We start from the raw sequence: 110,607 nt of genomic DNA on the forward strand, positions 1-110,607 counted from the left end.
AAAAGCAAAAGGCAGGCAAGAAACGCATGAAGCAGGTCGGTAACGTGGAAATTCCGCAAGAAGCGTTTTTGGCTATTCTCCAAGTGGAAGACAAATAACAATGAATTTTTCCCTTATTTTGTTTTTGCTGGTGTTGTTCACCGGCTTTTTCTATGTGCTTGATGTGTTTGTGTTCAAGCCAAAACGAAAAATAGCTGCAGAGCGAGCCTTGGCTGGTGCGGGGGGCAATGCCAACCTGAACGGTGATGCTGAAAGGCGAATTCGTCAGCAGTACATGAAGCAGCCATTGTGGCTGGAATACAGCGCAAGCTTTTTTCCAGTTATTTTGTTTGTGTTTGTGTTGCGTTCGTTTGTGGTGGAGCCGTTCAAAATTCCATCGGGCTCGATGATTCCAACTTTGTTGATTGGTGATCTGATTCTGGTGAATAAATTCACATATGGAATTCGCTTGCCAATTGTGGACAAGAAAATTATTCCAATCAATGATCCTCAGCGTGGCGATGTCATGGTGTTTCGATATCCGCTAGATCCTTCCCTTGATTACATCAAGCGCGTGGTGGGCGTGGGTGGTGATGTGGTGGAATATCGAAACAAGAAGCTGTCGATCAATGGCCAGGTTCTGCCAGTGAAAGAACTGGACAAATACTACGACCCCAATAATTTTTCTTATTCACTGCAGTTTCAGGAAACCCTGGGCGGTAAAAAACACTTGGTATTGAATGATGAAGATGCGCCGCCTTACGTGATTGGTGCGCAGTCATTCAAGAATCGGGACAACTGCAAATACGATGTGACCGGCTTTCGCTGTGTAGTACCACCGGGACATTATTTCATGATGGGCGACAACCGGGATAATTCAAGCGACAGCCGTATCTGGGGCTTCGTTTCGGATGAGCAAGTGGTTGGCAAGGCATTTTTGGTGTGGATGAACTTCAATGACTTTTCCCGAATTGGCTTGTTTCATTAAAGCCAGCCTGGAGGTTTTGAGTGGATAGTTCAAAGTATTCAAGTCTTGAAGCTGCATTGGCGTACTCGTTCAAAGACCAGGCCTTGCTTCGTCTTGCCTTGACGCATCGCAGCTACAGCAGTCATCACAATGAGCGCCTTGAATTTTTGGGTGACAGCGTCCTGAACTGCGCGGCCTCCATCTTGTTGTTTGAAACACATCCAGACATGGATGAGGGCAAGATGTCGCGTGTGCGGTCGCATCTGGTTAAACAAGACTGCTTGGCCATGGTGGGTCGCAATCTGTTGCTCGATCAGTATTTGTTTCTGGGGGCGGGCGAGCTTCGCAGTGCGAAAACCATCAAGGACAGCATTGTTGCCGATGCACTTGAGGCCCTTTTTGGCGCCATTCTTCTGGATTCAGGCTTTGAGGCCGCACGCGATTGCGTGGTGCGTTTGCTCAAGCCGGTGATGCTAGAAACTCCAATCGAGTCCATGGGCAAAGACCCCAAAACCCGCCTGCAGGAACTGCTGCAGGGCAAGCGCATGAAACTGCCAATGTACCGTGTGTTGGTAGAGGGTGGAACCTCAGCCAGTCCCGAGTTCAGTGTGGAATGCGCAGTTGAAGACCTTGAAATTACCAAGGTTGGGCAAGGGCATTCTCGCCGGGTGGCTGAGCAGCACGCCGCGCAAGCGGTGCTTATCGAATTGCTTGAACGGGAGTATTCTGACCCCAATCAAGCCAGCAGGAGGCAATGACATGGCCGAATCAAAATGCGGCGTGATTGCCGTGGTAGGGCGCCCCAATGTGGGCAAGTCCACCCTCATGAATGGAATGATCGGCGAGCATTTGTCGATCACCTCCAGCAAACCGCAAACCACCCGTCACCGGGTGCTCGGTGTAATGACTGAGACCATTAAAGATGTGCCCACCCAGTTTATTTTTGTGGACACGCCTGGATTTCAAACCAAGCATTCCAACGCCTTGAACAAAACCATGAACCGAGCCGTGCTGACTGCATTGGCTGACGTGAACGTGATTTTGTGGGTGATTGAGCAGGGCAAGTTGACCCCGGCCGACATGAAGGTACTGGAGCTTTGCCCCAAGGGCGTGCCGCTTGTGGCAGTGGTGAACAAGGTCGATTTACTGGAAAAGAAAGCCGAGATGCTGCCTTTTCTTCAAAAGGTAAGTGGGCAACGTAATTTTGATGCAATTGTGCCTTTGAGTGCGCAGGCCATTAAAAATCTGGATGCGCTAAAAGAAGCAGTGTCAGCCTTGTTGCCCGAGCAACCTTTCTTTTACGACGAAGACACGCTGACCGATCGTCCGGAAAAGTTTCTTGCGGCAGAGCGTATTCGGGAGAAGCTGTTTCGTTTGGTGGGCGATGAGTTGCCGTACACCTGCACGGTGGTGATCGATAAATTCGAAATTGAGGAAGGTCGAAGGGTTATCTATGCCTCGATCCTGGTAGATCGCTCTTCCCACAAAGCCATGATTATTGGCAAAGGTGGCGAGAAACTGAAACGAATTGGTTCGGAAGCACGGCAGGATATGGAACGTTTGTTTGGTGGCAGCGTGCATCTTGAAACCTGGGTGAAAGTGCGCAGCGGTTGGGCGGACAATGCAAGCCTGCTTCAAAGTCTGGGGTATGAATAACACTCGATCTACCACTGATTTTGCCTATGTACTGCACAGTGTGCCGTACAAGGAAACCAGTTTGATTGTTGAGTTGTTTTGCAAGGAACACGGGCGTTTGCCAGTGGTGGCGAAGGGCGCCAAAAGGCCGCATTCAGGTTTGCGGGCGGTGTTGGTTAGCTTTCAGCCACTTTCAGTTCGTTTTACCGGCAAGTCAGAAGTCAAAACCCTGATGCAAGCCGAGTGGCTGGGTGGTTTGATGTCGCCAGATGGAAAAGCTTTGTTTGCTGCTTATTATCTGAATGAATTACTGATGCGCGGTTTGAGCCGCGAGGACACGCACCCAGATTTGTTCGAGTTGTATCAAAACACCTTATTGGGTTTGGCTGGTGGCGATGACATGAATGTGTGTGTTCGCCAGTTTGAGGTGGGCTTGCTTCAATCCTTGGGATACGGCCTTGATTGGCAGCAGGACAGGACTGGCGTAGCAATTGATCCTGAGCGTCACTACGTGTGGCAAGACCACGAGGGTTGGTCTCCCTCAGACGGGGGAAATGTAAACAATTCGACGAGTAGCAGCGTTGAGCAGATGGTCCAGGGATTGTGGATTGCTGAAATTCAGAATGGCATTTGGTCAAAGTCTGCTGCGAGTGCCTTAAAACCGATTACCCGCAAACTGTTGATGACGCACATCGCGCCCAACGGTTTGATGTCTAGAGTCTGGATGGAGCATTTGTTAAGAGCATGATTGAACTCGGTGTAAACATTGATCACGTGGCCACGATCCGCCAAGCCCGCAGGGGGCATGAGCCCGATCCATTGCGGGCTGCTCTGCTGGCTGAAGAATATGGCGCGGATGCCATCACCGTGCATGTTCGTGAAGACAGGCGCCACATGCAGGATGACGATGTGCGAAGAATTCGGCCTTTGATCAGTACGCGTATGAATTTTGAGTGTGCGGTGGTTGAGGAAATGATTCGCCTGGTCGAGGATGTAAAGCCTCAGGACGTGTGCTTTGTGCCTGAACGCCGGGAAGAAGTGACGACCGAGGGCGGCCTGGATGTGATTGGTGGTTTTCACCTGATCGCGCCTGCTGTGGCACGTTTGAAAGACCAAGGAATGAGAATTTCGCTGTTCATTGACCCAGACTTGGATCAAATCGAGGCAGCCTTGAAATGCGGCGCGGACGCGATTGAGTTGCACACTGGGCGATATGCCCACGCGCTGGGATCTGCGGTAGAGCTCGAGCTGTCCAGAATTCGGAAGTCGGCCAATTTTGGGGTGGCCGAGGGCCTACGAGTGAATGCAGGGCACGGCTTGAATTACGACAATGTGCAACCAGTGGCCGCGATTGAAACCATTTCAGAGTTGAACATTGGTCATAGCATTGTTGCCAATGCGGTGTTCATGGGTTGGGAAGGCGCAATCAAGAAAATGAAAGAGCTTATGATTTCAGCAAAATTGGATGCAATTCGGCCCCGATAGACGAAAATAGGTTTAATTGCCTCGATGATAGATGACATTCTTGGTTTGGGTTGTGACATTCTTGAGGTAGATCGGCTTGAGGGTTTGTTGCGCAAGGGCAGGGATGTGTTTATCAAACGCGTGCTGACTACAGCAGAGATTGATGAATACGAACGCCGATCCGACAAATCAGCCATTCGAGGAACCTTGTTTGTTGCAACACGCTATTGCGCCAAAGAAGCTTTTTCCAAGGCCATGGGCACAGGAGTGGGTGCCCATTTTTCGTTCCAGGATTTGTCAGTGTTGAATAGCGATTCCGGGGCACCCGTTTTGGTCTATTCCGAACGTCTCGAGAATTGGTTACAGTCCCGCAGGGCTCAGGCAAAAATTTCAATCAGTGATGAACAAAATTACGTGATTGCAACGGTAATTTTATATTCAAAACAATAAATTACATTAAGGAATTCATTCAATATGCTAGGTCCATTCATCATTGGTTTGACGGGTTTGACTTTGTCCAAAGAGGACATTGCACGTATTCAAAACCCGGCCGTTGGCGGACTTATTCTTTTCACGCGGAACTTTGAAAGCAAAGCGCAACTCATTGATTTGGTAGAATCTATTCGCTCAAACGGCGGTTTGAGCAAACCTGTTTTCGTGGATCACGAGGGCGGCAGAGTACAGCGTTTTCGGAACGGCTTTACTGCAATTCCGTCGATGCGCCAAATTGGACAGCGTGCCGAAACTGATTTTGATGATGCAGTGCTTTTGGCCCGTGAGGCAGGCTTTGTCATGGCCGCCGAATTGCGCGCCTGTGGCATTGATATGAGTTTTGCGCCCGTACTGGACCTGGATTGGGGCAATAGCGAAATTATCGGGGACCGCTCGTTTGGCAAAGACGCCCGAATGGTCTCCCGCCTGTCCTCGGCCTTGATGAATGGCATGGCCCTTGCAGGCATGCAAGCCTGCGGAAAACACTTTCCAGGGCATGGTTGGGTGAGCTTGGACAGCCATTTGGCTTTGCCTCACGACAATCGCTCATTGAATGAAATTTTGAAGGTGGACGCGCTGCCCTACCAATTGAATTCGACCCTGAACATGGCCAGCATCATGCCGGCTCACGTGGTGTATTCCGAGGTGGACCCTATGCCAGCGTGTTTCTCCAGCTTCTGGATTCAGGAGGTGTTGAGGGTGAAGTTCAGCTTTGATGGTGCAGTGATCAGCGATGACCTGGACATGGTGGGGGCGCATGGAGTGGGGGATATTCGTGCCCGAGCAAGCGCTGCTTTGCAGGCGGGGTGTGATGCCGTACTGGCTTGCAACAACTTCGATGACATTGACACTTTGGTTAATAAACCAGTGCCCGAAGTTCATGAAAACAGGGAAGTAAGAAGCCGTCGCCTGAGTCGTTTGCTATCCGGGCAATCGATGAATTGGGACGATCTGCGTCAGAGTTATGTGTACCAGGCTGCAATTGACAGAATAAGCAATGCCTGAATTACTGTTCGTTAAAAAAAGCCGCCAGTGTTTTGACTGGCGGCTTTTTTAATTCAGGACACTGAAAGTGTTTACTTGACCTTGGCACCTGACAACAGTTTGCCCTGGTACTCTTCCCACTTGTCGTTGATCATTTTCTGCTCAAGCTGCGGGCGAATTTCCTCAAGCTTGGGTGGGGTGGCCTGACGGGTATCGGCCAATAGAATGACGTGGTAACCAAACTGGCTCTTCACTGGGGTCTTGGTGTATTCGCCTTTCTTCAGGCCGACCATGGCTTGAGAAAACTCGGGCACAAAGCTGTTGGGGTTGGCCCAATCAAGGTCACCACCATTGGGTGCTGAACCGGGATCTTTGGACTTGGCCTTAGCGATGTCTGCGAATTTTCCGCCTTTGCCCAACTGGTCGATAATTGCTTTGGCTTCGGCTTCTTGCTCAACCAGAATGTGGCTGGCGCGGAACTCGCTGCCGCCCATCATTTTGGCAATTTCAGCATATGCGGTTTCGACTTCTTTGTCGGTCAGCTTGGTGTTCTTGTAAAAGTCTTCACGCAATGCATTGGCCAAAATGGCCTGATTCATCATTTGCACCTGATATTTCACTTCAGGGCTGCTTCCCAAGCCTTTCTTCACGGCTTCCTGCTTCATCACTTCCTGATTGATCAGTTCTTGACGAATGGTGGCGCGCATTTCCGGTGAGGCAGCCTGGCCGCGCTTTTCCTGCTCGGCCATGATGAAGTCAACCAGCGCGCTTGGAATGGACTGACCATTCACCACAGCGGCGTTTTGAGCATGCACGGGGGTGCCCAGAACCAGTACGGCGGCCAGGCAAGTTGCTTTCAGGGTGGTTTTCAACATAACAAAATAACCTTGTGTCTCAGAGAGTTAATACGGATGACTTTGGCTGCCATTCATTCATGCGTCTTCGGTGGAGTCCTCAGTGGAATCAATAGCCAAGGCGTGGATTTCTTTTTTCATCCATTCTGCCAAAGCATCATACACGAGACGATGGCGCGCTAATGTTCTCAGCCCATTGAAGCGTGCAGACTTCAGTTTGACCCGGTAATGCCGCCCGCCAGACTTGGCACCTTCATGCCCCGCATGTAGGTGAGATTCATCAATCACTTCCACTTCGGCATCGAGTGCAGTTTCAAGGCGCTGTTTGATGTCTTCACTAGTGACCATGGATTACTTGGCCTCGCTGTTTTGTTCATTGGGTTGTTTCATATGTTTCGACATGTAAAAGCCTTGCCCAAACACGAAGATCAGGGTGGCCCCCAAAGAGCCGAATAATTTGAAGTCCACCCACACCTCGGTCGAGAAGGAGTAGGCAACCGCAATGTTCAAAACGGCCATCACGACAAAAAAGCTGACCCAGGCCCACAATAAATTCACCCATGCATGGGGCGGCAGCTCAACCTGGCCTTTCATCATCAATTCAATCGGATTTCGCTTGAAGGCATATGCAATCAGGAAACCTGCTGCCATGGCCAGGTAAAGAACGGTGGGTTTCCACTTGATGAAGGTTTCATTCTGCAAAATCAATGTGGCCCCGCCAAACACGGCGATCAGGATCAGGCCGATCCACTGCATGTTCTCTACCTTTTTGCCGGTGGCTTTCTGGTAAATAATTTGCAGCACTGTGGCCAGAATGGCGACCACTGTGGCGAGCAAAATTGGCAATTGTGCTGTTTGTACTTCTGCATTGGAAATACTGCCCAGGATGGGCTCCAGCATGGCTTGAGCCAGTTCGGGGTTGCTGCCAGCCCATTTGAAGCTGACGAAAAACAGAACAATCGGTAGAAAATCGAGTAACAGTTTCATGTTGTAGTTGTAGTGTAGTTAAGCCGATGAGTCTGATGCAAAGGGTTCAAACGCCAAGCTGACCGAGTTGATGCAGTACCGCAGGCCAGTGGGTGCGGGCCCATCTTCGAACACGTGCCCCAAATGGGAATCGCATATCTTACAGGTCACCTCGGTGCGAACCATGCCGTAGCTGCGGTCTGTGTGTTCTTCAATGTTGTCAGGGTTCAACGGTGCAAAGTAGCTGGGCCACCCACAGCCAGAGTCAAATTTTGTGTCGGACGCAAACAAAGGTGTGGCACAGCAAATGCAGCGGTATATGCCGGGTTCGTGATGATCCCAGTATTGTCCGGTGAAGGCGCGCTCGGTGCCTTTTTTTCGGGTGACTTCAAAGCTCGTGGGCGTGAGCTCTTCCCGCCATTGGGCCTCTGTTTTCACTATTTTTTCTGTCATGGTCTTGGTCTCCGTAATTCATGACGAACAGCTCAGCACCAGCGATTTGGCCCAGTCGGGTGGCTGTGCCGTGTAGTCGCCTAGCAGTGACGCCGCATTGTAAGGGTCAGACAACGCCGCAAACAATCGGTTCACCTCAGCAAAATCACCCTTTTGCGCTTGCTCAATCGCGTGCTGTAGCAGGTGGTTGCGCAGCACGAACGCCGGGTTGGTCTGATCCAGATTTATTCGCCAGGCTTCCACGCTGGAAGTCGGCTGGCTTGTTGCTTTTAGCCATTCGTTCAGCCACAGCTTTGAGTTGTTCAGCTGCGCTTCATCGCCCAAAGCCAGCGGGAAAAAGGGGCTTTGCTGCCAGCTGGCGAAGTTTTCTTCCAAAGTGGCTGTTGGGTTCAGTGCAGAAATTGATCTAAAAAACCGGGTGAAATCCAGCGTGTGTTCGTGCATGAATTTCAGGGTGTTTTCAATCAGGGTGTCTACGGCATCGCCTTGCTCATGGGCCAAGCCCAATTTGCGTGCAAACAGGGTGCTGTGCTCTGCATGGAAAACATCTGCAAAGCCATCCAGCAGGTTTTGAAGCGTCTCTTTGCTGTCAGGGATCAGTGGGCTCAGGGCCTGGGCCAAGGCATACAAGTTCCAGTGGGCAATTCTGGGTTGGTTGCGGTAGCTGTATCGCCCTTGGTGATCGGAATGGTTGCAAATGTGGTCAATGTCGAAACCGTCCATGAAGCCATAGGGACCATAGTCGATGGTTAAACCCAGCAAGCTCATGTTGTCGGTGTTCATCACACCATGACAAAACCCCACTGCCTGCCACTGGGCCGCCATGCGCGCAGTGCGCGCGACGACCACGCCCAGCCACTGTAGCAAGCCAGCGTGGAAACTGGTTTCAGTGTCGCCCAGGTCAATGTCGGGGTGATGTTGTTCAATGTGCCAGCTCAACAGGTTGCGCAAGGCGTCCAGTTGATTGGTGTAGCAAAAAAATTCCACATGACCAAACCGCATGAAACTCTCGCTGACGCGGCAAACCACCGCGGCAGTTTCTGTTGTTTCACGAAACACGGGGTCAACGCTGGCAGTCAGGCTGAGCGCACGTGTGGTGGGTATGCCGAGCGCGTGCATGGCTTCAGACGCCAAATATTCACGTATAGAAGAGCGAAGCACCGCGCGGCCGTCCGCATGGCGGGAATAGGGGGTAGGGCCGGCGCCCTTGAGTTGTAGCTGGCGGTACTGTTTGCCCTTGCGAATTTCTGCAATCAGCAGGGCTCGGCCATCGCCCAGCTGGGGCACAAACTGCCCGAACTGGTGGCCGCAATATACGCTGGCTCGGCTTTGATAACCGGGAAACGGGGTGTTGCCAGAAAGAACATCAATACCCTGTGCCTTGCTCAATTCTTCAGCATTTAAACCCACCTCATTGGCCAAGGCCGTATTCAGGTGAACCAGGCTGACTTCTGTGCGAAGGGGCGTGGCGGGCACTTCGGCAAGATATGGCGCACCTAAACTTGCGTATTCTTGAACCAAAATAGAATCGTGATTATGAAACAAAGGGCGGTCCTGAAGTATAGTTTCGTTAAACAACCCCACCATTGTAGTCGGGGAAGGCCGCAGAACAAACGTAATACCTGGAGGAGAGAGCGCAAATGCAAGGTTTGATGATGAACATGCCCCTGTTGATTTCATCGGTGATGGAACACGCAGAGCGGCACCACCCGCATGTTGAAGTTGTGTCACGCCGCACGGAAGGCGATATTCATCGGACCACCTACGGCGAAGTGGCCAAACGCACCAAGAAACTGGCCAATACCCTGACCAGCCTGGGTGTTCAACAAGGTGAAAACATTGCCACGTTGGCCTGGAACGGCTATCGCCATGTGGAAATTTATTATGCGGTGTCAGGTATGGGTGCAGTGGTGCACACCTTGAATCCACGCTTGTTTCCCGAGCAACTGGTTTACATCATCAACCATGCGAAAGACACAATGGTGTTTTTCGACAGCACCTTTGCGCCATTGATCAAAGCAATTGCGCCAGCATGCCCAACCGTGAAGCGCTGGGTACAAATGTGCGATGAAGCTGCCATGCCTGCTGAGCAGGCAGTGGCGGGCTGCCTGAACTACGAAGCCTTGATCAAAGACGCTTCGGATCACTATGTGTGGCCGCAACTGGATGAAAACGCAGCTTCAGGTCTGTGCTACACATCCGGTACAACTGGCAACCCAAAGGGGGCCTTGTATTCACACAGGTCTACCGTACTTCATGCAATGGCGGCCTGCACACCCGATGCATTGGGCTTGAGCAGCCGCGACACCATTTTGCCTGTAGTGCCCATGTTCCACGTCAACGCTTGGGGTATCCCCTACATTGCCTTGATGACGGGTGCAAAAATGGTGATGCCTGGCGGGGCTTTGGATGGTGCTTCCATTTACGAACTGCTGGAAAGCGAGAAGGTGAATTTCTCGGCCGGCGTACCCACCGTGTGGTTGGGTTTGTTGAACCATGTACAGCAAAACGGGTTGAAGTTTACCTACTTTAACCGCACCGTGATTGGTGGCTCTGCCGCGCCAGCAGCGATGATTAAAACGCTGAACAGTTTGGGTGTTGAGGTTATTCATGCCTGGGGCATGACTGAACTTTCGCCCCTGGGCACCGTATGCCGCTTGAAGGCTCAGCACATGGAGTTGTCGCTGGAAGAAAAGCAAAACATCATGCAAAAGCAGGGCACCGCAATTTTCGGTGTGGACATGAAAATTGTCAGCGACGATGGTGAGGAATTGCCTTGGGATGGCGAGGCCTTTGGTGATTTGCTGGTTCGCGGGCATTGGGTAATTGACAGCTACTACGGCGGAGAAGGTGCAAAGGCATTCACAACCGACAAGGATGGCAAGAAGTGGTTTGCCACCGGTGATGTTTCGAAGATCAATCGCGAAGGTTTCATGCAGATTACGGATCGCAGCAAAGACGTGATCAAGTCAGGCGGTGAATGGATTAGCTCAATCGACCTTGAAAACGTGGCCATGGCGCACCCTGCGGTGCATGAGGCGGCCGTGATTTCTGTTTACCATCCGAAATGGGATGAACGCCCACTGCTGGTGGTAGTGCGCAAGCCAGGTGTGGAGGTTAGCAGGGAAGAACTGCTGAACTTCTATGAAGGCAAGGTAGCGAAGTACTGTTTGCCCAACGATGTGGCATTTGTAGATGAATTGCCGCACACCGCGACTGGTAAAATACAGAAATTGAAGTTGCGTGAGCAGTTCAAAGACTACAAGCTACCCAACTAAGTACCCAACTAAATTTAGAGAAGTTCAATGATCAAGCACATCGTACTCTGGCAGTTGAAAGACGAAGCCCTTGGCAACAACAAGGCCCGCAACATGGAACTGGTGAAGGAAAAGCTGATGGCTTGCGCCAACATCGTGCCCGGCATTGTGGACTTTGAAGTGGGCTTGGGTGGTACCAGCCTTGAATGCACTTATGACGTGGTGTTGTACTCGACTTTCGAGAACAAAGCCGCGCTGGATGCCTACGCGGTGCACCCCACTCACGAAGCCATCAAAAGCTTTATTGGTGAAGTGCGCACAGCTCGACAGTGCATGGATTACGAAGTCTAAAAACAGCTTCGACTAAAGCTTGGGCGACAGGGGTATTTCAAACCTTTGTCGCCCAATTTCATTTCCAGCCGGGTTGAATGTAATTTCGGTGAAGTGAACGGTGTTGCTGCGGTCTAGTAGAATTACCGCGCTTGAGCGGGTGCCGTACAAGGGCGACACAATTTTCACGGCAGACAGCATTTTCTCCCATTCATAAGGCACACCGGTGCTGGGCAACTCTGCATCTTCCGCAAGCCTCGTATTGGTGAGTAAGCCCAGCAGGGTTTGCTCAAAGGCAGCCAGTGAAGTGTGGTTTGAGCAATTCGCCTCAATTTCTTGTTGCAGTCCTGTTTTCAACAGACGTGATTTTGGCCAGGGCGCATTCAGGTAGCCATTGGACAGGCTGTGTAGGCCATTTTGCAAGGCGACTGAGTAATCGAGCCCATTGCCAAGTTTCAGGCTTTGGTTGCTGGTGCAGAGTAGGTTCAGCGATTGCAGGTTGCCATGAATCAAATTAAAACCCGCGTACTGAAGGGAGGCCTTCTCTTCGGGTGTTGCTCTGGTTTGAATTGCATCGAGTACCAACTGGCCGCGCGATGGGGCCGTGCCAGGCATGTTCAATGTGCTGTTTCTGACATTGGTCAAAAGGGCAAACTCGGCATTGCTGCCAATACCAAGCCAGGTGCCGCCGGATTGCAGGTCTTTACCAGCCCAAAGCGAGCCATAAACTGTTGACCAAACCTGTAATGGAGCGGTGGGGCGATCGTGAAATTCATCCCGGTTGGCCAGGCAAATAAAGGGATAGCCGGGGTGCGCGTTAATGGCAAGCACGGCCAGGCACATTACTGTTTCACCTCATTACCCACCTCATTATCCACCTGGGTGAACACCTCTACGTGCCGACTGGGCACGACTGGAAAGTCAGCAAAACAAACGTTGGCCAGTTGCGCCAGTGTCTCGATGAATGCAGCCTCGCAAGCGGAGTGTTCATGTGCGGGGTGAATTACTTCCATCAAGGTGAAGTAAGGTTTGTCCACTTCTTCACGTTGAAAAAGCTGGCTGTGGCCCAAGCCTTGTTGTTTCAAACGTGCGGCCATGCGTTCGGCGCACTGCAAACCCAAAGCAATGTCGGCTTTGGGTATGCGGTAGTAAATGAAAAGCTGGCGCGTCATTCAAACACGCTGCCTTTTTGATGTACATCGTAGGGAGGTGGCTGAACGTTCAACGCAATGGCGCCAGCGTCATTTTTGACAGTGAAAATAGCACCGCTTTGTTCGGCATCGTCTACTGGCAATTCAACCAGCAAATACTGCTGACCATTGAAGTTCACCGCAGTGGCTACAGCACCTGCTGGTTCGTTTTCTTTTCCGGCAAGCCAAACATCCTGCCCTGCGGTAACGGTTAAAGAGCCTGTTGCCGTGGCTTGAAACACGCGCCGCTTCACCTTGCCCAGGTAGTGGCTTCTGGCCACAATTTCCTGGCCGGGGTAACAGCCTTTGCTAAAACTGACACCACCCACCAAGTCGAAATTAATGGCCTGCGGAATGAACATTTCTACAGTGGGTTGTGACACATAAGCGATGCCAAGTTGCTGCAGGGCAAACTCGAATTGATCATCGGCGGCGCTGGATTGTTCGGTTTTTCCGTTGCCCACTACAAGCTGAAAACCAGGCGTTGAGCCGTTCAATGCGCGCAGGCTGGCGGTGGCGGTGCCCTGTTCATCCCACTGAACCCGCATGGGTGAGGTTGGCCCCGAATCAGGCACAAAAGCAAGTTGATAATCAGCCGTGCAGTCGCGCACTTTGCATTTGCTGCGCAACACAAACATGCTCAGGCGTTTAACCAAGGCTGTAACTGTTTCTTGGCGGCAAACCAAAAACACCTGCTTGCCGTGGCGCAATACGAAAAAGCTACCCAGCAAGCGGCCTTTTGCAGTACACAGGCCCGCCATGCGCAGTTGACTTTCAGCCATGCCGGCCACGTCGTTGCTGAGTTGTGATTGAAGAAAGGTCACTGCGTCGTCTCCGTCCACGCCAATGACACCCCAACGCGATAAAAACTGTGCAGACATGCTCAAATCCTTAGTAACAAACAAAACAAACAATGCCGATAAGCCATGGAAAAACTTTCCCGCTATCATGAATGGCAATCTCCACATTGTAGTGGCTTCTGGTAAGGTCTCGCCTTCCAACAACCCAAGGTGAAGCAAAGTCGTGCGCAAAGCTAAAAAAACAAAGAAAGCAATGAAAAAAACTGCGTCTGGCTGGCAATGGTTCAAACGAATTTTGATTGCCAGTGTTGTCGCACTGTCCACAATTATTGTGGCTGTTTACCTTGTTTTGAATGTGCCGATAAACCGCAGTCAGCCCCGCGTAGATGCGCATGTTAGCTCGGGACTGGGTGCACGGGCTATTGCCAATGAGTTGAATCAGCAGGGGTTGGGTGTGAGCCCAAATCTGTTTGTATTGGCAGCACGGTTAACTGGTAGCGCCGGCCAGTTGAAAGCCGGTCGATATGATCTTCCCGAGGGAATCAGTACTTTGGGTCTGGTGGATTACTTGAGCAAAGGGCAGGGGGTGTTGAGCAGTGTAGCCTTGGTGGAAGGGCAAACCGCTCGGGCTTTGTTGGCAAAATTGCGTGCACAGCCTGATTTGATCGATGATTTGCCTGGCATGGATCATCGGGCGATTGCTACAAAGTTAGGCTTGCAGGGTAACAGCCTTGAGGGCTGGATTTATCCGGATACCTACAAATATTCGCCAGGCTCGAAGTTGTCTGAGCTATTGGGCAGGGCAGTGCGCCTGCAGCAGGTAGAACTTGAGAAGGCCTGGGCGCAAAGGGATCCCCAAACACCGTTAAAAACTCCTTATGACGCCCTGAAAATGGCCTCGATTGTCGAGAAAGAAACTGGTTTGGCCAGCGATCGTGGCAAAGTGGCAAGCGTATTTGTGAATCGCTTGCGTGTGGGTATGTTGCTGCAAACCGACCCGACGGTAATCTACGGTGTGGGCGAGACTTTCGATGGCAATTTAACCCGCAAACACCTTCAAACTGATACGCCCTACAACAGTTATACCCGGGCCGGTTTGCCTCCAACACCTATTTCAAACCCTGGCAAGGCTGCTTTGTACGCAGCGGTGAATCCGGACAAAACTCCTTACTTTTATTTTGTAGCCAAGGGTGACGGGGGCAGTTATTTCAGCAAGAATCTGAATGAGCACAACAATGCTGTGCGCAAATATCAACTCGGGCGGTGACTGCCTCATGAAAAAGCAAAAACAGGGTTATCTGATCAGTTTTGAAGGCGTAGACGGTGCAGGAAAATCATCGCACATTGCGCGAGTCAAAGCGCGCCTTGAAGAATTGGGTTTTGAATGCCTGCAAACCCGTGAACCCGGGGGTACACCCGTGGGTGAAGCCATTCGGGAGTTGGTGTTACACCACGACATGGATGTGAATACTGAGTTACTGCTCATGTATGCGGCACGCAGACAACACATGGTTGAAACCATTCAGCCCGCACTGGATCGCGGCGTGTGGGTAATTACGGACCGTTTTGAGGACAGCAGCTTTGCCTATCAGGCTGGCGCAGGTGGTGCCAGCTGGGAGGACTGCCAGCAATTGAGCAAGTGGGCCTTGAAGGGATTCGAGCCCACATTGACATTTCTGTTCGATTTGCCGATTGCTATTTCGCAAAGTCGCATACAGGGCAGGGCGGGTGCTAGCGACAAATTTGAGGAAAAGCCGACAGGTTATTTTGAGGCAGTGCGCGCCGGTTTTATCAAACGCTCGCAGTTGAACCCTCGCCGCATCCGCTTGATCGACGCTCAGCCTTCTGAATCAGAAGTGGGAGAAACCGTGCTGGCTGAACTCGACAAGTTCATGCGAACACATTTGAACCTGGGTCTGGCATGACCACCGCAAGCTGGTTGTTGCGCGCCAAGACGCAGTTGGGCAATTTGATGCAAGCCACTACGGCACCAATACTGGTGCATGGCCATCAACCCAAAGGGCTTTATGAGTTGGTGGGGCAGCACCTTGCCGAATTGCTTTGCGAGACACCTGCGGGCAAAAAACCTTGCCTGCAATGTCCTGGTTGCCACATGCGTTTGGCCGGCAATCATCCTGACTTACGCTACTTGATGCCACAGGCTGTCGGGCTTGAACTCGGTTTTAATGTTGAAGTAAAAACCGGTGTCAAACCGAGTCAGGATATTCGAATCGATGACGTGCGGGATCTTCAAAACTATTTCAATACAGCGTCCAGCCGCGGAGCCTCCCGTTATGTGGTGGTTTATCCCTTTGACAACATGAATGCAAACACTGCGAATGCGCTTCTGAAAACGCTTGAGGAGCCAGCCAATGGTTTGCGGTTTGTGTTGGTGGGCAGCCGTGTCGACAAGCTGTTGCCGACCATTCGTTCACGATGTCAAGAATTGACCATGCCTATGCCGGCAATTGCCGAATGTTTGGCTTGGCTGGAGGCGCAAGGTGTACAACAGCCAGATGTGGCCTTGGGTGTTGCCATGAATGATCCTTTTGAGGCGCTCGGCCTGGCACAAACATCAGCAGACCAGCTTGATTTGCGCAAAAAGTTTCTGGAGTGGCTTGCCAATCCCGACCAGCATGCCAACCCGCCAGCAGGGCTCGAAAAAGTAGGTTTGCCGGTAGTGCTTGAACTGGCCATGCGCTTGTGTAGCGATTGTGTTGCGCAGGCCCATGGCTTGAAAGGCAATAACTTTCCCTGGCTTGCACCCAAGCTAATGTGGGTGAAATCGATTGGTGTGGAGCGCTCAGCCAGTTGTATCAAAATTTGCAGAAGGAATTTCGTCTGGCGAATCATCCTATTAACCCCCGTTTGGCGCTAGAGTATGTAGGGCAACAGTGGCAAAATTTAACGAAGTAATTCATTGAAAAATTCCCTTTCCGGACAACACACGCCATGACCAGTAACTTGATGAATAACCCACGCAGTAACAAAGAGGCCAATCGTCCGTGGATGCTCTCCTTAACCCTGGGTGACAAGAACACGGCGGCCAACCTGTATATGCCTTTTATCAAGGGCGGTGGTGTATTCGTGGAAAGTGACAAAACATACAATTTGGGCGATCCAGTGTTCGTATTGCTGACCGTGGGCGAGGAAGCGAAAAAATTTCCCATCAACGGCAAGGTAGTGTGGATTTGTGGTGCGAATGCGCGTGGAGACAAGGCACAGGGCATTGGCGTGCAGTTCCCGAAAGACGACAGTGGGGAGGGTGTGCGGGTGGCAATTGAGCAAATGATTGGTAAAATGCAAAATTCCATGAAAAAAACAGCAACCTTGTAGTGTTTACTGATTCACATTGCCATCTTGATTTCCCCGGTCTGGTCGAGCAGCTCCCAGATATTCTGAGTCGAATGCAGGCAGCGCAGGTTAACCGCGCCTTGTGCATTTCTGTTCAGCTTGAAGATTTTCCCAACGTACTGGCGCTGGCTGAAAACCACCAGCAATTGTGGGCTACTGCCGGCGTGCATCCTGATTACGAAGACATTACCGAACCCACAGTTGAAAAACTGCTTGAGCTCGCCGATCACCCCAAGGTGATTGGTATCGGCGAAACGGGTTTGGATTACTTTCGCTTGAAAGGCGACCTGCAATGGCAACGTGAACGTTTCAGGGTGCACTTGCGCGCAGCCAATGTGTGTAAAAAACCAGTGATCGTTCACACCCGCGCAGCCGGTGACGACACCTTGAAAATTCTTGCCGAAGAAAATGTGCAAGGCTGTGGTGGCATTATTCACTGCTTCACAGAGTCCCTTGATTTTGCTCGAAAGGCTCTGGATTTGGGCATGTATTTGTCATTCTCGGGCATCGTCAGTTTCAAGAACGCGGCCGACCTTCGCGAGGTGGCCAGGTTTGCGCCCATGGATCGAATTCTCATTGAAACCGATTCTCCCTATCTTGCGCCTGTTCCGCACCGTGGCAAAACCAACGAGCCTAGTTTTGTTCCGCATGTGGCCAAGGTAATTGCGCAAGAGAAGGGCGTTTCAGCAGAGGAAATTGGTGTTCAAACATCTGCCAATTTTGATCGTTTGTTTGGGTTTTCAAACGCTGGAGTGGCTGCAGTTTGAGGCGCCGTGCCTTTGTAAGCAGTGTGTTTCTATTGGCCATGCCGGGTGTGGCCATTGCAGGTGCCTTCGAAGACTTTTTCGTCGCAATCAAGTTTGATGACGAGTACCGTCTGAAATCTCTTTTGCTGAGAGGGATGGACCCTAACACTGTGAATGAGCAGGGCTTTCCCGCCATCACTTTTGGCATGATGCAAGAATCACCCAGTGCCGTGCGGGTTTTATTGTCCTCCGGCAAGCTGAACCCCAACCAAGCCGATCGGCGTGGTGAAACCCCACTGATGGTGGCTTGCACACTGAACAAGCCCGAGTGGGTTGCCGCTTTGTTGGCCAAAGGCGCCCAAGTTGGCGAAGACGGGCAATGGACAGCCTTGCACAATGCTGCAGCCTCTGGATCAAGTGAATCCATCGAACTGTTGGTGAAGTCGGGTGCGAGAATCGATGTACTGTCCCCCAACGACACCACTCCTCTGATGATGGCTGCACGCGAGGGCAGGGAAGCGGCCACGCGTATGCTTTTAAAGTTAGGCGCCAACCCGGGCTTGAAAAATCAGGCGGGATACAACGCTGCAGGGTATGCGATAAAAGCGAACCGGAAAGAATTGGCGTTTGAGATCATGAAGAAAGAAAGGGCGCTGAGAACAGCGCCCTTGAAGCCTAACAAGACGAACTAATGCATTCGCCTGATTGACGGGTGAAAGTGAACGGTTGGGTAGTGCCTAAAGGCTTGCCTCAAAATGTTTAACGAGGGTGCGCAAATCGCCCGAAGTTGAGGCCAGTTGTTTTGCTGCGCTGTCCAGGTCATTGATTGCAGCAACGTTGCTTTCGGTCAGGGCACTCATTCGCTCCATGCTGTTGGCTACCTCTAGTGAAGCCTGGGACTGTTGTTCCAGCATCGCTGAAATATCCTTCGCAGATTGCGCAACACCGCGACTGGCCACCTTGATTGCTTGCAGACTTTCGCCCGCCTCCAGAATCAGGGTGGTGCCAATATTGACTTCGTCAACTGCACGGCCCATGGTTTCAAGGCCTTTGTTGGTACCACTTTGAACTTCCTGCACCGTGGCCGAAATTTCCGTGGTGGACTGTCGTGTCATTTCCGCAAGTTTGCGTACTTCGTCGGCCACAACCGCAAAACCCCGACCTGATTCACCGGCTCTGGCTGCCTCAATGGCAGCATTCAAGGCCAGCAAGTTGGTTTTCTCGGCAATCTCTGTAATGGTTCGGGTTACGTTGCTGATTTTCACCACGGCACGGTTCAATTCTTCAATATTCTGTTTTGCATCCTGAACAACCTGCGCCACCTTCTGAGTCGCCTGGGTGGACTTGTCCATGCTTTGCGCACCCGTATCCACGACATCCATGGCGTTCTTGGCATGTGCCGAACTTTTGCCGGTTGCTTCTGAAATTTCAGAGACGGACACTGACAGTTCCTCCAGCGCCGCTGCGACGCCGTTGATGCCATCGGATTGTTGCTGTGATCGAGTCATTAAGTTGATTGCCAATTGGCTGAGGTGTTCAGCGTTGTTTTTCACTTCCGATGAGCTGGAAATAACGTCAGCAATAATGGCCCTCAAGTTGACTTGCATGCTTTTGAAAGCAGTGTGTACCTTATTGAATTCACGCGTACTGGACTCTGGAATTTCATGTTTGAAATTACCTTCTGCCAAGGCACGCATCGCCTGCAGCATCGAGTTGTTGGTGTGTTCAACACGACCTTTCAACCACATCAACCCCAGGGCCGCAGCTACAAATGACGCTGCAGCGCTTCCATAGCTGAGGGCAGGGATGTTAAACATGGAAAGCAGGGCGATGATGACCGGCAAAAAACCGACGATTGCCAAATCAACAACAAATGGGCGCCCTTTTGCAGGCTTTGTGAACGGAAAGCTGGCGCTGCCCGCATTGATTGCCTTGTACAAGGCCTCGGCTTCCGCTTTTTGCGTGTCGCTGGGCTTTGATCGTACCGACATATAACCAATTTTTTCGCCGTTTTGTGTCAGCGGTGTAACGTAAGCATCGACCCAATAGTAGCCGCCGTCCTTGCAACGGTTTTTGACCAGGCCTTTCCAGGGTTCGTCCCGGCGTGCTGTGTCCCACAAGTCTTTAAATGCGTCGCGAGGCATGTCCGGGTGGCGAACTACGTTGTGGGGCTGGCCCAGCAGTTCTTCAAGTGTAAAACCGGAAATTTCGACAAAGGCCGGATTGGCGTAGGTAATTCGACCTTTCAGATCGGTTTTGGTGACAATTGGAATTCGGGGGTCCAGCAGGCGCTCTACAGCGGTTGTAGAAGCGGCCATTCTGGCATTGCGGCCTTTGAGCTCATTTTGGGCAGTTGTAGACATGAAGGTTCCATACCATAGGGATCGATTTACCTTCACATCATACGAATATGCGGGCTTGATGAAGGCCCGCAACAGAGGCCCAAATCGGCCTCAATTTTGGGGTTTACATGTTTTGGCCAACTACAATCACTTTGGATTGAAAACCTTGAATAATGTCTTGGCCAGCGGCAACGGCTTCAATGGGCCAGTCTGGATACACGGCGCAAACCACGAAAGCAAAAAACATGAATTTGTACATAAGAACAGCCTCAGATCAAAGTGGAAGAACCTATGTACTTTTTCGGCGATTCCTGACCGGAGAGCATCGCCAGTATTGGTGGGGGTCACTCTGGGTAACCCTTTTTAATCTCTGATATAATTGGCGTATAATTTGTATTATGTTAACTACTGGACATTGGTAAATTTTCGTACAGAAGCATATCCGACTATTTGCACACAGTTGTAATGATTTTTTGCATAAATTTGTAAAGTGAAGTTGCTTTTTGCTTAATATTGTAAAGAAGCATTACTTTTGAGCAACATTCCAGACTACTCCAACCGCTAAATCTATGCAAACTTCAGAAATCAATCATGACTCTGCTTCAGGGTCTTCCTACGGCTATTTTTTGGTTGTGTGATGTTCTGTTTTGCACTTAGTTGTTCTATTTGAGCCTTAAGCTGGCCGTTTAGCCTGGTTTGTTCTTCATAACTGCTCCGGATCGCTTGAAGATCTGCTGTAGTCATTTCAAGTTTTGTTTGTGCTGCGCTTAATTCACGACCGGATACCTCAAGCTCCGATGCGATTCCACGGAGTTTGTTATCACGTTGCCTTATTTCATCCTCGCGGAGTTTTAGGGCGTTCCTTATTTCCTTAATTTCTCTGTTGGCGGCTTGTCGTTCCCTCTCAATCTCCATTAACGCCCGGTTTTCATGGTCTTTCAGTCTGGCTAAGCCTTGTTCATGCTCTTGTGACATTCTGTGGCTCTCTGCGATAAAGTCGCGTCTTGCTTTATCAAGTTGGCTTTTTAACTCTTCGCACTGGTCTGTGGCAATTTCTAGCCTGTTCGATTCAAGCGAAAGTTTTGTTTCAAGGTCACTAATTTCCTTTTGAAGCTTTGATACATGAAGATCTTTTTCAGCCAAGATTTGCTTGATTTCTCCGATTTGTAATTCTAGGGCTTGATTATTAACTTCCAGTTGCTCTATTAGTTGCGTGAAGTGTTCCATCTCCTTTTGATGGGTTTCATTTTCTTCACGAGCCTCTGCCAAACTAATTTGAGAGGCGATTCGCCAAGTCTCCTTTAGCGCTTCTGTGAACGTCGTTTTCAGCGATTCTGGCATTTCTGGAATCTCCAGTTCTATTCTGCCCTTCTCTTTTTGCTGTGCTAAAAATTCCTGTATTGCTTTACCTGGCGTTGACATGCTCCCTTTCCTAACCAACGCATAGAGTCTGGTTGGTGTCGGCATTATTCCATGTTGATAAAAAAGGATTGCACACGTTTTCTTGTAAATTTCCAGTGTGGACAAGCCTTGGTTCATCAATTCAAGGATTTGCTGACGGATTTCATCATCAGAGTTTACATCGTTCATTTGCTTGTACAGAGATTGGCTAAAGGTCGTATATTATTACATAATACGTAATTGCATTACTAATTTATTGATTATTTTTGACATTACACTTATAATGTCAATGTATTTGTTCATCCGAGGTTGTTTTGAGTTTTGAGCTCATTCCCAGTGCGTTTTCAAAGAATCCAGCATTCCAATTTAGTGCGTTTGATGGTTCTACTGGAGTAAATCGCGCCTCCGGTCCGCGTCAAATCGCGGCAAACCGGGATGTAGATGCTATTGCTGCATGGCTAATGCAATTTCAAGCCTCAAAAAGTACATTTGATAGCTACCGCAAAGAGGCCGAGCGACTACTGTTGTGGTCCGTTTTGCAGCTTTCCAAACCACTTTCCTCGCTGGTTTATGAAGATCTACAGCTCTACAGGCAGTTCTTGTTAGATCCGCAACCCGCTGACTTTTGGGTGTCTTCACCAGGACGTCGATTCGGACGCAACGATTCCCGTTGGCGTCCCTTTGCTGGGCCTTTGTCGGCAAGTAGTCAAAGGCAGACCTTGGTAATCCTTAATTCGATGTTTAGTTGGATGGTTGAGTCCGGGTATTTGGTGGGTAACCCGCTTGCTTTGGGCAAGCGCAGATCGTCGAGTTCGCCCAAAACTGTTACACGCTATCTTGATCCTATCCTATGGCTTGAGGTGAAGGCTTTTATTCTTGAATTGAGATCAACTGATCTGCTCAGGTACCATCGCTTGAGGTGGTTGTTTTCACTGTTTTACCTAGGTGGTTTGCGGATTTCAGAGGTTTCACAGGGTTGTATGGGGGACTTTTATTTCCGAAGAGCCCCAGACGGTAACGATTTGTGGTGGCTAAGGGTTGTTGGTAAGGGCAATAAAGAGAGACAAATTCCTATTTCAGGAGAGTTTCTTGATGAGTTGTTGCTGTATCGATCTTATGTTCAGGTGTCTGGTCTTCCGAGTGTAGGGGAGCAAGTTCCGCTGTTTGGTTCAGCCCGTAATTTTCGGATTAGGGTTGGTAGATCTTCCATACATGGGACTGTGACTGATTTGTTTGCAGATGTTGCGGCCAAATTGCGCATGCAAGGAGATATGCACGCTGTACGTCGTGCATCTCAGCTTGAATCGGCTTCAGCCCATTGGCTTCGCCATACCGCTGGCTCTCACATGGCAAATTCAGGCGTTGATTTGAGAGTGATTCGGGACAATCTGGGGCATGCGTCAATCAGCACAACCTCTATTTATTTGCACACCGACGATGATCAGCGTCACGCCGATACTTCAACGGCTCACCGCGTTGCTTGGTCAAATTCATGACTACGGCAACAACTCTTTGATGTCGCATCCGAGGGTGGCTGCAAGTTTGTAGGCTTTTTCAAGGGTGATACGCACCTCTCCCCTTTCAATCCTTCCCATATAGCTGCGATCAATTTCTGCTCTCAGTGCCAATTCATCTTGAGAAAGTCCCCTTAGTTTTCTGGCTGCGCGTACTTTGCTGCCGAATATTTTTGCCACGTCTTGCATAGTTGCCTCTCTAGAGGCAAGAACTATCCAAATTTGCGGCTTTAATAGCCACGGATTATAATCCGTTCTTTCTCAAAACCCCCTTTTTTCAGTTGCCAGTAGCCAGGGGGGAAATGACACCGATGGAGCATCATGACAAGAAGTCTTTCACCCGAGTTTTATTCAGTTCTGATTGAGGGGAATTTGAACAATTTCACAGTCATGGAATTGAGAGACGCGATCATTCGTGAATGTAAAGATGAAACAGATATGACCTTGCGTGACTATCACAAACGTGCGTACCGCGTGGTTCTAAGGCTTCTAACCGCAGGTTTGCTTGAAAAAAGCAAAGACATTTCTGAATTTGCTCGCTACAAGAAAACCCCTCTTTTCGTAGCCTCAGTGTTTAAGCAAAGAGTGACAGTTGATCGAGGGCCCAAACAGCCCAGGCAACCCAAGCAGCCCACGCAAGTCGAGCATGGGGCCCCCAGTTTGCCGGTCAAAGATCCCTGCATTCGAGACGAATTGGATCAATTGGTAAAAACTTATCAGGTCGATTTGCTGTCTTCGATCGGTGAATCCGAGGAGTATCTGCGCTTGCACCAAACCTATCCGCAGCTTAAAGCCAAGCTCGAGCCTCATTACCTTAAGTCCAGGGATGTCAGTTCAAAAATACTCGGAAAGATTCGCGCCATTGAAAGCGTGCTTGCTGGCATGCCGAAAGATCCCGTTTCATGAAGCTGCGTCGATGGCAATCCAACTGTCTTACGGGTGCTTTGAACTGGTTCAAAACTCAGTCACATTTCATGTGCTTGGCAACGCCTGGGTCGGGTAAAACCCGGCTATCCGCAGAACTGGCTAAAAGTCTGCTCCAAGCAAATAAAATCGATTTTGTATTGACCTTTGCACCATCAATTGAAGTTGCACAAAACACCTCAAATACTTTCACCAATGTGCTTGGACGTCGATTTGACGGGCAAATTGGTGCAATAGGCGGCGCTTACACTTACCAAAGTTTGTTATTCATTCAAGCGGATTTTTGGCAGATATTCGATTCCCATCGTGTTTTAGTGGTCTTGGATGAGGTTCATCATTGTGCTGGCAGCGATCTTTCAAACTCAAATTCCTGGGGGGAACAGGTTTTGCTGAGAATTCAAAGTAAAGCCACTTTCAGTATTGCACTTAGTGGTACGCCTTGGCGAAGTGATGACTTGCCAATCGTACTTGCCAAATACACTGATCCTGAAGGCAAGGTTCGCTGTGATTATGAGTATGGTTTGGCCGAGGCAATCAAAGATGGAGTTTGCCGCAATCCAAAGCTGGTCCTCATTGATCACGATCGTATTCTCTTGACGAATCTACGAAGCGGAATCCAGTCGTTCGAATCCTTTGCCGAGTTACTGAGCTCGAATGGCATTACATATGACCAACTCATTCAAAATCCTCAGGCTGTTCATTTCATGCTGAATCGTGGGTGTCAAAAACTTAAGGAAATTCGCCTAAAAAACCCCAATGCGGCTGGTCTTGTTGTGGCTCGATCGGTTGAGCATGCACACGTTATAGCCGCTGAGCTTTCAAATACATTCGCGCAGTCCGTGAAAGTTGTCACCTACAGAGATCACGATGCTTCGAAAACGATTGATGCATTTAGGTACTCTAATGAACAATGGATTGTTAGCGTTGGGATGATTAGCGAGGGTACTGATATTCCAAGGTTGCAAGTGTGTTGTCACCTCAGTATTGTCAAAACAGAAATGCATTTTCGACAGGTTTTGGGTCGAATATTGCGTATGACCAATGATGTCGATAAAGATGGTTGGATGTTTGTTTTTGCTGAGCCAACTCTAGTCGAATTTGCAAATGAGCTTCACCATGAAATCCCGGAGTCTCGTGTTGTTCAATTTGATGGTTCTCGCCCACGTTTAGCCGCCGAACAGAGGATTGGCAGGACTTTTGATGCTTCAAAAAAGCTCAACGACTATTCGGAAATTCGCTGCAATGATGACCTGCACCTAACGCTTCAACCAGAGATCTTCGATTCAGAAACAGTGAGGTATTACCGTACTCGGTTGGAATGGGCTGGTCAGTTTAGAGAGCAGATCATTGCAACATTCAATTCACCATTTTAGGGGTGGTCATGTTTTTTGTGCTGGTGAAATCGATACCTCTTTGTGCACCCTCGCCTTCTGTTGATGCGTCATAGAACTGACGGCATGTTATTTTTACATAAATTTTCCGTTTTGAAAGGGGTGTGGATTGGGCACTGTTACACGTATAAATGAAGGTGACTGGAGTGACGGTACCTCATTGTGGCGGTATATGGACATCTATGGATTTTTGAGTCTCCTTACCGGACAGAAGCTGAAGTTTACGAATCTTTCTGAATTTGAAGACGGTTTTGAAGGCCGCATGCCCTTTAGCAATTCAGCAACTCTGAATATTGACTTTTCCGACGACAGCAAATGTTTCTCGAGATCTGTCGACGAAGTTGTTGCCCTTACGGAAAATCTGGAAAGTATCCGCAAAAGAACATGGGTGACGAGCTGGCAGTAATCTGACGATGAGTGCTCCTTGATGTGGCGAGTTTACGGTAGCAGACAAAACGGAGTTGCTTTAAAAACTACTGCTGGTGATTTAATTGCTGCACTTGATCCGACCAATGACTACATTGTTGGTCCGGTTAAATATATCAATTACATCCTCGATAGAGTCCCCGATGAGCAAAACTTTTTCTTCACGTTTCACAAGCAGCAAGGTTACTTCGCTGAGCAGGAATTTCGCATCGCACTAACCGAATCCCATGAAAGTTTTGATGACAAACCTCAGTTCGTTCAGTTTGATTTGAACAAGGCCCTGGAAAAGATAGTGCTCTCTCCATGGGCAGAGAAGTGGCAGTTAGATGCGTTAAAAGAAGTACTGAGATCTTTCATGTTGGATCCCAACCTGATCGGATATTCATCAATATTGAGAGTTGGGAAATGATCTTTCCCTTGATTAATTCGATCTTGCTTGCGACATTATTTCAACGCGATCATATTTGGTTCCGGTTGTGGTTACCGGTTAGTGTTCTGGTGTATTACAAATTTGTAATTCAATTGAGAGGATCTGGTCATTCGCCCCTGCGTAAAGTGTGAGTCATGCCAACGCTTGATTGAAAGCAAAGGCAAAACCCAAACTGATACACTTAAGGAGAATTACCATGAAAACACGTCAATTGATCGCATCCACAGTGTTTGCCATTTCCGCAACGCTTCCAGCTTTTGCCTTGGCCAGTGGCCCTACAGATCACGGTGATGGCACTGACCACGTGGCACTGATCAGCCAAGGCAAACTGGCCACCCAAGCAACGGTGCTAAAAGAGTATCAACAAGCGGTAAAAGCAGATCAGTTCAACCCTCTGGCCGGAGATTCGACAGTGTTGGTACACGAATTCGAATCGTCGAAGTCACGGGCTGAGGTACTGAGTGAGATCAAAAGCGTTGATCTCACAGAAGGCGATGCAAGCTAATGAAGGGGTTAAGGGTTGGTGTTAATTCGCCGCCAACCCGTGCATAATTAACAAATCACTTCAGCAGTTTTTCAGCTTTCCGAAGTTTTTCTTTGGCTTCCAAATAACCTGTTTTAAATACCCAATGACGATCATTCAAACCCAGTTGACCAACATTGGTTAACTGAGGGGCGATGATCATTGTCGCCTGTAACATCTCCAGTTCTTTGATTCTAAAACTCGATATCAAAAAGGTTTGAAACATCAAATCGGTAAGCGTAGAGACCTCAGCAAGCTCGGGGGGATACACCACGTCTACGGCAAGAATTGGAAGATCACTCAAGCGTTTTGCCGGAACTATCGGCAGTGGAGAACTGGCCTGACCATCGATGTAAAGACGGCCATTAATGGAAGGTGGCGTGAAGATACCTGGAATTGTTGAAGATGCCCGCACTGCCTGGGCGACATCACCTGCATTAAAGACCACGGGACGACCTGTTTGGAGGTCTGTGGCCACTATGGCAATTGGTTTCGGGAGATCTTCAAATGTTTGAATGTCGAAATCCCTGCGCAATTGCCGTTCAAGAAACTGACCCGAAAAAACTCCAGCCTCGCCCTTTAAAACTGGCTGTCCCAGATTCGGTAACACGGGTACAAACAGATCACTGTTATTTAGTGATTCTGCACGTTGCATCATTTGATCGGCTGTATAGCCCAAGCCCCAGTACGCAGCCACGACAGCACCCGCACTGGTGCCAATCACCATTCGGGGCTCAAGCCCCAATTCCTCCAGGGCTTTAAGAACTCCGATGTGGGCAAAGCCACGAACCCCTCCACCGGAGAGAACCAAAATAAAGCCCTCCTCCATTTTCTGTGTGCGGGTAGCACGCTCGGCGCTAAACCAAGGTTCCTTCTTTACTGTAACCGTTGGTTTGTGACTTTCCGGATGAACAAAATTTCCGACTGTTTGACAGGCGCAAAGCACCATTGCGGAACCCAGCAAACTCAACATCAATCCCAATTTACCCACAATGACCGATCCATTGGGAAATCCAGGTTTACTTTGCAATGGTGCTTCTCCTGATTACTGTTTCTTCTCGATGTGGGTGATGTTCATGTTTTGATCCACAGCAAAGAGAACATTGTCGCCCTTATTCAGGCCTTCCAGTTGCGCCGCCTCTTTGGCCGAGAAAACCATAGTCATAGGTGGCATTTGAAGGTTCTTGATTTCGCCATGCTTCAAGGTGACCTTACCAGTCTTCGGATCAATTTTTTTCACCTCGCCCTGCGTCATTTCCATGGTCTCGGACTGCTTCATCTGCATACCTTCCATGGACTTTTGCTCACCGGCTTTACTTGAATGGGAACCGTGATCTCCTCCGGCAAAGACCGAAGTCGAAATTGACAGCGCAACGATTGAAGCAAGTTTGATTAAATGGGTTTTCATGATTTTTTTCCTTTCAGTTTTTGTTAAGTCGGGTGTTTTTTCAAAATTGATCTTGATAGGTTTTCACTTCCGCATAAACAGAAGCGCTCCCATCCTTCTTCAGGAGTAATACCTGATACGGCATGAATTTGTTGCCATATTCCATGCCAGGAGAGCCAACTGGCATCGCTGGAACGGACAGGCCAAGTGAATCCTCGGGTGTTTCGTTCAGAAATTCCCTTATGTACTTGGCTGGAACATGGCCTTCAAACACAAAGCCATTCGCCGATACTCCTGTGTGACAGGATTGGTAATTGTTTTCGATACCGAACTGCGCCTTAATGCTGTCTAGGTCTTCGTGATTCGAATACTTCACGGAAAACCCCGATTTTTCCAAGTGTTTAATCCATTCGCCGCAGCAACCGCAGGTCGCTGTTTTGTGTACATGAATGGGTAAAACTTGATTGGCATCAGATTCTGTTGCAGCCACTGAGACTTTCTCAACAGTTGAGAAAGTCTCAGGTTTGATGGCAGCAAAAACACCCAATGCCAAAATTGCAGTTGCAATACCAACAAAAGCAATTCGCTTCACTTTTCAGCTCCAGAGGATTTGGCTACGCGCAGTGGTCCGCGCATACCTGCATCAAAGTGGCCTGCAATCAAGCAGGCAAACTCAAACTCGCCACTTCGGTTGAAAGTCCACACCATCTCAGTGGTTTTGCCCGGAGCCACATGTGCCATATAGGGCTCTTCATGCTCCATGTTTGGAAACTTCTTCATTAAGTCTGCATGCTCCAGGTTCTTGTCTTTTGTCCCCAGAACAAACTCATGCATCAGCTTTCCTTCGTTCTTGACAATAAACTTCACTGTTTCACCTTCCTTAAACTGCAAGGAGGATGGCTCAAAGCGCATGTTGTCGGACATCACGACTTTGACCGTGCGGTCTATCTTGGTCGGAGTGCCGGCAATGCCCCAAGCGGTTTGCTCAAGAACTGGCTGTGCATTGGAATCTGCCTTTTTATGCTCTTGAGTGCCGTGCGCCAATACGGCCACGGGCAATAAAAGCCCAGCACCAAGCAGCAGCGATAGAGAATGATTTGCGAACGATTTTTTCATGGTTGACTCCTTAGTGGCCGGAATGGCCTTGAGGTTTTCTGACCTTCAACTCGATTGTTTCCTGAGGTCGATTACTGGATTTCATGGCGGGCTTTCCCGCCTTGTCGGATGTTACGGGCTTGGGCATGTCTGGGCCTTCGTATTCAAAAGCCACGGTTTTGCTAGGATGTTTGTACCAACCGGGGTCTGAATAATCCCCAGGCTTTTGGTCTTTGCGCACTTTCAACATACTGAACATGCCGCCCATTTCCACTGAGCCAAACGGGCCATCGCCTGTCATCATGGGGATGGTGTTGTCGGGAATCGGCATTGTCATCTCGGTCATGTCGGCCATACCCCGTTCACCCATCACCATGTATTCGGGAACGAGCCCTCGGGCTTTTTTCGTGATTCCCCGGTGATCCACGCCGATCATGGTGGGAAGATCGTGTCCCATGGCGTTCATTGTGTGGTGGCTTTTGTGGCAATGAAAGGCCCAATCGCCTTCCTCATTGGCCAGAAAATCAATCTGCCGCATTTGCCCAACGGCGATGTCGGTAGTCACTTCGGGCCAACGACTTCCTTTGGGTGTTGGGCCGCCGTCGGTGCCGCTCACCTCGAATTCATGGCCGTGCAGATGAATGGGGTGATTGGTCATGGTCAAGTTACCAATTCGTATCCGAACCTTGTCGTTCTTTCGAACACACAAGGGCGAAATCCCGGGAAACACGCGGCTGTTCCAGGTCCACAAATTAAAGTCGAGCATCGTCATGATCTTTGGTGTGTACGCACCAGGATCAATGTCGTAGGCATTCAGCAGAAAACAGAAATCTCGGTCCACGTTATCAATCAAGGGATGTTTGTTTTTGGGGTGAGTCACCCAAAAACCCATCATGCCCATGGCCATTTGCACCATCTCATCGGCATGCGGGTGGTACATGAAGGTACCGGGACGCTTGGCCTCGAACTCATACACAAAGGTTTTGCCGGAAGGAATGGCCGGCTGGTTCAGGCCTGCAACACCGTCCATGCCATTGGGCAGGCGCTGGCCATGCCAGTGCACGCTGGTGTGCTCGGGTAGTTTGTTCGTCACAAAAATACGCACGCGATCACCTTCCACCACTTCAATGGTGGGGCCTGGGCTTTGTCCGTTGTAGCCCCAAAGGTGAGCGACCATACCTGGTGCCATCTCACGCACCACGGGTTCCGCCACAAGGTGGAACTCCTTCACGCCATTGTTCATGCGCCAAGGCAAGGTCCAGCCATTCAGGGTAACAACCGGGTTGTAAGGCCGCCCTGTGTTTGGGGTCAAAGGGTCCATGGTGTCCGGCGAGGTTTGAATGACGGGCTCGGGCAGCGCGGCCATGGCCACTTTGCTGACACTGGCTGCCGCCACTGCGCCACCGGCCATGCCGGCAAACTTAAAAAAATCTCTTCTGGAATTCATTGCTCTTACTCCAAATCTTTTAATGACCAGCAGCGGCTTCAGCCGCTGGACTCTGGGCGCCCATGGAAAGCTTTACATTGCTTGGACTGCCCATCAATGCAGCATCCAAGGCCAGTTGAGCTCGCAGAAAGTTCGCTGATGCGTCAATGGATGACTCGATGGAACGCACCTGGTTACGACTGTCAGCAAGTAGCTCGAAAGTACCAATCAACATGCCGTTGTAACGCAGTGTGTTTTGCTCGGCCAAGGTATCAAGCATGGGAACCACCTCAGTTTGATAGTGCTTGGCAATGTCATAAGCTGTGCGGTAATTGGTGTAACTTTCCCGCAGGTTTGAATCGACATTCCTCATGACCGCCTCAAGCGTATTGGCCTTGGCCAGTAACTCCGCAGACAATGCATCTCGCCGCAAACCACCCCAATCGAACAGCGGCAATCGAATGTCCAGTTCAAATCCCTTTGGGTTGGTTTTGGAGCCAGAGTCTCTGTCGAATACAGAATCGCGGCGAATCCCAGCCTCAATGTCCACAAAGGAGCTCACGGTTTCAGCACCAGACACTTTCAGCGCCGCGTCGTAAGCTTGCTTGGCCATTTGAACATCCAGCCGCGAGGTGGCCTGTTTGGACACTTCTTCAGGCTTTTTCACAGTAGCGGGCAAGTCTGGCAAGCGATCTGGAAGTTTTAGCTCCTCAAATTGCTGTGCGTCCAGCCCAAGCACGCGAACCAGCTTTTCACGGGTAGATGTAGCCTCCTGACGTGCCATGGCCAAGCCAAGCGCAGCATCTGAATAAAACATTTGCTGACGAATACGTTGAATAATCGTAAAGTTGCCCACTTCTTCCATGCGTTTGGCCAATTCAGCACTCGCTTGTGCATTCTCGAATACTTGCTCCGCATATTGCTGTTTTTGCAAGGCGACCACTGCATCAACCCAAGCTGAGCGCGCTTGAGCCACTTGCCCAATCACATCACCAGCTAACTGCAGTTGAGCTCGCTCAATTCGAAAAGTTGCAGCCTGTTGACGCCAAGGAAGCGTGATTAAATCCAACAGGCCAAAACTGAACAATCGCCCAATTTCAAGTTCATCTCCAACGGTAATTCGTTCAAAATTGAAAATTGGATTGGGGATTCGACCCGATTGGGCGGCCAATGCAGACTCGCTGTAACCCCGAGCCAACAGCGCCTGAAATTCAGGGCTATTTACCAACATCAGCTCCACTGTGGAATTTAATCCGAGCGGGGTTTTCAACAACTCATCTGCTTGCGCGCGCAACTGATTGCGCTGCTCATCGTTCAGAGCAAGAACCACTTTCTTGTCGGTCATGGACGCAGTGGTTTCATTCAGGTTGGCCATGGACTGATCCATGTTCACTGTGGCGCAGCCGGTCAAGCCTGCAATCGCTAAAGCAATTGCTGTGTATTTCAAAGTTCTCATCGGTGCCCCCCTTGGTGAGCTTCGCCGGGGCTCATGGGCTTTTTCATTTTGCTCATGTCATGCCCCATGCCGCCGTCCTGCATGGGTTGCTGGTCTTCACCACTTTTCAGGTATGGCTCACGGGCGTAATATTGCCAGCCACCAATTTTCTCTACATTCTGATTGGCCCCCACCCAATCACGGTCGCCTTCTTTTGGCTTCCATGTTGAGTAATTCTCAAAAGCTGATTGATATTCAATCTGCAAACCTTCCGACTGGGCGTTTGCAAACCCTGTGCTTGCTGCGAGAATTGAACCCGCTAGCAACAACTGCATAGCCGTACGCATACACGTACCTCCACCAAATGAATTGAAATCAGTAAACGAAATTCAGAATTGGCTTAGGCCAGGATGGGCGGTCGGTAAGGCAGTGCCAGGTCGGCACTAGGCAGAATTGAAGAGAAAGGAACGGAGATGAGAAAGTTGGATTGAATCAAACCAACTTGAACAACTGGAAGGTCGAGCTTGGCTTTGTAAATGGCATCACAACTGCAGCAGGGCCTTTCATTGGACTCTTGATCGTCCGAACCAGCATGGTGAGCAGTTTGGTCTGACATGTGCTCGATGCAATGCTCGGACGAAAGCGATGAAGGACCCGACTCATCCAGGGTTTGTTCGAAAGAACCGGTATGACATCCAACCATGACCGCAAGCGCCGTGCCCTGAAAAATGACAGAGGCGGCGATTGCAAACATCAACAGTGATTTGATCACTTTGGTCATGATTGTGCGGTTCAGTAATTAATCAAAAGAATAACATCGCTTTCATAGATGTCAAACCTTGGCATTAGTTCGAGTTAGCCAGACGACGCTCTTCTGGGGTTTGGCTTTGTAATTCACGCAACACCTCCTGACGGGATTTTCCAGAGCGTGAGTTGCCCCAATCGCCATGTGTGGTCCCATCTCCGCTAGTTTCAGAACCGATGATGTTTGCGCTGTAACTGCGAAATCCCTTGTTGCCGTGTGACGCAGATTTCGCCGGATCTTTGAATCCCTGATGAGGTTCATAGACCGCGTCGCCTTTGCCCGGGTGGAAGGCAGCGTCTGCAAGGACCAATGAAGGTGCAGTAATGGCGAAGGTGGTAATCAGAACAGCGGCAATTTTAATATTTTTCATGATGATCTCCCGATCGGTTCAAATTGGTGAGTTGTTCTTCCAAACTCATGACCACAGTTTAGTTAGGGACAACTGTCAGCCACCTTCCCGGTACATTACAAATATGTAATCTTCACCAAATTCGGTGTGGTTATACTGGGCACCTGCATAACAACCACGAAAAGTCGATGAAACTGCTTTTGATCGAAGATGACCTGCGACTGGCCGATTACCTAAAAAAAGGTCTGACCGAAGAAGGTTTTGTGGTCGATTTGGCGCGCAACGGAATAGATGGCTTGCATTTGGCCACGCAGGGGCTATATGAAGTGATTATTCTTGATGGCATGTTGCCTGACATTGATGGTTTGGCCGTGTTAAGTGCACTGCGCCAATCAAAAAGTATTCCGGTACTGATGCTTACCGCCCGCGCCATGGTTGAGGACAGGGTAAGCGGTCTGAAGGCCGGTGCAGATGACTACCTGGTGAAACCCTTTGCGTTTGCCGAGCTGGTGGCCAGGCTTCACGCCTTGGGGCGCCGAACTTCAACAGTTGCAGCAGAAAGCCAAACAACTGTATTGACCTTGCTGGACCTGGAGTTGGATGCGGTGCGCCGCACGGCCAAACGCGGCGGCAAGGATTTGCGTCTAACGGCCAAAGAATTTTCATTGCTGTGGCTGCTGCTTCGCCGCAAAGGAGAAGTGATTAGCCGCACCGAAATTGCAGAACTGATTTGGGACATGCATTTTGACAGCGAAACAAATGTGATCGATGTGGCCATTCGCAGATTGAGGATCAAGCTGGACGACCCTTACGAAATTCCGCTGCTTCATACCATTCGGGGCATGGGGTATGTTCTCGAGATTCGGGCGCAGGGCAAGGAGTGACCGTGAAATCAATTTCCAGAGCCACCATCGGTTTGACCAGCTCCGTCAGTGTACTGGGAGTGGTGTTACTCGCTGTACTCGTGCATTGCTGCATCCACTATTGGCAGGCCAGGCAACAGGAGGAAACTGCAAGCCGTGCGCTTCATGCAGTTGAACACCTTTTACTAAAACCTACTTCCGAATATTCACCCGAAGACGTGAAACATGGCCTGGAAGAAGTGTTGGGTGGGCAAGGTCGAACCCAAGCCCGAGTTGTTGACAGCCAGGGCAATCGCATGTTCGGGCCAGAGGTGTTCTTCAACGGAGAGGGATCTATTCGGGAATTCTCTCAAGTGTTTGAAACAGAACTTCCCCAACTGCAAGCCAAACGGGTTGAACTGGCAGTAAGCACCGTAGATGACGAACGTTTTCTGAACTTCATTTCAGGAATATTTGCATCGTCCATCGTGTTGTGGATCCTGGTGTCGGTGTTGATCAGCATGCGACTGATTCGCCTGGTTTTGCGCCCCATCAATCGACTGACAGAACGCATTCACAATTTGGGGCCACGCTCGCTTGATGTTGTGCTGGACGACCAGAAGGCCCCGCTTGAATTGCGACCCTTCATCGACGGATTCAACCGCTTACTGGGACAACTGCGCGAGAACCGGGAGCAATTGAAACTGTTCAACAGCAATGTTGCACATGAATTGAATACACCACTGTCGAGCTTGACCATTAGCCATGAGCTGCTTCAACGCCGCAAACTGATCGAAGGTGAGGACCTTCAAAAAATTGTCGGTGATCACCTCGACGAACTCGACCGCATGGCACGAATTATTCGCAGCATGCTGTTTCTGGCCAATGCAAACCAGGGCAGAGAACTGCAACTTCAACCTGTGCCAAGTCTTCGTCAGTTGGTGGTATCAGTCGCAGAATACCTTGAACAGTTGGCCGAAGACAGAGATCTTCGCATCACAGTTAAAAGCGATGCCACGGTGGAAGCTGAAACCGAATTGATTAAACGAGCAGTGAGCAATTTGCTGTCCAATGCAATTCGGTATGCGCAGGCCAACACAGAAATTACCGTGCACATTACCCGAGAAGCAGAGAGGGTGTGGATCAAGGTTTCGAATGAAGGCCCGACAATTGACCCAGTCAAATTGAACCGTTTGTTCGAACCCTTTTTCCGTGCTGAAGAGGGGCGAAGTGACACTGGGAGCAATCACGGACTTGGCCTGGCCATTGTGGCTGCAATTGCGAAACTGCATGGTGGTGATGTGTTTGCAAGCAGCGAAAATCAAGTTACGGTGATTGGCTTTTCATTTCACAGCATCACGGTAGCAGGAAAGCCTAGCCCCCCATAATTGACCGTTCAGGAGCCACGCATGGATAAACCACACGTCAACTCACATTCTCATCCAGTTTCCGCTGACCCTCAGTCAACTCTTGCTGCAACTGAGACAACGATCTACACCTGCCCCATGCATCCGGAAATTCGACAGACCAATCAGGGGAGTTGCCCTGTTTGTGGAATGGCCCTGGAACCTCTGATCCCCATGGCTGAGGACGAAGATAACCCTGAGTTGAGAGATTTTCGCCGACGGTTTTGGTGGACATTGCCACTGACCATAGTGGTGACATTCATCGCAATGTTTTGGCATCGAATTGTCCCCATCGAACTTCCAGAACAAAATTTCATAGAACTCGCACTTAGTACCCCCGTGGTTTTGTGGGCAGGTTGGTCATTTTTTCAACGTGCAGTTCAGTCGGTTGTCCGTGGGAGCCCGAATATGTGGACATTGATCGGATTAGGTGTCGCTGCGGCATACGGATACAGCGTGGTAGCCACATTGGCCCCTGGTGTGTTTCCCGCTGCCTTTGCTGTACGGGGAAGAATTGGTGTTTACTATGAGGCTGCGGCAGTGATTGTTAGTTTAACCTTGCTGGGGCAGATTTTGGAGTTGAGTGCACGCTCGAAAACTTCAGCCGCCATAAAATCCTTGATGGGACTTGCCCCCAAAACTGCCCGACGCATTCTGGATGATGGTACCGAGGAGGATGTACCACTTACCCATGTGCATATTGGTGATGTTTTGCGTGTGCGACCTGGCGAGAAAGTGCCGGTCGACGGTGTGGTAAAGGATGGAGAAAGTGCCGTCGATGAGTCCATGCTGACCGGAGAGCCTGTGCCTGTGATCAAAGGGCCAGGCGACAAGTTGATTGGCGCGACATTGAATACCAGTGGAAGCCTCATCATGCAATCCGAGAAAGTTGGTGCCCAAACAATGCTGTCACAGATTGTTCAACTGGTGGCGCAAGCGCAGCGATCGCGTGCGCCGTTGCAGCGTCTTGCTGACTCAGTGGCGGGTTACTTTGTCATTGTTGTTATTGTGATAGCGACGTTGACACTTGTTGGATGGGGTGTATTTGGACCAGAGCCAAGCTGGATTTATGGCTTTGTCAATGCAGTGGCTGTGTTGATCATTGCCTGCCCGTGTGCACTGGGGTTGGCTACCCCGATGTCTATTATGGCCGCTACGGGACATGCAGCCACCCAAGGTATTTTATTTCGAGACGCAGCGGCAATCGAAGCCATGCGAACAATTGATACATTGATCGTCGACAAGACAGGCACCCTTACGGAGGGTAAGCCCGCATTCGATCGAGTCGTTGCTGCCCCCGGATTTTCTGAGGAAGAGGTACTTCGCCTTGCTGCAAGTATCGATCAAGGCAGCGAACACCCTTTGGCGCATGCCATAGTAAGTGAGGCACGAAGGCGCGGCTTAGAACTGGTAAAACCCGATGAATTCGAGTCGTCAAGCGGCATTGGCGTTCGTGGCATCGTTTCCGGAAAAAACATCGTGCTTGGAAATACCGCACTCATGGATGCAGAAAATATAGACTGGCGTTTTATGGCAGAAAGCGCTGAAAACCTGCGACGTGAGGGCGCTAGTGTGATGTTCACAGCATCAGATAAAAAATTACTGGGGTTAATTGCAGTTTCCGACCCACTGAAGGAGACAACTATGGAAGCAATATACACCTTGGGTGCTGCCGGCTTGTCCGTCGTAATGGCTACTGGCGATGGCACGACGACCGCAAAAACAGTCGCAAGCAAATTAGGTATTACCGATTTTTACGGTGAAGTTACACCACATGAAAAACAAAAACTGGTCGAAAAATTACAGGCTCAAGGCAAGGTTGTTGCCATGGCAGGAGATGGAATCAATGATGCGCCCGCGCTTGCCTTAGCCAATGTCGGTATTGCAATGGGAACGGGCACAGATGTGGCCATCAACAGTGCGCATATAACCCTGGTTAAAGGCGATCTGCGGTCAATCGCGCAAGCAAGAAGAATTTCTGAGGCTACCGTTCGCAACATGCGCCAAAACCTCGTATTTGCTTTTCTCTATAATTCGCTCGGCATTCCTGTGGCAGCAGGTTTGTTATACCCGTTTACAGGGCAGTTCCTGTCTCCCATGATTGCTGCTCTCGCAATGAGTCTGAGTTCAGTTTCAGTGATTGCCAATGCGCTTCGGCTAAGAAATACTGGCGGAAGGTAGTCAATAAAACATCCGTGAATTGATTCTGTTCACCACCGCTCAGCCGCTGAAATGGCGGCAGAGCGGTGATGGTGTTTGTTCAAAAAAACTATTTCTGAATTTTCGTGACCACGATTTTACCGTTTACTTTTTCGGCCTGAAATTTGACCTGATCACCCACCTTTACGGTAGAAAGCATTGCTGGGTCCGCAACCTTGAATACCATGGTCATCCCAGGCATTCCGAGATTATCAAGCGGCCCATGCTTCAGCGTGACCGTACCTTGAGCAGTATCAATCTTCTTGACTTCGCCATCGGTCATGACCATGTCTGCACCCTTGGTGTCATTCATGTTTTTCATTCCATCCATTCCCTGCATGCTTTGATTACCCATGCCTTTCATATCAGCCATGCCGGGGTCAGCTGCAAAGGCAGAAAAGGTCGATGCGGCGGTCAAGATCAAAGCAATTCCCAATTTATTCATTTGTTTCGCATATTTCATTGCTAAACCTCTCAGGTGGTGTATTTAGGTGTTGTTTCATTGAAACTTACAGTGCAAGTTCACGGCCCCAGAATACTGCCTGAAGCCCTTCAATTGCCTGACTTTTTCATTACATGTTTGACCGATTCACTCACCTGAATCGGTCCAGAAGTTTTGGGTTCAAAAAATCAACCGCAAACCAACCCGGTATTCTGTAATCGGAGAAAGATTCGAGCCACTTTGGGTTTCTGGATAAAGTGTTCGACTCACTTCAATGTAGGGAGCAAATTTTCGGCTGAACTCGTAGCGTGCCTGCACACCAAAATCCGCCTGATACAAGCCACTTGCCACTTCGTCACTAAGATTTGAGGCAGACCATTCGCCATTGATGAATGGCCGCAGGATAAACCGGTTTGTCATCAGAAAATCATTCTCGAAGCGGGTACGCGCAAGCACTTTACCGTCGCTTCTGACAAACATCTGCAAATCCACATCAAACGCATAGGGCGCAAGGCCTCGCAAGCCAATTACGGCATAGTCTTCACCCACAGGCTTTGAATCGTGGCGGATACCGCCCTGCAAATCCCAAAATGGTGCAATGTAGCGACTGTACAGCGCCTGGGTTTCCACTACTTCAGTTTTGCCTTGGCGTCGTTCACCATCAAAACGCCACGCGAATCGATTGTAGTCCCCACCAATCCAGCCTTCTGCACCGAGAAGTTGAATTGAACCCGGTTGATTTCTGACTTTTCCGCTATCCACTTCAATTAACGTGTAAGCGTAAATTGATTCATCTTCCATGGCCATCGCAGGCGTTGAAATTGCCCCAACAGCAATCACACCCAACACTCCCAGAGAACGAATCCACTGGAACGACCAGGTTGATTTGTATGAACGAACATTGCGGTTCATTACGCCACCTCCATCAGTTGAAACATGCCCGCGGCAGCGTGATAAAACAAATGGCAATGAAAAGCCCACACGCCCTCATCCTCGTAAGTTGCGTCTACTTCGACAGTCTGTGCGGGGGCCACAATCACCGTATGTTTTCGGGGCGCAAATTCACCATTTCCGTTAACCAGTTCCATGAATACTCCATGCAAATGCATGGGGTGTTCCATCATGGTGGTGTTTACAAACTTGATCCTGAAGCGTTCGCCCAACTTCACTTTGAATGGTGTTGAGTCCGAAAACTTTTTATCGTTAATACTCCAGAAGTAGCGGTTCATGTCCCCTGTCAGGCGAACCAATATTTCCCGCTGTGGAGGACGGGGGTCTTTGTTGGGTTCCAGCGATCGCAAATGTTGATAAGCAAGTCGACGCAGACCGTCTTTATCTGGGGCAACAACAATGCGCGTTGAGGGCACCTCCGCGACTTTGGCTGGAGCCATGTCCATTCCCGGCATCGTGTCTTGTTCTGGAACAGGGGCAGTAGGTTCAGACATGTTGTTCATGTCCATGCCCGCCATTGAGTCCATAGCGGGGCCTTCGTTGGGCGGTGGCATCGACATGCCTTTCATGCTGTCGTTGGTTTGTGTTGATGGAGGTTCAGGCATTGTGCCATCTCCCATACTGGCCATTCCGTCCATGGCCCCCATGCCCATGTCAGCCATGGTTCTAACGGGATAAGGCCCCAGAGAGGGAACTTCCGCACTCATGCCTGCCCTCGGCGCAAGCGTGCCTCGAGCGTATCCGATGCGGGCAATGGTCGGTGCGAAAATAGTGTAAGGCTTGTCCTCTTTGGGTTCGACAATCACATCATAGGTTTCACCGTTGCCAATGCGGAACTCATCCACCTGAACAGGTTGAACATTCTGACCATCGGCCTGCACGATCATCATGGGCAGCCCGGGAATCTGGAAATCATATAGGTTCATCGGTGACGCATTGATCACGCGAAGCCGCACACGCTCACCGGGTTTGAACAATGCCGTCCAGTTTTGATCTGGGCGCAAACCGCCCATGAGAAATGACCATTCCTCACCGCCATCACTGTAATCGGTGGGGTCCATTCGCATTTTCCCCCACTCCATCCGATCTGCCCAAATTGCTTTGCGTGTCGCCTCATCAGGCGCGTCTGCAAGCTGCTTCAGGAATTGGGGCGTTGTAATGCGCCGATAGTTGTAATAGCCGTCCACCTTCTTCAGATTCGCAAGCACTTGTGCAGGAGAGTCATCATTCCAGTCGGACAATACAACCACATAATCCCGGTCATACTGAAAGGGCTCGGGCTCACGGGGTTCTACAATCAGTGGCGCAAACATGCCTGCTGCTTCTTGCAGGCCTGCATGGCTGTGGTACCAGTAAGTACCGCTTTGGCGCAGTGTGTAGCGATACGTGAAGGTTTCTCCCGGAAGAATTCCAGGAAAGGTAACACCCGGCACACCATCCTCGGAATTCGGCACCAGCAGGCCATGCCAATGAATGGCTGTGGCCTCATCAAGCTTGTTGGTTACATTGACAGTAACCTCATCACCTTCCAGAAACCGTAACAAAGGCCCCGGCATGGTGCCGTTCAAGGTAATCGCACTGGTCTCGCGGCCGGTGATATTGATCTTCGTGTTTGCGATGGTCAAGTCAAACTGCTTGGCAGGGCGCCCCTTGGGAATCTCGACTGCGGTAATTGCCCCAAAAGCAGGATCCCAAGGCAGCAAGGCCGCCGCCCCCAAAGCACTGCTTTGTAGCAGGAACTTTCGCCTGAAAGCATTGAGCCGTTCATGTTGAATTGTTTTTATTTGCTTCATACCCGAAATCTCCAGTTGTCTTTTCTTTAACATGCCATGTGATTGACAAAAAGTCACTTAACTCAAGTCTCGTTAAAACCACATCCGTCCAAATACCTCATCTTTATTCACCACCAAATGCTTGAGTGCGGCCAATACATGGATGGCCACGAACACCACCAAAACCCAAGCCGTCAATTCGTGAATGTAAAAAAGTTGATCGGATAGCGCAGGGTTCTGAGCCACCAAGCGCGGGATTTCGATGCCGAAAAAAGCGGCGCCCTCCTCGCTCAATGAAGCGGCAGCAAATCCCGTGAGCGGCATTAAAATCATGGCAGCGTACAACAGACCATGCGTAAACTGCGATACAACCAATTGCCACGTTGGCTGACGCGTTGCGAATGTTGGCGGCTTGTGGGTTAAACGCCACGCAGTGCGCAAAGCAATAAGCACAAATGCAATCAACCCCAGGGATTTGTGCAAATTGAAATACCACTCACTGCCCGGCTGGCCTTCAATATCCATCATGTACCAGCCCAGTCCGACCAAAATCACAATCAGGAACGTCAATGTCCAGTGAAGAAAAACAGCAGGCTTGCTGTAACGATTCAGGGAAGATTGACTTGAATAACTCTCTGTATTTGTACCCACGCAATTTCTCCGCAAGATCGACAAGTGTATTTTTTACTTTGTATAAAGATTGTCGAAAATTGAAAACACAGGCAAGTTTTTTTGAAAGCCAAGAAAATTTCTGCATGCATTCATTTTGAGTCTCGAAGAGGTTACAGATACGCGGCACAACTTGACAGCGACTAAATTGCTGTGGTGTAGTCTGAGTATGTATCGCTCACTTATCTTCATGTTCCTCATGGTTCTGCTGCCGCTCCAGGCCTCTTGGGGTGCAGTGGCGGATTACTGCGCGCATGGTGAGCTTGTTCAACAATCATCACATTTCGGTCACCATCAAGATGAACATCATGCCCACGATAGCCAAGCTGATGCCGGTGACGATCAAGATAGCCAATATCCGCAACACCACGACCATTCGCATTCATCCAGCTTTATCGGCTTTTCGGCTGACAACGCTGATAGCGTGATCATTGATTTCAGTTCACCCCAACAGGTGCTGAGCACTTCAAAGTATTCCTTCTTCTGTCAAACCCGCCCTGAACGCCCCAAGTGGCCTGTGTCTGCCTGATTACGGCGACACGACACCTGTCTTTACACCTTATTAAACGACTGCGTTAATTCGTCTCGCCGATTCTTTCCTTTGTACACCGGAGAAATCGATGCGAAAAATATTGCTAACGCTGGCTGCGACCGCGTTGCTGCCCAGTGCCGCCATGGCTCAGGGCAACACCCCCGAATACACCAGCAATGGGCTTAATTCCCCATCCGGGCAAGCCAGCTTGCCGCGAACAACAAACCTTACTTTGAACACCGCACTTGAAAGGGCCTATGCGGCAAACCCTGAACTGGCAGCGGCCCGAAATGCGCTGCTGGCACAAGACGGCACCATACGCCAAGCTGAAACCCGCCCCAACCCCGAATTACAGGCCCTGGTTGAAGACACGCGAAGTGCAACCCGCACCAGCACCCTGCAACTGAACCAGCGCATTGAACTGGGCGGAAAGCGTTCTGCACGAATTGATGCAGCCGAGCGCGGCAAGAACCTTGCTGAAGCTGACCTTGCCATGGTGCGGGCCACCCTGCAAACCGAAGTCACCTCTGCGTTTTACGACACGCTGGTTGCACAGGAACGTGTGCGGCTTGCCCAATCTTCCATCGACCTGGCACAAAACGCCCAGCGCGCTGCACAAAAAAGGGTTGAAGCAGGCAAGGTATCGCCTGTCGAGGCCACCAAAGCGGGCATTGCATTGGCTGGCGCACGCGTGGATTATGTACGCGCTGAAAGTGCGCTGAAATCGTCTAAAAAGCGTTTGGCCACCGCCATGGGAGAATCCCAGGTCGGTTTTGAAACCGCTGAAGGCAATCTTGAAAACCTGCCCGAGCTGCCCGCCATCGAGACACTGGAAGACAGGTTGCAGCAATCGCCTGCATACCGGAAAGCCCAAATTGAAGTGGACCGCCGCAAGGCCATTAGCGAGGTTGAACGCAGCAAAGGCGTACCCGATGTGACGGTGAGCCTTGGTGGGCGAAAAAATCAGGAACTTGGCTTGAACCAGGCCATTTTTGGGGTATCTATTCCCATCCCTGTTTTTGACCGCAACCAGGGCAACCTGCTTGAATCACTGCGACGCGCTGACCAGGCCAAAGATGAACTGACGGCAACGCAATACCGCTTGTCTCGCGATTTACAAGCCGCGTACGAAAACCTGAGCGCGTCCCGAGAGGAATTCCTGGCCTTGCGTGACAGCATTTTGCCCAGTGCAGAAAGCGCCTACAACGCTGCAAGCAAGGGTTTCGAGATGGGCAAGTTCAGTTTTCTGGAAGTGCTGGACGCACAACGCACCCTGTTTGATGCCATGGCACAAAGCCAGCAATCGCTCGCTCAATCCCACCGGTATGCCGCCGAACTGCAAGGGATTCTTGGGCAAACACCAGCCAATACTCAGTAGGACCAATCAATCATGAATCGCAATTTCAGTAAAAAACAAATCATTTCCATCGCACTGCTTGTAGCAGTGGGTGCCCTGCTGCCCGCAGTTGTCTTGAACACCGGCAACTCCCAACCCAGGCAAACCGAAGACGCACAACTTGAACAAGCCAACCCCAATGAACCGGTTAAAGGCCCCAAGGGGGGTAAATATTTTGTTCAAGACGGCTATGGTGTTGAGGTAACCATATTTGAAGACGGCGTTGAGCCTGAATTCAGGATTTACACCTACAAAGACGACACTTTGCTGCCCCCCGAAGCCACCAAGGCAAGTATTGAACTTGAGCGCTTGGGTCGAAAGCCGCAAACCATCAACTTTGCACCAGCAAACAATTTTTTGCGCGGCGATGCCGTGGTGTTTGAGCCCCATTCATTCCGTATTGCCGTGAACGCTCAGCACCAAGGCAAACAATACCGCTTCACTTATGACCAGATTGAATACCGCATTGACATGAGCGAGGAGCAAATGAAACAAAGCGGCATTGAACTGGCTACGGCGGGGCCTGCCCGGGTCAAAAGCAGTATTGAATTGATCGGCGAAATCCAGTTCAACAGAGACAACACTGTGAGAGTGGTACCACGCTTGAGCGGTATTGTCGAATCTGCCCCTGTGAACGCGGGCGATCAGGTTAAAAAGGGACAGGTGCTGGCGGTAATTTCCAGCCAAACCCTGGCAGATCAGCGAACCGAGTTGCTGGCTGCACAAAAACGCTTGGCATTGGCCAACACCACATTCGAGCGAGAAAAGAAACTGTGGGAAGACAAAATTTCAGCCGAGCAAGATTATCTGCAAGCGCGCAATGTCAAACAAGAGGCTGAAATTGCGGTGCTGAACGCAAGACAAAAGCTGGCTTCTATTGATGGTGGCGCCGCCATTGGGAGCCAACTGACCCGCTATGAAATTCGATCTCCGATATCGGGCACTGTTGTGGAAAAAAACATTGCTTTGGGGCAGGCGTTGAAGGAAGACGCCAATATTTTCACGGTGGCCGATTTGTCTACCGTGTGGGCTGAAATGACGATTTACCCCAAAGACCTGAATACAGTGAAAGTGGGCCAGCAAGCCACCATAAAGGCCACGGCATTTGAATCGGAAAGCGTCGGCAAAGTGGCTTATGTGGGTTCCCTAGTGGGTGAACAAACCCGCACCGCCACTGCACGCATTGTGTTGCCAAACCCCAATTCTGTGTGGCGCCCCGGCCTGCCAGTGAAAGTTGAACTGGTGGCCGAGGAAAGTGAAGTACCTGTGGCCATTTCAACCGAAGCCCTTCAAACCATTCTGGATGGACCCGCCGTGTTTGGCCGCTATGGCCAACAGTTCGAGGCACGCCCGGTTGAACTGGGCCGCAGCGATGGCAAAACCGTTGAAGTGTTGAGCGGCCTGGACGCGGGTGAGCAATACGCCGCTACCAACAGCTTCCTAATCAAGGCGGATATCGGCAAATCAGGGGCAAGCCATGACCATTGATTCAATGTTTGCCAAAACCTGCTCAAACCTTTGCCACTGCATGCGAACAGAGGAAGTACCGAATCATGTTTGAAAAAATAATCCGTTTTGCCATCGAACAACGATGGTTTGTGATGCTTGGGACCGTGGGCCTGATTGCCCTGGGTATTTACAGTTATCAAAAATTGCCAATCGACGCTGTACCCGATATCACCAACGTTCAGGTTCAAATCAACACCTCCGCTCCTGGCTACTCGCCATTGGAGTCTGAACAGCGCATCACTTATCCCATAGAAACTGTCATGGCGGGTTTGCCTGGCTTGCAGGAAACCCGTTCCATTTCACGCTACGGCTTGTCACAGGTCACCGTGATTTTCAAGGAAGGAACCGACATTTATTTCGCGCGCCAACTGGTCAATGAACGCATTCAGCAAACCAAAGGGCAACTGCCCGCTGGAATCGACCCCGCGATGGGGCCAATTTCCACGGGTTTGGGTGAAATTTTCATGTGGACCGTGGAAACCAAAGAAGGGGCTGTGAAAAAAGACGGCACACCCTACACTCCAACGGATCTTCGGGAAATTCAGGACTGGATCATCAAACCCCAACTGCGAAATGTACCTGGTGTGACTGAAATAAACACCATCGGTGGCTACGCCAAGCAATTCCAGATTGCACCCTCGCCCGACAAACTGGTTGCCCAAGGTATTTCCCTAGACGATCTGCTGCGGGCTGTTGAACAAAATAACAGCAACGTGGGTGCTGGTTACATCGAGAAGCGTGGCGAACAATACTTGATACGGGCACCTGGTCAACTGACCGATATTGCCGACATCGAAAACGTCATTGTGTCGAATCGTTCGGGGGTACCGATTCGAATTAAAGATGTGGCGCAGGTCTATATTGGCAAAGAACTCCGAACCGGTGCCGCCACAGAGAACGGCAAAGAAGTGGTGTTGGGCACAGTGTTTATGCTGATCGGCGAAAACAGTCGCGTGGTGTCGCAAGCGGTGTCAAAAAAACTGGAAGAAGTAAACCGGAACCTGCCGGAAGGGGTAGTTGCGCAAACCGTTTACGACCGCACAGTGCTGGTGGACAAAGCCATCAACACCGTGAAAAAAAACCTGATTGAAGGCGCCATTCTGGTAATTGCAATCCTGTTTCTTTTTCTGGGCAATATTCGCGCGGCCATCATCACGGCGATGGTAATTCCACTGTCCATGCTGTTCACGTTTTTTGGCATGGTCAATAACGGGGTTAGTGCCAACTTGATGAGCCTGGGCGCACTGGATTTCGGCATCATCATTGACGGTGCCGTGGTCATTGTTGAAAACTGTGTGCGCCGCTTGGCCCATGCACAAACCAAAGCGGGGCGAACACTCACGCGCAAGGAACGCTTTCATGAAGTGTTTCTGGCCTCCAAGGAAGCGCGACGATCCCTGCTGTTCGGCCAACTCATCATCATGGTGGTTTACCTGCCCATTTTTGCGCTCACCGGTGTGGAAGGAAAAATGTTCCACCCCATGGCCTTCACCGTGGTGGCGGCACTGCTGGGTGCCATGATTCTCTCGATCACCTTCATTCCGGCAGCGGTGGCTTTATTGATCACCAACAATGTCAGCGAGAAAGAAAACCGCATCATGACGTGGGCAAAGCGTGGATACGAACCCGCACTGGTCAAGTCCATGGCCAACAAACCGGTGGTGCTTTCAATTGCCGTGGTGTTGGTGGTTTTATCGGGTTTGCTGGCAACCCGCATGGGCAGCGAATTTGTGCCCAGCTTGAATGAAGGCGACATTGCCTTGCATGCCCTGCGTATTCCGGGCACCAGCTTGAGCCAGGCCATTGGCATGCAAACTGAACTGGAAAAAACAATCAAGCAGTTTCCTGAGGTGGACCGTGTATTTGCCAAAATTGGCACGGCCGAAATTGCAACCGACCCAATGCCACCAAACGTGGCAGACAATTTCGTGATGCTGAAACCCACCTCGGAATGGCCAGACCCCAGCCGCAGCAAAACCGACCTGGTGGAAGCCATGCAAACCGCTGTCATGAAAATACCAGGCAACAACTATGAATTCACCCAGCCCATTCAAATGCGATTCAATGAATTATTGTCGGGTGTGCGAAGTGATGTGGCTGTGAAAGTATTTGGTGATGACCTGGACACACTGAATACCGTGGCCGGAGAAATTTCCGAAGTGCTGGAAAAAGTCGATGGCGCAGCAGACGTGAAAGTAGAACAAACTACGGGCCTGCCCATGCTGACCGTTCAAATTGATCGCGAAAAAACCGCACGGTTTGGTATCAACGTGACCGATGTTCAAAACACCATTGCCATGGCCGTTGGCGGGCAGGAAGCAGGCGTGCTGTTTCAGGGTGATCGAAGATTTGACATCACGGTGCGATTACCCGAGGAACTTCGAAATGACCTGCAAGCCATTGCCCGACTACCTATTCAGTTGCCCGGCAATGTTTCTGGAAGTGACATGCCGCTTTTCGTACAATTGGGCGATGTGGCCAGCTTGGACATTGCACCTGGCCCCAATCAAATTAGCCGCGAGAACGGCAAGCGCCGTGTAGTGGTGACTGCCAACGTACGTGGCCGTGATATTGGTTCATTTGTGGCTGACGCGCAAAACCAGATTCAGCAGAAGGTGAAAGTACCAGCAGGCAACTGGATCAGCTGGGGGGGTACGTTTGAACAGTTGCAATCGGCCTCCAAACGACTGCAAATCGTAGTTCCGCTGTCACTGTTTCTGGTGTTCCTGTTGTTGTTCATCATGTTCAACAACGTTCGGGATGGCTTGATTGTGTTCACGGGTGTACCGTTTGCATTGACTGGCGGTATTTTGGCCTTGTGGTTGCGCGACATCCCACTGTCAATTTCAGCAGGGGTGGGCTTCATTGCACTTTCTGGTGTGGCGGTGCTGAACGGGCTGGTGATGATTTCATTTATCCGCAGCCTGCGCGAAGAAGGCATGCCCCTGGACAGGGCCATTCATGACGGTGCTATGACTAGGCTTCGCCCGGTGCTTATGACCGCGCTGGTGGCTTCACTTGGCTTTATTCCGATGGCGATTGCCACTGGCACAGGCGCGGAGGTCCAACGACCCCTTGCCACAGTGGTGATCGGGGGAATTCTGTCATCAACCGCCCTTACCTTGCTGGTCCTTCCAATTCTTTACCGGTTGACCCACCGCAAGGAAGAGGAAATGGACATTACGGATCAACAAGCAAAACCTGCTTACACCACATAGGTTACCAACATGGGCTGGATTATTTTGAAGTACCTCACCACCGCAGGCCTGGTGGTTCTGATTTCCGAGGTGGCCAAGCGCAGCGACAAGCTGGGCGCGTTGATCGCAGCGTTGCCCATGGTCACTGTACTGACGCTGATTTGGCTTGCCATTGAAAAAGCACCACAGGAAAAAATTGCGAACCACGCCTACCTGACATTTTGGTATGTACTACCTACCCTGCCCATGTTTTTGGTCTTCCCCTGGCTGTTACCCAGAGTGGGGTTTCTGATGTCACTGGCAGGCAGCGCCTTGCTAACGCTACTTTGCTTTGCAATGACAGTGAAAATTGCTGCGGGTTTTGGTGTTCAACTTTGGTTTAAATAGGGAGTAAGTTGTATGGGTGCAGGACATTCACATGACGTGAAAGTTGAGGGATATGAAAAGCCATTGTGGATTGCTTTGATATTGACCGCCAGTTTCATGGTGGCCGAAGTTGTTGGGGGCATATTGACCAACAGCCTGGCCTTAATCTCTGATGCAGCGCACATGTTCACCGACTCGGCGGCATTGGCTATTTCCCTGCTGGCAATCCAGATTGGTAAAAAAGCGGCGGATAAAAAACGTACATTTGGCTACCATCGCTTTGAAATCCTGGCGGCGGCTTTCAATGCCGTTCTGCTTTTTGGAGTGGCCATCTATATTCTTGTTGAAGCATTCCTGCGAATTTCGAATCCACCAGATATTCAATCCAACTTGATGCTGATGATCGCTTCCCTGGGCCTGCTTGTGAATCTGATTGCCATGAAACTTCTAAGTCAGTCAAAAGATGACAGCTTGAACGTCAAAGGCGCCTACCTTGAAGTGTGGAGCGACATGCTGGGATCTGTGGGCGTGATCGTGGGCGCCTTGTTGATTCGATGGACAGGCTGGGGCTGGATTGATTCTGTGGTTGCGGTAGGCATTGGCCTATGGGTGCTGCCACGCGCCTGGGTCCTGTTGAAACAAAGCACACATATTTTGCTGGAGGGCACACCAGAGCATTTGAACATCGACGAGATCACGCAGGCACTATCAAGCCACTGGGGCGTAGACAGCATTCATGATTTGCATGTGTGGTCCATTTCCAGTGGTAAATCTAGCTTGTCAGTTCATGTTGTATGCCAGCACCGGGAGGTGGATTGGACTGATTTGCTTCAACAAATTCGCGCCATGCTGGCGGTTCGGTTCGATTTGTATCACACCACGATTCAGCTTGAGGCTACACCGTGTAGCGATGCAAGTGGAGAACACAGCTACACCGGAGAACCTGCGCGACCTTAACCCTACTAATGTTCCCCTAAGTGTTGCTGAATATTATTCATGCACCGTGACACACCGAAGGGGAAACAACATGAACAACGGCAATAAACCCGGTATCGGGAAATTTTTACTGAACAAGGTGCCTGAAGTCACCTTGTTATTTTGGCTCGTCAAGATGATGTCGACGACCGTGGGTGAAACTGCGGCAGACTTTTTAAACTTCAATTTGAGCTTTGGATTAACGGCTACCTCAGTGGTGGTGGCCGTTCTCACTGCGATTGCTTTGGGCGTGCAACTTCGGACCAAACGTTACGCCCCCTCGGTATACTGGTTAAGCATTGTGCTGATCAGCGTACTGGGCACCTTGATCACCGATCACCTAACCGACAACTTGGGTATGCCATTGATGGCTTCAACTGCCGCTTTCTCGCTGGCTCTTGCCCTCGTGTTTGCCTTGTGGCATCGCCGTGAAGGTACGCTGTCCATTCACCACATTGATACACCTGCCAGAGAATGGTTTTACTGGCTCGCGATTCTGGTTACCTTTGCTTTGGGCACGGCTTCGGGCGACTGGTTCGCAGAGGGTTTGAACTTGGGTTACGCCAATTCCACATTGGTGTTTGGTGCCTTGATTGCAATGATTGCAATTGCCCGTTTTCGATTCAAGATGAATGCGGTGTGGGCCTTCTGGCTTAGCTACATTCTTACGAGGCCATTGGGCGCATCCTTTGGCGATTGGTTATCGCAACCAGCCGACAATGGCGGGTTGGGCTTGGGCACCACACAAACAAGCCTTGTATTTTTAACCCTGATCGTGTGCAGTGTGACCTGTTTAGCGTATCAAAATAAAAAACTCATCCGTTCAAAGTAAGCTGCGTAGCCTAATTCAGAGCTAAGTTTTCCTGCGCATGATGAAGCCATTCCGGTTGGTATTCAACTGGTTCATTGTTGTCACTCTTGAAAGGAACGAGACCATGACTTCTTCATACTCAAACAGCAAACGCCCCTCACGCCTGATGTTGGCCTTGATTGCCGCAGGCATGTTGGGCGGGGCAAGTGCCAGCTACTTCAATGGCACCCCGGCAACGGCAGCTACACCCCTGCTAGATAAACAGGGACAAGCGCAAACTCAAAATACCACACTGCCCGACTTTGCCCAGATTGCACAGCGTTACGGCGACACGGTGGTGAACATTAGTGTTCGGGGAATCAAGCAAAATGTAGCGCAAGCCGGTGTATCGCCAAACGATCCCATGTTCGACTTCTTCAAGCAGTTTCCCAATCCCAACGGTCCGGATAGCGGCCCAGTACCCACCTACGGGCAAGGCTCCGGATTCATTGTGTCCCCAGATGGTCTGATCCTGACCAACGCGCATGTGGTTCGGGATGCTTCCGAAGTGGTGGTCAAGCTGAACAACCGCAAGGAGTATGAAGCCAAGTTGTTGGGCAGCGACTCAAGAACCGACATTGCGGTATTGAAAATCGACGCCAAGAACCTGCCTAGTGCCCCATTGGGCAACCCGGATGCGCTTCAGGTCGGCGAATGGGTTCTGGCCATTGGATCCCCTTTCGGCTTCGAGAACAGCGTAACAGCCGGCGTGGTCAGTGCCAAACGCCGTTCACTTCCCGAAGACAGCTTTGTACCATTCATCCAGACTGATGTAGCAGTGAATCCGGGGAACTCAGGCGGCCCGCTTTTCAATTCCAAAGGTGAAGTGGTTGGCATCAACGCGCAGATCTTCAGCCAAACCGGTGGCTACCAAGGTTTGTCTTTTGCCATACCAATCGATCTTGCCAACAAAATCAAGGCCGAGATTGTGGCCACGGGACAGGCAAGCCACGCCCGCTTGGGTGTTGCAGTTCAAGAGGTCAACCAGAGCCTTGCAGATTCTTTCAAACTGGACAAGCCCGAAGGTGCGCTGATTTCCAGCGTCGACCCAACAAGCCCGGCGGAACAAGCCGGCTTGCAGTCTGGCGACATTATTTTGCGGGCCGATGGTAAACCTATTGTGGCCTCCGGTGATTTGCCCGCCTTAATTGGTGCTGCCAAGCCCGGTCAGAAAATGACGCTTGAAATTTGGCGGCAAGGTGAAGTCCTGAAACGAACCGCTCAACTTGGTAATATCGAGAAAGATGTGGTGATAAGTGCCCAGAAAACAGATGCTGTTGGCGAAGGCCGCCTTGGCCTCGCACTGCGGCCCTTGCAGCCCGATGAACAGCAGCAGGCTCAGGTGCAAAACGGCATGCTGATTGAGCAGGTGCGCGGTGCAGCAGCCATGGCAGGCGTACAGCGGGGCGACGTGCTGATCGGGATCAACGGGGTTCGTGTAAACAACATTGAGCAGGTTCAAGACACGATGAAACAGGCCAAAAAATCAGTGGCTCTGCTGGTTCAGCGCAATGGACGAAAAATTTTCCTGCCTGTGAGGATTATTGGTTGATTAAAACAGGATCAGGACTTGGGGTGTTTGCTGAAATACACCTTCACCACAAGTCCTGTTGAAAATCTGCTTGAGTCCAGCAATTCAATTTTTCCCCCCAACCCGTCCACTAAGCCTTTCACAATCGCAAGGCCCAAGCCCGAACCGGTTTGCTCAAGACCGGATACTCGGAAGAATGGGTCGAACACCCGCTGGCGATCCGCCTGCGCAATGCCGGACCCATTGTCTTCTACGGTGAAAACCACCCAGTCCGGTTCGTGATGAATTCCCAGATCAACCATGCCGCCTGTTCTGCCATACCGAATAGCGTTGTCCACAAGGTTACGAACAATCAGCAGCACTTCCGTTTCTTCCGCATGCACAAGGGCATCTTGTGTGTCCTCGTCCATGCCCAAATCGACACCCTTGGCCTGGGCCAAAGGCATAGCGTCCTCTAGCACATGGGTGCACACTCCGAGCAAGGAAATAGGGCCACGCTCCACAACCGGGTTGCTCTGTGCCCGGGCCATGCTGAGCAACTGGCCCAACAGGCGCCTGCTTCGCTCAATGCCCTTTTGCAAACGGACGGCTCGCTCACGCGCTTCGGGATTCAAATCGCAGGCACTCAAACGCTCGGCCTGCAATGACAGCGCCGCGATGGGCGAACGCAATTCATGCGCTGCATCGGCCAGGAACCGCTGCTGGTTTTGTACTGACTGTGCAACCCGCACAAACAGCCGATTGATGGCATGAACAAAAGGCTGAATTTCCCGTGGCAAGTTTTCTTCCGGCACCGCGTGCAACTCCAGATCCCCACGAGAATCGATCTCTTGGGCCAACACACCAATTGGCAGGAATATTTTTCGCACCAGCCAGGTCACCACCAAAAGAAGAATGGGTACCAAAATCAGCAATGGCAACAGCGTGCGAATCGCGCTGTCATTTGCAATTTCATCGCGTAACTCCGTTTTCTGGAGAATGGCGATTCGCGCAGTGTCTGGCAAGGTTCTAATGAACGCGCGATATTTTTTTCCCGATTGATCAAGCGTGTGCAAACCATCCACTAAGCCAAACAAAACCGGATCTGAAAACGGATTCAGGTTGAGGATGAGCAGGTCAGAATCTGTATCACTTCCGCGGTTGCCATTCACCAGAATAATTTCATCTGCTGAGGGAACGTGATCAATCAGCGAAGCAGTCTGCCTAAGACTTTCGTCTTGCAGTTCATGGGCTTCATCAAATGCAAACAAGAATGATAACGCCCCGGTAACCACTGCCACCAGCAGAATGGCCGCCGACAGGTACACCGACAACCAGAATTGAATTGACCTGTTTAATTGCTTTTTTGAACCATCCAACCCACACCCCTCACATTCTTGATTGAATCGGCACCCAGTTTTTTGCGCAAGGCATGAATCAAAAACTCGATGGCATTGCTTTCCACTTCTTCACCCCAACCATACACGCGGTCTTCAAGATCAGCTCGGGACAGTATGGCACCCGGGCGAATCAGCAATGCGTGCAACAAGGCATATTCCCGATTACTCAGTTGCACCGGCTCGAGGTCAACCCGCCAGGCCTGTCGGGTTGAGGGATCCAGATTCAATATCCCATTGCCCAACACTGGCGCAGCGCCGCCCGACTTGCGGCGCACAACTGCACGGATTCTGGCAAACAGTTCGGCCATTTCAAAGGGCTTTAAAAGGTAATCGTCTGCGCCATGATCCAGGCCCTGAATGCGGTCAGACAACTGGTCGCGGGCAGATACAATCAGCGCAGGAATTGGATTGTTGCTGGCTCGAATGGCTTTCAGCACATCCATACCATCGCGCTGCGGCAAACCAAGATCCAACAACAACAAGTCATAGTGCTGGGTTTTCAGGGCACTGAGTGCGGTTTCACCATTCTTGACCCAATCCACGGCGTAGGAAGCATCTTTTAATGCATCCTGCACTTCTTCTCCAATCATGGGATCGTCTTCAACCAGTAGCACGCGCATTGGAGTTTTCCTTGTTCATAACAATCAACACCATGGCAGCAGCGGCAAAAAAAGCCCCTGCATAAAACGGGAACGCTGCACCCCAGCTGTCCCAAAGCCAGCCCGCCAACACACTGGCGACCAATGTAGTTAGTCCGCCGACAAGACTAAAGACTCCAAATGCCGTGCCTCTTAAACCCGCTGGTGCGGTTGCTGCAACCATGGTGGAAAGCAGCCCCTGGGTAATACCCATGTGCAGGCCCCACAACAGAATACCGGGCAACAAGGCCTGCCAGGATTCACCCAAGGCCAAAAACAAGTCAGCTACAACCAATGCTGCCAAGCCTAGAAACAGCAACCTGGTATGTGAGATTCGATCTGAAAGTTTTCCAAATGGATACGCTGACAAAGCAAAAACCAAATTCATGACAATCAACACAAGCGGAGCCCATGTCACAGACAAGCCAGCTTGTTGAACACGCAACACGAGAAATGCCTCGCTGAACCTGGCCAGCGCAAAAGCGCCGCCAATGCCGACAACCCACCAATAGTCCCGCCCCAGACTTCGAAACGTGCGCCAATTGATGGGGGCTCTCGCACCTCTTTCACTTGCTTTCTCGGGCTCTGCCACACCAAAGTACAGCAAGGCCACAGCAAGCACAGCCGGAATAACCGCCACCCAGAACACGGCCCGGAAATCATTGGCCCACAACAGCATCAACCCAACGGCCAGCAAGGGGCCAGAAAATGCGCCCACAGTATCCAGTGATTGCCTTAAGCCATATGCGGCCCCGCGTGCTTCGGGGCGGACCAAGTCAGCGACCAGTGCATCTCGAGGCGCACCGCGAATGCCTTTGCCTACCCGGTCAACAAAGCGAGCCCCAAACACCATTCCGGTGCTGCCCGCCATTGCAAAAAAAGGTTTGCTGATGGCACCAAGGCCATATCCAAATACAGCCAAAGCCTTGCGTTTCCCCAAATAATCGCTCAATGCACCTGAAAACACTTTGACCACCATGGTGGTCGATTCGGCCACACCTTCAATCACGCCGACCAACAAGGCGCTGGCCCCCATCACGGTTACCAAATAGACCGGTAACAGGCTATGAATCATTTCCGAAGAAATATCCATCAACAAGCTGACAAAACCCAATACCCAAACGCCGCGAGGAATGACTGAAGTGGTGGCCGAATTGAATTGCATAGATCACGTTTGTTTGTGTTCCGGAAGGTGCCAATATGCCATGGCTTGCAAAGCGCCGGGCATGGTTTTGTTGCCATACCCGACTATTGCACATCAATCGTCGTCATCCTCGCCATCGGCCTGATCCAGTTTCGATGACAAAACCTTGGCGCTGGCAGCATCCACTTTAACGTCGTACACCTTGTGGTCTGCGGTAACCACTTCGACATCATAAACCGGACCGCCCGAGGTCTGTTGCTCAAGCTCCACCTGAACAGCTTTACCCCCTGCATGCTGTTCCGCTGCCGCAATGGCCTGAATCAATGTAACCTTTGCTTTTGAAAACAAAGCCACTGCATCGTTCGGTGGTGGTTCCTTGCTGGCGTATGCAAGGCTTCCCCCGGCAATCGCGCTTGCGGTTACAATCAGGGCGGTAAATAATTTTCTCTGTTTCATGATTTCACTCCGTGGTTGAAAGTCAATCAAGCGGGTTTGCTTGCGACAGTTCCCACTTTGCCCATGCAAACTTAGCGCAACATTAGTTCATTCATCCAAAACATGACACCCTCGAACTTTTCACAATCCGCCCACGAGTTTTCATTAAGCAGGGTACTGATCGTTGTTGTATGGATTTGTGCCGCATGGTTCTCAGTGCTTGCGTTGCACCTTACACCGGCCGTTTTCGCGATCTTGATCACTTATGGGGCCACTACACGTTTGGCACATCGCCTGAAAGCTTGGCTGCCAGCGCTTCGTCACGTTGAGGCAATCGCTTTGTTGCTGGTTTTGTCAGCCATTGCTCTGGGTTTGGGTGCCTCACTGGAATATCTGCTGGAATCGGGTTCAGCCAACGTGGGCGTGCCTGCGGTGCTTGAACGTTTGTCTAAGGTACTTGATGAGTTGCGCCTTGCCCTGCCTGCCGCCTTGTCGGCTCATGTGCCCGCTTCAATTGACGGGGTTCGTGCCGCAGCGGCTGCCTGGCTTCAAAATCATGCGAGTCAGCTTCAAACCTGGGGAGGGCACACTCTTCGCGGTGTGGGCTATGTACTCGCAGGCACCGTGATTGGGGCCTTGTTAAGCATTCAACTGAACCGATCAACCGGTAAGGTGAGCAGCAAACACCTGCCACGCTTGCTTCGCCTGCGCTTTGACGAACTGATTGAAAGTTTCACTCACATTGTGTTTGCACAATTCAAAATATCCGCAATCAACACTTTGGCCACTGCCATTTTCCTGCTGGGTGTGCTGCCCGCTTTGGGTACACCCATCCCCTTGGCAGGTACTTTGGTCAGCATCACATTTGTGGCGGGCATGATTCCGATTGTGGGTAATCTGGTGTCAAACACAATCATTGTTGCAATCGCCTTGAGCCAATCATTGACCATGGCAATTTTGGCGTTCATATGGCTGGTGGCGATTCACAAGGTTGAGTATTTTTTGAATGCGCACATCATTGGTTCAAGTATCCGTTCCAAAGCTTGGGAACTGTTGCTGGCCATGCTAGTAATGGAAGCACTGTTCGGGTTGGCTGGCCTAGTTACTGCACCCGTGCTGTATGCACAAATCAAGCACGGTTTGTACAGCCAGGGCTGGCTGGATTAAGCCTCAATGCCAGCCCGGCACAGTTTAAGGTTAATGCGCTTTTGAGCTCGCTTTCTGCTTGAAAGCCAACAGGCACACCACAATAAAACCCAGCAACACGGCCGATGCGGTGTACCGGCTTAGCGCAAGACCACCCATGTCAACCGGCTTGTCAAGGTAATCGCCCACCACAGCGCCAAGGGGTCGGGTTAGCACGAAGGCAAGCCAGAACAGGGTTGTTCTGGAAACACTAGTGAAGAAATACGCACCGACGACAAGCAGCAAAAGTCCACTGAACACCATTGCACCCCCGGTATACCCCAGGCCGGCAGTATCGGCGGTCCAATCGCCCAGCGCTGTGCCCAGTGTTTGCGAGAACATTATGGTGATCCAGTAAAACATTTCTGCTTTTGGGGTGTTCACCGAACTAACAGACACCGTACCCATGGTTCGATACCAGGCAAACAGGGACACGATCAGTAAGGTGGACAAAATTGCGGTTCCACCCGCATAACCTACCCCCAAGGACCTGTCCGCAAAATCCGCAAGTGTGGTGCCCACCGTGGTGGTGGCAATAATGGTGGTCCAATACAGAAATGGGTGAAATCGATCCGCCTTGATTTGTGCAGCGACCGCGATGAAGAAAACTACCGCGAAAATTACTGTGCCCATCAAGTAGCCCAAATTCATGGACATCGACACAGCATCGCCCCCTGTTTCACCCAGTGTGGTGGCTGCAATCTTGATTACCCAGAACAGCAAAGTCACTTCAGGTACTTTGCTCAAAGCCGCTCTGGCGGTTTCCTTCAAGTCGTGGTTTTGCATGCCGGTGTTCTCCAATCGATTAAATGATGGTGGACTGTTCGCTTATTTCGATTCGCCTGAAATTCACAGAATTTGGAAGTTTTTACGATTCCGGTTAACATACCATCACTCATTGGGGAGTAGCCTCCTTTTCTCGAAAAGGGCTTGCATCAACATACTTGGCCCAAAAGCCATGGTGCAAGCGGTTTCCACACTTGGCAAGACCTTTGACTGCATTTCCACCGCTTCGGCCTGGGTGGAATGTGGTCATTTGGTTCTCAAGGCCGTGGAATTTTGTAATGGAAGCTTTTCTCGTGTCCACCGGTGTTGTTGCACTGGCTGAAATCGGTGACAAAACCCAATTGCTGGCCTTGCTTCTGGCTGCGCGTTTCAAAAAACCCATTCCTATCATTCTTGGCATTTTGTTGGCCACCCTGCTGAACCACGGCTTGGCTGGAGTAGTGGGAGGCTGGGTCACGGCGAATGTTGGTGCGCAAACTTTGAAATGGATTTTGGGTGCGTCGTTCCTGGCGATGGCTGTGTGGGTGTTGATTCCTGACGAGATTGACGATTCTGGTTTGTCTTTCACCCGTCGGCTTGGCGTTTTTGGCACCACATTCATTGCGTTTTTTCTGGCTGAAATGGGCGACAAAACACAGGTTGCGACTGTGGCCATGGCGGCTCACTATGCCAGTGTGTTTTGGGTAGTGGTTGGCACCACGCTGGGCATGCTGATCGCCAATGTACCGGCTGTGTTGCTTGGCGACAAGCTAACCCAAAAAATTCCAGTGCGATGGGTACACATCAGCGCCGCTATCTTGTTCGCCTTGCTGGGTGTGGCAACCCTCACAGGGCTTGGAGATCAATTTGTTTTCTGAAAACTCACGTCCCATGCACCACTGGGCAGCTTGGACGCTGCTCGGTGTGTTCATCGTTTTTTTGAACCGCTACACCGGCTGGGATCAAGCCATTTCCAATGTATTTTTTGACCCGCAGGCAGCCAGTTTTCCACTGAAGCAAAACCAGTGGCTTAGTTTGCTGTTGCACGACGGGTTGCGCTGGCTTGCCGCGGGCATCTGGCTGGTTTTTGTTTTGCTACTTTGCTTAAAGTCTGTCAGGCAGGTCTATTGGAAAGAAATTCTTTTTATCCTGTTGGTTAGCTTGCTGGCCGCGCTGGTGGTGAGTGTGCTCAAAGCCCTGTCTTCACACAGTTGTCCCTGGGATTTAAACCTGTATGGTGGAGCAGCCGATTATTTTCGGCTGTTTCAAAACACCCATGCTGTTGCAAACCCGGGGCCTGGAAAATGTTTTCCCAGCGGGCATGCATCCACCGCATTCATGTGGATTGTGTTGCTGTACAGCCCAATGCCGTGGCTAAAGCGGCATCAAACGACAGTAGCCATCGTGGTGCTGTTCATGGGCGGGCTGGCCAGCGGCGTGCAAATTGCCAAAGGAGCCCACTTTACAAGTCATGTGCTTGCCACCGCGTGGCTTTGCTGGGGGGTTAGCTTGCTCGCCGTTGACGTTCGAAATACGCTTTCAAGGCATCGGTGCGCTGCGCGCACACGCCACTTTCCACCTCGAAAGTCAACATGAGCGAACAAAACAAATCGTCGTGCGTGAAAGGATAATCTTTGACCAGCCTCAAGTCTTCCGTGCGGTAGTCAAAGTTTTTTCCGAACCACAATAGTGACGCCACATGGGTTTGTTCCTTGGGTGAAAACACATAAGGTGCACCGTGCAAATACATGCCCTTTTCACCCAAGGACTCACCGTGGTCGCTCACATACAGCATGGCGGTCTCATGGCTTGCATCAAACTTTTTCAGCAATGCAATGGTTTGCGCCAAAAAATAATCGGTGTACAAGATTGCGTTGTCATAGGCGTTGTTGATTTCCTCGTCGGTACATTTTGACAATTCATTGGTTTTGCACACCGGGGTGAACCGCTCGAATTCTGGCGGGTAGCGCTTGTAGTAGGCGGGGCCATGGTTGCCCATTTGATGCAACACAATCAACAGGTCTTTGCCGGGGTGTTTGCGTATGTGTTCCTCCAGCCCAACCAGCATACCGGTGTCCCGACATTCGGAATCGCACACCGGATTGATGGCCGGGTCGCGAAAATTCTCGTAGGGCAAACGAACAGCAACACCCTTGGAATCGGAATTGTTGTCGCGCCATAAAATTTCAACACCCTGGCGTTTCAGCACATCGAGTACATTTTCAAATTCATGCACGGTTTCGCCATCAAAGCCTTCGCGCCCAGCCAGAGAAAACATGCAGGGCACCGACACGGCGGTCGACGTGCCACATGAATTAACATTGCTCAGAGAAACCACGTCTTCTTTGCCCAGCGCTGGGTTGGTGGGCTTGGTGTAGCCATTCAGTGCAAACCGGTCAGCACGCGCCGTTTCGCCCACCACCAAAACAATCAGTTCTTTGGGGTGCTGCGGGGGTTCATCATTCAATGCAGCGTCTGGCGCAACTGCTTGCACCACCACGGGGCCAGCACTGCCTTTGATTTTGCTGCTTGCCAGGCGAATGGCCGAGTAAGTGAAGTAAGTTGGGTTGGCGTAAAAGCGCAGGCTTTTGTGTTCACGAAAAAACGAAGCGTATTGAGAAGTAAATGGTACGATCAGCAGTACCATGCCAACCAGCAAACACAAACTGAATAGTGTTTTTGCACGTAGTTCTGTTACGAAGCCTGCAGTCTTGGGCATGCGGCGCAACACATACCAGGCAGGCAGCACACCCAGGCCCAACAGGTAAAGCAGCATGGAAGTTGAGAAAAGATCTCCTGCTTCGGAAGCATTGGTTTGCAGGGTATTTTCCAGCATGGTCTGGTCAATCACCGTGCTATAGGCCGACATGAAATACGCTGCCATGCTTGAAGCGAGCAAATAAAAGGCCAACACCCATCTAGCCGCACGTCCATGGCAAAGCCAAAGCAGCATGAAAGTGGTGGCCAGGGTAAACAACAAAAGTACCGAACTGACGAACAACAAGTTACCGTCGCTAAGCGGGTAGGCCAACAGCAACTGGCTTGCAAAGCTGCCATTGGCTACCAGCATGAGAAAAACTGAAACACCGGTGATCCAGCGGTTTTGTGCATTAAGAATGTTGTGCCACATGTTTATCCAAAAAATAATCAAAAATTGGGTCAGGGATGCACTCGAGTTGATTGCGATAGTTGTTCGCGCTACGGGCTTGGTTGCAACATGATAACCGCCATGCCCGCCAAAGCCAGGCCTGCGCCAGCAATGTCCCAGCGGGTCAAACTGATGCCTTCAATCCAATAAAGCCAAAGCAGCGCTACTGTAATGTACATTCCGCCATAGGCGGCGTAGGTACGCCCCGCAGCCGAAGGGTGCAAAGTAAGCAACCAGGCAAACAAAACAAGAAACCCGATGGCCGGAAGCCATAACCACGGGGACCTGTCTTGTTTCAGCACCAGCCAGGGTAGATAACAACCTAGGATTTCAGAGAGGGCTGTAAGTGCAAACAGAGTGGTGAATTTAATTAGCTCCATGGCAGTACAGCCCTTATCGGTGACAATATTCGGATTATTTTGATTTGAATCGAACGGTTATCCGTTTCTTGTTGGAAAACTCCACCGTGGTCAAAGCAGTAAAGGCTGAGGTTTTCAGTTCAACACCCTCACCTTGAAGCATGGTTGAATTGCCAGTTAATGCAACTTCTTTCTTTTGCCCACCATTCAACAAAATCACTTTGCCAGAGGCCTCGCTGAAGTCTACGGCCTTGCCGTGATCCATGGCGTAGAGCGAAGTGCCTTCGGGCTTTACCACCAACTCAAACTCTATGTGATTGCTTTCAGATACGACACCGCCGTGCTTGGGCTCCATGCTGTGTATGTCTTTTCCTTGCGCAATTGCAGATACGGTATTTAAACCGAAACCCAATACCAATGCACACCACAGCAATTTGATTGATTTCATCTTCATCTCCATTCTGTTTAAAAAATTACAATGCTTGAGCATCGGATTGCTCCATTAACCTCTCGGCATCCTTGCGCCCAAAAACCCAAAACAATGCTGGCGTTAAAAAGGTATCCAGCAAGGTTGAACTGATCAGACCAGCAAAAATTACAACTGCAACCGGGTGCAAAATTTCGGTGCCCGGGCGCTCTGCCTCAAACAGCAATGGTGCCAAAGCAAATGCAGTGACCAGTGCCGTCATCAACACGGGACTTAACCGTTCCATGGATCCGCGCACGATCATGGACTGGGTAAAACTCTCGTGTTCGAATCGCATCAGGTTGATGTAGTGGCTCACCTTCAAAATGCCGTTGCGAACTGAAATACCCGCAAGCGTGATAAAACCAATCAATGCAGCCACTGACAAAGGCTGTCCGGATAACCACAAGCCAAGAACTGCACCTACCATGGCCAATGGAATATTGCCCATGATGATGGCCGACAAGCGCACCGACTGATAACGGCTGTAAAGCACCGCAAACATCAGCACGAGTGAAATGATTGACAGAAAACCGACTAAGCGTGTGGCTTCTTCCTGAGCCTCAAACTGGCCGCCCAGAGTAATGAAATAGCCTTCCGGTAAATTAGTATTTGCAACTGTGGTACGAATGTCTTCAACCACTTCGGAAAGCGCTCTGCCTTGGGCGTTGGCAGAAATCACGATTCTCCGTTTGCCATCATCACGACTTATCTGGTTGGGGCCATCACTGTCTTCAATGCTGGCCAACAAAGACAATGGAACTGCACCCAAGGGGGTCGGTATCAGCAAAGTCTTGAGTTGCTCCAAACTGCGGTCTTTTTCTGCCAGTTTCAAAACCAGGGCAAAACGCCGGTTGCCTTCAACCACCTGAGTGATTTTCTCGCCCTCAATCAAAGCCTGTAGAGAATGCAACACTTCCGATGAAGACACACCATACCGGGATGCGGCATCGTAGTTGATCCGCACTTTGATCTCTGGTGCGAGTACCTGCTTCTCGACTTCCAGATCAACCAGCCCATCAATTGTTGACAGCTCTGCACGCAGAGTTTCAGCGGTGCCACGCAAGGTATCCAAGTCTTCCCCGAATACCTTGATCGCGATTTGCGAACGTACACCGGAAAGCATGTGATCAATGCGATGTGAAATGGGCTGCCCTACCGCAATAGCCGCCGGCAAGTTCTGGAGTCGTTCGCGTATTTCCGCTTGTAACTCCGCCATGGGGCGAGTCATGTCACCGGCAGGAATCAACCCCAAATCCAGTTCGGACACATGCACACCTTCGGCATGTTCATCCAGCTCCGCACGACCACTTCGCCGCCCAATGTGTGTAATTTCTGGAATGTCTTTGAGCAACACTTCCGCTTGAGAGGCCAATTTCGAGGACTCTTCCAAGGTGACGCCAGGATTTAACCTCATACCGATCAGCAAGGTGCCTTCATTGAAAGGCGGAAGGAATGTTTTAGCAAAAAATGGTACTGATGCGCCTGCAACAATTACCGCAATCACACCCGCCCAAATCGCCGCTTTCGGGTTATTCAGCACTCCAGACAAGCCAACCTGATACTTGGACTTTAACCAAGCCAACACGCGAGTATCGCCATGATCAAGATCCTTGATGCCTGGCAACAGGTAATACGACAACACGGGTGTCACCGTGACAGAAACCACCAGCGATGCGAGGGTAGACACGATAAACGCAATGCCCAAGGGCACAAACAACTTGCCTTCAATGCCAGGCAAAGCGAACAAGGGGATGAACACCAACACAATAATCACCGTGGCGTACACAATACCTGTTCTTACTTCAAGCGATGCCTTGCGCACAAGGCCCACCAGGTCGAAAGCAACACCAGGGTGTTTCGCCCGTTGTTCCTTCAAACGGCGAAGAATATTTTCTACGTCTACCACGGCATCATCGACCAAACCACCAATGGCAATGGCCAACCCACCCAGCGTCATGGTGTTGATGGAAAGTCCAAAATACTCAAACACCAAGGCGGTGATGAAAATAGACACAGGGATGGCAACCAGTGCGATCACGGTCGGGCGAATCGTACCCAAGAAAAAAAACAGCACTGCAGCTACAAATATCGAAGCGCCAATCAGCTTTCCTTGCAAGGTGGAAATTGAGGCCTCAATGAAACTGGCCTGTCTGAAAGTCACACGCGGTGTTTCCATTCCTTCTGGCAAGCTGCTGCCCATGGAAACCAGGGCCTCTTCAATCCTTTTGGTTAAGGCAATGGTGTCAGCGCTTGGCTGCTTTTGTACGCCCAAAATTACAGCGGGTTTGCCTTCAAACCCGGCATCACCCCGTTTAACTGCGGCCGCAAAATCCACCTTGGCGACTTGCTTGAGCAGCACTGGCACACCGTCTTTTGAACCTACAGCCACCTTTCCAAGGTCCTCCAAAGAGGACGTTCTTCCAAGGTTTCGAATCAGGTACTCACGGCCATTAAGCGCCAAAAATCCGCCCGATGTATTGGATGCAAAACCGCTCAAGGCCTGCTGCAGGTCCTCAATGGTAATACCCAAATTAACCATCCGCTGCAAATCTGGTTGAACCTGAAACTGGCGTACTTCACCACCAATCGGGATCACCTGTGCCACGCCTTGAATCGATAACAATCGGGGGCGAAGCACCCAATCAGCATACTCGCGCACTTGCATGGGTGTGGTCTTGCTCGAATCAATCGGTATGGCGATTTGCATGATCTCGCCCATGATTGAACTGACTGGCCCCATCACCGGTGCCACGCCTGCAGGAATGGATTCCTCCAGGCTGGAAAGCCGCTCAGATACCATTTGACGTGCCCGATAAATCTCAGTATCCCAATTGAAAGTCACGTAAATGAACGAGAGTCCGGCACTGGATACCGAGCGAATGACCTCGACACCCGGAAGACCGTTCAAAGCTGTTTCCAAAGGAAACGTAATTAATTGTTCGACTTCCTCCGAAGCCATACCACCGGCTTCAGTAATCACGGTCACCGTTGGTTTGTTCAGATCGGGAAATACATCAACCGGTGTTTGGGTCAGCGTATAGGCCCCATACACGGTCAAAATAAGCGCGCCGAGAAGTACCAGCAGCCGGTTCTTCAGGCTGCTGTCTAATAACATTTGAAACATGTCGGCGCCCCCTTATCGAACCTGGTTGATCAAGGTCGAACCTTGAATCACCACGCGTTCATCACCGGTCAGACCGCTTCGTACCAAAACCTCAACGCCGTTCAACGGCTCAGTCAACACCACCTTGGGCTCGAACAGTTCCGGTTCTTTCTTGACCCATACAATGGTTTGATTGGCAGCGTTTTTAACCACCGCAGCACTGGGTATGGCAATACCGTCTATCTGATCTACTAGCTCCCCATATACTTTCAAAAGTTGCCCTGTCGGAAAGCGGATACTCTCAACATCGCGGGCTTCAAATACCAAAGACAGCGACTGATTTTTTACGCTGCTGGCTGCACCCACGTAATTTAGTTTTAAAGTTTTTTCACCTGCAGGAATCTGAGCGGAGGAAAACTGGGGAACAGCGTTGGGCTCAAACCAAGTGGCTTCAATACGAACCACTTTGGGATTCACGATTTCAAACAGCACATCGCCTTCAGAAAAAACCTTGCCAGCAATAGCTGCTGTCGAAGCAACAACACCGTTTGACAAAGAACGAAGCTCCTCGCGCGAGCCAATACCGCCAGATACCGCAGACACTTGCTCACCAAGGCTATGTACCTGCGCTTGGGTGGCTTGAATTTCTTTCTTGGGTACGGTGTCAGCCAGTAGGGTTAACCGATCCAAGCGTTGTTTGGCCAACGCCAATTCAGATTTCAATTGTGACAATTGCGCCAGTTGGGCAGACTTTTCAAGGGGGGCTTGGGGGGTCTGGATAAATCCCAAAATTTGTCCTTTCGTTACCGGCTCCCCAAGTTTCGGAACACCATTGCTGGAAGGCACAAAAAAACCTCCCAGGCTGGTTTGCACCACACCGCCCGATTGGGGATCCAGCGCCACTTGACCATTCATTTCAATTACCTTGGCCTGTGGTTTTACTTGCACAATTTGTGTTCGCAAATCCAACTGCCGTTGTGCCGGTTTTGGCAGGAACACTTCACCCGTAGCAAGTCGCTTGGGACCATCCCCAGTGCTGGCAACGGCTGCTTCGTCGCCGTGATCGTGCCCAGGGCCCGCGTACACAGAAAGCGGCGCTGACAAGCTGAATGCCAATACAGAGAGAACAAACTGTTTTTTCAACATGATTATTTCTCTCCCTTTGATTTAAGACGAAGATATCCGACCACGAACAAGGCGAGAATCAACAATCCACCAATCCCGTACAAGACTATTATCGAGAGACGTGACTGCACTTCTTCAACACTATCGAGATCGTCGTGGTGACCAACAATCAGATCCCCAGCCAAAAGATCGATATCCTCGCCTGCAGACACAGTCATGCTCACAGCCACAGTCCCTTCCTCGATTCCCTCGGGTAACTGCGCATCAAACTCGCCTTCACTGTGCAATTCAACGGGCACCTGTTGACCGTTCAGTTCCAGTTCCAACTTGGCGTTTTGCACCGGTGCATTGGTGGCTGCATGGTCGATGTAAATTTCAAGCATGCGACCTTTCAAAATGCCGACCGCCTCGAACAATTCTGATTCCATGACCACGCGAGGCGACGCTTCACCAGCAGCAACAGGTGCTTCATCACCGTGGTCGTGACCCGGACCTGCGTACGCTATCGCAGAGAAGAGAATCGAGCTGGCTAGCACTGCGGCTGACAACATATAGGTTAAAAATTTGATTTTTTGCATGACGTTGATCTCAATATTGTTCATGGTAGAAGCCCCAAGGCCTGTTTGTAGGCAGAAACTTTTGCGGCATATTCGATGGCAGATTTCCGGGCCAGCTTATCGGCCTCAAAGGCCTTCTGTTCGGCAAGAAGCAAGGTGGGCAAATCGGTTTCACCTAGATCAAATGACTTTTTGTAGAGTTCAAAGGTTTTCGCCGCCAACTTGGCCTGCTCTTGAGCAGAGGCCCTGAGTTGAGCAAACATATCCAAATTACTTTCAGCAACGCGACCAAGAACAACTATCTGTCGCTGGGTTTTTGTTAATGCGGCTTGAGCAGCAATGCTTTCACTTTCTGCCTGCAATACCCGGCTTTGATATTCCGACGAGTTGCCCAAAGGAATTCGCGTTGAAATCACCAACGACTTTTCGCTCGCCGAGGTGAATGCACCACGATCGCTGATGATGGCCAAACCCACCTCAGGATTCGCCCGCGCTTGGGTTTGCACCAAATCGCTTTGTTGTTGCTGGGCCATCACCTTAAGCTGTGCCAACTTGATAGCGGGGTGATCAAGCGGTTTCAAACCATTGGGAATGTCGGTGCTCTCGGTTTGAATCCGTGAAAGTATTGAAACAGGCAAACCGATGGTGGCTGAATAATCAGCACTGACGTCACCCAGAATGCCTTGAGCGCGAAGAAGTTCAGCACGGGATTGCTCATACAATGCGGATGCTTGATAAAAATCGGTTTGGGCCAAGTCACCGGCCTTAACCCGCTTTTCAACATCGACCATCAATTCTTTGGCTGTTTTCAGTCGCGCTTGGGCAATCTCAACATCAAGATTCGCCCCCAAGGTATTCCAAACTGTTTGCCGAACGAGGCCTGCAAGCTCCAGTTTCTTTTGTTCAAGCTGCAGCTGGACCAACTCAATTTCTGTGTCTCGCAATGATTGGGTACGCGCCCTCTCGTTCCAATTCCAGATGGGTGCGGACACACCTAGCTCGATTTCTCGCAAGCCTTGGTTGTTGTAGTTCCGGTCAGATCGATACGATCCTTCCAGAGAAAGTGGTTGGGCAGTCAAGGCGCTGGCCGCACTCCTTCTCGCTTTGAATGCTTCAATGCGCTTCAGTGCCGACTGCACTTCTGGATCGATGCTCAATGCTGATTCAAAGGCGTCTTGAACAGTTAATTCGGTTTCCACTGGCATGGATTGTTGTGCAAACGCAGGTATAGATGCGTTAAACAGCAATATGACCAAGCAAGTGGACACCACGCGATGTGGTGAATACATGGGTAATTTCTCCAAACAAAACAGATGAACTGCCCTTTTCGGTCTGCACAAGCAGGCATCAAAGGGTGGCTAATTCAGGTTTTGTTCAGACCCACTTCGGGCGTTCTATGCGGTTTGACGAGAAGGATTGAAAGCCGTTGAACTCTTCAGGTTCTTGGTCCAAGGCATTGGGAAGTGTGGCAAAAGTCAACAAACTGGGCAGTACGCTCACACTGTGGGCGTGGCAATGGTGGTGATCACCATCGCAGGTTTGGTCTTGCTGCTTGTTGTCCTGCTGTTGATACTGATGAGAGTCATGTGCAGCGTGGTGATCATGCCCATCGTGGGTATGAAGCACTGCCTCAATCGCAGATTCATGCTCTGCGCCGTGTCCGTTATAGGTTTCCACCGCTGCAAGCGCTGCTTGAAGCGGTAATACCAACATGAGAAGGACAAGGAAAAATTTTTTCATGAGCGTAAGAGTATCACACACTGGTTTGGTTCAATTCGCGCCATGCTTGCGCGATGATGGTTCTAGCCGCGGTAATACCCAGAGTAGCCATTAACACAGCAACCACCAAATCAGGCCATGCACTGCCGGTCCAGGCAACCAAGCCAGCAGCGGCGACCACAGCCACATTTCCAATCGCGTCATTGCGGCTACAAAGCCACACCGATTGCATGTTTGAGTCACCTTCACGCCATTTGTAAAGCATCAAAGCTACAGCCACATTGGCAACAAGCGCCAACACCGCTATCACTCCCATCGTCAAAGGTTCAGGAACTTGCCCAGTCCAAAGGCGATAAGCAGTGAAAGCCAAAACGCCTACCCCGAAAATTCCGAGTGTGGCACCTTTAACAAGGGCCGCCTTGGCACGAATCGAAAGTGCCATGCCCAACACAAAAAGGGAAACGGCGTAATTCGCGGCATCACCAAAAAAATCAAGCGAATCGGCCAACAGGGAGACCGAACCCGCTTTCAATCCTGAAGCCACCTCAACGATGAACATGCCCAAATTGACAATCAGAGCAACCCACAACACTTTTTTGTAGGTTGGTGAAACTGTTTGGGCAGGCTGATGGTCGTGACATGTTGAACAACCAGGCATCTTGATCTCCTCGTGAAATTGCAATATGTTCATTAAAAACCCTAAAGTAGCTTTAGAGTCAAGCTCGAGGAGGAATTGATGAAAATCGGTGAATTAAGCGAGAAGTTGGGAATAACGGTGGAGGCAATACGCTATTACGAGAAGGAAGGCCTGCTTTGTGCACCAGACCGAACCGCCTCCAACTACCGGGTTTACGGCGAGCATCATCTCGAAGATCTAGCATTTGTGGTGTTTTGTCGCGGTATCGACATTTCATTGGATGAAATACGCTCTTTACTGAAACTCAAACATTCACCCCGTGAGTCATGCGAGCCAATTAACGAGGCTATTGACGACAAATTGATTGAGATCGACAAAAGGATCAGCAGACTTCAAGCACTTCGGAGCGAATTGCAACGTTTGCGTGCCAAATGCTTGGGTCACAACACAATAGCCCAATGCGAAATCATAAAAACATCGTTAATAATTTAGTTAGGTATCGAACGTTCAATTAAAGAAGTGCAGATAAACGCACTAGTCGCTTTTTACTAGGCTCAACGCCACGTGAGAACAAAAATCGACCACTGTCTGTCTCTGCGTACAAAGCTGGAAACAAATTTAATATCAACCTTGTCTTACCATTCAAGATGGTCATTAGCATCAATCTAGCTTGCGTTGGCTGATGGCTTCGTCATTGTCACCTAATCCAGTAGGTCTATAAATTCGCGGCAAACTTTACACAAATCGACGCAGTATAGGTAACCCTTTAGGCCTGAATGATGGAATTAATCTTCACCCACCAATGCGTCAATAATGGGGCAACTGGTCGAGTCGTCTGCTGCATTGCACCGAGCCACAAGCTGCAACAATGTATCTTGCATTTTAGTCAGGTCGCGGATTCTCTCGCTAACAGATTTCAGCTTGCTTTCGGCCAGATCTTGGGTTTCGCGGCAGGAACTAGCGTTGCTCAAAACCAGCAGTTCAGACACCTCTGCCAAAGTAAAACCCAATAACTGGGCGCGTTTGATAAAGCGGATCCGCTTAACGTCGCCGACACCATATTTACGAATACCGTGCAGGGGCTTGGCAGGCTGTGCCAACATGCCCACGCGTTGATAGTAGCGAACCGTTTCAACATTCACGCCTGCTGCCTGGGCCAACCCGCCAATGCTCAATATGTGTTTTTGAATCATGCCTATTGACTCCGTACTTGGGTACGGCTTTTACAATACCATTTTCACACTGCATTCAGAGTAATCAACATGAAACCACTTCAAAATACCGGCACCCTGATCGCAAGCGCACTGGCGGCATTCGGGGCTTCCATTTGTTGCCTTGGCCCGCTTTTGCTGCTGGCTGCAGGAGTGGGGGGTAGTTCGTCGCTGGGCATGGTCACCGCCCTGGAACCCTATCGACCCGTTTTTATCGCCATCACGCTCGGTTTGCTGGCGCTGGTTTATTACAAAATGTTCTGGCGCAAAACTGGTTGCGAGAGCTGCAACCGTGGCCAGAAAATGCTTTTCTGGGTCATCGCAGTGCTTTCACTGCTCTTGCTGGCCGTGCCATGGTTCATGTAAAAATAAGGGGAAAGTGCCATGACTGACGTTGTACTTGAATCGATTTTGACCTGCCCAAGCTGTGGCGTAAGCACGCCGTGTATTATGCCCACAAACGCGTGCCAGTTTTTTTTCCAGTGTGGGCACTGCAGTACGCTACTCAAGCCCAAGCCGGGCGATTGCTGTGTATTTTGCTCATATGGGTCGACGAAATGCCCGCCTATTCAGAAAGGCAATTCGTGTTACTAGACCACGAATCCTGGTGACGGGAAAAAACCGAGAATGCTCGAAATGATGTCGATAAACCTGAGCCATTTTTATTCCTTAATTTGGAATGAAGTTATCCATGTTTTTTAACACTTGTTTTTCTCCGAAAAGGCCAAGCAATTTGTTTCAAGTATGTGGTTGGCATTTTTTCACGCATGCCAACCTCCCCTTTTTTTACGCCGTTGACTGTGTGATGGAAAGTTCTGAAAAGTTGATCCCAAATCATCCAAAACTCGCCAAAGTTGACTTGAGAATCCTCGTACTCTTTCTTGTGATGCCAGCGGTGGATTTCGGCTACACCGAGAATATTTCTTAATGGGCCAACTGTGTAGTCTAAGTTTGAGTGTTGGAACGCCAAATGGACTGCAATTATCGTGTACCAACATCCAACCACCTCCGCAGGAGCTCCTAAAAAAATTGCTAAGAGTGTTCCCGGGCCAGCCAAAAGCAAAGCGCTCAGAGGGTGGCGGCGCTCACCATTAAGCCAGTACAGGCGTTCGGCGCTGTGATGCAGTGCATGGAGTTTCCACAAATAATCATTTTTGTGGCTCAACCAATGCATCAACCACAGTCCAAAATCAATGATGAGACCGGCTACGAATACCTGAGCCCATAGTGGCAAAGTGTTTGGCCAAACTTTTGAGAAAGGAACAAGTACACGAATAATCTCTGCTATTTCAACGCTTGCAAAAATAAACCCCAAGCTAAATGTTGCGTGAAGAATATCAGGAAGGGTATCTTCATGGTCTAGGTTCCAAGATGGTTCGTACGGCAAGACCCTTTCCAAGATGGCCACTGCGCTCATGCCTGCACCAGCAACCAAGATGGCATACGGCCAATGAGAAATACCTGCTTCAATTAATAAGAGCTGAGCAAAGGCGGTGATACCGAAAATAATCGGATATGAGCCCAAGCGAACTAATTCATTCATGACGGATTCCCCAAGATTTGTTGATGAACGCCAATACTCAACGAATCTGTTCCCTTTGTATTGAATGAAAGAGCTACCGATTTTTATGGCTTGTTATTGCCGTTTGGGCGCTCATGTAGGTAATTCCAAACGCATGTGCAAACGCCCGGCTCATGTGAGCCTGATCACTAAATCCTCCAGCGAGGGCTGCGTCGATTGGAGACTCTCCCGCTAGCATCGCGTTAATCGCCAAACGGAGTTTTAGCCATTTTTTGTAACTCCTAACCGGAATTCCGAGTTGTTCCACGAACCAATGTGAGAATCTGGAAGGCGACATACCCGCGATCTCTGCCAAAGAGAAGCGGTTTGTGTAATCTTCCTCATTCAAAGCAGAATTTATGCGGGAAAGTACAGAATATATTCTTGAATCCATTGTTTGACTTGGACGCAAGACAGTCAGTATCGCTTCTAGAGGGTTTTTTGCATTGACCAACGTCTTAAGGCAACTTGTGAGCTCTAAAGCCCCCCAACTGTCATTTAGACCTGAGCTTGGGTCAACCAAATGGTCGAACAATCGGGATGCTGGGTCAAAGTAAAACGAGCAAACTTTTCCGGTCACAAGGCGATGTTCGACGTTGGGTCTGAAATATGCAGCTTGAACAGATAAACAGTCTAAACCTGGTATCTCCACATAAAAAGTATCCTCTAACGCGATGGTGATTTGGGCTGCCCAGTGCCGATGCATTGTGTTGTCTCCGACATTGCCTCGGAATACACCGATGCCGTCTGCAATCAACAAGTCACCCATCCAGTTCGTTTTTTCACTCACGTGAAACTCTACCCAAAAGACAACCGGGCCGATGCGGCCCGGTCTAACTAACGCTTTACGCGCAAAGTGGGCATGCTGCCAAGGCTACCCCTACAAGACCAAACACACCAACCGCGGCTGCGAACATTTTAACTTTCATCGCAAAATCTCCTTTAACAAGACAAGGGAACACTCCCATACAGATCGTGGACCTTCCATCCACTGGAAGGTCAAGCGCTATTTTTTGGCATCGTTTCTGATGGGAATAATGTAGTCAGCAATTAGAAACTCACCTTCTGGTTCATTCGGGTTTTGTGCAAGTTCATGCGCGATTGCAGCATTATTCGCCTGAATGTCCGTCAACTTTTGTTCTAGCGCCTCGAGGTGAATCTTCACTTGTTGGACTTCAACTAATTTTAACGCGATTAATTCGTCTACTTTCGCTCTGGAGGCACAACCGCAGGCTGGTCCCTGATCGTAATAATCCAGCACTGACTGAATTTCTTTGATCGAGAAGTCAAGTTCGCGTGCCTTTTTGACAAAATCAAGTCTGGACAAGTCCTCTTGCCCGAAAACGCGGTTTTTGCCGGAGGTAAACCAAGACTCGGAAGTAGCCCTTTTCGGTGCAATCAAGCCCTGGTCCTCGTAGAATCGAATAGTTTTAGGACTCAAACCGAGTTTCTTAGCTACTTCGCTGATTTTCATATACTAGAACCTCAAGATTCGACAGTCAATCAACTAAGTGAATGATGCACTAGATGAATGTCACATTTCAATCAATTTGGATATTAAACAAACGGTATTGATTCTGAACTTTTTGAAGTGATAGCAACGCCCGACTTCTTGGTGGAAAGTGATCCGGTTTTTCTCCACATTCAATTCTATTAAGCCACACCCTAGCGTCATGAATGTAAGACTTTACAAGTTCATCGCACATAGAATCTAAGGCAAGCATCTGTTCTGAAGAAAAGTTGGGTATAGAAAATTCTTGAAATTTTACCCTGTTAAAACTAAAAAGAGTGTCAATTTTATTTTCAGAAATATTGCTTTTTACTGGAGTGAACATAGTAGATTTTATCAAATCTTCATTCATTAAATGAAAATTATTAAAATATTGAAAGCGCCTACTACGAGTGCTGGTATAAAGAGGGGGAAGCCATAACTCAGTAAGCCAATCTATCAATAGATCATGAATCAGCGCCCCACAATATAGACTCTTGCTATCAGAAGATGTCCATATTCCATCATTTTCATGTAAGTACCAGAACTTTTCATTTTTATTTATTAATTCTAATTTTAATTCATCGAAAAAACTAAGTAAAGATTGAATAAATGACGCTTCATTTTTTCGATGAAGGTAACAAAAAGATGAATAAACTACAGGAAGGGCAGAAAATTGGAAGTATGTGAATTTTTCAAAAAATGAAAAACTAGAATTTTCGGAAATTGAGAGTGAGTTTATTTTTCTGATCGCGTTGGTTTGAATCACAAATTCACGAAGAGACTCTGGGAGTGACAGTTCTTTTACTAAGATAAAATGTACACATCGCTCGGGGATAATAAAATCCATACTTTTGAATGTATGAAGATGTTTGCCTAATTTTTTATCGCAAATTTCTTTCAAAGAAAAATTCCATTTGTCTAGGTCGTTAAGGACAGTGGAGAACTGACTTGGTACATTATGCTTTTTCGTTTGTGGTGTAGGGAAATCTGGGCAAAAAATGCGAATAAAGTTTATGTGGCATTTGACACTTCTTTCTTTTAACCGAATGACTCGATGATTACAAGAGAAAATTTCAAACTTTACGTTGTGAAATAGGCATCGATCTAAGTACTTCAATGACGCATGTTCTGGCAGTTTGTAACTTTTAATGCATTCTGGACAATAACGAATAATTTTTTCTTGATGACGTGTATTCACGTAGTAGTCTTGTATTAAAGGAATTCCAAGAATATTTAAATCGCCAGAACTTTTTGTAATTAAATTATTTTGTATGTAAGCCTGGTTACTAAAGATTGAGAAAAGATACTTTAAAGAACGATGCTCAGATAAATTTAGATTAAAAATATCAATGGAAAAGTATTGATTAAAAAATTCATTGACTTGTTCAATTTTTAACTTATTGAGTAATGCAAATTTCGCTAGCAAAAAATATGTATTGTCATTAGCATCGTACAGCTCTGATCTCCAGTTGAAGAGTTGATATTTATATTGTTGTTCTTTATGAGAATTTATCTCAATCAATCTGTGGAAGTTGTCCATATCTGTGACGTAAGGTTTTGTTGAGCAAGTATATTTGAAATATATTGTGAATTCAGGTTCGACTCCAGATGATCAAATGACTTATTGCCCATATCTTTTAATATTCTCTCAATTAAATTTGCGATTTGATTCATGGGAATTTCAATCTGATCCGATTTTGGTTTAAACGATTTGAATGCTAAATTGTACTTTTCAATCAGTTCATTCCAAATTAAGAATGCCAAGCTTGTTAAACGAAAGCCATCATCAAAAGCGTCTGATAAAAAATACTTTGTATAACTTACACCGCTATTTTCTGGCCACTCGGAATCCTCATCGTATCCTTCTAGAATGTATTCCAGTTCAATTAATGATCTAATTCCGTGAAATCGAGCATGGTGCATTAGAAATCTTGTTACGATATGTGCATCACCCGTTCTTGCAAAAAAATTGGGTTGGAATGAAATTTGATGTGAGCCTACTGAAATGATACTTAACCTATACCCTTCCAGATCGAGCTCATTTTGTAAGCTCAATAGCCAATGCCATTCATTTAGTAAAACCAATTGAGCCTCATCAATCAGTATTACGATGTAGTTGTATTTGACTCTGTTGGCTAGTGTAATAAGATGTTGTTTGAATAGAAATTTTGCCTCCATTTTTGCTTTTGGTTTGATTGGATTTTTGAACTCAAATCTTGAGGCCATTAGAAGAAGATTCCAAAATTCTCTCTCGGATTTGCTATTGGTTGGATGTGACCAAATCATCAAAGGGAATTCAGTATCGAACTTTTCATTGAGTATCTTAGCCAAGAAGGATTTTATGCCTTTCGATTTTCCGAATCGAGAAGGTCCATAAATGTAGCCACCAGTCTGACGTTGCTCAATCCATCTGGTGATTGTTTCGCACATTTCATGAATAGGAGGGGTATAAATCGCATATTCTTGTGTGCAAACCGGATGATCACGTGAAATCTCAGTCATCGTCGTCTCTATTTATTTTCAGCTTTTCGTCGTGGTGGAAGTGATGCGGAATTTTGGGTATGCGCTGTAGCGTCGGAGGTGTGGGGTGCGATATTCTGCTTATTCCTGCTAGCAGTATTGTTTTTGGTTGTAGAGCGTGACTTGGCTTTATCTTCAGTGTTGTCGGTAATCCGGCTTTCCATGCTTTTATTGGTTTCATTTGAAGCCATATCAGACTGTATGGTTTCGTTGTCAGGGACCTGATGGATAGTGTCGTTGGATTGAACCAGAAAATTTCGAGCTGTTAGATAGGCTGGATGAGGAGGAAACTTACCTCCTGATGCTTCCACCTCGGCAATGTAGGATTCCACCGCATCTTGTTGATTCTGCAGAGAGAATTTGCCTTGACGAATTAATCCGCAGATTAGTCTTCGGGTCTCAAAGTTGTGAGGAACGCGATTCCATGGAGGTGATACGCGTAAATTGTCGATATGTTCACCAGTCAGTGAAGATGCCTTGATGACCCTGGAGTCTGAATCAGAATCGGCTGTGATCCAGATTTTTTTCCCAGCCAAATCTAGTCTTTGACCCAATATTGGACTGGTGTAAATACCATTCTCGAAATTGACGTATGGCCTCTTTCCGGCGTCCAGACCACCTTTAACCATGCACAGCTTTCTGTAACTGAAAAAAGTGTCAAGGTGTTGTGGATCAATCACTCTGGGCTGGAATGTCTTGCTAAGCACCAGATATTGCAGGTACTGAAGTGGTGATCGACCACTAAGTCTTGAGTGGATTCTCGCGTTGTAATTAGCAATGATGATGTCGAGGAGTTCTTCTGCATACTCGTATTGGAACTCTGAGGCTACTGCCACTCCGATGGGGTCTCTGCCCTTCGTTGCACCAGGGTAATTTCCTGTTGTGTTGGAAATTTTCTGAAATCCGAATATTCCGAGTTTGTTAAAAAAGCTTTCAATAAATGGTCGGTCGTCTTTTGTTCGTCTTATCGCGTACGAATTCTTCGGAGTAAGAAGAATCGACCCAACCGAATTTTTTAGTACTTCTGCAACTACCTTTGCTTTTTCGGCCAGTGCACCATCAATTGAGGTTTCGTCCCAGCATATGCCCACAAACTGCTTACCTAAAACACTGGGAAACCCGGCACCATCGATATAAAAGTCCTTGTCGGTGTGGTGTAGTTTTTTCTTCGCCCAGGGCGAAAGGGACTTCTTGATTACCCGAAGCACATCTTCTTTAGAAATCTCCTTTCGAAGACTCATGTGATATCCAAGCACCAATCGAGTCACCACCTCAATAATCACGATCACCCAGATTCTGTGGATCAGGACGTTCTGGTAGCCACCCTCAAGTAAAGGAATCGCAACGGTGAAGCGCCCATCAATTTTGTGGGCGTCCATTTCTACACGTTGAAACGGGCGGTGAACTGGTCGATCAACACCATCTCCCGCCTGCATTTTTCTCTGAAGTTCATTTCCACCGTGGATCAAGATCGCTTTACTTGGATTTTCTTTAAGCACCCTATCAATGTATCTAATGACGGAGTAATACCCGTTTGTTTTGGTAGAAAATGGCCACTCCCCCCTGATTTCAAGACCCTTCTCTCTAAGGCTTTGGAGAAACGAGAGCCAAATCGATCGTTTTGAGGTCGATAAAATCCCAAGTTTTTTTCGGGTATTGGGGATTTTAAGAATTTTTTTGTGTAGAGCTTCCCTGACGTCCGGATAAGTGTCTAGTAGCGTTTGAAAAGCGCCCACACCACCATGCCCCCAACGATTAATAACGATTGGTGTTCGCCTTTTAAACTGGACAATTCTGGTTTGTGGAATTAGTGCTCGCCAGCCGTAAATTTGGCCGTCTGGATGATCTCGAATACACCTTTCGGTAATTAACCGATAGATATGCGGTTCTGAGATGCCGTATTCTTCACGAATCGCAGCGACTTTGCTACCGCTCAAATAGGCTTTGATTGCTTCTTTTCTACTGAGAAATTTGGCGAGCGTAGCTGGCTCTAGGGAGGCCTCGTCAAAACCTGGCCAATTGGTGTAGTCAGCCCAGATGGTGTCACTTAAACCTTTGATATGTCGCATTGACTCCGAAGCCATAACAACCCCTTTGGCAGGACAGTGTTTATTTACTTTACACTTTTAATCTACAACTCGTCTACTTTACAAATGTACTCTCAGAAAAAGATAGCTTACTTATCATGAATATCCAAGTGATCTTTTTATTATCAATCACTTGCATCTAGTCATCTCTTTACAACTTTAATCAAACAGACGATATCCCACGCTGTCTCTTGTTTCTTATTCTGAATCCGCAAGCCCCTCTCCTCGGTATTATCTAAATAACAACCACAATCAGGGTCACCCCATGCAGTTGCGTTCCGCCATTCAAAGCAGTTTGCTCGTTCTGCTTGCTGCGTTCTCGTCCGTTTCATGGTCAGCCGACCGCTGGGTAATCCAGTTCAAGGAGAGTTCTGAGCGCGGCCAAGTTGATGTTCGTCAATTCACGGTTGAATCTCGCAAGAATGAGTTGCGCGCAACGCTTTCGGAGTTGTCGAGGATTCACAAACGGACATTTCAATTGGTTAGGCCTTTTGGTGAGCGTGGTGCCGTAGTCACCAGCCCCGATAGTACCGATGCCGAGCAAACTCGTCTTCGTTTGTTGTCCGATCCAATGGTTGAATCGGTTGAACTTGACCGTCGCATTCAGCTTCGTGCCCAGTCTCCTTTAATCGGCTTGTTGAATGCACTTGATTTGTCGCGTCGGAGTCGCTCCTGGTTCCATCAGGATGTGAATGCGCAACCTGCTTCAATCAACACTGGCGCCATGTGGGCGAATTTCCATGGTACGGCGCCCACCGTAGTGGCTGTGCTGGATACTGGTGTATTGCCCAGTCACCCAATGCTTCAAGGTCATTTGCTGTCAGGTTACGATTTTGTAGCCGATCCTTTAATAGGCGCTGATGGTCAAAGTTCGGGTGGCTCAGATCGCGATTCTGATCCTACAGACCCCGGTGATGGTGTAGGCCCTGCCGACCTCCTTGCCGACCCGGTTTGTGGCGGTCTTAGTCAGTCAAGCTGGCATGGTACCTTTGTTTCAGCTCTTCTTGCAGGGAACCCCGCGCCCAGTGAGGGGGTGTTTTCGGTTAACTGGAATGCGGTGGTGTTACCAGTGCGAGTATTGGGCAAATGTGGTGGTTTTTCGAGTGACCTTGCTGACGGTATTCGCTGGGCTGCGGGTTTGAGCGTTCCCGGTGTGCCCAATAATCCCTTCCCTGCCAAGGTAATTAATCTGAGTTTGGGGGCCGAGGGCGCCTGTGTCCCCTCTATTGAAGGCGCTGCCATTTCCGCGGCCCGCCAGGCGGGTTCTTTGGTGGTTGTTGCTGCAGGCAACGATGGGAGCACTGTCGATTCCCCGGCCAATTGCCCTGGTGCTTTTGGTGTAGCGGCCATCGATCAAGAAGGGCTGAAAGCCAATTACAGCAATTTTGGGCCGAGTATTCAGCTTTCTGCGCCGGGTGGCGATGCTGCTTTTCCAATTTGGAGTGCCAGTAATACTGGCTTTGCGGGTCCGTTGACCAATACGTACAACACGAAGATTGGTACCAGTTTTTCTTCGCCTATGGTGGCTGGCGCTGCCTCTTTGTATTGGTCATTGAATCCCTCCGCTTCGGTGGCTACTGTCGAGAATTTGTTGAAAACCACTGCCCGTCCTTTTCTGTCGCTCGGTGGCAGCCCCACTTGTACCGGGGACACTTTAGGAACCGAATGTAACTGCACACGTGCCTTGTGTGGTGCGGGTATGCTTGACGTGGCCAATTTGATTAATACGCAGGCCGCGGGTGGCCTTACCAATTTGTTCTCTAACAGTGGCAACGTTATTCCACCGGGTGAAACCCGCACGTTTTCTTCGAGCGGAACCTTGAACTCTTCAGGGCAAGAAGTGAGTTCAGTCAGTTTTGATGTAATTAATGTGTTGAAATCATCGCCGGATACGCCTAATCCCATTTTGTCGGTTAGTGGGCTGGATGTGGACGTAACTGCCCTTGCCGGTGTATCCGGGTTCGATCTGCGTGCTCAGGCAGCAAATGGCAGAACTGCCATCGCTTCGGTGATTGTGGCCAATCAAGGCGCAACATCCCCTACTTTGCTCGCCAGTCTTCTTTCCCCATTAATCAATGGTGCCTCTGCTGGTGTAGGTGTCCCCTCCTCGGCTGTTGGTGATGCGGTGGTGGATGATTCCAGCAGTGGTTCAACAGGTGGCGGTTCTGGCGGCAGCGGGGGCGGCGGTGCTTTAAATTTGCTTGGCCTGCTGGCTTGTTTGTTCTTAGTTCATTGTTTTAAAAAGAATAATTACAAATAGTGTGCGGTGGTTTGGTTAAATACAACGTTAGAAGTAGCGCTCCAATCTATGACATTACTCAATGGTAAAGTGCACTTGTTGACTCGTTGGTCAGCAATTGATGCAGTAAATTTTGAGAGGTGTCGTATGAAAGCTCTTCGTTCTTACCCAGGTGTATTGGTGTTGTTGTTGATCGCTTCAGCCATGTTGGTTCATGGTTTGGTGGATTACATCAATTATGAAGTAGCAAGTCCGAGTATTTTGGCAGCTCTAGGCTGTGTGTTCTCCGCAATTTTGCTGGTCGCTGTGTATGAGTTCAAGTCATTCAAAGCCAACCGCAAACTGGTGCGAAACACCAAGGTTTAATTGCGTTTGACACTTTCAGAAAGGCCAGTTTTCGCTGCATTTTGTGCGGCGATTACTGCCTGCAAGTTCTTTTGAGTACTCAGTGTCAAAGGATCTTCTCCACCCAAGGAATCCGCCCGAATGATGTAGGCGCGGCTAAGTGCCACTTCGGCTCGCTTCAAATCCCCTGCCCTGTAAAGCACAACCCCCAGGTTGTTTAAAGACTGACTGGTTCGGATGTCGTTGGGACCGAACGCTGCCTGGCGTACTTCAAATGCAGTCTGATAATTTCTGGCGGCTTCCTGTAGCTGATCGTTGCGCATTTGCAGTGTGCCCAAGAATGTCAATATTTCAGCACGAATGGGTTCATTTTTGTAGCTGGGTGAAGCGTTGATTATTTCTGCAAGAATCTGGAAACTTTCCAGTGCCTCTTGCTCTTTCTCCATATCCAGCAAGCCCACTGCGTGGTTCATTCGGGTTTCAAGCGTTCGTGCGTTGGTTTTTCCCAAACGAATTTCGTAAACAATACGCGACCGTTTAAATGCGGCCTCAGACTCGCCTGGTTTGTTCTGCAAGGCATAGTAGGTGCCCAATGCATCCTGAACCATACCCGCTGGCAAGGAATAACGACCAATCGATTGCTCAACTGTGTTCAGGGTTTTTTGAAAGTGAGCCTCTGCACGTTCCATCTGATCAGCTTGTGCATAGGTTTGGCCAATCAGTACTTGCAAGCGTGTCCAGGATTCCGCGGCCACTTGGTCCTCTCGGCTTAGTGGACTGTATTGACTCGCTTCATTCCAGGTTGAAATGGCCAGGTCTGCCTCGTTTTGAGCCAGGTAGGCTTTACCCAATGTTTCAAGAATTTTGACGCGTTTGGTCTGGGTAATTGGCCTTGTCAGCTCTAGCCTGCAAGTCTCAACTGTGGTGTTTACAGGTTCTTTGCCAAAGCTGTTTTCACAACGGGTTAAATTTGAACTTGCTTCCTGGGCCAAGGCTGCTGGTACAAACCCACATGCAAACAAACCCAGAAAAAAGGAAAAAGTCCAAGCGCTTTTCATAAACACCATTGTTGTTGTCAGTTGATTGTTGTTACTGAAGAGTATTACTAAAACCAATTGCTGTGTTTGGCAGTACAAAGGTTAATAGCAACATTACAAGTCATCATGGGCCATCATTCAAGCGTTGAAGTAAACCGGGTAGAAAGTTTGGGAAAGAAATTTGAAACTCTCGCACTGGTTGACAGACTCATGGAAGAGAACGAAGCTCTTAGACGTGAGCTTAACCTAAAAACCGCCCGGTTAAGGACTCTGCAAAAAGCAGTGCATGCGTTTTTGATGGGAACCGACGATCAGGACAGCAACAAAGCCAAGCTCATTGAGCAAAGCAAGGAGCAGCCATGACACACTTTGATTTCAAAGAATGGGCCGATCTGTACCAGGTAGACCCTGCGGCCTTTGAACAACGCCGCGAAGCAGTTCTCGAGGGTTATGTAGCCAGTGTTGACCCCGAACACCGCTTGGCGCTTGAGCAAACGCTGTTTAAAATCCGCATGATTCGCCAGCGATCAAAAAGCCCCTTGCAGTCGGCCATGGAATCGTCAAAGCTGATGTGGGAATCGTTTGGTAAACTGCGTGAGCAGGTTCAAAAACTGGAGCAGGAACTTAGCCCTGCCCCTTTGAAACAAAATGGCCTGCGCCTGATCGATTCAAATTTCACAACAGATGTCGAAACATCTGTTGAACAATCCGAGCCAGCTGCCAACCTGGCGCGTATTATTCCTTTCACGGCTTCAGGCAAACGCGCCCATTAACTGAAACACTCACCTTGCTTGAACCGGCCGCTGGCGCTACTTCCATGCCTTTGCTCATCATGTCCGCCGATGCGGCGTACATTCGGGGGTAAGAAGGCGGGCCTTGGTTCTCGTCGTTAATTGACACTTCACCCAAGGTATAGCCGGTTTTTCCAAACCCTTTCGCAGCAATGTTTGCCTTGTTTTGAAACTCTTTCATGGCACTTTGCAGCAATTTTTCTCGGCTTTGCTCGATGCGGTTTTCGCTGGGAAAGTATTCCAAGTTGCTCACGTGAGCCCTTCGGCAACATTCACGTTTTTCTGGGTTTTCACGCTTGCACCGGCATTTCAAAGTGAGTGAGCCCACGCCTTGCCAGGATTGAATCACATTGTTCTTGCCGTACTGCGGATAAGTTTGAATGTTGTTTTTCAGTTTGCTGATGTCTTTGTTTTTTGACAAATTGTTGATTGATTTTTCCAGCACGGTGTTAATGGCATTCATGGCCTCGTTGGCCGTGCCGGCTTGAATCTGCACCTGCCAATTCAAGCGCACCATGTCGTTGTCCACCTCTTCACTGCTGATCGCGCTAAGGTTCACGGCGGGGGTTTTCTCGCACAGGTCGGCGAATGCAACAGATGGTGCCAGCAAACCGACCGAGGTACTGAACAAAGCGATTCGCAAGGTGTTGGATAATTTCATGTGTGTTCTCGTGAAAGTGAAATAACAGTCAATTTGCAATTCAGGCATTGCTACAATGATTGAACCACAAACAAGCATTCAAATAACGCGTAATCCGCACGACTGGCTGACATGGCAGAACACCTGAGACAACCGAAGTCACTGATCAGCACGCTTTTTACAGTGTTGATTCTGGTGGGCGCTGCCATTGTATTGTCGCCATTCCTGTTGGCAATTTTGTGGGCAGGAATTATTGCGACCGCGTTTTGGCCACTGCACTGCCGCATTCGCGGGCGCTTTCCCGGAAAGCCGAATGGCGCGGCGTTCCTAACCACGCTGGTTGTTGCATTTTTGCTGGTGGGGCCCATGATCGGTTTAATCGTGTTCATGGTTCAAGACATTCTTGAAATTACTACCTTCTTGCGACAGGCCGATGACTCCGGTGTTGCAGTACCCGACTGGTTGCCTCAAATTCCCGTGCTTGGCGAAATGCTTGTGGCCAGCTGGCAAGAATATTTGAGTGTGCCCAAACAAATTTCAGGACTGCTGCGTGAAACCCTGACCCAACGTTTGGGCGATGTTCAAGGTACAGCATCGGCCATTCTGCTTGAATTGCTGGGCCGGGTTGCCACCTTGTTTTTCGCGTTGTGGGTATTGTTCTTTTTTTATCGCGATGGCTCAAGCATCAGCATACGAATGAACCGAATTGGAACTGACTGGCTGGGCCAACGCTGGAAGCCCTATGTTTCACACATGCCCCCTGCCCTGCGTGCAGCGGTCAACGGACTAGTGATTGTCAGCTTTGCAGAGGCGGTCATCCTCTCTGTGCTGTTTGCTGCCTGCGGCGTTTACGCACCGGTTTTGCTGGGGACCATCACGGCATTGATCGCCTTTATCCCCATGGCTGCGCCGGGCTTGCTCGCTATTTTGGGTATGATCCTTTTTTTAAGTGGCCACGGTGCAGAAGCAATTGTGTTGATTACCGTGGGCATGTTGGTGGTGTTGATTGCCGATTACCTGGTGAGACCTTTGTTGATACAGGGTGGAACCCACTTGCCTTTTTTGGCCGTGTTGTTCGGTGTGTTTGGTGGCGTAATTACCATGGGTATTGTGGGCCTGATTATTGGCCCGGTGCTGTTGGTTTTATTGGTGGTGTTCTTCGATGAAGCATCACACGCGCATCATCACGACACCCCAGAATCCATCAATTAAACAATAATTTGATCAAGCGAGTTTTACCATGACAACAGCGATTCAATTTCCAACGCAAATCGGAACACCTTTGGCGTCAAACGCCTTGAAAGTAATGTTGTTGGGTAGTGGTGAACTGGGCAAAGAAGTAATCATCGCCTTTCAGCGCCTGGGTGTAGAGGTCATTGCAGTTGACCGCTACCCCAATGCACCAGGGCACCAGGTTGCACACCGCTTCCATGTGATTGATATGACCAATGCAAACGCATTAAAAGCCTTGATTGCACAGGAGCGCCCTCACATTGTTGTGCCTGAAATTGAAGCGATTGCCACACCGGCCCTTAAAGAGCTTGAGGCTGAAGGCGTGGTGCGTGTGGTGCCCACAGCCAATGCGGCGTGGCTAACAATGAACCGCGAAGGAATTCGCCGCTTGGCTGCTGAGGAGTTGAATTTAAGTTGCTCGCATTATGCCTTTGCCGATGATTTTGAAACCCTGAAGCGGGCGGTAGAAAAAGGCATAGACAGCAAAAAGCCGGTGGGCTATCCCTGCATCATCAAGCCTGTGATGTCATCGTCTGGCAAAGGGCAATCCAAGGTTGATGATGCCAGTGAGCTGGAAGCTGCATGGGATTACGCGGGCAGCGCCGGGCGTGTCAATTCGGGGCGTGTAATTGCTGAATCACTGATCGAATTCGAATACGAAATAACCTTGCTGACTGTGCGCAGCCGCAACCCTAAAAGCGGTGCAATTGAAACCAGCTATTGCGAGCCCGTGGGTCATGTACAGGTAAGTGGTGATTATATTGAGAGCTGGCAGCCTCAAGCCATGAGCGTAAAAGCCTTGGACGAGGCCCGTAAAATGGCGGATCTTGTCACCACTGCGCTGGGTGGCACGGGCTTGTTCGGTGTGGAAATGTTTGTGAAAGGTGACCAGGTTTGGTTTTCTGAAGTAAGCCCACGCCCTCACGACACGGGTATGGTCACCATGATTACGCAGTGGCAAAACGAGTTTGAATTGCATGCACGCGCAATTCTGGGTTTGCCTGTGGACACCAGCCTGAAAACACCAGGTGCCAGTGCCGTTATTTATGGGGGTGTAGACAAGGTTGGTATTGCATTTGAAGGCGTAGCTGATGCATTGGCTGAACCCGGCACGGATGTGCGTTTATTTGGCAAACCAGAGTCGTTTGTGAAGAGACGTATGGGTGTGGCCCTTGCACGCGATCCAAATGTGGATGAAGCGCGTGCAAAAGCCAAACGGGTTGCTGCGAAAGTAAAGCCAGTTGGGTAAAGTGGTTTTGCTTTAAGCCAAACCCAAACTCTCGCGGTATTCCTCGTAGGTGCCGCGATAATCGGTGATGCCATCTTCACGCATTTCGAAAATTCGAGTGGCAATGCCAGAAACAAACTGGCGGTCATGTGACACCACAAACACCGTGCCCTCGTATTTCTCGAGTGCGTATTGCAGTGATTCAATTGATTCCATGTCCAGGTGGTTGGTGGGTTCATCCAGCAGCAGCACATTGTGACGGCCCAACATTAAGCGACCGAACACAAGGCGGTTTTTCTCGCCACCGGAACATACCTTCACTTGCTTGGATATTTCATCGTTGGAAAACAGCAAGCGTCCCAAAATACCGCGAATGGCTTGGTCGTCGTCGCCCTCTTGTGCGAAGCGCTCAGTCCATTCACGCAAATTCAAAGGCACATTGAATTCGTCGCTGACGTCCTGAGCCATATAACCCAAGTCCGCATTTTCCGACCACTTCACATCACCATACGTGGGTTCCAAAGCCCTGGCCAGAAGCTTGAGCAACGTGGTTTTGCCCATGCCGTTGGCACCCACAATACCCACTTTGTCGCCAGCCTCCACCATGATTGAAAAGTCGCGAATCACCTTGTTTTCACCGTATGCCAAGCTGATGTTGTCCAGCTCTACGGCCAAGCGGTGCATTTTCTTTTTCTGTTCAAAACGAATGAACGGATTCTGGCGTGAAGAGGGTTTCAGGATGACTGTGTCTTGTTTGATTTTTTCAATCTGCTTTTGACGCGATGTGGCCTGACGTGCCTTCGATTTGTTGGCTGCAAAACGACGAACGAAGTCTTGCAAATCTGAAATGCGTTCTTTGGCACGGGCATTGGATGCTTGCGCGCGTTCGCGTGCTTGTGCCGCTGCCAGCATGTAATCGTCATAGTTGCCGGGAACCACTTGCAATGTGCCGTAATCCAGGTCAGCCATGTGGGTACACACTTCGTTCAGGAAGTGGCGGTCGTGGCTGATGATGATCATGGTGCTCTCGTACTGGTTCAGTACGTTTTCAAGCCAAGCAATGGTATTGATGTCGAGGTTGTTGGTCGGCTCATCCAGTAGCAGAACATCGGGTTTGGAGAACAGGGCCTGTGCAAGCAACACTCGCAGTTTCCAGCCGGGGGCGATTTCACTCATGGGACCATTGTGACTTTCAAGCGGAATGCCAGCACCCAACAACAGCTCGCCAGCACGGGCCTCGGCTTCATAGCCACCAAACTCAGCGTACACCGCCTCAAGGTCAGCGGCACGCATGTAGTCGTCGTCGGTGGCTTCGGGGTTGGCATACAAAGCATCTCGTTCGGTCATCGCCGCCCACATTTCCCTGTGACCCATCATGACCACATCGAGCACACGGTAATCTTCAAATGCAAATTGATCCTGACTTAGTTTGCCAAGGCGCACATTGGGCTCAATAACCACTGTGCCGCTGCTGGGTTCCAGGTCGCCCCCCAGAATTTTCATGAACGTTGATTTGCCGCAACCGTTTGCACCAATTAAGCCATAGCGGTTGCCATCGCCGAATTTCGCGTTGATGTTTTCAAAAAGCGGCTTGGCGCCGAACTGCATGGTGATATTGGCTGCGGTGAGCATAAGTATTGGAAAATTCAGTGATTTTTAACGAAGGGGGCATTATACATGCCCAGGCTTGGGGTGGGCTGAATGCGGACTCGGAGAGTTGCTACTAGCGAAGGGTTTGAACCAAACGCGCATGGGAGCCGGCAGGTTCGCAGCCTAGCGTCAAGGTGCCCTGCCCGCCCTGAAACCAACATGCCTTGGGGGTGCAATGACCAAACGGAAAATTCAGCAGAACGGGTACATGCTTTTGTTGGCAGCCAAGTTGACCTTGAACAAATTCAGCGGCGCTGCGCAGGCTGTAACCATTGTCATGAGCACCAGGTTTGGGTTCACAAAAATTACCCAACACAACGGCCTTTTGCTGGGCCAACACACCAGCCTGTAGCAATTGCAGCAGCATGCGCTCAATTTTGTAGGCGGGCTCGTTCACATCTTCAAGCACCAAAATACCGCCAGGTACACTGGGCAACCAAGGCGTTCCCAAAAGGCTGCACAGCAAGGTGAGGTTGCCACCCCACACCGGGCCTTCAATTGCAATGGTTTGTTTTTGTGTGTCCAGTCCGAAACATTCAACAGGCCATTCAATATTTACTGCCTGTTTTTCTACGGCACGCAAAAAGTGTTCGAGGGTGAGTGGGTCTGCACCCCGCTCTGCCCCAAAATCGAAACAAGCCATGGGCCCGTGCAACAATGTGGCAGGTTGTGCCCCCGCGTTCAGCAATGCCAATTGCAGGCTGGTAATGTCGCTGTGTCCGCACAACAAGTGCTCATTCGCATTCAGCAATGCGGCAAGTTCCGGAAAATTCAACAGCGGAAGCAAGCGGCTTAGGCCGTAACCCCCGCGGGTGGCCATTAGCAGGCTGGGCGTATTCATGGCAAACGCATTTTCTATAGTGGCCATGCGCGTGGCTTCATCGCCTGCAAAGCGTTGTATGCGCTGGCGTGCTTCAGGCATTTCAATCACATTGAAGCCATGTTGATTGGTCAAATGGTTGCAGGCCCGGTCAAGCAAGGTTTCATCAACCAGTGCACCACTGGGCGAAAACATGACTAGCTGATTCACTGCCTGACTCGTTGCGATGGGCGGTTTACTGTTCAAATCAATTCCGGTTTCAAAAGTGATCTCACAAATACTGTTTCCAGGAACGCACAGGTTCACCATTGAAATAATCGCACAAACTGGCCAGTATGGCGGCTTGCTGAGTGTGTCGGCCTGCTTTCAATCTATTGCTTCGTTCAGCCAAGACTTGGCTTGCCTGCTCAAGTCCAAGCTGCAAAAAGTCGTGTGGGGTGTTAAATCCAAGTTGCGAAAGTTCCTCAATGGTTTGCTTGTTGGCATTGGGAAGGTGCAGTAGGCTCGCCAAATCGGCAACAGCTTGTTCTCTTTGCTTGCGGCGCGCTTTAAAAAAACTGCCCAGTAATTCTTCGCTTTCTTGCGCCATACAACCTGTTTCGAACGCACAAGGGTGCCAGGCTTGCGCTTGCTCGAATACTGACAAGGATTGTTTTAAGTCGCCGTTGTAGCGTGATTGTGCGCACCCCACTACCACTCGGCCTATGCGTGCATGCAAAATTGCACCTATGCACATAAGGCAAGGTTGGAGTGTGACGTACAAAGTGGCTTGTGCGCCCAAGCGGTAGTTGCCAATCGCTTGGCAGGCTTGTCGTATGGCTTGAACCTCCGCGTGCGCACAGGCATCGTTCAGTAAAACTGGCGCATTGTGGGCGTCGGCAACAGCTTTGCCATCAATCACCACCGCTGCGCCAATGGGCACTTCGCCAGCTTGTGCGGCGAGCCTTGCTTGCTGTAACGCAAGCTCCATCCAGGGCATGTCTTGGGCTTGGCCTTGGTGCGCCAAGATCGGAAATTTTTCAGACAGCTTGCCGGTTTGCATATTCTTCGAAATAAGCCGTGTTAGGTGTGATCAGTTTGACATAAAAAAACCCGGCACTGGGCCGGGTTTTCGTTTCGCAGGGCGCTTCTAGTTCATTGACCGGCCTTGAGTAACCTGCGTTGGTTCCATGCAATAATTTCCCCAACAATTCCACGTCGGAAGGCCAGCACCACCACAATGAAGATGAAGCCGGTCACAATTGTGACTTGCTCCCCCAGTGAGCGGAACCAGGCAATGTCGGTGGTTACGGCCATCCAGGTGCCAAACTCACCAATACGGTTCTCAAGTGCAATAATGACAATAGCGCCCACAATTGGGCCTGCAAGTGTGCCCAAGCCGCCCACCAAGGTCATGAGTACCACCAGGCCAGACATGGTCCAGTGCACGTCGGTCAATGTTTCAAACCCAAGCACTGAGGCTTTTGTAGCCCCCGCCAAACCCGACAATGCGGCTGACAGAACAAACACCAAAAGTTTGTATTTGTCCACGTCGTAGCCCAATGAAATAGCGCGGGGTTCATTTTCCTTGATCGCCTTGAGAACCTGCCCGAAGGGCGAATGCACTGTGCGAACAATCAAGGCATATCCTGCGATACAAATTGCCAACACCACGAAGTAAAGTGTCAAGTCGTCGCTGAGGTCGACAACACCCAACAAGGTGCCACGGGGTATGCCCTGAAGACCATCTTCTCCACCAGTAAACGGCGCTTGTAAAAAGATGAAGTACAGCATTTGTGCCAGGGCCAACGTGATCATCGTGAAGTAAATGCCCTGTCGGCGTATGGCCAAGGCACCCATGACCAAACCCAGGAATGCTGCAAAGGCCACGCCTGCCAGTAAACCCAGTTCGAAAGGCAAGCCCAGGTCTCGGATAACATACCCTGCAATATAGCCAGCGCCGCCCAGAAATGCCGCATGTCCAAAAGACAGCAAACCGGTGTAACCGATTAATAGATTGAATGCACAGGCAAACAGCGCAAAACACAGCAGTTTCATCAGCAGCACCGGGTACATGAAGAACGGTGCAGCCACGGCGAGAATGATTGCCGCAATGGCGATAATTGTATTTTTGTTCATCATATCAACCCCTTTATTTCTCGCGACCGAACAAACCTGCCGGGCGGATCATGAGCACAATGGCCATGATGATGAATACCACAGTGGCTGATAATTCTGGATAAAACACACGGGTTAATCCTTCAACGATACCCAAGGTAAGCCCTGTGATGATCGAACCCAGAATGGAACCCATGCCGCCAATAACCACTACGGCAAACACGGTGATGATGAGGTTCGAACCCATCAAAGGTGAAATCTGAATGACCGGTGCAGCCAGTACGCCGGCAAATGCAGCCAGGGCCACCCCGAAACCATAGGTAAGCGTCACCATCAAGGGCACGTTGATGCCAAAGGCCTCCACCAGTCGCGGATTCTCGGTGCCCGCACGCAGCAGGGCCCCCAGCTTTGTTTTTTCAATCATGATCCAGGTGGCAAAACAAACCACCAACGATGCGACTACAACCCAGGCGCGATAGTTGGGCAAAATCATAAAGCCAAGGTTGGTTGCACCCTGCAAGGCCTCTGGCACTGAATAAGGTTGACCGGAAACACCATAAATCGAGCGAAATATCCCTTCCAGCATCAAAGTGATGCCAAAGGTAAGAAGCAGGCCATAGAGGTGATCCAGCTTGTAAAGCCAGCGCAACATTGTTTTTTCAATCAGTATCCCGAACGCGCCCACCAACAAAGGGGCAAGCAACAGCATCACCCAATAGTTCAGGTTGAAATAGGCCATGCCCATCCAGGCGAAAAACGCACCCATCATGTACAGCGCACCATGGGCAAAATTAATCACATTGAGCAAGCCAAAAATAACGGCCAGGCCCAGTGACAGCATGGCGTAAAACGAGCCATTCACAAGGCCGAGCAGCAGTTGCCCCAGAAAGGCCTGCAAGGGAATTCCAAAAATTTCCATGGGTACGTGTCCAGCAAAGCCCCCGGAGCTTTCTCAACTCCAGGGGCATTGGTCTTGTTATGGTTTTATTGCGTTACTTCCACAACGCGCACTTGGTCTCTGCTTTGGTAGTGAATGCCTGCTCACCCGGAATGGCTTGAACAACTTTCAGGTAATCCCAGGGCTTTTTGGATTCCTTGGGGTCTTTTACCTGCATCAAGAACATGTCGTGAATCATGCTGCCGTCGACGCGGTAGTAACCGTTTTTGGCATACACATCATTCACTTTCTGTTTGCGCAGGGCCTCCATTACCTTGGCCCCATCGTCGGTACCTGCAGCTTTCACGGCATTCAGATATTGAAGGGTTGCTGAATAATCGGCGGCTTGCAAACTGCTAGGCATTTTCTTCATTTTGTCGAAGAAGCGCTTGGACCACTTGCGGGTCTCATCGTTTTGATCCCAATACCAACTGTCGGTCAGGTACATACCCTTGGTTTGGCCCAAGCCCAATGCGTGTACGTCATTAATAAACATCAGCAGACCAGCAAGCTTCATGCTGCCTGTCACACCGAATTCATTGGCTGCCTTGATGGAGTTCACAGTGTCTCCGCCAGCATTGGCCAGGCCCAGAATTTGCGCGCCCGAAGCTTGTGCCTGCAGCATGAAGCTGGAGAAATCAGACGCGGACAGGGGGTGACGAATCGCACCTTTGACTGTGCCTCCGTTGGCTTTCACCACCGCAGTCGTGTCGGTCTCAAGTGAGGTGCCAAAGGCGTAGTCAGCTGTAAGGAAGTACCATGTTTTGCCCCCCTGTTTGGTTACAGCCGAGCCAGTGCCCTTGGCAAGAGCCACAGTGTCGTAGGCATAGTGAATGCTGTATGGGTTGCATTCTTCATTGGTAATTCGTGCAGTGCCCGCACCAATCACGAAGTTGGGTTTTTGTTTTTCCTCAGCAACTTTAGCCATGGCCAAAGCCGTACCGGAGTTGGTTCCTGAAATCAGCATATCGACACCTTCGGTGTCAAACCACTCGCGAGCCTTGCTGGCTGCAATGTCCGCTTTGTTTTGGTGGTCGGCAAACACCAGCTCAATCTTTTTGCCGTTCAAGGTACCGCCAAAATCAGCAATTGCCATTTTTACGGCTTCTACACCACCAGGCCCGTCAATGTCGGCGTACAGGCCAGACATGTCGGTGATTACACCAATCTTGATTGTGTCGTTGGAAATTTGCGCTTGGGCTGAGCCTGCAACCACTGCAAAAAGCGCGGCCAGTCCGGTTGCGATTGGTTTTAATTTCATCATCATCTCCTTTGGTTTAAGTCCAATCCCTTGAAAGGTTGGTTTTTATACGCCCAGCAACGAATGCAGAACGGGCATTTTTTCATCGAGTTCCGAGGAAGCAAAAGCCTCCACAATTTGGCCATGTTCCACCACGTAGAATCGGTCAGCCAAGGGTGCGGCAAAGCGGAAATTCTGTTCCACCATCACAATCGTGTATCCCTTCGATTTTAGTGTGGTGATCATTTTGGCCAAAGCCTGAACAATCACTGGTGCTAGCCCTTCCGAGATTTCGTCAAGCAACAGCAGTTTTGCGCCAGTTCTCAGGATTCGCGCTACAGCCAACATTTGCTGTTCTCCACCAGACAAGCGGGTGCCTTGGCTTTTTTTACGTTCGGCCAAGTTGGGAAACATTTCGTAAATTTCTGCAACGCTCATACCTTTGTCTGTTTTCGAGACAAAGGGAGGCAGCATCAGGTTCTCTTCTGCTGACAGTGACGAGAATATGCCGCGCTCTTCCGGGCAATAACCCACGCCCAGGTGCGCGATTTTGTGGGTGGGCATGCCGATGGCCTCGGTACCGTTGATTTTGATCGACCCCTTTCGCGCTCCGGTCAAACCCATAATGGCACGCAGTGTGCTGGTGCGCCCTGCTCCGTTTCTTCCAAGAAGCGTGACTACCTCGCCAGTTTTAACAGTCAGATTCAGGTTGTGCAGAATGTGCGATTCGCCATACCAAGCGTTGAGTCCGGTAATTTCCAGCGCAGTGCTCATCAGTGTGCACCCTCCAAAACGCCAGTGCTCGAACCCATGTAGGCCTCCATCACTTCAGGATTGCGAGACACCTCTGCGTAGCTTCCTTCGGCCAATACCGCACCGCGCTGAAGAACAGAGATACGGTCGCTAATACCCGCCACCACATTCATATTGTGCTCAACCATCAAAATGGTTCGACCAACGGACACTTTCTTGATCAATTGGGTAACGCGGTCCACGTCTTCGTGGCCCATGCCCTGGGTAGGTTCGTCCAGCAGCATTAACTCAGGTTCCATACCCAATGTGGTGGCAATTTCAAGTGCACGTTTTCTGCCGTACGGAAGGTCTACCGTGAGAGTGTCTGCAAAGCTTTCCAGGTCAACCAGTGCGAGCAAAGCCATGGCTTTGTCATTCAGCACCGAGAGTTTTTTCTCGCTTCTCCAAAAATGGAATGAATTACCCAGTGGGCGTTGCAAGCCGATGCGTACATTCTCAAGCACGGTAAGGTGCGGGAATACCGCAGAAATTTGAAACGATCGGATGATGCCCTGCCTGGCTATTTGGGCAGGCTTGGCACTGGTGATGTCTTTGCCGTTGAACAAAATTTGACCCGATGTGGGTGTCAGGAATTTCGTCAACAAGTTGAAACAGGTAGTTTTACCGGCGCCGTTGGGGCCGATCAGCGCGTGGATATGACCCCGCTGTACTTTTAAATTCACATCGCTGACCGCAGTGAATCCCTTGAATTCCTTGGTCAACGCCCTTGTCTCCAACACTACTTCTGCCATGGGTTCTCCATGTTGTCATTGTCGTTTTGCCAACCGGTGCCGGGCTGCACCGATGGTGAAATATCGTCAATGATGGTGGCATGTGTATTTTCATTCGGGAATTAGGGCAAACCTCACCCCTTAAAAGCAAAAAAGCCCGCATTGGCGGGCTTTTTTGTAAGGCTGGGGTAAGTGACTGGGTTCGCCTACTGGCTTATTCCCATTCAATGGTCGCAGGTGGTTTACCTGATACATCGTACACCACGCGGTTAACACCTTTCACCTCGTTGATGATGCGGTTGGAAATACGCCCCAGCAACGAATAAGGAAGGTGTGCCCAATGTGCCGTCATGAAGTCCTGGGTTTGTACGGCACGAATGGCTACAACATACTCGTAGGTGCGGCCATCGCCCATCACGCCTACCGATTTCACCGGCAAGAAAACGGCAAAAGCCTGACTGGTCAAGTCGTACCAGCTTTTTCCAATTTGTTCTTCGGAGCACAACTCGGCCACGGCGTCTTTAGCAGTGGCTTTGGTATTGCGCAATTCTTCAATGAACACGGCATCGGCGCGCTGCAAAATTTCAGCGTATTCGGCTTTCACTTCGCCCAGAATGCGAACGCCTAAACCTGGTCCCGGGAAGGGGTGGCGGTAAACCATTTCAGGGTCAAGCCCAAGTTCAACGCCAAGTTTGCGAACTTCATCCTTGAACAAGTCACGCAGGGGTTCAAGCAATTTAAGGTTCAGTGTGTCCGGCAATCCACCCACATTGTGATGGCTTTTGATGCTGGTGGCCTTGCCTGTTTTCGCACCAGCTGATTCAATTACATCCGGGTAAATAGTGCCTTGCGCTAGCCATTTGGCATTGGCACGCATGCCAGCCTCCCGCTGGAATACATCCACAAACGCTTTGCCGATAATTTTACGTTTTGCCTCGGGGTCGGTGACGCCTTTGAGCTGCCCCATGAATTCCTCAGTGGCGTTCACATGCACAACACGTACACCCAGATGTTTGGCGAAGGTTTCCATGACCTGCTCGCCTTCTTTGAAACGAAGCAAGCCGTGGTCTACAAATACACAGGTGAGCTGGTCTCCAATTGCTTTGTGAATCAATGCTGCTGCTACTGAAGAATCAACACCGCCCGAGAGGCCCAGAATAACTTCATCGGTGCCCACTTGGGCTCGAATTCTTTCGACTGCCTCATCCACAAAGCTGGGCATGGACCAATCACCTTTGCAGCCGCAAATGTCGCGTACAAAGCGTGCCAGTATTTCCTTGCCCTGTTTGGTATGCGTCACTTCCGGGTGAAACTGCACCGCATAGAATCCGCGTGTCTCATCGGCCATTCCAGCAATTGGGCATGAAGGTGTAGAGGCCATCAATTTGAAGTTGGGTGGCAGCTCGGTCACCTTGTCACCATGGCTCATCCACACATTCAGCAAGCCATGGCCGTGCTCGTTGGTTTCGTCTTGAATGCCATCAAACAGTTTTGTGTGGCCGTGGGCTCGAATTTGCGCATGACCAAATTCACGCACTGTACCCGCTTCAACCTTGCCTCCAAGTTGCATGGCCATGGTTTGCATGCCATAGCAAATGCCAAGTACCGGTACGCCAAGATTAAAGATCAACTCGGGCGCTTTGTCGGTGCTTTCTTCGTAAGCCGATTGGTGGCTACCCGACAAAATGATGCCGGATGCCCCATACTCTTTGATACGTTCCGGGTCTGCGTCGCAGGGTAAAATTTCACAGAAAACCCCGCATTCACGAACTCGTCTGGCAATAAGTTGTGTGACCTGTGACCCGAAATCGAGTACCAAAATTTTCTGATGATTCATGAAGTATTCTTTGAATGTCTTAAAAGTAATTGACCCAATGCAACTGGCACCAGGCTTAGCTAAGGCTTAACAAGCGATCCACTGCCTGTACCGCCGTGCATGGAAGGTCTTCACCGGTAAGGCTGAGGAAGTTGATGTCCACATCAACCAGCGCTTTCACGCCATGGGTTTCGAGTGTGGTTTCAGCAAAACGGGTTTTTAGCTGTTCCAGCAAACGTGCCACTTCGGAGTTGGTCATGCCCGAGCACACGGCTACGAATGCATCTGCCCCCAAAGAACCAATACTGGAACCGTTTGGTAATACATCGCGAATAATGGATGCGGTGAACTTGGTGAAGTCAATAATTCGATCATGACCAAACCTGTTCAAAATCAAATCGAATGAACCCAGCTTGACATGCAACAGGGAAAGATCTTCTCCCTTGCGCACAGCATGTTCCAGTTCTTTGTCCAGCAATGCCTCAAAGCCGCGCCTGTTCCAAGAACCCACAATCGGATCAATCAACAGTGACCTTTGGTTTTCGTTCAATGAACGCACGAACCGGGTGACCACGCTGTCGTCTACAGGCTTGGCAATTTCAACTTCAACCAAGCGCGCGAAATCGCGCAAGTCTTGCCTGTCTTCCTGAGAAAATGCACGTGGAACGCTGTCAATCACGCAAAGTGTACCAATGGTGACGCCGAATGCGTCCCGAATGGGTTGGCCAGCATAAAACCGGATCCTCGGTCCATCGACAACCAAGGGGTTGTCCATGAATCGCGGGTCCAGAAGCGCGTTTTCTACAACCAGTGGTTCATCACTAAGAATGGCGTGCCCACAGAAAGAAACTTCCCGGTCGGTGGAGCAAGCGTTCAGCCCTTGAAGCGATTTAAACCATTGAATTTCTTTGTAAACAATGGTGACCAGCGCCGTATCAATGTCAAAGTGCCGACAGACCAAACGTGTGATTCGATCAAACCGGGCCTCCGAGGGAGAGTAAATCATCCCCAAATTCTGGATCGCCCGTGTTCTTTCGTCTTCGTTGTGTGGAATGTCAGGTTTTTGCATGGCTGCTTCGCTGTATTCAGGCCTTGTTAATCAACATGGTAGTTTGGTGCTTCTTTTGTTATTTGAACATCATGCACATGCGACTCCCGGATGCCGGCTGATGAAATTTCTACAAACTCAGCCTTCTCGTGCATCTCGGAAATTGAGCGGCAACCCACATAGCCCATCGATGAACGAACACCACCCACCAGCTGGAAAATAATCGAGAGCACGGAGCCTTTGTAGGGCACTCGACCCTCGATGCCCTCTGGCACCAACTTGTCAGCGTTGTTGGCAGGGTCCTGGAAATAGCGATCCGCTGAGCCTTGGGTCATGGCACCTAGAGAACCCATGCCGCGATAAGCCTTGTAGCTGCGCCCTTGGAACAACACGACTTCACCGGGCGCTTCTTCGGTGCCGGCAAACATGCCACCCATCATCGCGGCGCTGGCGCCCGCAGCCAAAGCTTTGGAAATGTCGCCAGAATAGCGAATACCACCGTCTGCAATTACAGGTACGCCTGTGCCCTTCAGGGCCTTGGCTACATTGGCGATTGCGCTGATTTGGGGAACACCTACGCCAGCCACAATGCGGGTAGTACAAATTGAACCGGGACCAATACCAACCTTCACACCGTCTGCGCCATGTTCCATCAAGGCCAAGGCCGCGCTGGCCGTGGCAATGTTGCCACCAATCACGTCCACTTGGGGGTAGTTTTGCTTCACCCAACGAACGCGGTCTAATACGCCCTTGCTGTGGCCATGGGCCGTATCAACAACAATCACGTCTACGCCAGCGGCCACGAGCTTTTCAACGCGATCTTCTGTGCCATCACCCACACCCACAGCCGCACCTACGCGCAATTTGCCGTGAATATCTTTGCTGGCCCACGGGTGTTCGGTGGCCTTTTGAATGTCTTTAACCGTAATCAGGCCTTTCAGCGTATTGTCCGCATCCATCACCAGCACGCGCTCCAGACGGTGCTTGTGCATGAGGGCTTTGGCTTGTTCCAGGCTGTCATCTTCCGACACAGTAACCAAGCGCTCGCGCGGAGTCATTACGTTAGAAACAGGTTGGTCTAGATTTGTTTCGAAACGCAAATCACGGTTAGTGACAATGCCAACTACCTTCCCATTTTTGACGACAGGCAGGCCTGAAATTTTATGTTGCTGGGTAAGTGCGATTACTTGGCGAACCGTGAGCTCAGGCTCGATCGTGATCGGATCGCGAAGTACACCTGATTCATGGCGTTTTACCTTCGCTACCTCGGCGGCTTGCTGCGTTGCTGTCAGGTTCTTGTGAACGATACCGATACCACCTTCCTGCGCCATGGCAATGGCCAACCTGGCTTCAGTCACTGTGTCCATGGCGGCGGACACCAAAGGAATGTTCAGGCTGATGTTTCGGGTCAGTTGGGTAGACAGGGATGTGTCTTTGGGAAGAACGTCTGAGAACGCAGGAACCAGCAATACATCATCAAACGTTAACGCTTTCTGCGTGACACGCATGCAATTTCTCCTTGCGCAAAAGCGAATTATAAAGGATACCCAGCGTACCTGTTTTGGTTTGCAAACAGAAAAACCGGGGAATTTAAGTTTTAGGTGGCCGTTTTTGATTGCTTGCGGCTTCGGCGCTCGTATTTGGCCAATTCTTTCTGGCGTTTTGTCAGCACCTTGTGCTGAGCTCGCCTGCGTCGACTTTCCATCGGATCGAAGCTTAGGCCATCCAGAATTTCGATGCGATCGCCGCTGTGAAGGACCATACCCTCTGTTGCATAAAGACCATACACTGCCACTGCTCGTTCTGTAAGCAACAGGTTAATACGCTCACCGCTGAGGCCGATGGCTTGAAGTGCTTGCTCCACTGTGGCTTTTTCGGGCAAGTTCAATGGAGTGGGTGTTGACGTAAGCACACCGTCATCGCCAGGGCCGAGTTCTAGCCAATGCACAAGCATTACTGCCCTGCTCCCGTGCGGTGTAAAGACTCGGCACGTTTAATGAAAGAGTCTACGAAACTGTTGGCAAGGCTTGTAAACACCGGGCCGACAAGCTGCTCAAGAACCTTGCTTGAAAACTCGTAGGCGAGCTTGAAATGCACTTTGCAGGCCTCGGGTGTGAGTTCAATGAAATGCCAGGTACCCTCCAGATGGGTAAACGGGCCCTCCACCAGGGTCATGTGGATTTGCTGATGAGGTGTCAATTTATTCATGGTGCAAAAGCTTTGTTTGACACCCTTGAACGCAATTTCGACCGTTGCTTTTTCCGTGTTGGTATCGACAGGCTCAACACTGCCAGCACCGCACCACGGCAAAAATTGGGGATAATCGGCCACCGCCCGCACCAAATCGAACATTTGTTGCGTGGAAAAATGAACCAACACGGACTTTTCTACAATGGCCATGAATGCTGAAGGGTTTGTTTCCCGCTCGGAGAAAGGATTAAACTCTCTATTTTAGCGTTTTTCACGCTGCGCCGCACCCAAAGGACGTTTTCACCGAATTCATGAGCATTATTGACAACAAAAAAGCAGGTTTTGATTACTTCATCGAAGAGAAGTACGAGGCGGGTATTGTGCTGGAAGGCTGGGAAGTCAAATCCATTCGCGATGGTCGCGTTCAAATCAAGGAAAGCCACATCGTGGTTCGCAACGGCGAGCTGTGGCTGCTGAATTGCCACATTTCGCCTTTGACCAGTGCATCTACCCATGTTAATCCGGTCAACACGCGCACACGCAAGTTGTTGATGCACAAGAAAGAAATTAGCCGATTAATTGGCAAGGTGGAACAAAAGGGTTATTCACTGGTGCCCTTGAATTTGCATTTCAAGAATGGCCGAGTGAAAGTGGACATGGCCTTGGCCAAAGGTAAAAAGCAGCATGATAAGCGCGATACATTGAAAGACAAGGACTGGAAACGGGAGCAGGAACGGTTGATGAAAATCCACCGAACCTGAACTCGCGTCAGGGTAATTACTTGCCCTGCTTCACGACCTGCATCGCGGCCGCAACCATCGATCCCATATTCGATAAATCACCTGGCAGGATTAGCGTGTTCCCCGCCTTGGCCACACCTGAAAAAGCCTCGATGTATTGCTCAGCCACTTTCAGGTTCACTGCCTCCATACCGCCCGGTTCGGCTACCGCAGCGGCCACTTTGCGCAGTGCGTCGGCGGTGGCTTCTGCAATTTCCTTGATTGCACCTGCCTCACCTTGCGCACGGTTGATCGCGGCAATTCGATCGCCCTCCGAGCGTGCAATTGCCGACTCTCGTTCACCGTTGGCAATGTTGATCTGCTCTTGTTTTCGACCCTCGGAAGCCGCAATCAATGCGCGCTTTTCACGCTCCGCCGTAATTTGCGCTTGCATTGAAAGTAAAATCTCACGAGGCGGCGTCAAGTCCTTGATTTCATAACGAAGAACTTTTACGCCCCAGTTCAATGCAGCCTCGTCCAATGCGTTCACAATGGCTGCATTGATCATGTCACGCTCTTCAAAGGTTTTATCCAGCTCCATGCGGCCAATAATTGATCGCAATGTGGTTTGCGCCAGTTGGGTAATTGCGCTGATGTAGTCGCTTGAGCCATAGCTGGCCCGCATTGCATCAGTCACCTGAAAATATAAAATGCCATCCACTTGAAGCTGGGTATTGTCTTTCGTAATACACACCTGGCTGGGTACATCCAGCGGAATTTCTTTCAGTGAGTGTTTGTATGAAACCCGTTCAATGAAGGGCACCAGAAAATTCAGACCAGCCTGCAAGGTTCGGTCATATTTGCCCAAACGCTCAACCACCCAAGCGCTTTGCTGCGGAACAATGCGCAGTGCCTGGCTGACAAACACAATCGCCAGAATCAATATGACAATTGAAACTTCCATGAATTTTCTCCTTTGATTGGCAGACCCGGGAACAAGGCCAAACCGATTACGCGTGTGTCGAAACGCTTTTGACTTTCAGGACATTGCCCTGAACATCGACAATTTGATGCAGGCCCGTTACAGGCGTACTGTCAGTGCTCTCCGCTGCCCAAGTGGCACCACGGTATTGCACATTGGCGCGTCCCCCCGCATTCCAGCTTGGAATGTCAAGTTTATTGCCAATATCGAGCAAGTCATGTTGTTTGTCTGTTTTGCTTCGCTTGACCGAGCGGTTGCGGAGAAGAAGGCTGCCAGCCACCGAAAAAACCGCGGCTGCGCCAATTTGAATTTCGAGACCATAACCAAGGTAGGCCATCAATGCACCGATGGCCGCCCCCAAAGACACCATGAGCAGGTAAAACGTACCTGTGGTGATTTCGGCAATCAACAAAATACCCGCCAATACCAACCACAGTGACAAATTGCTCAATGGTGTTACTCCTTCTTACTTCTTGTTAAATTTATCAGCCAGCTTTTGCCAGGTATCGATCACGGTGTCCGGGTTCAGCGAAATGGATTCAATCCCCTCGCCCGCCAGCCACAATGCAAAATCCGGGTGGTCTGAAGGCCCTTGCCCGCAAATACCGACATACTTGCCTTTGGCCTTGCAAGCTTCGATCGCTTTGCTTAGCAGGGCACGCACGGCTGGGTCACGTTCGTCGAAATCCGCAGCCAGAATGTCCAGGCCAGAATCGCGGTCCAGACCCAAAGTAAGTTGGGTTAGATCGTTGGAGCCAATCGAGAAGCCGTCAAAGTACTCCAGGAATTGATCCGCCAGTACGGCGTTGGACGGCACCTCGCACATCATGACCACTTTCAATCCATTCTCACCACGCTTCAGTCCGTTACGACCCAGCAGGTCAACCACTTTGGCCGCCTGATTCAAAGTGCGCACAAACGGAATCATGATTTGAACGTTGTCCAGTCCCATTTGCTCACGAACACGTTTCAGGGCCAGGCATTCCATTTCGAAACACTCGGCAAACTCCTCGGAAATGTATCGGGCTGCACCGCGGAAACCGAGCATCGGGTTCTCCTCTTCGGGTTCGTAGCGGCTGCCGCCGATCAGCTTGCGGTATTCGTTGGATTTGAAATCGGACATACGAACAATGACTGGTTTGGGATAAAACGCTGCTGCGATGGTGGCAACACCCTCCGCCAGTTTGTCCACAAAAAATGCAACCGGGCTGGCATGGCCACGCGCCACGCTTTCTACCGCTTTTTTCAAGTCGGCATCGACATTGGGATAATCAAGAATGGCTTTCGGATGAATACCGATGGCATTGTTGATAATGAATTCCAGACGGGCCAAGCCAACGCCTTTGTTGGGCAACTGGCAAAACTCAAAGGCCAGTTGTGGATTGCCCACGTTCATCATGATTTTCACTGGAATTTCAGGCAAGGCACCGCGTTTTACTTCGCTGACTTCTGTCTCCAGCAAGCCCTCGTAAATGTAACCGGTGTCGCCTTCTGAACAGCTGACTGTGACCAGCATGCCTTCAGTCAGCTTTTCGGTGGCATCACCACAACCCACCACCGCAGGAATACCCAGTTCACGGGCAATGATCGCGGCGTGGCAAGTGCGCCCGCCACGATTGGTGACAATCGCCGCTGCACGCTTCATGACAGGTTCCCAGTTTGGGTCTGTCATGTCGGTCACCAGAATATCGCCAGCCTGCACACGGTCCATCTCGGAAGAATCGTTGATCACCCGCACGGAACCTGCACCAATTTTCTGGCCAATGGCTCGTCCTGAACTCAAAATCGCTGAATTGCCCTTGAGCTTATAACGCAACTGCACGTCATTGTCTTTCTGCGAATTCACGGTTTCAGGGCGGGCTTGCAGAATGTACAGCTTGCCATCAATACCGTCTTTGCCCCACTCAATGTCCATTGGACGACCGTAATGTTTCTCAATAATCATGGCGTACTTCGCCAATTCGATTACATCATCGTCATTCAATGAATAGCGGTTGCGCTGCTCGGCCGGAACATCGACCGTACGCACACTTTTGCCACTTTCTTTCTGCAGGTCAAATTCCATCTTGATCAATTTGGATCCGATCTGTCGGCGAATAATGGGGTACTTGCCTTCGGCCAAAGTGGGCTTGAACACGTAAAACTCGTCCGGATTAACTGCACCCTGCACCACTGTTTCACCCAAGCCATAGCTGGACGTGATGAATACCACCTGATCAAAACCGCTTTCGGTGTCCATGGTGAACATCACGCCAGAAGCCGCTTTGTCAGAACGAACCATGCGCTGCACGCCCGCACTAAGCGCGACATCGGCATGGGCGAAGCCCTTGTGTACCCGGTAAGAAATAGCGCGATCGTTGTACAGCGAGGCAAACACTTCCTTGATCTTTTCCAGCACATCGTCAATGCCGGTGACGTTCAGGAAAGACTCTTGCTGACCTGCAAACGAAGCGTCAGGCAGGTCTTCTGCCGTGGCTGAAGAACGCACTGCCACAGAAATATCGCCACCGCTTTGCGCCATCATCGTGGCGTAAGATTCACGAATTCCCGCTTCAAGGTCGGCGGGCAGCGGAGCATCAATTACCCACTGGCGAATTTCAGCACCGGCTTGGGTCAGTGCGCGAACATCGTCCACATTCAGGGCGTCGAGTTTTGCATTGATGCGCTCAACCAGATTGTTGGCTTTCAGGAATTCCCGGAATGCGTGGGCCGTGGTTGCAAAGCCGCCGGGTACACGAACACCCGTTTCCGCCAACTGGGAGATCATTTCACCCAGTGACGAGTTTTTACCACCGACAGTTTCCACATCTTCCATTCGAAGTTGTTCGAATGGCGCAACGAGTGCTGTTGGGCTAACTCCTTGATTTGTTGACATTGATTCACCTTGTAGTTCAAAAGAAATAGTGAATGCGGCGATTTGGGCGCACACGCATCGACTATTTCCCCTGATTTCTTTTTATGATTGTAACTGTAACCCGTCTTTTTGCCACCGATACACACAGGATTGATTCATGTCAGAAAATGTAAGCCAGGAACGCACCGTGGTTTTTGTGTCCGACGGCACAGGCATTACCGCGGAAACCCTTGGTCACTCTGTGTTGTCACAATTCGAAGGCATCCGTTTCAAGCAGATCCGAATCCCGTTCATTGATTCAGAAGTGAAGGCAATTTCTGCTCGTCAAAAGATCAATGACATTGCCAAATATGATGGTCAGAAACCACTTGTTTTCAGCACTTTGGTGAATTCAATGATCAACGACGTTGTAAAGCAGGCCGATGGCGTATTCATGGATTTGTTTCTGACCTTTGTTGAGCCCTTGGAAAAAGAACTGAATATCAAAAGCACGCACCGTATTGGTCGTTCGCACACCATAGCGGACAATGAACAATACAAAAACCGCATTGAGGCGATTAACTACACTCTGGCACACGATGACGGGCAAACCCACAAAGACCTCCAAGCTGCTGACGTCATTTTGGTGGGTGTTTCCCGATCAGGCAAAACTCCAACAAGCCTTTATCTGGCCATGCAATACGGCATCAAGGCTGCCAACTACCCCTTGATTCCAGAAGATTTTGAGCGTGGTGAATTGCCCGCTGCCCTACCCCCTTTCAAAGAAAAGATTTTCGGGCTGTCGATCTCGCCTGAACGCTTGAGCGAAATACGCAACGAGCGCCGCCCCGGCAGTAAATATGCGTCGCTTGAAAATTGCAGGCAGGAAATCAAGGCAGCGGAATTCATGATGCGTCGCGAGGGAATCAGCTGGTTGAGTTCAACGAGTAAATCCATCGAAGAAATCTCAACCACTATTTTGCAGCAGTTGAATTTGGGTTCGCCAATTTATTAAAACAAGCTTTGTTGCTTGTTCGTTTCTGTTTCTATTAGCTGCGTGTCGATTTTTTTATTTTTACCGCGCGGTGCTGGATTGCCATTCCGGTTCGGGTTTCTTGAGCCGTGTTTTTCATACACCCGCTTGGACTCTTCAACATAGCCTTTGCGTTGCCTGAACTCGGTAATGTTGGAACGTGCTTTGGAAATCGCCGTGTCCGGATCAACCACTGGCCATGGATAATCTTCACCCACTATGCAGCCGCATTCCTGTTGAATTAGCTGGGGGGTATTCCAGGGTTCGCCGATCCAGGGGTCAGGAATATTTTTCAGCTCGGGTATCCAGCGTCGAATAAACACGCCTTGCGGGTCGTGATCCTTGGCCTGTTTCACGGGGTTGTAAATGCGCAAGGTATTGATGCCCGTGACGCCAGACTGCATTTGAAACTGTGGGTAGTGAATACCAGGTTCATAGTCAAGGAATTCGCGCGCCAACATGGGTGCGGTGTGTCGCCAATCCAGCCATAGCTGGTAAGAGGCGAAGGCCACCAGCATGGCACGCATGCGAAAGTTAACCCAGCCAGTGGCGCGCAACATTCGCATGCAGGCATCCACCATTGGAAAACCGGTACGCCCTTCTATCCACGCCAGCGCCTTTTGATTTTCTTCCGGGCTTAGCTCGGCGAAATTTCGCATCGCGTTCAGTCCTCGGTGCGCTGATCTAAATTCAAGCTCAGGTTCACTTTCAAGTTTTTGAATAAAGTGGCAATGCCAATGCAAACGGCTCTCGAACGATTTCAGGGATTGCTTCCACTGTGTTTGTGCTTTGGGTAGCAAGCTGCTTTCAGTCAATTGCTGGCGTGCCTGACTCAATGCCTCCAGCATTTCCCGAATGGAAATCACGCCAAATGCAAGGTATGGCGACAGGCGCGAACAAGCCGATTCTGCACTCAAGGGGCTCGACATTTCGAAGCGGTAATTCATGCCGCGTTCGCTCAAAAATTCACTCAAACAGCGTTGTGCCTGTTGCCTGCCACCCCGCTGACGCAAGGTTTTGTCTGTTAAATGTTTGGGGTAAAAATGTACATACTGAGCCCATTGCGGCCAGAGTGAACGGTTCAATTGCACACATGGCAAACCATTGACTTCCAGTTGCTGCTGAAAGTTTTGCGGAAAATCAAACCAGGTCGCTTGCGGTAATTCCGAGAAATCAGGGACAGGTAAAACGGGTTTGCGCATCGTGTCTAGCCATAGCTTGCCCCATTCATCCCGGTTTTTTAATTTGCGCACCACTGCGTTGTTTTGGAATTCAAGCCAGGCTATCGAATGGCTTTCACACCAGGCTTTCACTTCCTTGTCGCGGACGAAACTGGCCCAGTTTCCGGTTTCTTGGTGACTGTAAATACTTATTTGCTGGCAGCACAAAGCCATTGTTTGCAAGGCAACAGGTGCATTGGCTTTGGCCAACAGCAAAGGCACTTGCTCGGGCAATTGCTCCGCGAGTTCTTGTAAACTTTCTCGGGCGAATTCAAAATGTTGGGGTGCACTGTCGGGCTGCCTGATCAGCTTGGGTTCAAGACAATACAAGGCTACTACGCAACCATTGCTTTCCTTGGCGGCTTTTGTTGCCGCATGCCAGGGAGCATGGTCGCTAAGACGCAGGTCTTTTTTCAGCCAAACAAGATGCAGGTGCATGCAGCGAAGTCCAAATACCACTGTTCAAGTATACAGTGTATTTTTATTTTACCGCCTTTGCCTGAATTGTTCAAATAAACACACTGCGCTGCTGCTGCCCACGTTCAGGCTTTCAATGGTTTTGCTTTGTGGAATTCGTATGTGTTCACTGGCGCGGTCTAGCCAGGCCTGGCTTACGCCCTGCCCTTCGCTACCAAAAACCCATACACCTGCTGGTTTTAAATCGGCGTTAAACAAGTCAACGCTTTTGGGATGCAGGCTGGTGACGCGCACCGGTATTTTTGATTTAGCCGCTGAAAGCGCTTGCAGCAAGTCCAACTCAGTGTATAGCTGCAAGCCGAACTGAGCGCCCATACCTGCACGCAGCACCTTGTCACTCCAAACCCAGGCACTGTGGTCACTTAATGCCACTTGCTGAACTCCGGCTGCAGCACAATTGCGCAACAAAGTGCCTACATTGCCGGGGTCTTGAATGCCGTCCAGCAAGGCGATGTCCTGCTTTAAATCAATGGTTGCGCTGGCATTCACCGGTTTAAAGAAAATCATGGGCCCGGTGGGGGTGTTCAACTTACTAAGCTTTGAATAAAGTGTGTCGCTGAGTACCAGACAGCGCACTTCACCATTCTCCAGTACATCGCTCAAGGCCGACATGGTTAACCATTCCGGTTTGTTCAACAAACTTTGAGGAATCCAGACTGATTCAATATGGGCACCCGGTAGGTGCAGAAGCGTTTCAGCAAGGTGCAAACCCTCCGCCGCCGCCAGACCGCTGTTGCGCAAGGCATGATTGGATGAAAGCAGTTTGATGGCTGCTTTAAGTCGTTCATTTTGGGCTGATTCAATCTGCGTAAAATTGCGTTCGTAACTCATTTGCGCCTTTAGAACGTTGAGCTCTGTTGTGCGCGTTCCAAGGCCTCACGCACTGGTCGGAACGATTTTCTGTGTAACTGTGTAGCACCGTGTTCTAACAGCAAAGCCATATGACGTGCAGTGGGGTAGCCCATGTGAATATCAAGTTCGTATTGTGGAAATTGCAAAGCATGGGTTTTACACCACTCGTCGCGGGCCACCTTGGCCAGAATGGATGCAGCGGAAATCGCGGGAATTTTGGTGTCCCCTTTCACCACTGCAATTGCTTGGTAAGGCCATTTTGGCAATTTGTTGCCGTCCACTGCAATCAAGCATTGCTTCGGTTTTAGACCAGTTTGATCAAGCACCAAGTCAACGGCCCGCCACATCGCCAGCAAACTGGCCTGCAGTATATTCAGGCGATCAATTTCCTCTACAGTGGCGTGGGCCACAGCACACGCTTTGGCATTGCGTCGAATGGCTGTTTCAAGACTGTCACGCTTTTTGGCTGAGAGTGTTTTAGAGCAGGCCAATCCGTCGATAGTATTGGGCTGATTCAACAATGCCGCGCCAGCCACCACGGGACCACACAAAGGACCGCGCCCCGCTTCATCCACACCAATCACCTGCAAGCTGTGTTGTTCAGCATAAGCCTGAATTTCAGACCACTCCTGGAACTTAGCCATTCATCACCTGCTGAATTACGCGACTCGCAATTTCTCCAGACGGCTTCAACAAGCGTTGGTGTTGTTCGGCGAAGAGCGATTGAAGCCTGGTACGGTTGGTGTCGTTGTCGAGTTGGAACAGTGCTTTTTGCGCCAGCGCCGAGGGAGTTGCATCGTCTTGCAGTAATTCGGGCACCGCAAATTCATTCAGTAAAATGTTGGGCAAGCCCACAAAGGGTTGGTAGCCCTTGCCTTTCATCATTTGGTAGCTCAGCCACGGCATTTTGTAGGCAATAACCATGGGTTTGCGGTACATCATTGCCTCCAGTGTCGCGGTGCCACTGGCCAACATGACGGCATCTGCCGCTGCCATGCACTCATGGGACTTACCTTCGATCAATGTCCACCGATCCAGTAGTTGTGGTGGAATCATCATCCTGAACATGTTGAGCAATGCACTGGCCGGTGGCATAGGCGTTACAAACCGCAAGTCTGGTTTTTGCTTGAGTAATTCAACGCAGGCTTGAACAAAGGCAGGTCCAATGTGTTTGACCTCAGCGCCGCGGCTACCTGGCAATACTGCGAGCAGCTGCCCTTCACTTTGCAAATCCAGCTTGGTTCGGTAGGCCGTTGGGTCGATTGTTTCGGGCACCAGCGCCGCCATGGGATGGCCAATGTAGGTTGCTGAAATCCCTTCTTTGGCCAGAAGTTCTGGCTCAAACGGGAAAATGCACAACACATGGCTACAGGCTGCTTTGATCTTGTGAATGCGCTCCATGCGCCAGGCCCAAATCGATGGGCAAACCACATGCACAGTCGGTACGCCACTTTCGCGAAGGGCGAGCTCAAGGTTCAAATTGAAATCGGGAGCGTCTACACCTACAAACACCTTGGGTCGATTGGTGACTGACCAGTGTTGAATCAGATTCTTGCGCATTTTCAGCAAACGCGGCAAATGGCGAAGTACCTCAACATAGCCACGCACTGACAACTCTTCAGAGCCGTGCAAGGGTTTGACACCCAAATCGCGAAGCTTCGGGCCCGCAATGCCCTCCATGGTTAGCGTTTGGGTTTGTATCAAATGCTCAATAGCCAAGGCACCAATCCAGTCACCTGAGGCCTCACCCACTGCAATGGCCAAATCCACAGGCTGAGTGGAGTAAGGAGTGCGTGTGTTCGCCATGACTTAACGAATAATGCCGCGGGTGGCTTCGTCAAGAAATACTTTCATGTGAACAAGGTGTTGCTTGGCATCGTCGGGTGCCGATAAGGTCAACGAATCAATTGCTTCCTTTGCCTCTGCAATGCTCAGCCCCTGGCGATAAATCGCTTTGTACGCCCGCTTGATATTCAAGATTGCATCGGGTGAAAAACCTCTGCGCTTCAAACCTTCCGAGTTAATGCCGGCGGGCGCGGCGGGGTACCCTGCTGCCATCACGAAAGGTGGTACATCCTGCATCAGCTTGGTTTGAAAAGCAGTCATGGCATGGTCACCCACGCGTATGAATTGGTGTACACCGCTCATGCCACCCAGAATGACCCAATCACCAATAATGACATGACCAGCCAGTTGCACGCTGTTGGCGATGATGGTGTTGCTGCCGATGTGACAGTCATGAGCAATGTGCACGTAAGCCATAATCCAGTTGTCATTGGCCAGGGTGGTTTTACCACCGTCCTGCACAGTACCCGTATTGAAGGTGCAGTATTCCCGAACGGTGTTGCGGTCACCAATGATCAGTTCGGTGGGCTCACCCTTGTATTTCTTGTCCTGAGGGTCACCGCCAATGGTGGCAGAGCCATGAAATACGTTGTCCTCACCAATGGTCGTGTGACCGCTGATGATCATGTGTGGTCCTATCTTCGTGCGAGCGCCAATTTTTACATTGGGCCCAATCACGGAAAATGGTCCTACTTCGACCGTGCTGTCCAGCTCGGCCTTGGGATCAACGATTGCAGACGCGTGTATCGGCATTTGAAAGTATTCCTTAAACTTCGCGGGCCGTGCACATCAAATCTGCCAGTGCGACCACATTGCCATCCACAAGCGCTTTCGCAGCATACTTCCAGATACCGCGCGAAACACGCTCCACCTGAACATCCAGCATCAAAACATCACCCGGCACCACAGGGCGCTTGAAACGACAATTGTCGATACCGACAAAGTAGTACACCAGGTTTTTGTCCGGTGCTGCTTCCATGGATTTGAATGACAAAAGCCCCGCAGCCTGCGCCAAAGCTTCCATGATTAATACCCCAGGCATCACCGGGTGAATCGGGAAGTGCCCGGGAAAGAATGGCTCGTTGTAGCTGACGTTTTTCTGCGCCAGAATTCGAACATTGGGTTCAAGTTCAAGCACTCGATCAACGAGTACAAAAGGGTATCGGTGCGGCAAATTTTCCAAAATGCCTTTGATGTCCATAACTGGCGTATTCATAGCTTCTGAGTTCACACTTTTAATTTGGGTTTATTGTTATTTCGGCTTGCTTGTTATCGCTTGTTTTTCAACTCGCGCACTTCGTGGCGCAACTTGAGTAATTGCTTGAGAGTCACGGCAGTTTTCTCCCAATCCTTGTGTTCTTGCAAGGGGAAAATTCCGGTGTAGGCACCAGGTTCTTTGATGCTGCTCATCACCACCGACGCCCCAGACACATGCGTACCCTCTGGAATATTGAGGTGACCAAACACCATCGCGGCACCGCCCACCGTACACCGCGCGCCAATGCTTGTGCTGCCTGCAATACCCACACAGCCAGCCATGGCAGAATGTTCGCCTATGGTGACATTGTGAGCGATCTGGATTTGATTATCCAGTTTTACTCCAAAACCAATCAAGGTGTCGTCCAACGCACCCCTGTCGATGGTTGTGTTGGCGCCGATTTCCACGTGATCTGCGATCAACACGCGACCCACCTGCGGTATTTTGACCCACCTTCCTTTCTCGTTGGCGAAGCCAAAGCCATCTGCGCCGATCACTACACCCGCATGCAAAATACAATACGAGCCTATGGTGCATTCGTCGTAGACAGTCACGTTTGGATAAATGCGTGTTTCGGCTCCTACTTCAACATGGTTGCCAAGAACAACGCCCGCCTCAATTCTGCTACCGTCGCCCACTTTGGCATGGGCTCCAATCACACAATTTGCTGCAATCATGGCGCCGGGAGCAATGGTGGCAGTTGGATCTACAACAGCACGTGGATGAATACCAGGTGCGGGTTTGAATTCACTGTGGGCTACCCACCACTGTTGCAATTTGGCGTAGTACAGGTAAGGGTCGCTAACCAACCATGCCACTGAGTTGGGCACGGGCTTTTCACTTTCTTTAAGAAATTGGCAAAGCGACTCAAATTGCGATTCACGGACAAGAATTACGCCTGCTTTGGTTAAAAGCAGTTGATCGCGAAACTTGGGATTGGCCATGAAGCCAAGGTGCTTGACACCGGCTTTTTCCAGCGGTTGTATCCCGACCAGAGAAATGTCATCAGACATCGCCGGGGCATCACCAAACGAAGCCAGTCGACCGCCAAACTGCTCTAGCAGTGTGCTGAGCTTCGTTTCAATGAAATTCATTGATGTGGTTTACTTCGCGTTGTCCAAGCTGCTGAGAACTTGGTCGGTAATGTCGATGCGCTTGTTGGCATACACGGCTTCCTGGAAAATAATGTCGTAGTTTTCCTTTTCAGCAATCTGGCGAATCACGCGATTGGCACGCTCAACCAACTCACCTACCACTTGGTTTTTGCGCTGCGCGAGGTCTTCCTCGAATTCGCGACGCTTGCGTTGGAAATCACGGTCCATTTCAGCCAGGTCACGCTGACGACGAACCTTCTCTGCCTCAGGCAAGGTAATGGCGTCTTTGTCCAATTTGGTGGCTTCTGCTTTCACCTTTGTGGCTAGATCTTCCAGTTCTTTCTGGCGCTTGGAAAAATCACGTTCCAGT

The 110,607-nt window shown here is 50.0% G+C and carries 119 protein-coding genes and 1 riboswitch (1 of these 120 cut by a window edge); of the genes, 47 read left to right on the forward strand and 72 right to left on the reverse strand.

The window, feature by feature from the left end; translation table 11 throughout:
- The 8 genes in view from lepA to nagZ are tightly spaced (at most 24 nt apart) and all read left to right on the forward strand, a layout consistent with a single transcriptional unit that may run on beyond the window.
- Window positions 1-98: the 3' end of a translation elongation factor 4 gene (lepA, locus tag LMED105_RS05700; protein WP_040512512.1), read on the forward strand. The gene continues 1,696 nt to the left of window position 1, outside the view; only the last 98 of its 1,794 coding nucleotides appear in the window; the start codon falls outside the window, past its left edge; its stop codon occupies window positions 96-98.
- Between the two features lie 2 nt (window positions 99-100).
- Entirely contained in the window at window positions 101-967 is an 867-nt protein-coding gene (lepB, locus tag LMED105_RS05705) for a signal peptidase I (protein WP_008249139.1), read from the forward strand.
- 20 nt (window positions 968-987) lie between these two features.
- Complete coding sequence (rnc, locus tag LMED105_RS05710; protein WP_083797110.1) at window positions 988-1,704, forward strand: ribonuclease III; 717 nt, start codon at window positions 988-990, stop codon at window positions 1,702-1,704.
- Between the two features lies 1 nt (window position 1,705).
- A complete protein-coding gene (gene era, locus LMED105_RS05715) occupies window positions 1,706-2,602 on the forward strand; it encodes a GTPase Era (RefSeq protein ID WP_008249141.1) in 897 nt (298 codons plus the stop codon).
- A complete protein-coding gene (gene recO / locus LMED105_RS05720; RefSeq protein WP_008249142.1) occupies window positions 2,595-3,329 on the forward strand; it encodes a DNA repair protein RecO in 735 nt (244 codons plus the stop codon). The genes era and recO overlap by 8 nt, the downstream gene beginning before the upstream one ends.
- Window positions 3,326-4,066, forward strand: a complete 741-nt coding sequence (locus LMED105_RS05725; RefSeq protein WP_008249144.1) for a pyridoxine 5'-phosphate synthase — start codon at window positions 3,326-3,328, stop codon at window positions 4,064-4,066. The genes recO and LMED105_RS05725 overlap by 4 nt, the downstream gene beginning before the upstream one ends.
- 24 nt (window positions 4,067-4,090) lie before the next feature.
- Complete coding sequence (acpS, locus tag LMED105_RS05730) at window positions 4,091-4,495, forward strand: holo-ACP synthase (protein WP_008249146.1); 405 nt, start codon at window positions 4,091-4,093, stop codon at window positions 4,493-4,495.
- A 24-nt stretch (window positions 4,496-4,519) separates the two neighbouring features.
- The gene (nagZ, locus tag LMED105_RS05735) at window positions 4,520-5,542 is read left to right on the forward strand and encodes a beta-N-acetylhexosaminidase (RefSeq protein WP_008249148.1); all 1,023 of its coding nucleotides are present in this window, start codon (window positions 4,520-4,522) and stop codon (window positions 5,540-5,542) included.
- A 71-nt stretch (window positions 5,543-5,613) separates the two neighbouring features.
- Here the strand turns inward: nagZ and LMED105_RS05740 are convergent, their stop codons facing one another.
- The 5 genes from LMED105_RS05740 to LMED105_RS05760 are packed head-to-tail and all read right to left on the reverse strand — an operon-like array spanning window position 5,614 to window position 9,339.
- The gene (locus LMED105_RS05740; protein WP_008249150.1) at window positions 5,614-6,396 is read right to left on the reverse strand and encodes a peptidylprolyl isomerase; all 783 of its coding nucleotides are present in this window, start codon (window positions 6,394-6,396) and stop codon (window positions 5,614-5,616) included.
- A gap of 57 nt (window positions 6,397-6,453) precedes the next feature.
- A complete protein-coding gene (locus LMED105_RS05745) occupies window positions 6,454-6,723 on the reverse strand; it encodes a BolA family transcriptional regulator (protein ID WP_008249152.1) in 270 nt (89 codons plus the stop codon).
- 3 nt (window positions 6,724-6,726) lie between these two features.
- Window positions 6,727-7,362: a septation protein A gene (locus LMED105_RS05750; RefSeq protein ID WP_008249154.1), complete on the reverse strand. Its 636-nt coding sequence runs from the start codon at window positions 7,360-7,362 to the stop codon at window positions 6,727-6,729.
- A gap of 18 nt (window positions 7,363-7,380) precedes the next feature.
- Window positions 7,381-7,794, reverse strand: a complete 414-nt coding sequence (gene msrB, locus LMED105_RS05755) for a peptide-methionine (R)-S-oxide reductase MsrB (RefSeq protein ID WP_008249155.1) — start codon at window positions 7,792-7,794, stop codon at window positions 7,381-7,383.
- An 18-nt stretch (window positions 7,795-7,812) separates the two neighbouring features.
- Window positions 7,813-9,339, reverse strand: a complete 1,527-nt coding sequence (locus LMED105_RS05760) for a YdiU family protein (protein WP_198006802.1) — start codon at window positions 9,337-9,339, stop codon at window positions 7,813-7,815.
- A 95-nt stretch (window positions 9,340-9,434) separates the two neighbouring features.
- Here LMED105_RS05760 and LMED105_RS05765 point away from each other — a divergent pair, with 95 nt between their 5' ends.
- Both LMED105_RS05765 and LMED105_RS05770 read left to right on the forward strand, forming a co-directional pair.
- Window positions 9,435-11,072 carry a 3-(methylthio)propionyl-CoA ligase gene (locus LMED105_RS05765; protein WP_040512436.1) on the forward strand — a complete coding sequence of 546 codons (1,638 nt, stop codon included), beginning with the start codon at window positions 9,435-9,437 and terminating at the stop codon, window positions 11,070-11,072.
- Window positions 11,073-11,099: 27 nt separating this feature from the next.
- Window positions 11,100-11,402 carry a Dabb family protein gene (locus tag LMED105_RS05770; RefSeq protein WP_008249158.1) on the forward strand — a complete coding sequence of 101 codons (303 nt, stop codon included), beginning with the start codon at window positions 11,100-11,102 and terminating at the stop codon, window positions 11,400-11,402.
- Window positions 11,403-11,414: 12 nt separating this feature from the next.
- On the opposite strand, the gene LMED105_RS05775 is transcribed toward LMED105_RS05770, so the two are convergent.
- The 3 genes from LMED105_RS05775 to LMED105_RS05785 are packed head-to-tail and all read right to left on the reverse strand — an operon-like array spanning window position 11,415 to window position 13,452.
- Window positions 11,415-12,224: an NRDE family protein gene (locus tag LMED105_RS05775; protein WP_008249159.1), complete on the reverse strand. Its 810-nt coding sequence runs from the start codon at window positions 12,222-12,224 to the stop codon at window positions 11,415-11,417.
- Window positions 12,224-12,553, reverse strand: a complete 330-nt coding sequence (locus LMED105_RS05780; protein ID WP_008249160.1) for a DUF4936 family protein — start codon at window positions 12,551-12,553, stop codon at window positions 12,224-12,226. Before LMED105_RS05780 ends, LMED105_RS05775 begins: the two co-directional genes overlap by 1 nt.
- On the reverse strand, window positions 12,550-13,452 hold the full coding sequence (locus tag LMED105_RS05785) for a folate-binding protein YgfZ (RefSeq protein WP_050771162.1): 903 nt from the start codon (window positions 13,450-13,452) through the stop codon (window positions 12,550-12,552). The genes LMED105_RS05780 and LMED105_RS05785 overlap by 4 nt, the downstream gene beginning before the upstream one ends.
- A gap of 172 nt (window positions 13,453-13,624) precedes the next feature.
- Here LMED105_RS05785 and mltG point away from each other — a divergent pair, with 172 nt between their 5' ends.
- The 6 genes from mltG (at window position 13,625) to LMED105_RS05815 (ending at window position 18,163) form a co-directional block, all read left to right on the forward strand.
- Window positions 13,625-14,638 (forward strand): endolytic transglycosylase MltG, encoded by a 1,014-nt coding sequence (gene mltG, locus LMED105_RS05790; RefSeq protein ID WP_040512518.1) that lies wholly within the window; start codon window positions 13,625-13,627, stop codon window positions 14,636-14,638.
- Window positions 14,639-14,645: 7 nt separating this feature from the next.
- A complete protein-coding gene (gene tmk / locus LMED105_RS05795) occupies window positions 14,646-15,296 on the forward strand; it encodes a dTMP kinase (protein ID WP_040512520.1) in 651 nt (216 codons plus the stop codon).
- Window positions 15,293-16,249 carry a DNA-directed DNA polymerase gene (locus LMED105_RS05800; protein ID WP_008249164.1) on the forward strand — a complete coding sequence of 319 codons (957 nt, stop codon included), beginning with the start codon at window positions 15,293-15,295 and terminating at the stop codon, window positions 16,247-16,249. Before tmk ends, LMED105_RS05800 begins: the two co-directional genes overlap by 4 nt.
- Before the next feature lie 74 nt (window positions 16,250-16,323).
- Window positions 16,324-16,707 (forward strand): PilZ domain-containing protein, encoded by a 384-nt coding sequence (locus LMED105_RS05805; protein ID WP_008249165.1) that lies wholly within the window; start codon window positions 16,324-16,326, stop codon window positions 16,705-16,707.
- The gene (locus LMED105_RS05810; protein WP_040512437.1) at window positions 16,707-17,492 is read left to right on the forward strand and encodes a TatD family hydrolase; all 786 of its coding nucleotides are present in this window, start codon (window positions 16,707-16,709) and stop codon (window positions 17,490-17,492) included. Before LMED105_RS05805 ends, LMED105_RS05810 begins: the two co-directional genes overlap by 1 nt.
- On the forward strand, window positions 17,489-18,163 hold the full coding sequence (locus LMED105_RS05815) for an ankyrin repeat domain-containing protein (protein ID WP_008249183.1): 675 nt from the start codon (window positions 17,489-17,491) through the stop codon (window positions 18,161-18,163). Before LMED105_RS05810 ends, LMED105_RS05815 begins: the two co-directional genes overlap by 4 nt.
- Before the next feature lie 45 nt (window positions 18,164-18,208).
- On the opposite strand, the gene LMED105_RS05820 is transcribed toward LMED105_RS05815, so the two are convergent.
- The 3 genes from LMED105_RS05820 to LMED105_RS05825 all read right to left on the reverse strand — a co-directional run bounded on the left by LMED105_RS05820 (window position 18,209) and on the right by LMED105_RS05825 (window position 21,403).
- A complete protein-coding gene (locus tag LMED105_RS05820; RefSeq protein WP_008249186.1) occupies window positions 18,209-19,834 on the reverse strand; it encodes a PAS domain-containing methyl-accepting chemotaxis protein in 1,626 nt (541 codons plus the stop codon).
- Window positions 19,835-19,937: 103 nt separating this feature from the next.
- On the reverse strand, window positions 19,938-20,072 hold the full coding sequence (locus LMED105_RS17075; RefSeq protein WP_008249188.1) for a hypothetical protein: 135 nt from the start codon (window positions 20,070-20,072) through the stop codon (window positions 19,938-19,940).
- 326 nt (window positions 20,073-20,398) lie between these two features.
- On the reverse strand, window positions 20,399-21,403 hold the full coding sequence (locus tag LMED105_RS05825) for a DNA-binding protein (protein ID WP_008249189.1): 1,005 nt from the start codon (window positions 21,401-21,403) through the stop codon (window positions 20,399-20,401).
- A gap of 125 nt (window positions 21,404-21,528) precedes the next feature.
- Here LMED105_RS05825 and LMED105_RS05830 point away from each other — a divergent pair, with 125 nt between their 5' ends.
- Window positions 21,529-22,710, forward strand: coding sequence for a tyrosine-type recombinase/integrase (locus LMED105_RS05830; protein ID WP_008249192.1), 1,182 nt, complete (start codon window positions 21,529-21,531; stop codon window positions 22,708-22,710).
- Here LMED105_RS05830 and LMED105_RS05835 read toward each other — a convergent pair whose 3' ends face one another.
- Complete coding sequence (locus tag LMED105_RS05835; RefSeq protein ID WP_008249195.1) at window positions 22,711-22,917, reverse strand: helix-turn-helix domain-containing protein; 207 nt, start codon at window positions 22,915-22,917, stop codon at window positions 22,711-22,713. It lies immediately after the preceding gene.
- A 132-nt stretch (window positions 22,918-23,049) separates the two neighbouring features.
- Here LMED105_RS05835 and LMED105_RS05840 point away from each other — a divergent pair, with 132 nt between their 5' ends.
- From LMED105_RS05840 to LMED105_RS05860, 5 genes are all read left to right on the forward strand, one after another.
- On the forward strand, window positions 23,050-23,634 hold the full coding sequence (locus LMED105_RS05840; protein ID WP_008249196.1) for a hypothetical protein: 585 nt from the start codon (window positions 23,050-23,052) through the stop codon (window positions 23,632-23,634).
- Complete coding sequence (locus LMED105_RS05845; protein ID WP_008249203.1) at window positions 23,631-25,025, forward strand: DEAD/DEAH box helicase; 1,395 nt, start codon at window positions 23,631-23,633, stop codon at window positions 25,023-25,025. Before LMED105_RS05840 ends, LMED105_RS05845 begins: the two co-directional genes overlap by 4 nt.
- Window positions 25,026-25,152: 127 nt before the next feature.
- Window positions 25,153-25,449, forward strand: a complete 297-nt coding sequence (locus LMED105_RS16980; protein WP_008249204.1) for a hypothetical protein — start codon at window positions 25,153-25,155, stop codon at window positions 25,447-25,449.
- Between the two features lie 21 nt (window positions 25,450-25,470).
- On the forward strand, window positions 25,471-25,878 hold the full coding sequence (locus LMED105_RS05855) for a DUF2971 domain-containing protein (protein ID WP_008249206.1): 408 nt from the start codon (window positions 25,471-25,473) through the stop codon (window positions 25,876-25,878).
- A 217-nt stretch (window positions 25,879-26,095) separates the two neighbouring features.
- Window positions 26,096-26,404, forward strand: coding sequence for a hypothetical protein (locus LMED105_RS05860; protein WP_008249208.1), 309 nt, complete (start codon window positions 26,096-26,098; stop codon window positions 26,402-26,404).
- A gap of 55 nt (window positions 26,405-26,459) precedes the next feature.
- Here the strand turns inward: LMED105_RS05860 and LMED105_RS05865 are convergent, their stop codons facing one another.
- From LMED105_RS05865 to LMED105_RS05905, 9 genes are all read right to left on the reverse strand, one after another.
- Window positions 26,460-27,452 carry a patatin-like phospholipase family protein gene (locus tag LMED105_RS05865; RefSeq protein WP_156799559.1) on the reverse strand — a complete coding sequence of 331 codons (993 nt, stop codon included), beginning with the start codon at window positions 27,450-27,452 and terminating at the stop codon, window positions 26,460-26,462.
- A gap of 15 nt (window positions 27,453-27,467) precedes the next feature.
- A complete protein-coding gene (locus LMED105_RS05870; protein ID WP_008249211.1) occupies window positions 27,468-27,830 on the reverse strand; it encodes a copper-binding protein in 363 nt (120 codons plus the stop codon).
- A 40-nt stretch (window positions 27,831-27,870) separates the two neighbouring features.
- The gene (locus tag LMED105_RS05875) at window positions 27,871-28,401 is read right to left on the reverse strand and encodes a DUF411 domain-containing protein (RefSeq protein ID WP_008249212.1); all 531 of its coding nucleotides are present in this window, start codon (window positions 28,399-28,401) and stop codon (window positions 27,871-27,873) included.
- On the reverse strand, window positions 28,398-28,925 hold the full coding sequence (locus LMED105_RS05880; protein ID WP_008249213.1) for a cupredoxin domain-containing protein: 528 nt from the start codon (window positions 28,923-28,925) through the stop codon (window positions 28,398-28,400). The genes LMED105_RS05875 and LMED105_RS05880 overlap by 4 nt, the downstream gene beginning before the upstream one ends.
- Window positions 28,926-28,935: 10 nt before the next feature.
- A complete protein-coding gene (locus tag LMED105_RS05885) occupies window positions 28,936-30,351 on the reverse strand; it encodes a multicopper oxidase family protein (protein ID WP_040512439.1) in 1,416 nt (471 codons plus the stop codon).
- A gap of 19 nt (window positions 30,352-30,370) precedes the next feature.
- Complete coding sequence (locus LMED105_RS05890) at window positions 30,371-31,786, reverse strand: TolC family protein (protein WP_008249217.1); 1,416 nt, start codon at window positions 31,784-31,786, stop codon at window positions 30,371-30,373.
- Window positions 31,783-32,112: a hypothetical protein gene (locus LMED105_RS05895; protein ID WP_156799560.1), complete on the reverse strand. Its 330-nt coding sequence runs from the start codon at window positions 32,110-32,112 to the stop codon at window positions 31,783-31,785. The genes LMED105_RS05890 and LMED105_RS05895 overlap by 4 nt, the downstream gene beginning before the upstream one ends.
- Before the next feature lie 53 nt (window positions 32,113-32,165).
- Window positions 32,166-32,546, reverse strand: coding sequence for a hypothetical protein (locus LMED105_RS05900; RefSeq protein WP_008249221.1), 381 nt, complete (start codon window positions 32,544-32,546; stop codon window positions 32,166-32,168).
- A gap of 64 nt (window positions 32,547-32,610) precedes the next feature.
- Window positions 32,611-32,940 (reverse strand): hypothetical protein, encoded by a 330-nt coding sequence (locus LMED105_RS05905; RefSeq protein WP_008249223.1) that lies wholly within the window; start codon window positions 32,938-32,940, stop codon window positions 32,611-32,613.
- A 167-nt stretch (window positions 32,941-33,107) separates the two neighbouring features.
- Here LMED105_RS05905 and LMED105_RS05910 point away from each other — a divergent pair, with 167 nt between their 5' ends.
- From LMED105_RS05910 to LMED105_RS05920, 3 genes are read left to right on the forward strand one after another with little or no spacing between them, the layout of a single operon-like run.
- On the forward strand, window positions 33,108-33,803 hold the full coding sequence (locus LMED105_RS05910; RefSeq protein WP_008249225.1) for a heavy metal response regulator transcription factor: 696 nt from the start codon (window positions 33,108-33,110) through the stop codon (window positions 33,801-33,803).
- 2 nt (window positions 33,804-33,805) lie between these two features.
- Window positions 33,806-35,149 (forward strand): ATP-binding protein, encoded by a 1,344-nt coding sequence (locus LMED105_RS05915; protein ID WP_156799561.1) that lies wholly within the window; start codon window positions 33,806-33,808, stop codon window positions 35,147-35,149.
- A gap of 21 nt (window positions 35,150-35,170) precedes the next feature.
- Complete coding sequence (locus LMED105_RS05920; RefSeq protein ID WP_083797113.1) at window positions 35,171-37,348, forward strand: copper-translocating P-type ATPase; 2,178 nt, start codon at window positions 35,171-35,173, stop codon at window positions 37,346-37,348.
- Between the two features lie 88 nt (window positions 37,349-37,436).
- Here the strand turns inward: LMED105_RS05920 and LMED105_RS05925 are convergent, their stop codons facing one another.
- The 4 genes from LMED105_RS05925 to LMED105_RS05940 form a co-directional block, all read right to left on the reverse strand.
- Window positions 37,437-37,829: a copper-binding protein gene (locus LMED105_RS05925; protein ID WP_008249233.1), complete on the reverse strand. Its 393-nt coding sequence runs from the start codon at window positions 37,827-37,829 to the stop codon at window positions 37,437-37,439.
- Window positions 37,830-37,988: 159 nt separating this feature from the next.
- Complete coding sequence (locus LMED105_RS05930) at window positions 37,989-38,720, reverse strand: copper resistance protein B (protein WP_008249234.1); 732 nt, start codon at window positions 38,718-38,720, stop codon at window positions 37,989-37,991.
- On the reverse strand, window positions 38,720-40,552 hold the full coding sequence (locus LMED105_RS05935) for a copper resistance system multicopper oxidase (protein WP_040512539.1): 1,833 nt from the start codon (window positions 40,550-40,552) through the stop codon (window positions 38,720-38,722). Before LMED105_RS05935 ends, LMED105_RS05930 begins: the two co-directional genes overlap by 1 nt.
- Window positions 40,553-40,624: 72 nt before the next feature.
- A complete protein-coding gene (locus LMED105_RS05940) occupies window positions 40,625-41,182 on the reverse strand; it encodes a cytochrome b (RefSeq protein ID WP_156799562.1) in 558 nt (185 codons plus the stop codon).
- Window positions 41,183-41,369: 187 nt separating this feature from the next.
- Between LMED105_RS05940 and LMED105_RS05945 the strand changes: the two genes are divergently transcribed.
- From LMED105_RS05945 to LMED105_RS05980, 8 genes are all read left to right on the forward strand, one after another.
- Entirely contained in the window at window positions 41,370-41,729 is a 360-nt protein-coding gene (locus LMED105_RS05945; protein ID WP_040512441.1) for a hypothetical protein, read from the forward strand.
- Window positions 41,730-41,820: 91 nt separating this feature from the next.
- Window positions 41,821-43,110, forward strand: coding sequence for a TolC family protein (locus LMED105_RS05950; RefSeq protein ID WP_008249241.1), 1,290 nt, complete (start codon window positions 41,821-41,823; stop codon window positions 43,108-43,110).
- Window positions 43,111-43,122: 12 nt separating this feature from the next.
- On the forward strand, window positions 43,123-44,616 hold the full coding sequence (locus tag LMED105_RS05955) for an efflux RND transporter periplasmic adaptor subunit (RefSeq protein WP_008249242.1): 1,494 nt from the start codon (window positions 43,123-43,125) through the stop codon (window positions 44,614-44,616).
- A gap of 65 nt (window positions 44,617-44,681) precedes the next feature.
- Entirely contained in the window at window positions 44,682-47,855 is a 3,174-nt protein-coding gene (locus LMED105_RS05960) for an efflux RND transporter permease subunit (RefSeq protein ID WP_008249244.1), read from the forward strand.
- A 9-nt stretch (window positions 47,856-47,864) separates the two neighbouring features.
- A complete protein-coding gene (locus LMED105_RS05965; protein ID WP_008249246.1) occupies window positions 47,865-48,221 on the forward strand; it encodes a DUF3147 family protein in 357 nt (118 codons plus the stop codon).
- A 12-nt stretch (window positions 48,222-48,233) separates the two neighbouring features.
- The gene (locus LMED105_RS05970) at window positions 48,234-49,157 is read left to right on the forward strand and encodes a cation diffusion facilitator family transporter (protein WP_008249248.1); all 924 of its coding nucleotides are present in this window, start codon (window positions 48,234-48,236) and stop codon (window positions 49,155-49,157) included.
- Window positions 49,158-49,227: 70 nt separating this feature from the next.
- Entirely contained in the window at window positions 49,228-50,007 is a 780-nt protein-coding gene (locus tag LMED105_RS05975; RefSeq protein WP_008249250.1) for a membrane protein, read from the forward strand.
- 103 nt (window positions 50,008-50,110) lie between these two features.
- Window positions 50,111-51,577, forward strand: coding sequence for a Do family serine endopeptidase (locus LMED105_RS05980; protein ID WP_050771172.1), 1,467 nt, complete (start codon window positions 50,111-50,113; stop codon window positions 51,575-51,577).
- 11 nt (window positions 51,578-51,588) lie between these two features.
- Here LMED105_RS05980 and LMED105_RS05985 read toward each other — a convergent pair whose 3' ends face one another.
- From LMED105_RS05985 to LMED105_RS06000, 4 genes are all read right to left on the reverse strand, one after another.
- On the reverse strand, window positions 51,589-52,914 hold the full coding sequence (locus LMED105_RS05985; RefSeq protein WP_008249261.1) for a HAMP domain-containing sensor histidine kinase: 1,326 nt from the start codon (window positions 52,912-52,914) through the stop codon (window positions 51,589-51,591).
- On the reverse strand, window positions 52,890-53,555 hold the full coding sequence (locus tag LMED105_RS05990; protein WP_008249264.1) for a response regulator transcription factor: 666 nt from the start codon (window positions 53,553-53,555) through the stop codon (window positions 52,890-52,892). Before LMED105_RS05990 ends, LMED105_RS05985 begins: the two co-directional genes overlap by 25 nt.
- Window positions 53,536-54,738, reverse strand: coding sequence for an MFS transporter (locus LMED105_RS05995; protein WP_008249266.1), 1,203 nt, complete (start codon window positions 54,736-54,738; stop codon window positions 53,536-53,538). Before LMED105_RS05995 ends, LMED105_RS05990 begins: the two co-directional genes overlap by 20 nt.
- 93 nt (window positions 54,739-54,831) lie before the next feature.
- Window positions 54,832-55,173 carry a PepSY domain-containing protein gene (locus tag LMED105_RS06000; protein WP_040512442.1) on the reverse strand — a complete coding sequence of 114 codons (342 nt, stop codon included), beginning with the start codon at window positions 55,171-55,173 and terminating at the stop codon, window positions 54,832-54,834.
- Between the two features lie 102 nt (window positions 55,174-55,275).
- On the opposite strand from LMED105_RS06000, the gene LMED105_RS06005 reads away from it, so the two are divergent.
- A complete protein-coding gene (locus LMED105_RS06005; protein ID WP_008249269.1) occupies window positions 55,276-56,319 on the forward strand; it encodes an AI-2E family transporter in 1,044 nt (347 codons plus the stop codon).
- A gap of 30 nt (window positions 56,320-56,349) precedes the next feature.
- Here the strand turns inward: LMED105_RS06005 and LMED105_RS06010 are convergent, their stop codons facing one another.
- Window positions 56,350-57,108 carry a membrane protein gene (locus LMED105_RS06010; protein WP_040512544.1) on the reverse strand — a complete coding sequence of 253 codons (759 nt, stop codon included), beginning with the start codon at window positions 57,106-57,108 and terminating at the stop codon, window positions 56,350-56,352.
- Window positions 57,109-57,225: 117 nt separating this feature from the next.
- A riboswitch (yybP-ykoY riboswitch) is annotated at window positions 57,226-57,396 on the forward strand.
- 5 nt (window positions 57,397-57,401) lie between these two features.
- On the opposite strand from LMED105_RS06010, the gene LMED105_RS06015 reads away from it, so the two are divergent.
- Both LMED105_RS06015 and LMED105_RS06020 read left to right on the forward strand, forming a co-directional pair.
- On the forward strand, window positions 57,402-57,980 hold the full coding sequence (locus tag LMED105_RS06015) for a TMEM165/GDT1 family protein (RefSeq protein ID WP_008249274.1): 579 nt from the start codon (window positions 57,402-57,404) through the stop codon (window positions 57,978-57,980).
- Window positions 57,970-58,698 carry a phosphatase PAP2 family protein gene (locus LMED105_RS06020; RefSeq protein WP_156799563.1) on the forward strand — a complete coding sequence of 243 codons (729 nt, stop codon included), beginning with the start codon at window positions 57,970-57,972 and terminating at the stop codon, window positions 58,696-58,698. The genes LMED105_RS06015 and LMED105_RS06020 overlap by 11 nt, the downstream gene beginning before the upstream one ends.
- On the opposite strand, the gene LMED105_RS06025 is transcribed toward LMED105_RS06020, so the two are convergent.
- The 9 genes from LMED105_RS06025 to LMED105_RS06065 form a co-directional block, all read right to left on the reverse strand.
- Window positions 58,607-60,232 (reverse strand): phosphoethanolamine transferase, encoded by a 1,626-nt coding sequence (locus tag LMED105_RS06025; RefSeq protein ID WP_008249278.1) that lies wholly within the window; start codon window positions 60,230-60,232, stop codon window positions 58,607-58,609. The two genes, LMED105_RS06020 and LMED105_RS06025, sit on opposite strands and share 92 nt — an antisense overlap.
- Before the next feature lie 68 nt (window positions 60,233-60,300).
- Window positions 60,301-60,630: a YnfA family protein gene (locus tag LMED105_RS06030; protein ID WP_008249281.1), complete on the reverse strand. Its 330-nt coding sequence runs from the start codon at window positions 60,628-60,630 to the stop codon at window positions 60,301-60,303.
- A gap of 34 nt (window positions 60,631-60,664) precedes the next feature.
- Entirely contained in the window at window positions 60,665-61,057 is a 393-nt protein-coding gene (locus tag LMED105_RS16170; RefSeq protein ID WP_156799564.1) for a hypothetical protein, read from the reverse strand.
- Between the two features lie 25 nt (window positions 61,058-61,082).
- Entirely contained in the window at window positions 61,083-64,202 is a 3,120-nt protein-coding gene (locus tag LMED105_RS06040; protein WP_008249284.1) for an efflux RND transporter permease subunit, read from the reverse strand.
- 12 nt (window positions 64,203-64,214) lie between these two features.
- Window positions 64,215-65,327, reverse strand: coding sequence for an efflux RND transporter periplasmic adaptor subunit (locus LMED105_RS06045; protein ID WP_008249286.1), 1,113 nt, complete (start codon window positions 65,325-65,327; stop codon window positions 64,215-64,217).
- Between the two features lie 2 nt (window positions 65,328-65,329).
- Complete coding sequence (locus LMED105_RS06050; RefSeq protein WP_008249288.1) at window positions 65,330-65,908, reverse strand: hypothetical protein; 579 nt, start codon at window positions 65,906-65,908, stop codon at window positions 65,330-65,332.
- On the reverse strand, window positions 65,905-67,152 hold the full coding sequence (locus LMED105_RS06055) for a TolC family protein (RefSeq protein WP_083797114.1): 1,248 nt from the start codon (window positions 67,150-67,152) through the stop codon (window positions 65,905-65,907). The genes LMED105_RS06050 and LMED105_RS06055 overlap by 4 nt, the downstream gene beginning before the upstream one ends.
- An 85-nt stretch (window positions 67,153-67,237) precedes the next feature.
- Entirely contained in the window at window positions 67,238-67,576 is a 339-nt protein-coding gene (locus LMED105_RS06060; RefSeq protein WP_008249293.1) for a hypothetical protein, read from the reverse strand.
- A 40-nt stretch (window positions 67,577-67,616) separates the two neighbouring features.
- Window positions 67,617-68,240, reverse strand: coding sequence for a cation transporter (locus LMED105_RS06065; RefSeq protein WP_040512550.1), 624 nt, complete (start codon window positions 68,238-68,240; stop codon window positions 67,617-67,619).
- A gap of 78 nt (window positions 68,241-68,318) precedes the next feature.
- On the opposite strand from LMED105_RS06065, the gene LMED105_RS06070 reads away from it, so the two are divergent.
- Window positions 68,319-68,711 (forward strand): MerR family transcriptional regulator, encoded by a 393-nt coding sequence (locus tag LMED105_RS06070; RefSeq protein WP_008249297.1) that lies wholly within the window; start codon window positions 68,319-68,321, stop codon window positions 68,709-68,711.
- A gap of 293 nt (window positions 68,712-69,004) precedes the next feature.
- Here the strand turns inward: LMED105_RS06070 and merR are convergent, their stop codons facing one another.
- Window positions 69,005-69,412, reverse strand: a complete 408-nt coding sequence (gene merR, locus LMED105_RS06075; protein WP_008249299.1) for an Hg(II)-responsive transcriptional regulator — start codon at window positions 69,410-69,412, stop codon at window positions 69,005-69,007.
- A 69-nt stretch (window positions 69,413-69,481) separates the two neighbouring features.
- Between merR and LMED105_RS06080 the strand changes: the two genes are divergently transcribed.
- The gene (locus LMED105_RS06080) at window positions 69,482-69,796 is read left to right on the forward strand and encodes a mercuric transporter MerT family protein (RefSeq protein ID WP_008249301.1); all 315 of its coding nucleotides are present in this window, start codon (window positions 69,482-69,484) and stop codon (window positions 69,794-69,796) included.
- Window positions 69,797-69,814: 18 nt separating this feature from the next.
- Entirely contained in the window at window positions 69,815-70,024 is a 210-nt protein-coding gene (locus LMED105_RS16985; protein ID WP_008249303.1) for a GDCCVxC domain-containing (seleno)protein, read from the forward strand.
- A gap of 91 nt (window positions 70,025-70,115) precedes the next feature.
- Here LMED105_RS16985 and LMED105_RS06085 read toward each other — a convergent pair whose 3' ends face one another.
- The 6 genes from LMED105_RS06085 to LMED105_RS06110 all read right to left on the reverse strand — a co-directional run bounded on the left by LMED105_RS06085 (window position 70,116) and on the right by LMED105_RS06110 (window position 77,087).
- A complete protein-coding gene (locus LMED105_RS06085; protein ID WP_008249305.1) occupies window positions 70,116-70,973 on the reverse strand; it encodes a sterol desaturase family protein in 858 nt (285 codons plus the stop codon).
- Between the two features lie 73 nt (window positions 70,974-71,046).
- Window positions 71,047-71,781: a helix-turn-helix domain-containing protein gene (locus LMED105_RS16175; protein ID WP_156799565.1), complete on the reverse strand. Its 735-nt coding sequence runs from the start codon at window positions 71,779-71,781 to the stop codon at window positions 71,047-71,049.
- A gap of 216 nt (window positions 71,782-71,997) precedes the next feature.
- Window positions 71,998-72,465 (reverse strand): MerR family transcriptional regulator, encoded by a 468-nt coding sequence (locus LMED105_RS16180; RefSeq protein ID WP_008249310.1) that lies wholly within the window; start codon window positions 72,463-72,465, stop codon window positions 71,998-72,000.
- 67 nt (window positions 72,466-72,532) lie between these two features.
- A complete protein-coding gene (locus LMED105_RS06100; RefSeq protein ID WP_008249313.1) occupies window positions 72,533-74,023 on the reverse strand; it encodes a hypothetical protein in 1,491 nt (496 codons plus the stop codon).
- Entirely contained in the window at window positions 74,002-74,985 is a 984-nt protein-coding gene (locus LMED105_RS06105) for an ATP-binding protein (RefSeq protein ID WP_156799566.1), read from the reverse strand. Before LMED105_RS06105 ends, LMED105_RS06100 begins: the two co-directional genes overlap by 22 nt.
- An 8-nt stretch (window positions 74,986-74,993) precedes the next feature.
- Window positions 74,994-77,087 carry a helix-turn-helix domain-containing protein gene (locus LMED105_RS06110; protein WP_008249330.1) on the reverse strand — a complete coding sequence of 698 codons (2,094 nt, stop codon included), beginning with the start codon at window positions 77,085-77,087 and terminating at the stop codon, window positions 74,994-74,996.
- 268 nt (window positions 77,088-77,355) lie between these two features.
- Between LMED105_RS06110 and LMED105_RS16185 the strand changes: the two genes are divergently transcribed.
- A complete protein-coding gene (locus LMED105_RS16185) occupies window positions 77,356-79,350 on the forward strand; it encodes a S8 family peptidase (RefSeq protein WP_008249332.1) in 1,995 nt (664 codons plus the stop codon).
- 126 nt (window positions 79,351-79,476) lie between these two features.
- The gene (locus LMED105_RS06120; protein ID WP_008249334.1) at window positions 79,477-79,695 is read left to right on the forward strand and encodes a hypothetical protein; all 219 of its coding nucleotides are present in this window, start codon (window positions 79,477-79,479) and stop codon (window positions 79,693-79,695) included.
- Here the strand turns inward: LMED105_RS06120 and LMED105_RS06125 are convergent.
- Complete coding sequence (locus tag LMED105_RS06125) at window positions 79,692-80,732, reverse strand: tetratricopeptide repeat protein (RefSeq protein ID WP_198006803.1); 1,041 nt, start codon at window positions 80,730-80,732, stop codon at window positions 79,692-79,694. The genes LMED105_RS06120 and LMED105_RS06125 overlap by 4 nt on opposite strands.
- A gap of 105 nt (window positions 80,733-80,837) precedes the next feature.
- Between LMED105_RS06125 and LMED105_RS16990 the strand changes: the two genes are divergently transcribed.
- Window positions 80,838-81,074 (forward strand): hypothetical protein, encoded by a 237-nt coding sequence (locus tag LMED105_RS16990; protein ID WP_008249338.1) that lies wholly within the window; start codon window positions 80,838-80,840, stop codon window positions 81,072-81,074.
- Window positions 81,071-81,484, forward strand: coding sequence for a DUF3135 domain-containing protein (locus tag LMED105_RS06135; protein ID WP_008249349.1), 414 nt, complete (start codon window positions 81,071-81,073; stop codon window positions 81,482-81,484). Before LMED105_RS16990 ends, LMED105_RS06135 begins: the two co-directional genes overlap by 4 nt.
- Here the strand turns inward: LMED105_RS06135 and LMED105_RS16190 are convergent.
- Window positions 81,456-82,163, reverse strand: coding sequence for an SIMPL domain-containing protein (locus tag LMED105_RS16190; RefSeq protein ID WP_198006804.1), 708 nt, complete (start codon window positions 82,161-82,163; stop codon window positions 81,456-81,458). The two genes, LMED105_RS06135 and LMED105_RS16190, sit on opposite strands and share 29 nt — an antisense overlap.
- Window positions 82,164-82,274: 111 nt before the next feature.
- On the opposite strand from LMED105_RS16190, the gene LMED105_RS16195 reads away from it, so the two are divergent.
- Both LMED105_RS16195 and purT read left to right on the forward strand, forming a co-directional pair.
- Entirely contained in the window at window positions 82,275-83,354 is a 1,080-nt protein-coding gene (locus LMED105_RS16195) for an AI-2E family transporter (RefSeq protein WP_008249353.1), read from the forward strand.
- Between the two features lie 40 nt (window positions 83,355-83,394).
- On the forward strand, window positions 83,395-84,624 hold the full coding sequence (purT, locus tag LMED105_RS06150) for a formate-dependent phosphoribosylglycinamide formyltransferase (RefSeq protein ID WP_040512567.1): 1,230 nt from the start codon (window positions 83,395-83,397) through the stop codon (window positions 84,622-84,624).
- 12 nt (window positions 84,625-84,636) lie between these two features.
- On the opposite strand, the gene LMED105_RS06155 is transcribed toward purT, so the two are convergent.
- The 13 genes from LMED105_RS06155 to LMED105_RS06215 all read right to left on the reverse strand — a co-directional run bounded on the left by LMED105_RS06155 (window position 84,637) and on the right by LMED105_RS06215 (window position 98,134).
- Entirely contained in the window at window positions 84,637-86,235 is a 1,599-nt protein-coding gene (locus tag LMED105_RS06155; protein ID WP_008249358.1) for an ABC-F family ATPase, read from the reverse strand.
- Between the two features lie 91 nt (window positions 86,236-86,326).
- On the reverse strand, window positions 86,327-87,283 hold the full coding sequence (locus LMED105_RS06160) for an LD-carboxypeptidase (RefSeq protein ID WP_198006805.1): 957 nt from the start codon (window positions 87,281-87,283) through the stop codon (window positions 86,327-86,329).
- Between the two features lie 61 nt (window positions 87,284-87,344).
- Entirely contained in the window at window positions 87,345-88,115 is a 771-nt protein-coding gene (locus LMED105_RS16200; protein WP_008249368.1) for a nucleoside deaminase, read from the reverse strand.
- A gap of 92 nt (window positions 88,116-88,207) precedes the next feature.
- On the reverse strand, window positions 88,208-89,191 hold the full coding sequence (locus LMED105_RS06170) for a branched-chain amino acid ABC transporter permease (protein ID WP_040512574.1): 984 nt from the start codon (window positions 89,189-89,191) through the stop codon (window positions 88,208-88,210).
- A 13-nt stretch (window positions 89,192-89,204) separates the two neighbouring features.
- On the reverse strand, window positions 89,205-90,089 hold the full coding sequence (locus tag LMED105_RS06175; protein WP_008249371.1) for a branched-chain amino acid ABC transporter permease: 885 nt from the start codon (window positions 90,087-90,089) through the stop codon (window positions 89,205-89,207).
- A 73-nt stretch (window positions 90,090-90,162) separates the two neighbouring features.
- Window positions 90,163-91,368: an ABC transporter substrate-binding protein gene (locus tag LMED105_RS06180; protein WP_008249373.1), complete on the reverse strand. Its 1,206-nt coding sequence runs from the start codon at window positions 91,366-91,368 to the stop codon at window positions 90,163-90,165.
- Window positions 91,369-91,413: 45 nt separating this feature from the next.
- Window positions 91,414-92,121 carry an ABC transporter ATP-binding protein gene (locus LMED105_RS06185; protein ID WP_008249375.1) on the reverse strand — a complete coding sequence of 236 codons (708 nt, stop codon included), beginning with the start codon at window positions 92,119-92,121 and terminating at the stop codon, window positions 91,414-91,416.
- Window positions 92,121-92,891 carry an ABC transporter ATP-binding protein gene (locus tag LMED105_RS06190; protein ID WP_008249377.1) on the reverse strand — a complete coding sequence of 257 codons (771 nt, stop codon included), beginning with the start codon at window positions 92,889-92,891 and terminating at the stop codon, window positions 92,121-92,123. Before LMED105_RS06190 ends, LMED105_RS06185 begins: the two co-directional genes overlap by 1 nt.
- Window positions 92,892-93,084: 193 nt before the next feature.
- Entirely contained in the window at window positions 93,085-94,707 is a 1,623-nt protein-coding gene (gene guaA, locus LMED105_RS06195) for a glutamine-hydrolyzing GMP synthase (protein ID WP_008249378.1), read from the reverse strand.
- 55 nt (window positions 94,708-94,762) lie between these two features.
- Window positions 94,763-95,755, reverse strand: coding sequence for a GAF domain-containing protein (locus LMED105_RS16205; protein WP_008249380.1), 993 nt, complete (start codon window positions 95,753-95,755; stop codon window positions 94,763-94,765).
- A 26-nt stretch (window positions 95,756-95,781) separates the two neighbouring features.
- Window positions 95,782-97,242 carry an IMP dehydrogenase gene (guaB, locus tag LMED105_RS06205; RefSeq protein WP_008249382.1) on the reverse strand — a complete coding sequence of 487 codons (1,461 nt, stop codon included), beginning with the start codon at window positions 97,240-97,242 and terminating at the stop codon, window positions 95,782-95,784.
- 89 nt (window positions 97,243-97,331) lie between these two features.
- Window positions 97,332-97,688 (reverse strand): RnfH family protein, encoded by a 357-nt coding sequence (locus LMED105_RS16210; protein WP_008249384.1) that lies wholly within the window; start codon window positions 97,686-97,688, stop codon window positions 97,332-97,334.
- The gene (locus LMED105_RS06215) at window positions 97,688-98,134 is read right to left on the reverse strand and encodes a type II toxin-antitoxin system RatA family toxin (protein ID WP_008249385.1); all 447 of its coding nucleotides are present in this window, start codon (window positions 98,132-98,134) and stop codon (window positions 97,688-97,690) included. Before LMED105_RS06215 ends, LMED105_RS16210 begins: the two co-directional genes overlap by 1 nt.
- 101 nt (window positions 98,135-98,235) lie before the next feature.
- On the opposite strand from LMED105_RS06215, the gene smpB reads away from it, so the two are divergent.
- On the forward strand, window positions 98,236-98,685 hold the full coding sequence (smpB, locus tag LMED105_RS06220) for an SsrA-binding protein SmpB (RefSeq protein WP_008249387.1): 450 nt from the start codon (window positions 98,236-98,238) through the stop codon (window positions 98,683-98,685).
- Window positions 98,686-98,701: 16 nt separating this feature from the next.
- Here the strand turns inward: smpB and LMED105_RS06225 are convergent, their stop codons facing one another.
- Genes LMED105_RS06225 through ppsA form a run of 3 tightly spaced genes read right to left on the reverse strand, consistent with a single transcriptional unit; the run spans window position 98,702 to window position 102,500 of the window.
- Window positions 98,702-99,607, reverse strand: coding sequence for an SPFH domain-containing protein (locus LMED105_RS06225; protein WP_008249389.1), 906 nt, complete (start codon window positions 99,605-99,607; stop codon window positions 98,702-98,704).
- A gap of 46 nt (window positions 99,608-99,653) precedes the next feature.
- Window positions 99,654-100,076, reverse strand: coding sequence for an NfeD family protein (locus tag LMED105_RS06230; protein WP_008249391.1), 423 nt, complete (start codon window positions 100,074-100,076; stop codon window positions 99,654-99,656).
- A gap of 15 nt (window positions 100,077-100,091) precedes the next feature.
- Window positions 100,092-102,500, reverse strand: a complete 2,409-nt coding sequence (gene ppsA / locus LMED105_RS06235; RefSeq protein WP_040512454.1) for a phosphoenolpyruvate synthase — start codon at window positions 102,498-102,500, stop codon at window positions 100,092-100,094.
- 136 nt (window positions 102,501-102,636) lie between these two features.
- Between ppsA and LMED105_RS06240 the strand changes: the two genes are divergently transcribed.
- Window positions 102,637-103,473, forward strand: a complete 837-nt coding sequence (locus tag LMED105_RS06240; RefSeq protein WP_008249395.1) for a pyruvate, water dikinase regulatory protein — start codon at window positions 102,637-102,639, stop codon at window positions 103,471-103,473.
- On the opposite strand, the gene LMED105_RS06245 is transcribed toward LMED105_RS06240, so the two are convergent.
- The 8 genes from LMED105_RS06245 to LMED105_RS06280 all read right to left on the reverse strand — a co-directional run.
- Window positions 103,470-105,149, reverse strand: a complete 1,680-nt coding sequence (locus LMED105_RS06245) for a cryptochrome/deoxyribodipyrimidine photo-lyase family protein (protein ID WP_008249397.1) — start codon at window positions 105,147-105,149, stop codon at window positions 103,470-103,472. The two genes, LMED105_RS06240 and LMED105_RS06245, sit on opposite strands and share 4 nt — an antisense overlap.
- Before the next feature lie 48 nt (window positions 105,150-105,197).
- Window positions 105,198-106,019 (reverse strand): RNA methyltransferase, encoded by an 822-nt coding sequence (locus LMED105_RS06250; protein ID WP_008249398.1) that lies wholly within the window; start codon window positions 106,017-106,019, stop codon window positions 105,198-105,200.
- An 8-nt stretch (window positions 106,020-106,027) separates the two neighbouring features.
- Window positions 106,028-106,684: a ribonuclease HII gene (locus LMED105_RS06255; RefSeq protein ID WP_008249399.1), complete on the reverse strand. Its 657-nt coding sequence runs from the start codon at window positions 106,682-106,684 to the stop codon at window positions 106,028-106,030.
- Window positions 106,677-107,846: a lipid-A-disaccharide synthase gene (gene lpxB / locus LMED105_RS06260; protein ID WP_008249400.1), complete on the reverse strand. Its 1,170-nt coding sequence runs from the start codon at window positions 107,844-107,846 to the stop codon at window positions 106,677-106,679. Before lpxB ends, LMED105_RS06255 begins: the two co-directional genes overlap by 8 nt.
- 3 nt (window positions 107,847-107,849) lie before the next feature.
- On the reverse strand, window positions 107,850-108,638 hold the full coding sequence (lpxA, locus tag LMED105_RS06265; protein ID WP_008249401.1) for an acyl-ACP--UDP-N-acetylglucosamine O-acyltransferase: 789 nt from the start codon (window positions 108,636-108,638) through the stop codon (window positions 107,850-107,852).
- A 13-nt stretch (window positions 108,639-108,651) separates the two neighbouring features.
- Window positions 108,652-109,101: a 3-hydroxyacyl-ACP dehydratase FabZ gene (fabZ, locus tag LMED105_RS06270; RefSeq protein ID WP_232222716.1), complete on the reverse strand. Its 450-nt coding sequence runs from the start codon at window positions 109,099-109,101 to the stop codon at window positions 108,652-108,654.
- A 53-nt stretch (window positions 109,102-109,154) separates the two neighbouring features.
- Complete coding sequence (lpxD, locus tag LMED105_RS06275; RefSeq protein WP_008249403.1) at window positions 109,155-110,237, reverse strand: UDP-3-O-(3-hydroxymyristoyl)glucosamine N-acyltransferase; 1,083 nt, start codon at window positions 110,235-110,237, stop codon at window positions 109,155-109,157.
- 9 nt (window positions 110,238-110,246) lie between these two features.
- Window positions 110,247-110,607, reverse strand: a 361-nt coding sequence (locus tag LMED105_RS06280) for an OmpH family outer membrane protein (RefSeq protein WP_040512457.1), incomplete at its 5' end; no start/stop codon positions are given.

Source organism: Limnobacter sp. MED105, assembly GCF_000170915.1.
Lineage (GTDB): Bacteria > Pseudomonadota > Gammaproteobacteria > Burkholderiales > Burkholderiaceae_B > Limnobacter.

What these genes read in the sequence shown, in the direction of transcription:
- LMED105_RS06030 (WP_008249281.1), bottom strand. Translation starts at nt 60,630, where the DNA reads ATGGAGCTAATTAAATTCACCACTCTGTTTGCACTTACAGCCCTCTCT.
- smpB (WP_008249387.1), top strand. Translation starts at nt 98,236, where the DNA reads ATGAGCATTATTGACAACAAAAAAGCAGGTTTTGATTACTTCATCGAA.
- LMED105_RS05775 (WP_008249159.1), bottom strand. Translation starts at nt 12,224, where the DNA reads ATGTGCCTGGCCGTGCTTGCCATTAACGCGCACCCCGGCTATCCCTTT.
- LMED105_RS05925 (WP_008249233.1), bottom strand. Translation starts at nt 37,829, where the DNA reads ATGAAATATGCGAAACAAATGAATAAATTGGGAATTGCTTTGATCTTG.
- LMED105_RS05950 (WP_008249241.1), top strand. Translation starts at nt 41,821, where the DNA reads ATGCGAAAAATATTGCTAACGCTGGCTGCGACCGCGTTGCTGCCCAGT.
- LMED105_RS06065 (WP_040512550.1), bottom strand. Translation starts at nt 68,240, where the DNA reads ATGCCTGGTTGTTCAACATGTCACGACCATCAGCCTGCCCAAACAGTT.
- LMED105_RS06135 (WP_008249349.1), top strand. Translation starts at nt 81,071, where the DNA reads ATGACACACTTTGATTTCAAAGAATGGGCCGATCTGTACCAGGTAGAC.
- LMED105_RS06185 (WP_008249375.1), bottom strand. Translation starts at nt 92,121, where the DNA reads ATGAGCACTGCGCTGGAAATTACCGGACTCAACGCTTGGTATGGCGAA.
- LMED105_RS06225 (WP_008249389.1), bottom strand. Translation starts at nt 99,607, where the DNA reads ATGGAAGTTTCAATTGTCATATTGATTCTGGCGATTGTGTTTGTCAGC.
- LMED105_RS06060 (WP_008249293.1), bottom strand. Translation starts at nt 67,576, where the DNA reads ATGTTGGTATTACCGCTTCAAGCAGCGCTTGCAGCGGTGGAAACCTAT.
- mltG (WP_040512518.1), top strand. Translation starts at nt 13,625, where the DNA reads ATGAAAAAAACTGCGTCTGGCTGGCAATGGTTCAAACGAATTTTGATT.
- recO (WP_008249142.1), top strand. Translation starts at nt 2,595, where the DNA reads ATGAATAACACTCGATCTACCACTGATTTTGCCTATGTACTGCACAGT.
- LMED105_RS05900 (WP_008249221.1), bottom strand. Translation starts at nt 32,546, where the DNA reads ATGACCAAAGTGATCAAATCACTGTTGATGTTTGCAATCGCCGCCTCT.
- LMED105_RS05880 (WP_008249213.1), bottom strand. Translation starts at nt 28,925, where the DNA reads ATGAAAAAATCGTTCGCAAATCATTCTCTATCGCTGCTGCTTGGTGCT.
- LMED105_RS16190 (WP_198006804.1), bottom strand. Translation starts at nt 82,163, where the DNA reads ATGAAATTATCCAACACCTTGCGAATCGCTTTGTTCAGTACCTCGGTC.
- LMED105_RS06155 (WP_008249358.1), bottom strand. Translation starts at nt 86,235, where the DNA reads ATGCTCACCGCAGCCAATATCACCATGCAGTTCGGCGCCAAGCCGCTT.
- lpxB (WP_008249400.1), bottom strand. Translation starts at nt 107,846, where the DNA reads ATGGCGAACACACGCACTCCTTACTCCACTCAGCCTGTGGATTTGGCC.
- LMED105_RS06255 (WP_008249399.1), bottom strand. Translation starts at nt 106,684, where the DNA reads ATGGCTAAGTTCCAGGAGTGGTCTGAAATTCAGGCTTATGCTGAACAA.
- LMED105_RS05840 (WP_008249196.1), top strand. Translation starts at nt 23,050, where the DNA reads ATGACAAGAAGTCTTTCACCCGAGTTTTATTCAGTTCTGATTGAGGGG.
- LMED105_RS06110 (WP_008249330.1), bottom strand. Translation starts at nt 77,087, where the DNA reads ATGGCTTCGGAGTCAATGCGACATATCAAAGGTTTAAGTGACACCATC.
- LMED105_RS16185 (WP_008249332.1), top strand. Translation starts at nt 77,356, where the DNA reads ATGCAGTTGCGTTCCGCCATTCAAAGCAGTTTGCTCGTTCTGCTTGCT.
- ppsA (WP_040512454.1), bottom strand. Translation starts at nt 102,500, where the DNA reads ATGTCAACAAATCAAGGAGTTAGCCCAACAGCACTCGTTGCGCCATTC.
- guaB (WP_008249382.1), bottom strand. Translation starts at nt 97,242, where the DNA reads ATGCGTGTCACGCAGAAAGCGTTAACGTTTGATGATGTATTGCTGGTT.
- LMED105_RS05845 (WP_008249203.1), top strand. Translation starts at nt 23,631, where the DNA reads ATGAAGCTGCGTCGATGGCAATCCAACTGTCTTACGGGTGCTTTGAAC.
- merR (WP_008249299.1), bottom strand. Translation starts at nt 69,412, where the DNA reads ATGATTCAAAAACACATATTGAGCATTGGCGGGTTGGCCCAGGCAGCA.
- LMED105_RS06120 (WP_008249334.1), top strand. Translation starts at nt 79,477, where the DNA reads ATGAAAGCTCTTCGTTCTTACCCAGGTGTATTGGTGTTGTTGTTGATC.
- LMED105_RS06180 (WP_008249373.1), bottom strand. Translation starts at nt 91,368, where the DNA reads ATGAAATTAAAACCAATCGCAACCGGACTGGCCGCGCTTTTTGCAGTG.
- LMED105_RS06000 (WP_040512442.1), bottom strand. Translation starts at nt 55,173, where the DNA reads ATGAAACAGAGAAAATTATTTACCGCCCTGATTGTAACCGCAAGCGCG.
- LMED105_RS05835 (WP_008249195.1), bottom strand. Translation starts at nt 22,917, where the DNA reads ATGCAAGACGTGGCAAAAATATTCGGCAGCAAAGTACGCGCAGCCAGA.
- LMED105_RS05920 (WP_083797113.1), top strand. Translation starts at nt 35,171, where the DNA reads ATGGATAAACCACACGTCAACTCACATTCTCATCCAGTTTCCGCTGAC.
- LMED105_RS05745 (WP_008249152.1), bottom strand. Translation starts at nt 6,723, where the DNA reads ATGGTCACTAGTGAAGACATCAAACAGCGCCTTGAAACTGCACTCGAT.
- LMED105_RS05870 (WP_008249211.1), bottom strand. Translation starts at nt 27,830, where the DNA reads ATGAAAACCCATTTAATCAAACTTGCTTCAATCGTTGCGCTGTCAATT.
- LMED105_RS06070 (WP_008249297.1), top strand. Translation starts at nt 68,319, where the DNA reads ATGAAAATCGGTGAATTAAGCGAGAAGTTGGGAATAACGGTGGAGGCA.
- LMED105_RS05800 (WP_008249164.1), top strand. Translation starts at nt 15,293, where the DNA reads ATGACCACCGCAAGCTGGTTGTTGCGCGCCAAGACGCAGTTGGGCAAT.
- LMED105_RS05980 (WP_050771172.1), top strand. Translation starts at nt 50,111, where the DNA reads ATGACTTCTTCATACTCAAACAGCAAACGCCCCTCACGCCTGATGTTG.
- LMED105_RS06045 (WP_008249286.1), bottom strand. Translation starts at nt 65,327, where the DNA reads ATGTTGAAAAAACAGTTTGTTCTCTCTGTATTGGCATTCAGCTTGTCA.
- LMED105_RS05740 (WP_008249150.1), bottom strand. Translation starts at nt 6,396, where the DNA reads ATGTTGAAAACCACCCTGAAAGCAACTTGCCTGGCCGCCGTACTGGTT.
- LMED105_RS05885 (WP_040512439.1), bottom strand. Translation starts at nt 30,351, where the DNA reads ATGAATTCCAGAAGAGATTTTTTTAAGTTTGCCGGCATGGCCGGTGGC.
- LMED105_RS05825 (WP_008249189.1), bottom strand. Translation starts at nt 21,403, where the DNA reads ATGAACGATGTAAACTCTGATGATGAAATCCGTCAGCAAATCCTTGAA.
- lpxA (WP_008249401.1), bottom strand. Translation starts at nt 108,638, where the DNA reads ATGCCGATACACGCGTCTGCAATCGTTGATCCCAAGGCCGAGCTGGAC.
- LMED105_RS06245 (WP_008249397.1), bottom strand. Translation starts at nt 105,149, where the DNA reads ATGCACCTGCATCTTGTTTGGCTGAAAAAAGACCTGCGTCTTAGCGAC.
- LMED105_RS05820 (WP_008249186.1), bottom strand. Translation starts at nt 19,834, where the DNA reads ATGTCTACAACTGCCCAAAATGAGCTCAAAGGCCGCAATGCCAGAATG.
- LMED105_RS06080 (WP_008249301.1), top strand. Translation starts at nt 69,482, where the DNA reads ATGAAACCACTTCAAAATACCGGCACCCTGATCGCAAGCGCACTGGCG.
- LMED105_RS05945 (WP_040512441.1), top strand. Translation starts at nt 41,370, where the DNA reads ATGTATCGCTCACTTATCTTCATGTTCCTCATGGTTCTGCTGCCGCTC.
- LMED105_RS06100 (WP_008249313.1), bottom strand. Translation starts at nt 74,023, where the DNA reads ATGGACAACTTCCACAGATTGATTGAGATAAATTCTCATAAAGAACAA.
- acpS (WP_008249146.1), top strand. Translation starts at nt 4,091, where the DNA reads ATGATAGATGACATTCTTGGTTTGGGTTGTGACATTCTTGAGGTAGAT.
- LMED105_RS05855 (WP_008249206.1), top strand. Translation starts at nt 25,471, where the DNA reads ATGTGGCGAGTTTACGGTAGCAGACAAAACGGAGTTGCTTTAAAAACT.
- LMED105_RS06175 (WP_008249371.1), bottom strand. Translation starts at nt 90,089, where the DNA reads ATGGAAATTTTTGGAATTCCCTTGCAGGCCTTTCTGGGGCAACTGCTG.
- LMED105_RS06250 (WP_008249398.1), bottom strand. Translation starts at nt 106,019, where the DNA reads ATGAGTTACGAACGCAATTTTACGCAGATTGAATCAGCCCAAAATGAA.
- LMED105_RS05910 (WP_008249225.1), top strand. Translation starts at nt 33,108, where the DNA reads ATGAAACTGCTTTTGATCGAAGATGACCTGCGACTGGCCGATTACCTA.
- LMED105_RS05930 (WP_008249234.1), bottom strand. Translation starts at nt 38,720, where the DNA reads ATGAACCGCAATGTTCGTTCATACAAATCAACCTGGTCGTTCCAGTGG.
- LMED105_RS05750 (WP_008249154.1), bottom strand. Translation starts at nt 7,362, where the DNA reads ATGAAACTGTTACTCGATTTTCTACCGATTGTTCTGTTTTTCGTCAGC.
- LMED105_RS06170 (WP_040512574.1), bottom strand. Translation starts at nt 89,191, where the DNA reads ATGAACAAAAATACAATTATCGCCATTGCGGCAATCATTCTCGCCGTG.
- LMED105_RS06015 (WP_008249274.1), top strand. Translation starts at nt 57,402, where the DNA reads ATGGAAGCTTTTCTCGTGTCCACCGGTGTTGTTGCACTGGCTGAAATC.
- LMED105_RS16195 (WP_008249353.1), top strand. Translation starts at nt 82,275, where the DNA reads ATGGCAGAACACCTGAGACAACCGAAGTCACTGATCAGCACGCTTTTT.
- LMED105_RS05995 (WP_008249266.1), bottom strand. Translation starts at nt 54,738, where the DNA reads ATGCAATTCAATTCGGCCACCACTTCAGTCATTCCTCGCGGCGTTTGG.
- LMED105_RS05785 (WP_050771162.1), bottom strand. Translation starts at nt 13,452, where the DNA reads ATGTCTGCACAGTTTTTATCGCGTTGGGGTGTCATTGGCGTGGACGGA.
- LMED105_RS05990 (WP_008249264.1), bottom strand. Translation starts at nt 53,555, where the DNA reads ATGCGCGTGCTACTGGTTGAAGACGATCCCATGATTGGAGAAGAAGTG.
- msrB (WP_008249155.1), bottom strand. Translation starts at nt 7,794, where the DNA reads ATGACAGAAAAAATAGTGAAAACAGAGGCCCAATGGCGGGAAGAGCTC.
- LMED105_RS06025 (WP_008249278.1), bottom strand. Translation starts at nt 60,232, where the DNA reads ATGTGGCACAACATTCTTAATGCACAAAACCGCTGGATCACCGGTGTT.
- LMED105_RS05725 (WP_008249144.1), top strand. Translation starts at nt 3,326, where the DNA reads ATGATTGAACTCGGTGTAAACATTGATCACGTGGCCACGATCCGCCAA.
- LMED105_RS06105 (WP_156799566.1), bottom strand. Translation starts at nt 74,985, where the DNA reads ATGACTGAGATTTCACGTGATCATCCGGTTTGCACACAAGAATATGCG.
- LMED105_RS05895 (WP_156799560.1), bottom strand. Translation starts at nt 32,112, where the DNA reads ATGCGTACGGCTATGCAGTTGTTGCTAGCGGGTTCAATTCTCGCAGCA.
- LMED105_RS05965 (WP_008249246.1), top strand. Translation starts at nt 47,865, where the DNA reads ATGGGCTGGATTATTTTGAAGTACCTCACCACCGCAGGCCTGGTGGTT.
- LMED105_RS05805 (WP_008249165.1), top strand. Translation starts at nt 16,324, where the DNA reads ATGACCAGTAACTTGATGAATAACCCACGCAGTAACAAAGAGGCCAAT.
- LMED105_RS16205 (WP_008249380.1), bottom strand. Translation starts at nt 95,755, where the DNA reads ATGCAAAAACCTGACATTCCACACAACGAAGACGAAAGAACACGGGCG.
- LMED105_RS16990 (WP_008249338.1), top strand. Translation starts at nt 80,838, where the DNA reads ATGGGCCATCATTCAAGCGTTGAAGTAAACCGGGTAGAAAGTTTGGGA.
- LMED105_RS06085 (WP_008249305.1), bottom strand. Translation starts at nt 70,973, where the DNA reads ATGAATGAATTAGTTCGCTTGGGCTCATATCCGATTATTTTCGGTATC.
- LMED105_RS06215 (WP_008249385.1), bottom strand. Translation starts at nt 98,134, where the DNA reads ATGGCCATTGTAGAAAAGTCCGTGTTGGTTCATTTTTCCACGCAACAA.
- LMED105_RS16985 (WP_008249303.1), top strand. Translation starts at nt 69,815, where the DNA reads ATGACTGACGTTGTACTTGAATCGATTTTGACCTGCCCAAGCTGTGGC.
- LMED105_RS05970 (WP_008249248.1), top strand. Translation starts at nt 48,234, where the DNA reads ATGGGTGCAGGACATTCACATGACGTGAAAGTTGAGGGATATGAAAAG.
- LMED105_RS06190 (WP_008249377.1), bottom strand. Translation starts at nt 92,891, where the DNA reads ATGGCAGAAGTAGTGTTGGAGACAAGGGCGTTGACCAAGGAATTCAAG.
- LMED105_RS05770 (WP_008249158.1), top strand. Translation starts at nt 11,100, where the DNA reads ATGATCAAGCACATCGTACTCTGGCAGTTGAAAGACGAAGCCCTTGGC.
- LMED105_RS06055 (WP_083797114.1), bottom strand. Translation starts at nt 67,152, where the DNA reads ATGTATTCACCACATCGCGTGGTGTCCACTTGCTTGGTCATATTGCTG.
- LMED105_RS17075 (WP_008249188.1), bottom strand. Translation starts at nt 20,072, where the DNA reads ATGTACAAATTCATGTTTTTTGCTTTCGTGGTTTGCGCCGTGTATCCA.
- nagZ (WP_008249148.1), top strand. Translation starts at nt 4,520, where the DNA reads ATGCTAGGTCCATTCATCATTGGTTTGACGGGTTTGACTTTGTCCAAA.
- tmk (WP_040512520.1), top strand. Translation starts at nt 14,646, where the DNA reads ATGAAAAAGCAAAAACAGGGTTATCTGATCAGTTTTGAAGGCGTAGAC.
- LMED105_RS05890 (WP_008249217.1), bottom strand. Translation starts at nt 31,786, where the DNA reads ATGAGAACTTTGAAATACACAGCAATTGCTTTAGCGATTGCAGGCTTG.
- guaA (WP_008249378.1), bottom strand. Translation starts at nt 94,707, where the DNA reads ATGAATCATCAGAAAATTTTGGTACTCGATTTCGGGTCACAGGTCACA.
- era (WP_008249141.1), top strand. Translation starts at nt 1,706, where the DNA reads ATGGCCGAATCAAAATGCGGCGTGATTGCCGTGGTAGGGCGCCCCAAT.
- LMED105_RS06240 (WP_008249395.1), top strand. Translation starts at nt 102,637, where the DNA reads ATGTCAGAAAATGTAAGCCAGGAACGCACCGTGGTTTTTGTGTCCGAC.
- LMED105_RS16200 (WP_008249368.1), bottom strand. Translation starts at nt 88,115, where the DNA reads ATGCAAACCGGCAAGCTGTCTGAAAAATTTCCGATCTTGGCGCACCAA.
- LMED105_RS06040 (WP_008249284.1), bottom strand. Translation starts at nt 64,202, where the DNA reads ATGTTTCAAATGTTATTAGACAGCAGCCTGAAGAACCGGCTGCTGGTA.
- LMED105_RS05905 (WP_008249223.1), bottom strand. Translation starts at nt 32,940, where the DNA reads ATGAAAAATATTAAAATTGCCGCTGTTCTGATTACCACCTTCGCCATT.
- LMED105_RS05955 (WP_008249242.1), top strand. Translation starts at nt 43,123, where the DNA reads ATGAATCGCAATTTCAGTAAAAAACAAATCATTTCCATCGCACTGCTT.
- LMED105_RS16170 (WP_156799564.1), bottom strand. Translation starts at nt 61,057, where the DNA reads ATGAAATCAATCAAATTGCTGTGGTGTGCATTGGTATTGGGTTTCGGT.
- LMED105_RS06050 (WP_008249288.1), bottom strand. Translation starts at nt 65,908, where the DNA reads ATGAACAATATTGAGATCAACGTCATGCAAAAAATCAAATTTTTAACC.
- LMED105_RS05860 (WP_008249208.1), top strand. Translation starts at nt 26,096, where the DNA reads ATGAAAACACGTCAATTGATCGCATCCACAGTGTTTGCCATTTCCGCA.
- LMED105_RS06125 (WP_198006803.1), bottom strand. Translation starts at nt 80,732, where the DNA reads ATGAAAAGCGCTTGGACTTTTTCCTTTTTTCTGGGTTTGTTTGCATGT.
- lpxD (WP_008249403.1), bottom strand. Translation starts at nt 110,237, where the DNA reads ATGAATTTCATTGAAACGAAGCTCAGCACACTGCTAGAGCAGTTTGGC.
- LMED105_RS06005 (WP_008249269.1), top strand. Translation starts at nt 55,276, where the DNA reads ATGACACCCTCGAACTTTTCACAATCCGCCCACGAGTTTTCATTAAGC.
- LMED105_RS05780 (WP_008249160.1), bottom strand. Translation starts at nt 12,553, where the DNA reads ATGACGCGCCAGCTTTTCATTTACTACCGCATACCCAAAGCCGACATT.
- lepB (WP_008249139.1), top strand. Translation starts at nt 101, where the DNA reads ATGAATTTTTCCCTTATTTTGTTTTTGCTGGTGTTGTTCACCGGCTTT.
- LMED105_RS05960 (WP_008249244.1), top strand. Translation starts at nt 44,682, where the DNA reads ATGTTTGAAAAAATAATCCGTTTTGCCATCGAACAACGATGGTTTGTG.
- LMED105_RS16180 (WP_008249310.1), bottom strand. Translation starts at nt 72,465, where the DNA reads ATGAAAATCAGCGAAGTAGCTAAGAAACTCGGTTTGAGTCCTAAAACT.
- LMED105_RS05975 (WP_008249250.1), top strand. Translation starts at nt 49,228, where the DNA reads ATGAACAACGGCAATAAACCCGGTATCGGGAAATTTTTACTGAACAAG.
- fabZ (WP_232222716.1), bottom strand. Translation starts at nt 109,101, where the DNA reads ATGAATACGCCAGTTATGGACATCAAAGGCATTTTGGAAAATTTGCCG.
- LMED105_RS16210 (WP_008249384.1), bottom strand. Translation starts at nt 97,688, where the DNA reads ATGCTTGTGCATTGGCTAGAACTCGGCCCTGGCGATGACGGTGTGCTT.
- LMED105_RS05935 (WP_040512539.1), bottom strand. Translation starts at nt 40,552, where the DNA reads ATGAAGCAAATAAAAACAATTCAACATGAACGGCTCAATGCTTTCAGG.
- LMED105_RS05765 (WP_040512436.1), top strand. Translation starts at nt 9,435, where the DNA reads ATGCAAGGTTTGATGATGAACATGCCCCTGTTGATTTCATCGGTGATG.